Origin of the sequence: Kordiimonas sediminis (genome assembly GCF_014656395.1) — a bacterium.
Classification (GTDB): Bacteria; Pseudomonadota; Alphaproteobacteria; order Sphingomonadales; family Kordiimonadaceae; genus Kordiimonas_A; species Kordiimonas_A sediminis.
Window position 1 is genome coordinate 977,975 of the sequence record NZ_BNCI01000001.1, and the last position, 115,343, is coordinate 1,093,317.

103 protein-coding genes (2 of these 103 running past the window's edge) are annotated in these 115,343 nt (G+C 51.7%); 49 read left to right on the forward strand and 54 right to left on the reverse strand.

Features of this window, described 5'->3' with window-relative positions; translation table 11 throughout:
- Both addA and trxA read left to right on the forward strand, forming a co-directional pair.
- On the forward strand, positions 1–2,913 hold the 3' portion of the coding sequence (gene addA / locus IE181_RS04410) for a double-strand break repair helicase AddA (protein ID WP_191250326.1). The gene continues 561 nt to the left of window position 1, outside the view; the window shows 2,913 of its 3,474 coding nt (coding positions 562–3,474); its start codon lies off the left edge, out of view; the stop codon is at positions 2,911–2,913.
- Between the two features lie 156 nt (positions 2,914–3,069).
- Positions 3,070–3,387 carry a thioredoxin gene (gene trxA, locus IE181_RS04415; RefSeq protein WP_191250327.1) on the forward strand — a complete coding sequence of 106 codons (318 nt, stop codon included), beginning with the start codon at positions 3,070–3,072 and terminating at the stop codon, positions 3,385–3,387.
- A 121-nt stretch (positions 3,388–3,508) separates the two neighbouring features.
- Here the strand turns inward: trxA and IE181_RS04420 are convergent, their stop codons facing one another.
- From IE181_RS04420 to IE181_RS04470, 11 genes are all read right to left on the reverse strand, one after another.
- On the reverse strand, positions 3,509–4,828 hold the full coding sequence (locus IE181_RS04420) for a bifunctional folylpolyglutamate synthase/dihydrofolate synthase (RefSeq protein WP_191251556.1): 1,320 nt from the start codon (positions 4,826–4,828) through the stop codon (positions 3,509–3,511).
- Between the two features lie 35 nt (positions 4,829–4,863).
- Positions 4,864–5,736: an acetyl-CoA carboxylase, carboxyltransferase subunit beta gene (accD, locus tag IE181_RS04425; protein WP_191250328.1), complete on the reverse strand. Its 873-nt coding sequence runs from the start codon at positions 5,734–5,736 to the stop codon at positions 4,864–4,866.
- A 67-nt stretch (positions 5,737–5,803) separates the two neighbouring features.
- Entirely contained in the window at positions 5,804–6,628 is an 825-nt protein-coding gene (trpA, locus tag IE181_RS04430) for a tryptophan synthase subunit alpha (RefSeq protein WP_191250329.1), read from the reverse strand.
- Positions 6,625–7,833, reverse strand: coding sequence for a tryptophan synthase subunit beta (gene trpB / locus IE181_RS04435; protein WP_191250330.1), 1,209 nt, complete (start codon positions 7,831–7,833; stop codon positions 6,625–6,627). The genes trpA and trpB overlap by 4 nt, the downstream gene beginning before the upstream one ends.
- 30 nt (positions 7,834–7,863) lie before the next feature.
- A complete protein-coding gene (locus tag IE181_RS04440; RefSeq protein ID WP_191250331.1) occupies positions 7,864–8,508 on the reverse strand; it encodes a phosphoribosylanthranilate isomerase in 645 nt (214 codons plus the stop codon).
- Positions 8,508–9,335, reverse strand: a complete 828-nt coding sequence (locus tag IE181_RS04445; RefSeq protein WP_191250332.1) for a crotonase/enoyl-CoA hydratase family protein — start codon at positions 9,333–9,335, stop codon at positions 8,508–8,510. The genes IE181_RS04440 and IE181_RS04445 overlap by 1 nt, the downstream gene beginning before the upstream one ends.
- 46 nt (positions 9,336–9,381) lie before the next feature.
- Complete coding sequence (locus tag IE181_RS04450) at positions 9,382–10,020, reverse strand: B3/B4 domain-containing protein (protein WP_191250333.1); 639 nt, start codon at positions 10,018–10,020, stop codon at positions 9,382–9,384.
- Between the two features lie 115 nt (positions 10,021–10,135).
- On the reverse strand, positions 10,136–12,343 hold the full coding sequence (locus IE181_RS04455) for a 3-hydroxyacyl-CoA dehydrogenase NAD-binding domain-containing protein (protein ID WP_191250334.1): 2,208 nt from the start codon (positions 12,341–12,343) through the stop codon (positions 10,136–10,138).
- 21 nt (positions 12,344–12,364) lie between these two features.
- A complete protein-coding gene (locus IE181_RS04460) occupies positions 12,365–13,570 on the reverse strand; it encodes an acetyl-CoA C-acetyltransferase (RefSeq protein WP_191250335.1) in 1,206 nt (401 codons plus the stop codon).
- Between the two features lie 45 nt (positions 13,571–13,615).
- Complete coding sequence (locus tag IE181_RS04465; protein ID WP_191250336.1) at positions 13,616–15,412, reverse strand: acyl-CoA dehydrogenase C-terminal domain-containing protein; 1,797 nt, start codon at positions 15,410–15,412, stop codon at positions 13,616–13,618.
- Positions 15,413–15,443: 31 nt separating this feature from the next.
- Positions 15,444–15,887 (reverse strand): MerR family transcriptional regulator, encoded by a 444-nt coding sequence (locus tag IE181_RS04470; RefSeq protein WP_191250337.1) that lies wholly within the window; start codon positions 15,885–15,887, stop codon positions 15,444–15,446.
- A gap of 354 nt (positions 15,888–16,241) precedes the next feature.
- Between IE181_RS04470 and IE181_RS04475 the strand changes: the two genes are divergently transcribed.
- Together IE181_RS04475 and IE181_RS04480 are read left to right on the forward strand one after the other, a co-directional pair.
- Entirely contained in the window at positions 16,242–17,189 is a 948-nt protein-coding gene (locus IE181_RS04475; protein WP_191250338.1) for a sulfite exporter TauE/SafE family protein, read from the forward strand.
- Positions 17,189–17,938, forward strand: coding sequence for a TIGR02186 family protein (locus IE181_RS04480; protein WP_191250339.1), 750 nt, complete (start codon positions 17,189–17,191; stop codon positions 17,936–17,938). Before IE181_RS04475 ends, IE181_RS04480 begins: the two co-directional genes overlap by 1 nt.
- Before the next feature lie 49 nt (positions 17,939–17,987).
- Here IE181_RS04480 and tusA read toward each other — a convergent pair whose 3' ends face one another.
- From tusA to IE181_RS04505, 5 genes are all read right to left on the reverse strand, one after another.
- On the reverse strand, positions 17,988–18,239 hold the full coding sequence (tusA, locus tag IE181_RS04485; RefSeq protein WP_191250340.1) for a sulfurtransferase TusA: 252 nt from the start codon (positions 18,237–18,239) through the stop codon (positions 17,988–17,990).
- Positions 18,240–18,434: 195 nt separating this feature from the next.
- A complete protein-coding gene (locus tag IE181_RS04490) occupies positions 18,435–18,659 on the reverse strand; it encodes a hypothetical protein (RefSeq protein ID WP_191250341.1) in 225 nt (74 codons plus the stop codon).
- Positions 18,660–18,958: 299 nt separating this feature from the next.
- On the reverse strand, positions 18,959–19,672 hold the full coding sequence (locus tag IE181_RS04495; protein ID WP_191251558.1) for a Bax inhibitor-1/YccA family protein: 714 nt from the start codon (positions 19,670–19,672) through the stop codon (positions 18,959–18,961).
- Positions 19,673–19,976: 304 nt separating this feature from the next.
- Complete coding sequence (locus IE181_RS04500) at positions 19,977–21,344, reverse strand: MFS transporter (protein WP_191250342.1); 1,368 nt, start codon at positions 21,342–21,344, stop codon at positions 19,977–19,979.
- A complete protein-coding gene (locus tag IE181_RS04505) occupies positions 21,341–21,577 on the reverse strand; it encodes a hypothetical protein (protein WP_191250343.1) in 237 nt (78 codons plus the stop codon). The genes IE181_RS04500 and IE181_RS04505 overlap by 4 nt, the downstream gene beginning before the upstream one ends.
- A 243-nt stretch (positions 21,578–21,820) precedes the next feature.
- On the opposite strand from IE181_RS04505, the gene kynU reads away from it, so the two are divergent.
- From kynU to IE181_RS04520, 3 genes are all read left to right on the forward strand, one after another.
- Positions 21,821–23,062 carry a kynureninase gene (gene kynU, locus IE181_RS04510; protein ID WP_191250344.1) on the forward strand — a complete coding sequence of 414 codons (1,242 nt, stop codon included), beginning with the start codon at positions 21,821–21,823 and terminating at the stop codon, positions 23,060–23,062.
- A gap of 126 nt (positions 23,063–23,188) precedes the next feature.
- The gene (locus IE181_RS04515; protein ID WP_191250345.1) at positions 23,189–24,490 is read left to right on the forward strand and encodes a serine hydrolase domain-containing protein; all 1,302 of its coding nucleotides are present in this window, start codon (positions 23,189–23,191) and stop codon (positions 24,488–24,490) included.
- Positions 24,491–24,809: 319 nt separating this feature from the next.
- On the forward strand, positions 24,810–25,472 hold the full coding sequence (locus IE181_RS04520) for a PEPxxWA-CTERM sorting domain-containing protein (RefSeq protein ID WP_191250346.1): 663 nt from the start codon (positions 24,810–24,812) through the stop codon (positions 25,470–25,472).
- Positions 25,473–25,737: 265 nt separating this feature from the next.
- Here the strand turns inward: IE181_RS04520 and IE181_RS04525 are convergent, their stop codons facing one another.
- The 10 genes from IE181_RS04525 to pabB all read right to left on the reverse strand — a co-directional run bounded on the left by IE181_RS04525 (position 25,738) and on the right by pabB (position 35,764).
- Positions 25,738–26,340 carry an energy transducer TonB gene (locus IE181_RS04525; RefSeq protein ID WP_191250347.1) on the reverse strand — a complete coding sequence of 201 codons (603 nt, stop codon included), beginning with the start codon at positions 26,338–26,340 and terminating at the stop codon, positions 25,738–25,740.
- 624 nt (positions 26,341–26,964) lie between these two features.
- On the reverse strand, positions 26,965–28,341 hold the full coding sequence (locus IE181_RS04530) for an RNPP family C-terminal domain-containing protein (protein ID WP_191250348.1): 1,377 nt from the start codon (positions 28,339–28,341) through the stop codon (positions 26,965–26,967).
- Between the two features lie 19 nt (positions 28,342–28,360).
- A complete protein-coding gene (locus IE181_RS04535; RefSeq protein WP_191250349.1) occupies positions 28,361–28,972 on the reverse strand; it encodes an energy transducer TonB in 612 nt (203 codons plus the stop codon).
- Positions 28,972–29,370 carry an ExbD/TolR family protein gene (locus IE181_RS04540; RefSeq protein ID WP_191250350.1) on the reverse strand — a complete coding sequence of 133 codons (399 nt, stop codon included), beginning with the start codon at positions 29,368–29,370 and terminating at the stop codon, positions 28,972–28,974. Before IE181_RS04540 ends, IE181_RS04535 begins: the two co-directional genes overlap by 1 nt.
- A 108-nt stretch (positions 29,371–29,478) precedes the next feature.
- Positions 29,479–29,895 (reverse strand): ExbD/TolR family protein, encoded by a 417-nt coding sequence (locus tag IE181_RS04545; RefSeq protein WP_191250351.1) that lies wholly within the window; start codon positions 29,893–29,895, stop codon positions 29,479–29,481.
- 25 nt (positions 29,896–29,920) lie between these two features.
- On the reverse strand, positions 29,921–30,448 hold the full coding sequence (locus IE181_RS04550; protein ID WP_191250352.1) for a MotA/TolQ/ExbB proton channel family protein: 528 nt from the start codon (positions 30,446–30,448) through the stop codon (positions 29,921–29,923).
- Complete coding sequence (locus tag IE181_RS04555; protein WP_191250353.1) at positions 30,448–31,794, reverse strand: MotA/TolQ/ExbB proton channel family protein; 1,347 nt, start codon at positions 31,792–31,794, stop codon at positions 30,448–30,450. The genes IE181_RS04550 and IE181_RS04555 overlap by 1 nt, the downstream gene beginning before the upstream one ends.
- 21 nt (positions 31,795–31,815) lie before the next feature.
- Positions 31,816–32,589 (reverse strand): DUF3450 domain-containing protein, encoded by a 774-nt coding sequence (locus tag IE181_RS04560; RefSeq protein WP_191250354.1) that lies wholly within the window; start codon positions 32,587–32,589, stop codon positions 31,816–31,818.
- A gap of 860 nt (positions 32,590–33,449) precedes the next feature.
- Positions 33,450–33,647 (reverse strand): hypothetical protein, encoded by a 198-nt coding sequence (locus tag IE181_RS04565; protein WP_191250355.1) that lies wholly within the window; start codon positions 33,645–33,647, stop codon positions 33,450–33,452.
- 149 nt (positions 33,648–33,796) lie between these two features.
- Positions 33,797–35,764 (reverse strand): aminodeoxychorismate synthase component I, encoded by a 1,968-nt coding sequence (pabB, locus tag IE181_RS04570; protein ID WP_191250356.1) that lies wholly within the window; start codon positions 35,762–35,764, stop codon positions 33,797–33,799.
- Positions 35,765–35,849: 85 nt separating this feature from the next.
- On the opposite strand from pabB, the gene IE181_RS04575 reads away from it, so the two are divergent.
- Complete coding sequence (locus IE181_RS04575; protein ID WP_191250357.1) at positions 35,850–38,237, forward strand: thiamine pyrophosphate-binding protein; 2,388 nt, start codon at positions 35,850–35,852, stop codon at positions 38,235–38,237.
- A gap of 84 nt (positions 38,238–38,321) precedes the next feature.
- A complete protein-coding gene (locus IE181_RS04580) occupies positions 38,322–38,927 on the forward strand; it encodes an SRPBCC family protein (RefSeq protein ID WP_191250358.1) in 606 nt (201 codons plus the stop codon).
- A 36-nt stretch (positions 38,928–38,963) separates the two neighbouring features.
- On the opposite strand, the gene IE181_RS04585 is transcribed toward IE181_RS04580, so the two are convergent.
- From IE181_RS04585 to IE181_RS04600, 4 genes are all read right to left on the reverse strand, one after another.
- Entirely contained in the window at positions 38,964–39,143 is a 180-nt protein-coding gene (locus IE181_RS04585) for a hypothetical protein (protein WP_191250359.1), read from the reverse strand.
- Between the two features lie 81 nt (positions 39,144–39,224).
- On the reverse strand, positions 39,225–40,364 hold the full coding sequence (locus IE181_RS04590; protein WP_191250360.1) for an acyl-CoA dehydrogenase family protein: 1,140 nt from the start codon (positions 40,362–40,364) through the stop codon (positions 39,225–39,227).
- Between the two features lie 184 nt (positions 40,365–40,548).
- Positions 40,549–40,911, reverse strand: a complete 363-nt coding sequence (locus IE181_RS04595) for a hypothetical protein (RefSeq protein WP_191250361.1) — start codon at positions 40,909–40,911, stop codon at positions 40,549–40,551.
- A 71-nt stretch (positions 40,912–40,982) separates the two neighbouring features.
- Positions 40,983–41,609: a hypothetical protein gene (locus tag IE181_RS04600; RefSeq protein ID WP_191250362.1), complete on the reverse strand. Its 627-nt coding sequence runs from the start codon at positions 41,607–41,609 to the stop codon at positions 40,983–40,985.
- Between the two features lie 166 nt (positions 41,610–41,775).
- Between IE181_RS04600 and IE181_RS04605 the strand changes: the two genes are divergently transcribed.
- Entirely contained in the window at positions 41,776–42,306 is a 531-nt protein-coding gene (locus IE181_RS04605) for a hypothetical protein (protein ID WP_191250363.1), read from the forward strand.
- Between the two features lie 150 nt (positions 42,307–42,456).
- On the opposite strand, the gene IE181_RS04610 is transcribed toward IE181_RS04605, so the two are convergent.
- The 3 genes from IE181_RS04610 to IE181_RS04620 all read right to left on the reverse strand — a co-directional run bounded on the left by IE181_RS04610 (position 42,457) and on the right by IE181_RS04620 (position 44,287).
- A complete protein-coding gene (locus tag IE181_RS04610; protein ID WP_191250364.1) occupies positions 42,457–42,981 on the reverse strand; it encodes a hypothetical protein in 525 nt (174 codons plus the stop codon).
- Positions 42,982–42,995: 14 nt separating this feature from the next.
- Positions 42,996–43,295 carry an SCP2 sterol-binding domain-containing protein gene (locus tag IE181_RS04615; protein WP_191250365.1) on the reverse strand — a complete coding sequence of 100 codons (300 nt, stop codon included), beginning with the start codon at positions 43,293–43,295 and terminating at the stop codon, positions 42,996–42,998.
- 260 nt (positions 43,296–43,555) lie between these two features.
- Entirely contained in the window at positions 43,556–44,287 is a 732-nt protein-coding gene (locus IE181_RS04620) for a DUF748 domain-containing protein (protein WP_191250366.1), read from the reverse strand.
- Positions 44,288–44,466: 179 nt separating this feature from the next.
- On the opposite strand from IE181_RS04620, the gene IE181_RS04625 reads away from it, so the two are divergent.
- Together IE181_RS04625 and IE181_RS04630 are read left to right on the forward strand one after the other, a co-directional pair.
- Entirely contained in the window at positions 44,467–45,747 is a 1,281-nt protein-coding gene (locus IE181_RS04625) for an EAL domain-containing protein (protein ID WP_191250367.1), read from the forward strand.
- On the forward strand, positions 45,748–46,644 hold the full coding sequence (locus IE181_RS04630; RefSeq protein WP_191250368.1) for a TIGR01459 family HAD-type hydrolase: 897 nt from the start codon (positions 45,748–45,750) through the stop codon (positions 46,642–46,644).
- Positions 46,645–46,701: 57 nt separating this feature from the next.
- Here IE181_RS04630 and IE181_RS04635 read toward each other — a convergent pair whose 3' ends face one another.
- Complete coding sequence (locus IE181_RS04635) at positions 46,702–47,727, reverse strand: protein phosphatase CheZ (protein ID WP_191250369.1); 1,026 nt, start codon at positions 47,725–47,727, stop codon at positions 46,702–46,704.
- Positions 47,727–48,113: a response regulator gene (locus IE181_RS04640; RefSeq protein ID WP_191250370.1), complete on the reverse strand. Its 387-nt coding sequence runs from the start codon at positions 48,111–48,113 to the stop codon at positions 47,727–47,729. Before IE181_RS04640 ends, IE181_RS04635 begins: the two co-directional genes overlap by 1 nt.
- Positions 48,114–48,355: 242 nt before the next feature.
- On the opposite strand from IE181_RS04640, the gene IE181_RS04645 reads away from it, so the two are divergent.
- From IE181_RS04645 to mutL, 5 genes are all read left to right on the forward strand, one after another.
- Positions 48,356–49,384, forward strand: a complete 1,029-nt coding sequence (locus IE181_RS04645) for a bifunctional riboflavin kinase/FAD synthetase (protein WP_191250371.1) — start codon at positions 48,356–48,358, stop codon at positions 49,382–49,384.
- Positions 49,385–49,641: 257 nt separating this feature from the next.
- Complete coding sequence (gene ileS, locus IE181_RS04650; RefSeq protein WP_191250372.1) at positions 49,642–52,470, forward strand: isoleucine--tRNA ligase; 2,829 nt, start codon at positions 49,642–49,644, stop codon at positions 52,468–52,470.
- Positions 52,470–52,982: a signal peptidase II gene (gene lspA, locus IE181_RS04655; RefSeq protein ID WP_229819149.1), complete on the forward strand. Its 513-nt coding sequence runs from the start codon at positions 52,470–52,472 to the stop codon at positions 52,980–52,982. The genes ileS and lspA overlap by 1 nt, the downstream gene beginning before the upstream one ends.
- 32 nt (positions 52,983–53,014) lie before the next feature.
- Positions 53,015–53,452: a DUF3035 domain-containing protein gene (locus tag IE181_RS04660; RefSeq protein ID WP_191250373.1), complete on the forward strand. Its 438-nt coding sequence runs from the start codon at positions 53,015–53,017 to the stop codon at positions 53,450–53,452.
- An 88-nt stretch (positions 53,453–53,540) separates the two neighbouring features.
- A complete protein-coding gene (gene mutL, locus IE181_RS04665) occupies positions 53,541–55,472 on the forward strand; it encodes a DNA mismatch repair endonuclease MutL (protein ID WP_191251562.1) in 1,932 nt (643 codons plus the stop codon).
- A gap of 47 nt (positions 55,473–55,519) precedes the next feature.
- Here the strand turns inward: mutL and rsmD are convergent, their stop codons facing one another.
- Together rsmD and IE181_RS04675 are read right to left on the reverse strand one after the other, a co-directional pair.
- The gene (gene rsmD / locus IE181_RS04670; protein ID WP_191250374.1) at positions 55,520–56,083 is read right to left on the reverse strand and encodes a 16S rRNA (guanine(966)-N(2))-methyltransferase RsmD; all 564 of its coding nucleotides are present in this window, start codon (positions 56,081–56,083) and stop codon (positions 55,520–55,522) included.
- Positions 56,080–57,123: a pseudouridine synthase gene (locus IE181_RS04675; RefSeq protein WP_229819152.1), complete on the reverse strand. Its 1,044-nt coding sequence runs from the start codon at positions 57,121–57,123 to the stop codon at positions 56,080–56,082. Before IE181_RS04675 ends, rsmD begins: the two co-directional genes overlap by 4 nt.
- Positions 57,124–57,205: 82 nt before the next feature.
- On the opposite strand from IE181_RS04675, the gene IE181_RS04680 reads away from it, so the two are divergent.
- The 3 genes from IE181_RS04680 to IE181_RS04690 are packed head-to-tail and all read left to right on the forward strand — an operon-like array spanning position 57,206 to position 59,443.
- Positions 57,206–57,658 carry a nucleoside deaminase gene (locus IE181_RS04680; protein WP_191250376.1) on the forward strand — a complete coding sequence of 151 codons (453 nt, stop codon included), beginning with the start codon at positions 57,206–57,208 and terminating at the stop codon, positions 57,656–57,658.
- A gap of 9 nt (positions 57,659–57,667) precedes the next feature.
- The gene (locus IE181_RS04685; protein ID WP_191250377.1) at positions 57,668–59,008 is read left to right on the forward strand and encodes a mechanosensitive ion channel family protein; all 1,341 of its coding nucleotides are present in this window, start codon (positions 57,668–57,670) and stop codon (positions 59,006–59,008) included.
- Positions 59,009–59,032: 24 nt separating this feature from the next.
- Positions 59,033–59,443, forward strand: a complete 411-nt coding sequence (locus tag IE181_RS04690; protein ID WP_191250378.1) for a hypothetical protein — start codon at positions 59,033–59,035, stop codon at positions 59,441–59,443.
- 78 nt (positions 59,444–59,521) lie between these two features.
- Here IE181_RS04690 and IE181_RS04695 read toward each other — a convergent pair whose 3' ends face one another.
- Complete coding sequence (locus IE181_RS04695; protein ID WP_191250379.1) at positions 59,522–60,373, reverse strand: D-amino-acid transaminase; 852 nt, start codon at positions 60,371–60,373, stop codon at positions 59,522–59,524.
- A 204-nt stretch (positions 60,374–60,577) separates the two neighbouring features.
- On the opposite strand from IE181_RS04695, the gene IE181_RS04700 reads away from it, so the two are divergent.
- Entirely contained in the window at positions 60,578–61,810 is a 1,233-nt protein-coding gene (locus tag IE181_RS04700) for a threonine synthase (protein WP_191250380.1), read from the forward strand.
- A gap of 19 nt (positions 61,811–61,829) precedes the next feature.
- Positions 61,830–64,445: a M14 family zinc carboxypeptidase gene (locus IE181_RS04705; protein ID WP_229819155.1), complete on the forward strand. Its 2,616-nt coding sequence runs from the start codon at positions 61,830–61,832 to the stop codon at positions 64,443–64,445.
- Between the two features lie 105 nt (positions 64,446–64,550).
- Here IE181_RS04705 and gcvA read toward each other — a convergent pair whose 3' ends face one another.
- The 7 genes from gcvA to gloB all read right to left on the reverse strand — a co-directional run bounded on the left by gcvA (position 64,551) and on the right by gloB (position 71,386).
- Positions 64,551–65,504 (reverse strand): transcriptional regulator GcvA, encoded by a 954-nt coding sequence (gene gcvA, locus IE181_RS04710; protein ID WP_191250381.1) that lies wholly within the window; start codon positions 65,502–65,504, stop codon positions 64,551–64,553.
- A 93-nt stretch (positions 65,505–65,597) separates the two neighbouring features.
- Positions 65,598–66,371, reverse strand: a complete 774-nt coding sequence (locus IE181_RS04715; protein WP_191250382.1) for a phosphoadenylyl-sulfate reductase — start codon at positions 66,369–66,371, stop codon at positions 65,598–65,600.
- Positions 66,372–66,845: a DUF934 domain-containing protein gene (locus IE181_RS04720; RefSeq protein ID WP_191250383.1), complete on the reverse strand. Its 474-nt coding sequence runs from the start codon at positions 66,843–66,845 to the stop codon at positions 66,372–66,374.
- Positions 66,832–68,487 (reverse strand): nitrite/sulfite reductase, encoded by a 1,656-nt coding sequence (locus IE181_RS04725; protein WP_191250384.1) that lies wholly within the window; start codon positions 68,485–68,487, stop codon positions 66,832–66,834. The genes IE181_RS04720 and IE181_RS04725 overlap by 14 nt, the downstream gene beginning before the upstream one ends.
- A 27-nt stretch (positions 68,488–68,514) precedes the next feature.
- Positions 68,515–68,838, reverse strand: coding sequence for a DUF2849 domain-containing protein (locus IE181_RS04730; RefSeq protein ID WP_191250385.1), 324 nt, complete (start codon positions 68,836–68,838; stop codon positions 68,515–68,517).
- An 18-nt stretch (positions 68,839–68,856) separates the two neighbouring features.
- On the reverse strand, positions 68,857–70,269 hold the full coding sequence (cysG, locus tag IE181_RS04735; protein WP_191250386.1) for a siroheme synthase CysG: 1,413 nt from the start codon (positions 70,267–70,269) through the stop codon (positions 68,857–68,859).
- Positions 70,270–70,621: 352 nt separating this feature from the next.
- Positions 70,622–71,386: a hydroxyacylglutathione hydrolase gene (gene gloB / locus IE181_RS04740; RefSeq protein ID WP_191250387.1), complete on the reverse strand. Its 765-nt coding sequence runs from the start codon at positions 71,384–71,386 to the stop codon at positions 70,622–70,624.
- A 127-nt stretch (positions 71,387–71,513) separates the two neighbouring features.
- Here gloB and IE181_RS04745 point away from each other — a divergent pair, with 127 nt between their 5' ends.
- Positions 71,514–73,226, forward strand: a complete 1,713-nt coding sequence (locus IE181_RS04745; RefSeq protein ID WP_191250388.1) for an N-acyl-D-amino-acid deacylase family protein — start codon at positions 71,514–71,516, stop codon at positions 73,224–73,226.
- A gap of 45 nt (positions 73,227–73,271) precedes the next feature.
- Here IE181_RS04745 and IE181_RS04750 read toward each other — a convergent pair whose 3' ends face one another.
- Genes IE181_RS04750 through folE form a run of 3 tightly spaced genes read right to left on the reverse strand, consistent with a single transcriptional unit; the run spans position 73,272 to position 75,075 of the window.
- Complete coding sequence (locus IE181_RS04750) at positions 73,272–74,093, reverse strand: hypothetical protein (RefSeq protein ID WP_191250389.1); 822 nt, start codon at positions 74,091–74,093, stop codon at positions 73,272–73,274.
- Entirely contained in the window at positions 74,021–74,440 is a 420-nt protein-coding gene (gene hisI, locus IE181_RS04755; RefSeq protein ID WP_191250390.1) for a phosphoribosyl-AMP cyclohydrolase, read from the reverse strand. Before hisI ends, IE181_RS04750 begins: the two co-directional genes overlap by 73 nt.
- Entirely contained in the window at positions 74,440–75,075 is a 636-nt protein-coding gene (gene folE / locus IE181_RS04760; protein WP_191250391.1) for a GTP cyclohydrolase I FolE, read from the reverse strand. Before folE ends, hisI begins: the two co-directional genes overlap by 1 nt.
- Before the next feature lie 260 nt (positions 75,076–75,335).
- Between folE and IE181_RS04765 the strand changes: the two genes are divergently transcribed.
- The 16 genes from IE181_RS04765 to IE181_RS04840 all read left to right on the forward strand — a co-directional run bounded on the left by IE181_RS04765 (position 75,336) and on the right by IE181_RS04840 (position 93,099).
- The gene (locus IE181_RS04765) at positions 75,336–75,752 is read left to right on the forward strand and encodes an iron-sulfur cluster assembly scaffold protein (RefSeq protein WP_191250392.1); all 417 of its coding nucleotides are present in this window, start codon (positions 75,336–75,338) and stop codon (positions 75,750–75,752) included.
- Positions 75,753–75,775: 23 nt separating this feature from the next.
- A complete protein-coding gene (locus IE181_RS04770) occupies positions 75,776–76,276 on the forward strand; it encodes a prepilin peptidase (protein ID WP_191250393.1) in 501 nt (166 codons plus the stop codon).
- 288 nt (positions 76,277–76,564) lie between these two features.
- Positions 76,565–79,297: a beta-helix domain-containing protein gene (locus IE181_RS04775; protein ID WP_191250394.1), complete on the forward strand. Its 2,733-nt coding sequence runs from the start codon at positions 76,565–76,567 to the stop codon at positions 79,295–79,297.
- 83 nt (positions 79,298–79,380) lie between these two features.
- Positions 79,381–81,936, forward strand: coding sequence for a TonB-dependent receptor domain-containing protein (locus tag IE181_RS04780; protein ID WP_191250395.1), 2,556 nt, complete (start codon positions 79,381–79,383; stop codon positions 81,934–81,936).
- Positions 81,937–82,050: 114 nt separating this feature from the next.
- Positions 82,051–82,962, forward strand: coding sequence for a type II secretion system protein N (locus IE181_RS04785; protein ID WP_191250396.1), 912 nt, complete (start codon positions 82,051–82,053; stop codon positions 82,960–82,962).
- Positions 82,959–84,899, forward strand: a complete 1,941-nt coding sequence (gene gspD / locus IE181_RS04790) for a type II secretion system secretin GspD (RefSeq protein ID WP_191250397.1) — start codon at positions 82,959–82,961, stop codon at positions 84,897–84,899. The genes IE181_RS04785 and gspD overlap by 4 nt, the downstream gene beginning before the upstream one ends.
- A gap of 22 nt (positions 84,900–84,921) precedes the next feature.
- Positions 84,922–86,418, forward strand: a complete 1,497-nt coding sequence (gene gspE / locus IE181_RS04795; RefSeq protein WP_191251566.1) for a type II secretion system ATPase GspE — start codon at positions 84,922–84,924, stop codon at positions 86,416–86,418.
- Positions 86,405–87,646 (forward strand): type II secretion system inner membrane protein GspF, encoded by a 1,242-nt coding sequence (gene gspF, locus IE181_RS04800; RefSeq protein ID WP_191250398.1) that lies wholly within the window; start codon positions 86,405–86,407, stop codon positions 87,644–87,646. Before gspE ends, gspF begins: the two co-directional genes overlap by 14 nt.
- An 11-nt stretch (positions 87,647–87,657) precedes the next feature.
- Positions 87,658–88,101: a type II secretion system major pseudopilin GspG gene (gspG, locus tag IE181_RS04805; protein ID WP_191250399.1), complete on the forward strand. Its 444-nt coding sequence runs from the start codon at positions 87,658–87,660 to the stop codon at positions 88,099–88,101.
- Positions 88,102–88,134: 33 nt separating this feature from the next.
- Positions 88,135–88,509 carry a type II secretion system minor pseudopilin GspI gene (gene gspI / locus IE181_RS04810; protein ID WP_191250400.1) on the forward strand — a complete coding sequence of 125 codons (375 nt, stop codon included), beginning with the start codon at positions 88,135–88,137 and terminating at the stop codon, positions 88,507–88,509.
- A complete protein-coding gene (gene gspJ / locus IE181_RS04815; RefSeq protein ID WP_191250401.1) occupies positions 88,506–89,144 on the forward strand; it encodes a type II secretion system minor pseudopilin GspJ in 639 nt (212 codons plus the stop codon). Before gspI ends, gspJ begins: the two co-directional genes overlap by 4 nt.
- A complete protein-coding gene (gene gspK, locus IE181_RS04820; RefSeq protein WP_191250402.1) occupies positions 89,141–90,157 on the forward strand; it encodes a type II secretion system minor pseudopilin GspK in 1,017 nt (338 codons plus the stop codon). Before gspJ ends, gspK begins: the two co-directional genes overlap by 4 nt.
- The gene (gene gspL / locus IE181_RS04825; RefSeq protein WP_191250403.1) at positions 90,154–91,275 is read left to right on the forward strand and encodes a type II secretion system protein GspL; all 1,122 of its coding nucleotides are present in this window, start codon (positions 90,154–90,156) and stop codon (positions 91,273–91,275) included. Before gspK ends, gspL begins: the two co-directional genes overlap by 4 nt.
- On the forward strand, positions 91,272–91,757 hold the full coding sequence (locus IE181_RS04830; protein WP_191250404.1) for a type II secretion system protein M: 486 nt from the start codon (positions 91,272–91,274) through the stop codon (positions 91,755–91,757). Before gspL ends, IE181_RS04830 begins: the two co-directional genes overlap by 4 nt.
- 21 nt (positions 91,758–91,778) lie before the next feature.
- The gene (gene gspN / locus IE181_RS04835) at positions 91,779–92,522 is read left to right on the forward strand and encodes a type II secretion system protein N (RefSeq protein WP_191250405.1); all 744 of its coding nucleotides are present in this window, start codon (positions 91,779–91,781) and stop codon (positions 92,520–92,522) included.
- Positions 92,523–92,553: 31 nt separating this feature from the next.
- Positions 92,554–93,099 carry a hypothetical protein gene (locus IE181_RS04840; RefSeq protein ID WP_191250406.1) on the forward strand — a complete coding sequence of 182 codons (546 nt, stop codon included), beginning with the start codon at positions 92,554–92,556 and terminating at the stop codon, positions 93,097–93,099.
- A 61-nt stretch (positions 93,100–93,160) separates the two neighbouring features.
- On the opposite strand, the gene IE181_RS04845 is transcribed toward IE181_RS04840, so the two are convergent.
- Positions 93,161–94,276: a CaiB/BaiF CoA transferase family protein gene (locus IE181_RS04845; protein WP_191250407.1), complete on the reverse strand. Its 1,116-nt coding sequence runs from the start codon at positions 94,274–94,276 to the stop codon at positions 93,161–93,163.
- A gap of 170 nt (positions 94,277–94,446) precedes the next feature.
- Here IE181_RS04845 and IE181_RS04850 point away from each other — a divergent pair, with 170 nt between their 5' ends.
- The 5 genes from IE181_RS04850 to IE181_RS04870 are packed head-to-tail and all read left to right on the forward strand — an operon-like array spanning position 94,447 to position 100,049.
- On the forward strand, positions 94,447–95,181 hold the full coding sequence (locus tag IE181_RS04850) for a peroxiredoxin (RefSeq protein ID WP_191250408.1): 735 nt from the start codon (positions 94,447–94,449) through the stop codon (positions 95,179–95,181).
- On the forward strand, positions 95,165–95,626 hold the full coding sequence (locus IE181_RS04855; protein WP_229819157.1) for an ArsR/SmtB family transcription factor: 462 nt from the start codon (positions 95,165–95,167) through the stop codon (positions 95,624–95,626). The genes IE181_RS04850 and IE181_RS04855 overlap by 17 nt, the downstream gene beginning before the upstream one ends.
- A 34-nt stretch (positions 95,627–95,660) precedes the next feature.
- Positions 95,661–96,527 (forward strand): MBL fold metallo-hydrolase, encoded by an 867-nt coding sequence (locus tag IE181_RS04860; protein ID WP_191250410.1) that lies wholly within the window; start codon positions 95,661–95,663, stop codon positions 96,525–96,527.
- Between the two features lie 17 nt (positions 96,528–96,544).
- Positions 96,545–98,290 carry a bifunctional protein tyrosine phosphatase family protein/NAD(P)/FAD-dependent oxidoreductase gene (locus IE181_RS04865; protein ID WP_191250411.1) on the forward strand — a complete coding sequence of 582 codons (1,746 nt, stop codon included), beginning with the start codon at positions 96,545–96,547 and terminating at the stop codon, positions 98,288–98,290.
- Positions 98,291–98,321: 31 nt separating this feature from the next.
- Positions 98,322–100,049 carry a SulP family inorganic anion transporter gene (locus IE181_RS04870; protein ID WP_191250412.1) on the forward strand — a complete coding sequence of 576 codons (1,728 nt, stop codon included), beginning with the start codon at positions 98,322–98,324 and terminating at the stop codon, positions 100,047–100,049.
- 107 nt (positions 100,050–100,156) lie between these two features.
- Here IE181_RS04870 and IE181_RS04875 read toward each other — a convergent pair whose 3' ends face one another.
- Complete coding sequence (locus IE181_RS04875; RefSeq protein WP_191250413.1) at positions 100,157–100,771, reverse strand: TetR/AcrR family transcriptional regulator; 615 nt, start codon at positions 100,769–100,771, stop codon at positions 100,157–100,159.
- A 715-nt stretch (positions 100,772–101,486) separates the two neighbouring features.
- On the opposite strand from IE181_RS04875, the gene IE181_RS04880 reads away from it, so the two are divergent.
- The 5 genes from IE181_RS04880 to IE181_RS04900 all read left to right on the forward strand — a co-directional run bounded on the left by IE181_RS04880 (position 101,487) and on the right by IE181_RS04900 (position 109,378).
- A complete protein-coding gene (locus IE181_RS04880) occupies positions 101,487–102,107 on the forward strand; it encodes a glutathione S-transferase family protein (protein WP_191250414.1) in 621 nt (206 codons plus the stop codon).
- A 62-nt stretch (positions 102,108–102,169) separates the two neighbouring features.
- Complete coding sequence (locus IE181_RS04885) at positions 102,170–104,239, forward strand: 2Fe-2S iron-sulfur cluster-binding protein (protein WP_191250415.1); 2,070 nt, start codon at positions 102,170–102,172, stop codon at positions 104,237–104,239.
- 255 nt (positions 104,240–104,494) lie between these two features.
- Positions 104,495–105,022 carry a TetR/AcrR family transcriptional regulator gene (locus IE181_RS04890; protein ID WP_191250416.1) on the forward strand — a complete coding sequence of 176 codons (528 nt, stop codon included), beginning with the start codon at positions 104,495–104,497 and terminating at the stop codon, positions 105,020–105,022.
- A gap of 33 nt (positions 105,023–105,055) precedes the next feature.
- The gene (locus IE181_RS04895; RefSeq protein ID WP_191250417.1) at positions 105,056–106,237 is read left to right on the forward strand and encodes an efflux RND transporter periplasmic adaptor subunit; all 1,182 of its coding nucleotides are present in this window, start codon (positions 105,056–105,058) and stop codon (positions 106,235–106,237) included.
- A 15-nt stretch (positions 106,238–106,252) separates the two neighbouring features.
- A complete protein-coding gene (locus IE181_RS04900) occupies positions 106,253–109,378 on the forward strand; it encodes an efflux RND transporter permease subunit (RefSeq protein ID WP_191250418.1) in 3,126 nt (1,041 codons plus the stop codon).
- Positions 109,379–109,461: 83 nt separating this feature from the next.
- On the opposite strand, the gene IE181_RS04905 is transcribed toward IE181_RS04900, so the two are convergent.
- The 4 genes from IE181_RS04905 to IE181_RS04920 all read right to left on the reverse strand — a co-directional run.
- Positions 109,462–110,895, reverse strand: a complete 1,434-nt coding sequence (locus IE181_RS04905; protein ID WP_191250419.1) for a YfcC family protein — start codon at positions 110,893–110,895, stop codon at positions 109,462–109,464.
- 11 nt (positions 110,896–110,906) lie between these two features.
- Positions 110,907–111,782 (reverse strand): N-formylglutamate amidohydrolase, encoded by an 876-nt coding sequence (locus tag IE181_RS04910; protein WP_191250420.1) that lies wholly within the window; start codon positions 111,780–111,782, stop codon positions 110,907–110,909.
- A 96-nt stretch (positions 111,783–111,878) separates the two neighbouring features.
- Complete coding sequence (locus IE181_RS04915; protein WP_191250421.1) at positions 111,879–114,656, reverse strand: TonB-dependent receptor plug domain-containing protein; 2,778 nt, start codon at positions 114,654–114,656, stop codon at positions 111,879–111,881.
- Between the two features lie 193 nt (positions 114,657–114,849).
- Positions 114,850–115,343, reverse strand: partial view of a LysR family transcriptional regulator gene (locus IE181_RS04920; RefSeq protein WP_191250422.1) — the 3' portion only. Its footprint extends 400 nt past the window's final position; the window shows 494 of its 894 coding nt (coding positions 401–894); the start codon falls outside the window, past its right edge — the gene reads right to left on this strand; its stop codon occupies positions 114,850–114,852.

A 115,343-nucleotide genomic window follows, 5' to 3' on the forward strand; every position in this document is an offset into this window, starting at 1 on the left:
GTCAGCGAGCAGACTTTTGATGAGATTTTTGATCGTTTGTCATTCCTTGAGCAGGATATCAGGCGACTGCAGCAAAAAACGCACGCCGTGGGTGGTTTGGCGGATGCCGCGCTGGAGGCAACGATTTTCAAAGCACTGGACCTTAACCCGGGTGTAACCGAAGAAGACTTACTGGCGGATGCCTGCAGCGAAGACAGTTTTGATCGACCAGCCCTGATGCATCTGATGACGTGTCTGCTGGGGGGTAACGCCGGCGAGAAAGACCGGGGACAGCAGATGGCAGATTTCCTGTCTGCAGAAGGTGTTGCACGCCTACAGGCGCTGGATGCTTACATGCAGGTGTTTCTGACAGGCACGTTTGGGCCGCGAAAGTCAGTGGCGCTGAAGAAAACCCTGACCATATTCCCCGAGATTCTGGATACTATTGAAGCCGAACAGAGCCGGCTGTTGGCCGTGCGGCGCAAAATCGTCAAAGCTCGCGTTGCCCGTGCGACCCATGCCGTTCTGACGCTGGCGATGACACAAATGGTGCTTTATTCCAATGTTAAGACCACGCGCGGCTTGCTGGATTTTGACGACATGATCGAAAAAACAGTAGGGCTTCTGTCTACTAACGGGATTGCACCGTGGGTGCTGTACAAACTTGATGACAAAATAGACCATATTCTTGTCGATGAAGCACAGGATACCAACCCTGATCAGTGGACTGTTGTTGAAACACTGGCGGCAGAGTTTTTTGCCGGAAGTGGAGCCCGTGATCAGGTGCGGACCATCTTTGCGGTTGGGGATGAGAAACAGTCGATTTTTTCCTTTCAAAAAGCCGACCCACGGGAATTTGTTGCGGCGCGTGACCGGGTTTTTGAACGCGCTGAGGCAGCTGACTTGTCTGTGGATGCAGTGCCTCTCAATCTGTCCTTCCGGTCTGGTGAGGCTGTTCTGTCGCTTGTGGATCAAGTGTTTCATGCACAAGGGGCCGCCGCATCCGGGCTGGTTTTTCGCGGTGAAGAAATCCGGCACGACTTTACGCGAAAGGGCCATGGTGGTCTGGTGGAGCTTTGGCCGCTAGAGGCACCGAGACAAGAGGAAGAAGCGGAAGAGGAAACGCCCTGGACGCCGCCAACGGTTCAGGAAGATGCCGATGATGCGGAGGAACGTTGTGCTGCGCGTGTAGCGGATAAAATAGAGGCGATCATTGCATCAGGGCAGTATATGCCAGCCAAGGGACGCACGATCAAGGCCGGTGATATTATGGTGCTGGTGCGTAGCCGGAGCAAATTTGTCGACCATCTGGTGCGGCATCTGAAACGGCGGGCCATTCCGGTTGCAGGGAAAGACCGCATGGTGCTGACGGATGAATTACCGGTGGAGGATTTGATCGCTCTTGGCAGGTTTACCCTGTTGCCGGAAGATGACCTGACACTTGCTACTGTCTTGAAGGGGCCTTTCGTTGGCTTTGATGAAGACCAGTTGTTTTCGCTTGCTTACGGACGGGACGGTAGTCTGTGGCACGCGCTTAACCAGAAGGCGGAAGCAGACGCAGGGTGCCAGACTGCCTTAAACTGGTTGCGGCGGCATTTGAATCTGGTGGACCAGGTAACGCCGTTTGAATTTTATTCGCATCTTCTGACTGCTGAGCAGGGCCGAGCCAGCCTGGTTAAACGCTTGGGAGACGATATCCATGACCCGGTCGATGAATTTTTAGCGGAGGCGCTGCGGTACGAATCGGCAGGGACGCCGTCTATGCAGGGGTTCCTTCATTTTGTCAGCAGCAGCACGGCTGTTGTGAAACGGGATATGGAAGCACAGGCAGACAGCGTACGCATTATGACGGTACACAGCTCCAAAGGGCTGCAGGCGCCAATCGTCTTTCTTGCCGGAACAACGTCGGTTCCCCGTGCAGCGAAGGAAGGGCGCATTCTTACATTCAGGGACGAAAACGGGACACCTATCCCCTTATGGACGAGCGGTGTGGGCAGTGAACTGCCATTTGTGGACAGTCTGAAAACACAAATGAAAAACGATTTAATGGCAGAATATCAGCGGCTTTTATATGTTGCGCTGACACGCGCCGAAGACCATCTGTATGTCGCAGGCTGGCAGGGCAGTAAAACCCCGCCCGAAGGTTGCTGGGCAGAACTGATAGAAGCCGGTTTTGAGCGACTGGGTGCAGAGCATATTACACTCGCAGACGGGCGTACGGTCATGCGGTATGTGGTCGACCATAAGGCTGAGAAGAAAGAGCCAAAGCCGGAGGATTTTGCCCCCCCTACAGAGCCGGCCTTGATGGTCCCGGCGTGGGCCAGTGCAGTGATGCCGGCGGAGCCTTCTCCGCCAAAACCACTGACACCTTCCCGTCCTGACGATGAAGAACCGGCGGTTATCAGTCCTTTGCAGCGTAAGCTGGATGTCCGGTTTACCCGCGGTATTTTAATTCATAGCCTGCTTGAATGGTTACCTGAGGTGGCAGAGGATGCCCGCGACCATGCAGCCAGAGCGTATGCGGATCGTCACGGCAAGGATTTGTCGGATGCTGACCGGGAGGGTGCTATTACAGAAGCCTTCGCGATTATGAACGATGCGGTTTTTGGGCCAATCTTTGGGGAAGGCAGTCAGGCAGAAGTGCCTATAACCGGGGTCATCGGATCACGCGTTATTTCAGGACAGATTGACCGCTTATGCGTGCAGCCGGATGAAGTCCTGATTGTTGACTATAAGACTAATCGTCCGCCACCCAGTGATCCATCACTGGTCAGTCCGGCATATGTTAAACAGATGGCCCTGTACCGTTTGGCACTGCAGGATATTTACCCGGGACGAAAGATACGGGCAGCCCTGTTGTGGACGCACCGGGCGCGATTGATGGAATTACCGGATAGTCTGCTGGATGCGGCCGCGGTCGGGCTTGGGGCATAAGGGGGCACGGGGTCTTTCTCTGCCTTCATTATGATAGCCCTCTATTCACGAGGGCGTTACTAATCCTTGACGATTTTAGGTTCGCTCCCTACCTTGATGGAGAAGCAGCCCCATGCGGGTTGATGATTATTTGTTGTATGAAGAAAGAAAGATATTATGGCTACGATTACTGTCACTGACGATACATTTGAAGCAGAAGTTCTGAAAAGCGACAAGCCTGTGCTTTTGGACTTTTGGGCACCATGGTGCGGCCCTTGTAAGATGATTGGCCCGGTTCTCGAAGAACTGTCAAACGAGCGGGACGATATCATTATTGCAAAAATGGATATTGACGAAAACCCGGAAGTGCCTACGCAGTTTGGTGTGCGCTCCATCCCGACTATATTGATCTTCAAAGGCGGTGAAGCGGTTGCAACGACTATGGGTGCAAAGCCTAAGGCACAGCTGGCCCAGTGGATTGACAGCGCGCTCTAGCTCTAAGCTGCGTCCCAGCTACTATTGATTACTGCCGGTGTCCGATGGGTGCCGGCAGTTTTTTTATTCGCAGCTGCTAATAGAGACATGCAGGTCAAAAAAGCGCAGTATTCTGTCCCTGTCACGTAGGGAATATTTCGGCGGTGCGTAACACCTGTCCCGCCAGATATAAGGACCCGCCGATAAGGACGAAGGGTGGACGCCCGTCCTTTGCGCTGCTTACAGCCAAAGACAGGGCACTTTCAACATCGCGCGCCACAATACCGCTTACCCCGGCATCCGTTGCTGCTGCTGCCAGCTTGGCCGGGTCCGCAGCGTTGTCTTCTCCGGGGATTGGGACGGCAATAACCTTGTCCAGCAAGGGTGCAAGTGGCTTTAAGTAGCCGCCGTAATCTTTGGTGTCTAGCATACCGACGATCAGAATTGACGAATGGGAAAGTGGGTCAACCGATTGCAGGAAACTGCGGAGAATGCCAGCTGCTGCCGGGTTATGGCCACCGTCAAGCCATAGTTCGGCCCCCTCGGGCAGCGTCGCCCGTAGGTTGCTGTCATTCAGGCACTGCAGGCGGGCGGGCCAGCGTACCCAGCCAAGACCAGCCTTGATCGCCGCGTCCGGGATGGTGATTGCCTTTTGCGCCCGTGCGAGCTTGATGGCAAGACCGGCATTATTCACCTGATGAATGCCGCGCAATTTGGGCATGGGCAGGTTCAGGCTACCATCCCCATCTTCATAGGTGAAACCTGTGCCGTTGCTGTTAACCTGCACGGACCAGTCCCGTTTATAAAAATAGCCTGTGGCACCCATTTCCAGAATTTTGCTACGGATTGACTGTTCCGCCGCCCCCAGCTGAGGCCCGATAACAGCCGTGCAGTTAGGTTTGATAATGCCTGCTTTTTCCCACGCGATGCCTTCAAGCTTGTCGCCTAAAAACTGTTCATGATCGAAGCTGACAGGGGTTATTCCAACCGCGACGGGGTTTGGAATAACGTTGGTAGCATCCAACCGGCCGCCCAGCCCTACTTCCAGAATACACAGGTCTGCCGGTACACGGGAAAAGGCAAGAAATGCAGCAGCCGTTGTTACCTCGAAAAAGGTGATCGGGTCGTCCCCGTTCGCCTGCTCCACCTCTTCAAGAAGGGTAGCCAGGTCATCTTCCCCGATCAAGGTGCCTGCCAGCCTGATACGTTCAGCAAAGCGCACGAGATGCGGTGATGAGTAGACATGAACCCTGTGGCCCGCTGCTTCGGCGAAGGCCCGCAGGGTCGCGACGGTTGATCCTTTGCCGTTCGTGCCGGCAATATGGATGACCGGCGGTAAACTCAGGTGCGGATCGCCAAGCTTTTTCAAGAGCCCAATCAGCCTATCAAGCGACAGATCAATTTTCTTGGGGTGCAATGCCAACAGGCGCGCCAATATGGCATCGCTCGCACTAGTATCCATCACTTGGGACCTTTGACTACAGTTGAAGGGGCTATTTAAACTGCGGCTTTGCGGCGATAGGCACCGGCCATGGAAAGCGACAGAACAGACGCTAGTCTGTCTTTCAGATCATGACGGTGCGTTACCATATCGACCATTCCGTGATCATAGAGATATTCGGATCTCTGGAATCCCTCAGGAAGTTTTTCGCGAATGGTTTGTTCGATCACACGTGGGCCGGAAAAGGCAATCATCGCCCCTGGTTCTGCAATCTGAATATCCCCCAGCATGGCGTAGCTTGCAGATACACCGCCAGATGTCGGATCTGTCAGCACAACAATATACGGCAGACCCGCATCACGCAGCATCTGCAGGGCGACTGTGGTGCGGGGCATCTGCATCAGGGACAATATCCCTTCCTGCATGCGGGCGCCGCCGGACGCTGTGAACATCACAAATGGTAGGTTCATTTTATGTGCGTGGCGCGCTGCAGCGATAATACCCTCGCCAACAGCCATACCCATTGACCCGCCCATGAAGAAAAAGTTCTGAACGGCAACAACACATTCCTGACCACCGATTTTTCCGACGGCTGCTTTGATTGCGTCTTCATCACCGGTGGTGTTGCGGGCTATTTTCAGCCGGTCAGGATATTTCTTGCTGTCCCGGAACTTTAAGGGATCCTGTTTGACCTTTGGCATGTCCAGAAGGTCATAGTTATCATTGTCAAAAAGGGAACTGAAGCGTTCTGCAGGCGGCATCCGGTCATGGGTTTCGCAGTGAGCGCACACATACAGGTTCGCAACAAACTCCTTGTGGAAGATCATCTGTCCACAGCTTTTACATTTATGCCAAAGATTATCTGGAGTATCTTTGGATTTAAGAACCTTTTGGAGTTTCGGCTTTACATAATTGGTTAGCCAGCTCATCAGGTGCCCCTTCTGTTTTTCTTCTCAATTGTCCTAAGTGTACCGGACTTTATACCCGGAACACCACTTATTTCTGTGCGGCGTGAACGCCTGATGCCAAAGCGTTCACAAAGCCGAGAATTTTCTTCACAAGCCCTGCCTCGGGTTTGCCGATCGCATCCAGTCCATTTTCAATCATTGAAACAATGGCTGACCCAACAACAGCGCCGTCTGCAACATGTGCAACCGCCTTTGCCTGTTCCGGTGTTTTAATACCAAAACCCACGGCCACAGGCAGGTCAGTATGAGCCTTGATGCGTTTAACTGCCGCCCCGATATCATCGGCGGTGGCTGATTTTCCGCCTGTGACACCGGCAACTGCTACATAATAGATAAAACCGCTGGCACCATTTACAATAGTTTCCAGGCGGGTATCGTCTGATGTAGGTGTTGCCAGCCGGATCAGATCAATCCCGTGTGCATTCGCAGGAAGGCGCAGTTCCTCATCTTCTTCTGGTGGCAGGTCAACAACGATAAGGCCGTCCACCCCTGCTGCCTCAGCGTCTGTGACGAACCGGTCAATACCGTACGCATAAATAGGATTGAAATAGCCCATCAGAACAATCGGTGTCTCGTGACCATCTTTGCGGAATGCCGCAACCAGTTCGAGTGTTCTGTCCATAGATGCACCAGATGCCAAAGCGCGCTGGGCTGCTTTGTCGATCGCGGGGCCATCTGCGGACGGGTCTGTGAAGGGCATGCCCAGTTCGATAATGTCTGCACCGGCTGCTGGTAGACCGTTCAACAAATCCTGTGCGGTTTTTTGGTCAGGATCACCCGCAGTGACAAAGGTTACAAACGCGGCCCGGCCTTCTGCGCGAAGATTTTCAAACGTAGATTGAAGACGGCTCATAATTCTACTCCCAGCGCATCTGCAACTGTGAAAATATCCTTGTCGCCCCGCCCGGACATATTCATCACAATGATATGATCTTTGGGCAAATCAGGCGCAATTTTCAGGATATGGGCAAGTGCATGACTGGATTCAAGGGCTGGAATAATCCCTTCAAGCCGACAACAGGTTTGAAAGGCTTCGAGCGCCTCATCGTCAGTGGCGGAGACATAGGAGACACGCTCCTGTTCGTGTAGCCAGACATGTTCCGGCCCGATCCCGGGATAATCAAGGCCTGCCGAAATAGAATGTGCCTCGGTAATTTGGCCATCAGCATCCTGCAACAGGTATGTTCTGTTTCCGTGCAGAACACCCGGCTTTCCGCCTGCGATAGATGCTGCATGCTGGTCAGTACCGACACCGTGGCCGGCTGCTTCGACCGCAATTGCCGCGACGTCGCGGTCATCAAGGAACGGGTAGAAAAGGCCAAGTGCGTTTGATCCGCCGCCGACACAGGCAACGAGCGTGTCAGGCAGTCTGCCTTCAAGTTCCAGAATCTGCTGTTTCGTCTCGCGGCCAATGATGCTTTGGAAATCACGCACCATCATCGGGTAGGGGTGTGGCCCGGCAACGGTGCCGATAATATAGAAAGTATCATCCACATTGGTTACCCAGTCGCGCAGGGCTTCGTTCATAGCGTCTTTCAGGGTTGCCGATCCGCTTGTCACAGGCTGTACCTCTGCGCCCAGAAGCTTCATTCTGAAAACGTTGGGTTTCTGCCGTTCAATATCAACGGCGCCCATAAAGACTGTGCATTCCAGCCCAAACCGCGCGGCCACGGTTGCGGTGGCAACGCCGTGCTGGCCAGCGCCGGTTTCTGCGATTACCCGGGTTTTGCCCATACGTTTTGCAAGCAACACCTGCCCAATGGCATGGTTGATTTTATGGGCGCCGGTGTGATTGAGCTCTTCGCGCTTGAAGTAAATTTTCGCGCCGCCCAAATGGTCGGATAAACGTTCCGCATGATAGAGAGGATTGGGCCGACCGATAAAGACCCGGTTCAGTTCGTCAAGTTCTGCCAGAAAGGACGGATCCTTCATCGCAGTGCGATATTCTTTTTCTACATTTTTTACAAGTGGCATCAGGGTTTCAGAGACATAGCGCCCCCCATAGATGCCAAAGTGACCCTTATCATCCGGGCCGGTTGTAAAACTATTCACAGCCATTGTGTCGTCTTTCTGAAATGAATCTGATGCTTATCTAGTCGTTTTTGCGGCTTTTAGGAAGTCTTCAATTCGTTTTGGGTCTTTCTGCCCCGGCGCACTTTCGACGCCAGACGATATATCGACCGCCCCAGCCCCGCTTAGTGTGACGGCATCATGCAGGTTCTCCGCAGTTAGCCCGCCAGCAAGAAGCCACGGTACAGGAAAGGTTTTGCCTGCCAGTATCTGCCACGGGAAGGATACGGCATTTCCGCCCGGCAGAACGGCCCCTTTTGGTGGCTTCGCATCGAAAAGGAAGGCGTCAACACTGCCTTCATAACGGTTGGATGCTACAAGATCTTCCGCTTCCGAGACCGCAATAGCCTTGATCACCTTGCGGCCAAGCAGGCTGCGGATATGGGCTGCCATTTCCGGCGTTTCGTTGCCGTGCAGCTGAATCCAGTCAAGCTGAAGAATGTCTGTCATTTGCTGTATGGTATCAAGATTAGCATTGACGAAAACACCCACGCGCTCCCCGGCCTTAGGCAGACGGGGTGCTAACGCCCTTGCAGTCTCTATGGATACATGGCGGGGGCTTTTCTCAAAATGTACGAACCCAAGCCAGCGCGCGCCCAAGTCCACCGCAAGGTGCGCATGGTCTGCATGGGTTAGTCCACAGATTTTAACGTCAACGGGCACTAGTCTTCGCTTTCATACAAATCTTCAAAGGCAGCTTCGGTTTTTGACATCATCGCAGTCACCGCTGCCATCAGGTCATTACCGTACAGCATGCCGCTATTCCAGGTGGCAACATAATCCAGACCAGCAGCAACTGTATTATCGCGTGCGTGGTTCAAAACGGATTTGGTGCCAGTCACAGCCAGTGGACTTTTCCGGCAAATCTCCTCAGCCAGTTCCTGCGCGGCTTCAAGGCAGGCATCCCAGTCCTTCAGGATGCGGTTAACAAACCCATGCCCGGCAGCCTCTGCGGCCGACATATTCCGGCCGGTGTAAGCCAGCTCGCGGACAATACCCTGGGGCATTAATTTTGATACGCGCTGCAGGGTGCCCAGATCAGCTACGATCCCAACATTTATTTCCTGTATGCAGAACCAGCTATCCTCTGTGGCAAACCGGATGTCGCAGCAGGAAGTCAGATCAACCCCGCCACCGATACAGCCGCCGTGAATGGCGGCAATTACAGGCACGCGGCATGTCTCCACCACTGTGAATGTTTCCTGCAGCCATTTAACATGCCGCAGAAATTTCTCACGGACCCGTGCCGGGTCATCTCCGGCACCGCTTAGGGTGCCTGCAGCTTCTTTCAGATCAAGCCCCGCTGTGAAGTGTTTGCCATTGCCGCAAATGATTGCTGCGCGAATTGACATATCGTCTTCAATGCTTTTGAAGACCTGCCATATTTCCCGGAAAAAAGTGGGATTCATAGCGTTGAGTCTGTCGGGACGATCCAGCGTTACGGTCATAACACCGTTTTCAACATGGGTTTTCAGTGTTTCATAGGTCATAGTTTTCCCCCCTTTGCAGTACCGGCTGATACTTGTGGCGCATCGCTTAGTCCTGCTGACAAAATGTTGTGATTAAAGTGTCCGCCATCTCGGCGGCAGATTCGACAAAGGCGGCATCAATGTTCAGGCCGTAAAGTACGAACAGAAGGTTGGTTGTCTTTGGTGTTACGGCCGTTCGAAGGCTATCTGAGAATGGCGAGCCAAACGGACCAATGTCATCGCAGAGTATCGGTAGCCCTGTCAGGTTGATCGGCCCCCGGCCAATGCCTTCATAGGTTTGATCGCGATTGCCGACCGTAAGGCAAATATCCCCCGCAATCGTATCAACATTGTAGCAACCAACAGGAATGCCGGTCATCAGGGAGACAAGGTTCCCACAGTCTACAACATTATTGACGAGATAAAGGTCCTTGCCGGAAATGACCCTGCGCGTCAGGGATTCGGATGATGGACGATACCTGGAGGGATCTTTCCCGGTTTCGCGAAAAGCTTCCCTGATCTGAGTAATAATCGGGTCGGTGGACGCTGCCTGTCCGAGCAAATCTTCCCGGCGCAGGGAAGCGCCTTCCTCGATGGTGGTAATCAGCCCCTGAGGTGAAGGGGCGACCTCTACTTCGAAGGTCAGAGCACCCAGATGAAGTTGAATATCAAACCCTGTATAGACGGGATCAATGGTGATGGTCACGGTCTGGCCACTCCTTAAAAAACACGTCTATCTACTATAGGCGGTTTTGGGGCAAAGAAAAGGGCCGCCAACGGTGAAATTGGCGACCCTTTCTAATTTCTGCAAGAAGCCTGTCTTATGCGGCTTTGCGACCCTGTGGGTTACCTTTCGAATAGAAAGTCTCGCCGTTTGCAGCCATATCACGCAGCAATTGTGGCGGTGTGAAGCGTGGGCCGTAAGCAGCAGCCAGACGGTCTGCTTCGGCGACAAACTCTGCCACGCCAACGGTGTCGATATAGCTGAAAGGACCGCCAGTGTACGGAGGGAAGCCAATGCCAAAGATCGCACCAACATCGCCTGATGAGGCATCAATCAGTACTTTTTCTTCAAAGCAGCGTGCAGCTTCTACCGCCTGACGCACGAGAAGACGTGCCTTCACTTCCTCAACATCCGGCTGATCGTCGGCCAGTGGGAAATGTTCCGTCAGATCTGGCCACAGATATTTGCGGCTGCCGTCTTCAGGATAGACGTAGCATCCTTTGCCGTTCTTCCGGCCATAGCGTTCCAGTTCCATCATTTTCTCGACAAAACCATCAGCAGGGGACGGTACATATTTATCGCCAAGGGCTTTGCGGGTGGCCATGCCTACCTTGTAGGACAGATCAATGGCAACTTCGTCACCAACAGCCAGCGGTCCCACAGGCATGCCAACCATCTTGCCGGCATTTTCAATAAGCGCCGGTTTGATGCCTTCCTGCACCATGGAATAGCCTTCCTGCACATAGGTTCCGAACGTACGGCTGGTGAAGAAACCCCGGCTGTCATTGACGACCATCGGTGTTTTCTTGATCTGGCTGACATAATCAAGCGCCAGCGCCAGTGTTTCGTCGTCCGTCTTTTCACCCATGATGATTTCAACAAGCGGCATTTTGTCTACCGGCGAGAAGAAATGAATACCGATGAACTGGTGCGGGCGGGAGAAATTCTCTGCCAGACCGGTGATTGGCATGGTGGATGTGTTCGATCCAAAGACAATATTCTTGCCGATCACAGCCTCGGTTGCCTGTGTGACGCTTTTCTTCACGTCGGCGTCTTCAAAGACTGCTTCGATAATCAGGTCGCAGTCAGCAAGGTCATCATAGCTGTCTGTGGTTGTGATATTGTTCAAAAGAGCGTCGCCCTTTTCCTTGGATACCTTGCCGCGGCTAACGCCTTTTTCAACGAGATTACGGCTGTAGTCCTTGCCTTTTTCTGCATTGTCCTTGGAGACATCAAACAGAACAACTTCGATGCCAACTTTGGCCGAAACATAGGCAATCCCAGCCCCCATCAGGCCGGCACCCAGCATACCAAGGCGCTTCACTTTCTTGCGCTCAAAACCGGCAGGACGCAGTGATCCCTTTTCCACAGCCTGTTTGTTCAGGAACAGGGTGCGGATCATGTTTTTAGACACAGGACCAGACAGAAGCTTCATGAAATATTTGGTTTCAATGCGCAGTGCCGTATCGAACGGTACGATTGAGCCTTCATAGACAGCAGACAGAATGGCCTCGACCGCAGGATAGTTATGCTGCGTCTGTTTTTGTGCCATCGCGTTACCGCCGATAAAGACCTGCACGGAACGTGGGTCCATCGCGCCAGCACCGCCCGGATATTTGAAGCCCTTTTTGTCCCACGGCGCAATCGCGCTGGAGGTCTTTGCGACATAGTCTTTTGCTTTGGCAACAACATCTGCTGCGTCAACAACTTCTTGCACAATGCCAAAGCCCTGTGCTGTCATCGGGTTAAAGTTTTTGCCGGTCATCAGGGGCTGCGCAGCATTCTGAATACCGATCAGACGCGGCAGGCGCTGCGTACCACCGGCACCGGGCAACAGGCCGACCTGTACTTCCGGGAAACCAAGGGACAGTTTCGGGTCATTAGCACAGACGCGGTGATGACATGCCAGCACCAGCTCGAAACCGCCGCCCAGCGCAAGGCCGTTCACAGCAGCCGCGAAAGGTTTGGTGCCTTCAACCGCAAGAGTTTTTACATCTTTACCGCCTGATTCGATTTTGCGCAAAATACGGTTCAGGTTGAAAGCCTGTTCAAACGCAGCTTCAGGTGTGTCTGCCTTGAGATCATCGCCGCCAAGCATGGAAAGGTCTGCCCCCGCGAGGAAAGACGGCTTGCCAGACGTGATGACCGCCCCTTTGACGGCATCATCGTTCAGGACTTTGTCGACACAGGTTTCCAGATCCTGGATAAGCTGGGCGTTAAAGACATTCATTGACGCGCCAGGCAGATCAATAGTCAGCAGGGCGACGCCGTCTGCGTCTACTTCATATTTAATAGTCTCAGTCATTAGTTTGTTCCCTTGATCCTGTTACACGCGTTCAATGATTGTGGCGGTTCCCATGCCAGCACCGATACACAGTGTAGCCAGCGCCGTTTCCTTGCCAGAGCGCTCCAGCTCGTCAAGGACAGTACCCAAAATCATTGCGCCGGTTGCGCCCAGTGGGTGACCCATAGCAATCGCGCCGCCGCAGACGTTCATTTTTGAATGGTCAACATTCAGGGCGTCCATGAAGCGCAGCACAACGGATGCAAAGGCTTCATTCAGTTCATAAAGGTCGATATCGCTTGCAGCCATGCCTGCTTTTTTCAGGGCTTTTTCTGCGGCAAAGGACGGGCCTGTCAGCATGATTGTTGGCTCTGAACCAATAGATGCCATGGATTTGATCCGGGCACGTGGTTTAAGGCCGAGTTTTTCGCCAATTTCCTTGTTACCGATCAGAATGCCAGCCGCACCGTCAACGATACCCGAGCTGTTGCCCGCATGGTGGACATGGATGATTTTCTCAATATCCGGGTATTTTTGAATGGCAACAGAATCAAAACCAAGTGCACCCATATCAACAAAGGATGGTTTCAGGCTGCCAAGAGACTGCATGCTGGTTTCTGGACGCATCAACTCGTCATGGTCCAGCACAGTCATGCCAACTACGTCCTTGACCGGGACGATTGATTTGGAAAAACGGTTTTCTTCCCATGATTTTGCAGCGCGCTTCTGGCTTTCCACAGCGTAACTGTCAACATCATCTCGGCTGTAGCCGTATTTTGTTGCGATCAGGTCGGCAGAAATGCCCTGCGGTGCGAAATAGAGTTTATGGGCAACAGCCGGATCAACCGGCCATGCACCACCGTCGCTTCCCATTGGGACACGGCTCATTGCTTCAACGCCGCCCCCGATGGCCATATCGGCTTCACCGGACATGACTTTTGCTGCGGCAATGTTTGTTGCCTCAAGCCCGGATGCACAGAAACGGTTTACCTGAAAGCCTGCAGTTGTCTCGGCATAGTCAGCATTCAGCGCCGCAACGCGTGCGATGTCGGCACCCTGTTCACCCACAGGCGACACACAGCCAAGTACAACATCTTCGACATAGGAGGTATCCAGGTCGTTTCTGTCGCGGATGGCTTCCAGAACCTGCGTTGCAAGCTGGATAGGTGTGATTTCATGCAGCGAACCATCCTTGCGGCCCTTGCCGCGCGGTGTCCTGACAGCATCATAAATATAAGCTTCAGTCATCTGGTCTTTCCCTCTCGTTAAATCCGTATTGCGTCAAACAATTGTTTAGAAACTGGCAGCATCAAGCGCCATGACATCGTCTGCACCGGCCTGTAGTTCAGCCAGCAGGGCTTTGATTTCAGGCATCCGGCGATTCATATAGTAGCGGCCAACAATCAGCTTGTTTTCGTAGAAGGCAGGATCGTCGGTACCGTTCGCCAGCGCGTCTGTCGCCACTGCGGCAATCCGTGTCCACATGTATCCAAGCAGGACATGGCCCATCAGGTGCATGAAACTTGTAGCGCCAGCACCGGCATTGTCTGGGTTTGCCATGCCATTCTGCATCAGCCACATCACAGCATTTTGCAGGTCCTTCACGCCGTCCGCCAGTGGGCCGGTAAAGTCAGCCAGCTTTTCGTTGTCTTTGTGCTCTGCAAGGAAATCACCCAGCATTTTCAGCATTGCCTGGGTTGCGCGGCCACCATTGCCGCCAAGCTTGCGGCCAACCAGATCAAGTGCCTGAATACCGTTTGTGCCTTCATAAATCTGCGTGATGCGGGCATCGCGGACAAATTGCTCCATCCCCCACTCGCTGACATAGCCGTGGCCACCGAATACCTGCTGGGCGTTGACGGTGTTTTCAAGACCGCGGTCAGTATATACACCCTTGATGATTGGCGTCAGTAGACCGACAATATCGTCTGACCACTGGCGTTCTTCGTCGCTGACACTTTCATCGCGGGAGATATCAATCAACAGACCGGCCCACATGGCAAGTGCCCGGGCGGATTCGTTGAAAGACCGACAATTCAGCAACATCCGGCGTACATCGGCGTGAACAATGATCGGATCGGCGGCTTTTTCTGGTGCTTTCGGCCCGGAAAGAGCCCGGCCCTGAATACGGTCATTGGCATAGTCGACAGCATTCTGGTAGCTAACCTCAGACAAGCCAAGACCCTGAATACCAACACCCAGACGGGCAGCATTCATCATGATGAACATGGATTTCAGGCCTTTGTGTGCTTCCCCGATCAGGAAACCTTTAGCGCCGTCATAGTTCATGACGCATGTGGCATTACCGTGAATGCCCATTTTTTCCTCGATGGAGCCGCACGAAACATTGTTTTTATCGCCAAGGCTGCCGTCGTCATTCAGGTTGATTTTCGGCACGATAAAGAGGGAAATCCCCTTAACACCCTTGGGCGCATCCGGCAGGCGTGCCAGAACCAGGTGAATGATGTTCTCAGACAGGTCGTGATCGCCCGCAGAGATGAAGATCTTTGTCCCCGTAATGCTGTAGCTGCCATCGTCGTTTGGCTCTGCTTTCGTACGCAGCATGCCAAGGTCCGTACCGCAGTGTGGTTCTGTCAGATTCATGGTACCTGTCCATGCGCCTTCTACCATGCGCGGCAGGTAGGTTTGCTTCTGCTCTTCAGACCCGTCAATGCTGATGGCCGCCATAGCGCCCAGGCTCAGGCCAGGATACATTGCAAATGCCATGTTGGAAGACACCAGAAGCTCCTCCAGGCATAGGCCGAGAAGGTGTGGCATGCCCTGACCGCCGTATTCAGGATCTGCAGTCAGCCCTGACCAGCCGCCCTCGACGAATTTATTGTATGCTTCCTTGAACCCTTTTGGTGTTGTGACAGTGCCGTCATCATGGCGGGTGCAGCCTTCATGATCACCAGACAGGTTCAGCGGCTGCAGTTCATTTTCAACCAGCTTGGAGGCTTCTTCCAGAATCGCACTAACCAGATCAGGTGTCGCTTCTGCATAGCCGTGAAGATGGCTATAGTTACTGATATTCAGCACTTCATTCAGAATAAACTGCTGGTCTTTGATCGGGGCGCGGTAAGTAGGCATGATTATCTCACTCTCTTAGCTGAAATTGCAGTTAGGGGGTTTTAATAACTGGTGGCTTCCCGGTTTCGGGGCTGACCAGTTTTCCGGTTTTCTGGCAGGGAACCAATATTTCAATCGTATCGCAAAACTCTTCCAGGTCCGCGATCGTGGAATTGATATCGTCGCGCTGTGCTTTCAGGTCATCAATACGCTGGCGACATTTTTCCAGTGTAACCTGTCGCTGGGTTGCGCGGCCATCACCCAGGGAATAAAGGGCGAGCATCTCGCTGATTTCGTTGAGCGAAAACCCAACACGGCGTCCCCGCAGTATCCAGGCAAGCCTGATCCGGTCTGCCTGGCTGTAAACACGCGTCTGACCAGACCGGGCAGGGGCAAGCAAACCTTGCTCTTCATAGTGTCTAAGCGTACGCGCCGTGACATTGAATTCGGTCGCCAGGTCCTTGATGCTGTATGTGTCTTTAAAGTCTTCGTTCATAATATTCCCACTTGGCAAAAAGGTAGTTGACGTTAACGTAAACGTCAATACGAATTTGAAGGATTTTAGAACTGCCTGATTCTGCTTCAATTTCTGGACGGGCGAAAATATGTTTTTGAAATGCGGCTGGTGTGTAGGCTGCGAATCAGTCGGGGATGAAACAGACGGCGTGCGCCAAAATCGAGCCGATACGCCCCTGTTTCCTGTTCTGAGTGTAGTTTGGTGCGGGCAAGCTTGCCAGATACGGGAATTACCCATAGAAAACCCGGATGGAATTGCATTCTGGTGATATCTTGTTTACCAGAGTGCTATAATATGTGTTGGTATCGGTTTCTGATTTAGAATTTGCGAAGTATGCCGCTTTATTTACCCATCGCTGAACTGTCCATGAATGTCTTCCTTGTGATCGGCATGGGATGGATTGTGGGCTTTTTGTCCGGCATGTTTGGGGTAGGCGGCGGCTTTTTGATGACCCCCTTACTTATATTTGTAGGTGTCCCGCCAACGGTTGCGGTGGCGACCCAGTCCAATCAGATCACAGCGGCTTCGGTTACGGGTGCTCTTGCGCATTGGCGCCGGCAGGGTGTGGATGTGAAAATGGGGCTGGTGCTGATTGCTGGCGGTGCGGTTGGTTCCTATTTCGGGGCGCAGCTTTTTACATTTTTGCGGTCTTTGGGGCAGGTGGATTTGATGATCAGCCTTGCTTATGTTCTGTTTTTGGGGTCCGTTGGTGGCTTGATGTTCTGGGAAAGCGTGCGCGCAATCTGGCGGACGCATCGCGGCTATGTACCGCCGCCGATCCCGCGTGAAGATCGCCATAAGGCCTGGATACACGCACTGCCCTTTAAAATGCGGTTCCGTAAATCGCGGCTTTATATCTCGGTACTGTTGCCGCTTGCGATTGGGATGTTTGTTGGTGTTCTTGCTGCGATCATGGGCGTTGGCGGGGGGTTTGTGATGGTTCCGGCGATGATATATCTCCTGGGTATGCCAACCAATGTTGTGATCGGGACATCCCTGTTTCAGATTATATTTGTCACAGCCCTGACAACGATCTTCCATTCCGTCAATACGCAGACCGTGGATATTTTTCTGGCGATTCTCCTGTTGATTGGGGGTGTTGCCGGTGCGCAGATTGGTGCACGGATTGGCCTTAAAATGAAAGGCGAGATGTTGCGGGCGCTTCTTGCCGGGCTGGTGTTGGTGGTTTGTTTCCGGATGGGATACGAACTGGTTGCCGAACCAGAGGAATTATATTCTGTGTATGACGTTAAGACACCAATCGTGGAGGCAGCACCGTGATGCGGCATCTATTACAATTGGTGGTTCTTTGGTTTGCGTTTGCATCCTCTGTCACCGCGCTGGAAACTGACCTTTCCAGCCACAAAATCGAAATTCGCTACAGTTTCAAAGGCGCGGAGCTGATCTTGTTCGGGGCGGTTGGCCACTTTGACGGCGATATAGAGGGTGATTTTGATGTTGTTGTTGTGGTTCGGGGGCCGAACACCGCCGCAGTTGTTCGCCAGAAAGCACGTATAAACGGCATCTGGATTAATGATGAACAAGTAACCTTTCCCGAAGCGCCGGGATATTATGCGGTGGCAGCATCGCGGCCCGTCAATGATATTGCAGCCAGTGAAATACTGGCCGAACAAGGGATCGGGTTTGATAATCTTACGCTTGATGTTGTCGCAGATGAAGGGCTGAAGGGTAGTATTCCTTCATTTCGCGAGGCACTGTACCGCATCCGTGAGAAGGCTGGCCTGTACCGTCAGGAAAAAGACATGGTGGCCATGCGCGGCGAAGAACTGTTCCGGACAGATGTCAGGCTGCCGGCCAATGTGCCAGTAGGGTCCTTTTTGGTGGATGCCTTCATTTTCCAGGAAGGGCAAGTGCTGGCAAAAAATCGTGTTGAACTTGTTGTGGACAAAGAAGGGTTCGAACGTGCCGCCTATACCTTCGCCCATGCCTATCCGTTTTTGTACGGTTTGACGGCGGTATTAATCGCGCTGGGCGTTGGCTGGATTGTTGGGGTTGTTGGCAAGAAATAAAGAATGCCCGTGTGAATATCCCTTAGGCATACGGTGTTCCTTACTGGCATCAATCAGAGGCGTCCTGCCCCTTTTTAATCAGGAAATAGAAGGTTTGCCCCTCTTCATAGGCATAAACAAGCGTATGATGGGCCAGACCACAGAAGGACGGTATATCACGGACGGTGGCAGGGTCTGTTGCAGCAACCTGCAAAATGTCTCCCGCCTGCATGCTCTCCAGCTTTTTTCTGGCTTTCAAAACCGGCATTGGACACAGATGACCGCGGGTATCGAGCGTATCTGTAAAAGTGTCTTTCAACATGGGAAATATCCTTGCACTTACTGATACCATCATAAAAGCGACATCTGAATAGCCGGTTAACAGATTAATGCAAGTGCGAAGATAAGAAGAACCCACCCTTCCGGGTAAAGAAGGGTGGGTCTGTGACCGAGACAAGTGTCTCTGTCTAAGCGGGAAAAGGGTATAGAGTGCTGAATGATTTTCCCGCTTGAAGCCTTAGTGAACGACAGCCTGCATCGGGATTGATGCCTGACGTGCCTGTGCGTTCAAATGCTCGGAAATGCCGACCCACATGTCAAAGCCTTCGTCATCGCCCAGAGCGCGCATTTTTTTGAGCGCTTCATCAGCGTATTCAAGGGCTTTTGGGCCAAGGTTTTTCAGAAGATTTTCTGCGACGATACCAAAATAGTAATGGGGATCAAAATCTAGTGGTTGTTGCATGGTGTATCTCCTGAATTAAAACTGTTTCCAGAGAGATTGCAAAGGGTATGCCACTTATAAAGTGCTTGTCAGGCAAGGGGTTGGAAGGAAGTGGTGCAACATGTTTTAAGCTGGCAGGCTATAACTGCCGGGCAAGATATAGAGGGGCGGCATGGCTTGCCGGCTTGACGGTGGAAATGGTCTCTGGACTTAGGCAGGCAAAATTAACACGTTAGCAAGGAGGCACAAAAAGACCCGGTATCGCTACCGGGCCCTTCTGTCTTACTTTAAAGTAAGCTGGATTAGTTTGTTTCTGCTGTCTATTCGCGGTTGCCCAGGAACTGCAGCAGGAACATAAACAGGTTGATAAAGTCCAGATACAGGCTTACCGCACCCATAATCGCACCCTTGGCAACCATCTCGCCAGAGGACATGTGGAAATAGTCCTGCTTGATGCGCTGTGTATCGTAAGCAGTCAGACCAGCGAAGATCAATACGCCTGCGACAGACACGATAAACTGCAGCATGCTGGACGCCAGAAAGATATTCACGATGCTGGCAATGATCAGGCCGATCAATCCCATAAAGAGGAAAGTACCAAGGCCTGACAGGCTTCTTTTTGTTGTGTAGCCATACAGGCTAAGCGCACCAAAAGAGGCTGCTGTGATAAAGAATGTCCGTGCGATGCTTTCGCCTGTGAACTGGATGAAAATTGTAGACAGGGACAGACCCATGACTGCAGCAAAAGCCCAGAAAATCATCTGTAGCGCGCCCGCAGACAATTTGTTAACACCGAAGCTCATAACCATTACAAACGCCAGTGGTGCAAACATTACGAGATATGCTTGTGGGCCACCAAAGATCGCGTTCAACATGGCTGGACTGTTGCCAACAAACATCGCAATGATGCCCGTAAGCAGGACGCCGGACGCCATATAATTATAAACCTTCAGCATGTAAGACCGCAGTCCGGCATCAAACTCCTTGGTTTGTGCGCCTGTCTGGCCATATGCTGTATCGTATCTTTGTACCATTTCGCTTTTTACCTCATTCATAAAAGGGTTGTTTGGCTCACCGGCTAATATGGTGTTGGCCAACTGAATTACAAGGATGCTCACGATTATTGCATCAGTGGTCTCACCCGTATTCCCGGTCCGTACTTTGCCACTATATGATTGTGGTGCCAAGGAAAATCGGAAGTATCAGGTACGGATTTGGGGCACAGCTCGCCGGTGGCATCGTCCGCTTGGGTCCGAAGGCAGTCTGGCTGTACAACGGATACAAGACAGTAGTGCTGCGTAGGTTATCTGCTGACGGTTATACCGCCTGTCTGGTGTATTACTGGTTGGGGCTACTATTTGCTTCTGCGTTCTGCTCGCTGAGGTCTTGCCCCGGATGCATACTGTTCAGCTGTTTGATCACACGGCTGATCAACAGGAATAGGGCGACCATGAGCAGGGCACCGCCGTAGTAGGGTGCGTGGACAGAAATCTGCGAAAATGCAAGCCCGGTCAAGGCAGCACCGGTGGCACGCCCCAGCATGCTGGCAGATCCAAATAGGCCCATTACAAGACCGCGCTGGGATGCATCTGCCCGCATGGAAACGAGACTTTGTGACGATGTCAGGATTAACGCGGCACTGGCAGACTGCACACACATTGCAGCAACAACACCGTAAAAGTTGCTACTAGTCCCTGCGTACACAAGAAGGAACATCGCAATAAAAAAGATAAACGATCCTGCCCGCAACAGGGTTGCCTCCCCAAAACGGCGGGTCAGTGGCCCGATAAGGCCGCCCTGTACAATCACCAGTGACATGCCTGCGGCAACCAACAACAGACGCAGGTCTTTCGGCCCTGCGGCTACATCGACTGCCTCGGCCCAGATAGGTAGAATGGTTTCGATCAACCCTGCGGAGATGCCGTACAGCAAACCACCGAAAACCAGCGTCAGGATGATCGGACGGCGTGACAGTATGCGCACGGCTTCCAGCCGACTGATACGGTCTTCCTGACGGGCTGCCTGCTTTTGCTCGCTAGTGAGACTTTCCGGCAATAAAAACAGAATACTAAGAAAAGACAGACCGGACAGAACAGCCGATGTCAGCGCAATGTTGGTCATGCTGATAGTGTTGAAACTATCACCGCCGAGTGTTGCGCCGATCAGGGGTCCAACGATAAAGCCAAGCCCAAATGCGGCCCCCAGCATACCCATGCCGCGTGCACGATTCTCAGGGGTGGTTATGTCGGTGATATAGGCCTGGGCTGCGGCGATATTCCCGGCCATGATGCCGCTGATTAGACGGGACAGGGCTACCATCCAGATGCTGGTCGAGAAGGCCAGAAGGATATAGCCGCCAATCGCCCCCGCCATGGACAGCATCAAAACAGGCCGTCTGCCGTATTCGTCGCTGATACGTCCCAGTATCGGGGTCGAAATCAGCATGCCAATGGCATATAGCGAAATGGTTAGCGTACCGATTTCAGCCCCGCCGCCCAGATTACGGGCATAGGTTGGTAGAACGGGGATCATGATCCCAAAGCCAATCAGATCAACCAAGACTATTAGGAAAATCAGAATGAGCGACCGTTTTGAGTTTTGGCCAGAGTCTTTGCCAGAGTCGTTGCCAGAACCTTTGCCAGCGCCGCTTTCAGGGTCCTGATCTATCATGTTTGGCGATTCTGTTGCAGAGGGTAGTGGTGTCATGAAACTGCTTTCACAAAAGACAGACAGGAAGCAGGACGGATGCTATCTGCATAGTTGGCATGCATGTCATGCAGGGCGGTTTTAACAAAGCCTGCAGTCCACCACATGTTGGTCAGTGGTTGCATGGTCTGGGTTACCATTCGGGCATCTACCTGAACCCGCCGATTGTCCGGCGTTAGCGTACTCAGCGCGGGGGATGACCCCACTGTCGGTGCAGTTATGTTAAAATCCATACAGTGTGACTTACCATCTCATGGGCCTATCTTGATGCTACTTCTACACTGCGGATGGCGATATTTTCAAGGGGACGATGTGCGTACGGTGCATTAATAATCAGATTGGATGCTTTTGATTTGAACAGACGGGCTGGCGGGATGATAGAATGTTGGTCATATCCGCAAGACATGATAAAGCGAAGTCAAGTGAGAGATCATGCCTGCCAGTTGGGCTGAAACAATAAAGGGACAGAGTATATTATGACTATCCTAACCCGTGATGACTGTTTGAAAATGGATGCAGTGGACCCGCTAAAAACCTATCGGGATGCATTCGCGTTACCAGACGGCCTGATTTACCTTGATGGTAATTCTCTGGGCCCGCAGCCAAAAGCGGCAGCGGATCTGGCAGCTGATCTGGTGAAGCGGCAGTGGGGGCAGGATCTGATCAAAAGCTGGAACACGGCTGGCTGGTTTGAACTGCCATATAAGCTGGGTGACAAGCTCGGTCGGCTGTTGGGGGCAAACCCTGGCGAGATGATTGTCACAGATTCTACAGGTATCAATATTTACAAAGTTCTTTCCCTTGCTCTGGGACTGAATCCGGATCGGAAAACCATCTTGATGGAGAATGATAATTTTCCAACCGATGTCTATATGGCGGAAGGGCTGCTTGGTCAGCTAGGGGATGAGTATGACCTGAAGCTGGTAGCCGGGGATGACATTCTTGATGCCCTGACGGATGATGTTGCCGTTGTGATGGTAACCGAGGTGAATTATAAAACCGGACGGTTGCTTGATATGAAAGCAATTGCCGATAAAGCCCATGCGGTGGGAGCGCTTGCCGCCTTTGATCTGTGTCACAGTGCCGGTGCCGTGCCCGTTGACCTGAATGCGGCCGGGGCAGATCTGGCTGTTGGCTGTAGTTATAAGTATCTGAATGGCGGGCCGGGTGCGCCTGCATTTATCTTTGTCGCTGAACGGCACCAGAATAAAGCACAACAACCTTTGTCAGGGTGGTGGGGGCATAAAGCTCCTTTTGAGTTCGAGACCAGATACCGTGCGGGCGAGGGCATCAGTCAGATGGCCAGTGGTACGCAGCCGATTTTAAGTCTGGCGATGGTGGATTGTGGTCTGTCGCTTTTTCTGGATGTTGATATGGCGCAGGTCCGCCAAAAGTCTGTAAAGCTGTGTGACATGTTCATCGAGCTGGTGGAATCCCGCTGCGGAGCTTGGGGGTTTGAGTTGAATACACCGCGTGATGCGGTCAAGCGGGGTAGTCAGGTTTCCTTCAATCATTCCGATGGCTACGCCATTGTGAAGGCCTTGATCGCAAAGGATGTGATCGGTGACTTCCGCGCCCCGCAAAATATGCGGTTTGGTTTTGCACCGCTTTATGTGCGGTATGTGGACGTCTGGGACGCGGTTGACCGTTTGGCGGATATTATGGAAAGCGGTGAATGGCAGAAAGAAATCTACCATGCCCGTGACGCGGTTACATAAAGTACCGCGGCCCAGAAAGGTGTGAAGACGCTGAATGGCCCTGCCTGTAGTTGGCAGGGCCTTCTTTTTAGCTGTTGAGCATTCGGTCATTTCTCCTTTATGGTTTTTATGAAGGGGAGACCGAACATGCATGACCAGAAATTTTGCAAACTATTCAGAACATTCAGCATAGCAGCGCTGGCGATCTTGAGCGCGTCAGTTGCAGCCATTCATACACCTGCCATGGCGGCAGAAGATGCCGTGACACCGGCTGCATCGGTTGGGTTTCCGCCCCATAAACTGGATGCTGTTCGTACCCATTTTCAGGGATATGTGGATTCCGGAAAGTTGGCAGGTTTGACCACGTTGATTTCCAAGGATGGACAGATCGTCCATTTCGACACATACGGTAAGCAGAATCTGGAAACTGGCGACGCCATGCAGTTAGATACCATATTCCGGATCTATTCGATGACGAAACCGGTCACAGGTGTTGCCCTGATGCAGTTATGGGAGCAGGGGCATTTTAAACTGGATGACCCTGTCTATAAATATATACCAGCCTTTAAAGACACACCGGTTTTCACAGGGCTAGCTGAGGACGGGACGATGCAGACAGAGCCGCAGGCACGTCCGATGACCATCCTTGATTTGATGCGCCATACATCCGGTATGACTTACGGCGCCTTTGGTAATACGCCGGTTGATCAGGCATACCGCAAGGCAGAAGTCCTGACCGAGGATATAAACCTCCAGCAATTTGTAGACAGGGTTGCCGCCATTCCGCTGCTGGCACAACCGGGGGAGAAATGGATCTATTCTGTTTCTGTTGATGTACAGGGGTATCTGGTGGAGCTCTTCTCGGGCATGACGCTCGATCAGTATTTTGAGGAAAAGATATTCAAGCCCCTGGGGATGAAGGATACCGGCTTTTATGTCCCAGAGGAGAAAACGGACCGGTTTGTAGAGATATATACCTATGATGACGCGGGGGCGTTAATCCCTGCGGACGGGCCGGACTTTACCCGGAATTTTGCATTCAAGTCCGGGGGTGGCGGACTTGTGTCCACGACGCGCGATTACTGGAAGTTTTCCCAGATGCTGTTGAACAAGGGTACGCTTGGGACTGCTACAGTTCTAAAGCCAGAGACGATTGATCTGATGGTGCAAAATCATTTGCCTGCTCATATCAAGGGAATAGCAGGTCAGGATAAGCTGGGGTTCGGGCTTAATTTTTCTGTTTTGCAGAATAGTCCGGAAGGTAGCAGTCGCGGATCAAATGGTATGTTTGCCTGGGGCGGCATGGCGAACACTGTGTTTTGGGTCGACCCCAAAGAGCAGCTGATCGCCCTTTTTATGACCAACGTGCTGCCATCACAGGTTTTCCCCTTTAGAGAAGAGCTTCAACGTCTGATTTATCCTCTTCGGGATGACAGCGCTGGCCAATGATTCGAATGACGGAACAGCTGGAAATGGGCTTTTTGTTTCAATTTGAAACATAAGTAGGTTAACGCATAAATTGACGAAAAATAAGAAAAGCTATATAAAACAATAAGATAAATGGTTAACAAAAAATAAATAGAATTTTAGGGAAATTTTCGTGACACCCAAAATGCCGCCCGGTATCTTGGTTAAGAATACAGAGCTGGCAGGCTTAAGAGACCAAAAACACATGCCAGCCAAGGCAAATTATAAAGATTGCTCGAGGGAGTTCCCTCAGTGATTGGTGTTCAGGCCTAATTGCTACAATTGACCTGAGGAGGTTAGGATGAAAAAATTATTAGCGACTGCTGTATTGGCGCTTGGCTTTGCGATGCCGTCAAATGCTGCAATCACAATTACGGAAATAAATCCGTCTGAAACCCAGACTGATATCAATTATTTCACTTGGAACAATTTCAAAGGTGACTTTGCGGCGCAGGGCGTTGACCTGTTCTTCGGTGGTGCATCATTTGATTTCACTATGGACGGTACACTGACTTTTGAGTTTGTAGGCGCTGAAAGCGGCTGGAATAACTCTTTTGGTGTAACTGGTACATCTACTTACCAGGAAACTGGCGGTACAACTGGCCTTAATCTGCCAGGCCTGTTCCTTGGTACACAGAATGTAACTGTCGGCGGCGGTGAAGCGTCTGCTTGGTGGTTCCAGAACGACCAGGGCGCTGGCCCGGTAGGTACTGGTAATGCACAGTTTGGTGTTTTCTTCGATTCGTCAAATTACAATGCAACATCTGGTGCATACGAAGTGAATGAAGTGTATTTTGCCTTCGACGATAACGGCGCAAATAATGACGATGATTATGACGACATGGTTATTCGTGCGACCTTTACGTCTGCGATCCCTGAGCCTGCAACATGGTTGATGATGATCATGGGCTTCGGCATGATTGGCATGGCTACACGCCGCCGTCGTAAGCTGGCTCTGTCCTAAGGATATATAGGGCGCGTAACGTACCTGTTGCGCACAGATATCGGAAAGGCTGCACAGTTTGTGCGGCCTTTTTTGTTTTGAGGATTATGCTGTGACCTGTGGGTACGGTATCGTAGCTTAGATACCCATGCTCATCACTTGCATTATTATTGCCGTGTGATGTTGTGGGTGGGGCCATACATAACCCGATGAATGCGGAAACTCTCGCACTATCAAATGCTACATATGACCCCTGGGCAGCTGGGAAGCTGATTAGTACGTATGATTAATCATTCAGGGTGTAAACCATACGAAATCTGACATCTTTCACGCCGTAGGCAGTGCCGTCTACGACACGAGGTTTATACCGGAACTTCGCAACGGCCTTCAGCGTTGCTCTGTCAAATACAGTACCGGGTTCGCTTTCAATGATCCTGACATTATCGACCATGCCGTGCTCGGTAACGTCAAACTCGGCCACGGCCCATCCCTCAATGCCTCTGTCACGTGCACTTACCGGATAAGTTGGGTTCACGCGAACCAGTGGGACCATCTCTCCGTCCATGGAAGCTGGATTAAAGACATCATCATTGTGTCTTGGTGCCTTTGGCGCTGGGGTCGGGGTATAGTCTGGGATGCCGTCAGGTATGACGGGATCATTAACATCTGGTACTTTTGGTCGTGGCTCGGGTGGTGCGGGTTTTATTACTCTGTCAATCTTTCGTGGTTTAACTGGCGGTTCTTCATAAAACACATTCTCGAATACAAAAAGCTCTGCTTCTTGAAGCTCAAGCTCATCTGCAGCTACCATGCCTTGCATTACATACGCTAAGCCAAAAGTTGCTGCTGTTGCGGCGACGGGTACAGAACTAATTTTCAGATATTTCATTCCTTCCTCCTCCTCTATGAGGTTATAGAGTAACACAATTTATGAAATAACATAACAAAAAAGAAATATTAAACTGCGACATGGATAATTGCTTGAGAGGAGGGGATAAAACAAACGTTCTGGAATGGATGACCATCCGGACACACCGTGTCTTGTCAGGGTAATGCGATCACACCGTGAAGACAGACCAATGGTTACTTGCCCGGCGCGGGAAGGGGGCGGCAGCATGTATCTCAGGCAGTCATTCCACTTAGAGCGTCTGGCGGGTGCATGAAAAGTGGCGTCTCTGGCACTGACGTGGATATTAACAAGGTGATTGATCTGATTTTAAGGACCGTCAAGGCATGAGGTATGGCGAAGACCTGTAGGCGGTATTAAATCGTAGCACACGTTTTCTAGCACGCTTTAAACCACGCAGGAGGCTAGTTTCAACTTACGAATCTTGTGTCACATACCGTGTCAGATGTGCATCACACGACCGCTGTATCGTCGTAGCACAGAATAATCCATGCGGACTGTCTTCTGATGATAGTATTCGGTGCGGACTTGTTACCTTCCGACATGAAAAAGGGCGGCACTGATGCCACCCTTTTGTCGATTAGAAACTAAAAACTAGCTAGATGCCTAGTCATCACCAGTGAGCATATCCTCACGGGCTTTTTCAGCTTTCATATAGTTCGTCCACTGTGTGATCGCACGGCGCTCACGGTCAGAGGTCGCACTTTTACGAGCACTTGCAAATGCTTTTTTAGCATCGTCAAAGTTCTTCATTTCTGTGTGCGCAGTACCAATCTGCATATAGGAATTGAAGATCTTTTCCTTTGTTTTCTCGTCTTTTTCCTTATTGCCAGTCAGCTCTTTACTGAGAAGCTCAATAGATCTCTCAAAAGCTGCGATAGCATCGGCATGACGATCAAGCTGCATGTTAACCTGAGCAATCTGGAACCAAAGATCGCCGTCCTGGTCACCAGCCGCAGCTTTTTTCAGCGGATCAACAGCGCGTTCATACTCGTTAGCCATCATGTAAGCCTGGCCAAGAGTTTTATAGTTCTTGGCAGACTTCTCAACGCGCTCTTCCTTGAAAGCTTTCTCAAGTACCCAAGTCGCTTTGATAGGTGCCTGACGGGCAATCAAGATTTGAGCAAGGTTTACCAGCTGAATTTCTTTATCGTCGAGGAAGCCCTGTTTGTAAGCTGCTTCCGTGATAGAGAAAGACGTCTGTTCCTGTCCCAGTTCACCGTAAACACCAGCAAGCTGTGTCCAGTAAAGTGGCTTTGGCCAGTTGATCAGAAGGACTTCGAGAACATCACGAACTTTGTCAAATTCATTCAGTTCCCAGTGTGAAGACATGGCAAGCTGGTACCAGCTTTCCTTGACTTCAATTGTATCCACTGATTCAGCATCGCTGATCGCACGGTAGACATAGTCAAGTGCTTTACGGAAGTCACTGCGGACATAATGAAGCTGACCAATGAACATCAACTGCGTGATGCCAACGATTTCAGCACGTGGCTCCCACTGGTTAACATAGTCGAGAGCCTTATCGTAGTTTTCAGTGGTGAAATACAGCTGGGCCAGACCAAAGATGATCTGCAGTTCGAGTGCCTCTGGAATTGATTCAGAGAAGGTCAGAATCTTTTCGTAAGCGGTAATCGTGCCATTAGGGTCATCCTGCTCGTAGGCAAGCATCGCCTTGATCTGCCATGCGACAGCACGTTCATAGTCGTTGATCTTGGTAGAGCTTAGAACGTCATCAAGGCCTTCTTTTGCTTCTGCATAATTCTTTGCTTCAAGCGCTTCCTGAGCAACCTGAATCTTCTTATGCACACCTTGGCTCATCGCGGGAACTTTACGTGTATTCCGCTTTGGCTTGGCATCTTCAGAGCTCTGCGCAAATGCAGCTTCAGAACCGAAGAATGGTGTTGCCTCAGGCAGGGCAGCAGCTGCAATCGCAAAAGCAGCTACGGCCATTGGCAGGTTATTTATGAGTTTCATTTTCATGCTACTTTCTCCTGCCCCCTTAGTCAGCCAGGTCAAAGGTAAAGCGATATTTCACGCCTGTCACAGGGACACCTTTACCGTTGATAACTTTTGGTTTGTACTTGAACTTCTCAGCCGCTTTTCTTGCTGCGCGCTCGAAGTAGCCTTTAGGCTCGGCTTCGATAATGATGATAGACTCAGGTGGTACTGTGCCATCTTCATTCACTGTCAGTTCAACGATTACATAGCCTTCTACACCGCGCTCCTGTGCCCGTCTTGGGTACTGTGGCTGAACACGAACCAGCGGCAGATAGTCACCATCCTGGCTTGGGCCCAGATCAATACCACCCATATCGACACCAGAGTTCACGTTGGCACGTGATACGCTAAGGTTCATGGCGTTAGGGTCGGCGATTTCCACGTCAGGTGTATCAAGTTCTGGCGGAGGAGCTTCCACTTCCGGTGGCTTCTCTACCTTACGCTCCATACGCTGTGGCGGTTGATCCTGAATGTCCTGGACCACGTCAACAAATCTAAACTGTTTAGGCTCTGCGAGGCTTACGTCCTCGAAAGTCACCAGTTGTTGCATGACCATGAACAAACCGAATGTTACGCCAGCTGCGGCTGCTATTGCTGCAATAAAACGAGTCATTACTTATTCTCCGTAGCAAAGGCGATTTTTTCAACACCAGCATTTCTGATGGCGTCATACACTTTAAGTACCAAACCTGATTTGGACTCAACGTCCGCCTGTATCGCAACTGACCCTTTCGGGTTTTCTGCGTGCAGTTTTTCTACGGTCGTCCGAAGTTCTGACAGTTCAACTTCATTCCGGTTAATCCAGATTTCGTCATTGGGCTGTACAGCAATCAGGATAGATACCTGCCGCTGTGCCAGCGCCGTTTCTGCCTCAGGTTTGGAGACGGTAACACCAGCTTCCTTGACGAAGACCGCAGTAACGATAAAGAAGATCAACATGATAAACACGATGTCGAGCATCGGCGTCATGTTGATATCAGCATCTTCTTCTTGTTGTGCGTGATTACGCATGTACTTTCTCCAAATACCCCTTGAGGTTCACAAGGGGCTATTCTCTCTTGCCCAGGGCTATCGAAAGCCCGTTTTAAGGGCGGGGGTCAGGTTCCCCCGCCACCCCTTTTACTTTCTAGGCGTCCACACGATCTTATCGCGCGGGATCCCGATTGCTTGTGCTTCGTCGTAAATACGCAGTGCCAAGCCAGTGTGGGCTGCTTCGGATGTCTGGATGACAACCGGTGCTTCCGGACGCTCCACACTTTCCTTCTTGATGATTGATGAAACAGCGCTGATATCGATCGTACGGAAGTCGTGACGAATACGGTTGCTGTCATCAATAACAAACGCGATTGCGCGCTTGTCATCTTCAGGTGGTGGTGGAGGAGGACCATTTTGGTCCTCTGGCTTGTTTACATCAATGCCTGACTCACGAACGAAGGAAGCGGTGACGATAAAGAAGATCAGCATGATGAACACGATGTCGAGCATCGGGGTCATGTTTACTTCTGCTTCTTCCTCACCTTTTGAGAATTTTCTCATTGGTTTCTACTCCGTAAGTCTAGACTTAGTGATCCATGGTCAGGCTGTCTTCAAGACGTTCTGACTCACGCTTCGCACGACGTTCAATGTAGGTGCTCAGGAAAATTCCTGAGAGGGCTGCAACCATTCCAGCCATTGTTGGGATGGTTGCCTTGGAAACACCTGCTGCCATTGCACGGGCGTTGGAAGAGCCTTGAGAGCCCATCACGTCGAACACTTCAATCATGCCGGTCACAGTACCCAACAGACCAATCAGGGGGCATAGAGCCACAAGAGTTTTGATCGTTGGAACACCTGCTTCGAGACCGTCAGTGATCTCGGAAATCATGGCAGTACGAATTTTGTGTGCGTACCATGATTTCCTTTCAGCGCGTGCTTCCCATGCATCAATTACACGGTTGCGCTGTTTTTTGTATTCAAGCGTAAAATACCAAAGCCGTTCAATGATAAGCACCCACATTATAAACGTGACCAGGAGGATCATGTAAAGGACGTCGCCGCCCCTTTCCATGAACGTCTGGATCGCGATTAATGCTTCATTGAGTGCTAACATTAGCCGTTCTCTTTCTCAGCGTGAACTGCGATGATACCTGCAGACTGCTCTTCCAGAATGTGGATCACAGACTTGGACATGCCAGCAACAAAGCTGTGCAGAAGCAGAGTTGGGATCGCTACAACAAGACCTTCAACCGTAGTCATCAGGGCTGCAGAAATACCGCCTGCCATCATTGTTGGGTCACCAGTACCGAACAGTGTGATCGCCTGGAATGTTTCGATCATACCAGTCACTGTACCAAGAAGACCGAACAGAGGTGCTACCGCAGAGATCAGCTTGATCAGTGTCAGGAAGCGCTCAAGTGCTGGCGTTTCTTTCAGAATTGCTTCGTCAAGTTTCAGTTCGAGAGTTTCAACGTCAACATTGCGGTTGTTCTCGTAAACAGCCAGAACACGACCCAGTGGGTTGTTAGTGTTAGCCTGCTCGGAGCGGATCTGCTTCTTAACCTTGCCTTTAACAGCAGCGAGGTAAGCAAACTGAACAACTGCCATCAGGACACCAATCGCACCAAGAGCAAGTGTCAGGTAACCAATTGGACCACCCTGGTCGAGACGCTCTTGAATAGTTGGCTTTTCAACTTCGAGGTTCAGAAGCTGACCACGAGTTGGGTCAATTGCAACGCTAGTCAGACCAGAACCATTCTGGAAAGCGTTTACAGTTTCAACGAAACGTGAAGCAGGCTGGCGCGCAACTTCTTCAACTGCACCGTCGTTTTTCAGAACGTAGAACTTGCCTTCGCCCATTACTGCGAAGTCACCGATACGAGTCAGGTTGATGGTGTGGCTGTTACCGTCTGTGCTGCGAACTTCCTGCTGGAAAGTTTTCACTTCACCGGAACCGATCATTTCTTCGATCATAACAGTTGGCCATGCGCGAATTTCGTCGATAGATGGCAGTTCGCTGTCGCTTGAAGATTTAGCAACGAGAACGTTGATACCTTCGCCGCGATTTGGGTCACCAATAGAAACGTGTGATGAAGAAATTACAGAACGTGCATCACCAGCTGCCTGCTGAAGAACACCAAAGAGTTCCTGCAGCTGACCAAGACGGTTGCGCTGTACTTCGAGCTGACGCGTGATTTCTTCTTCGTTTGCACGACGAGTAGTCTCAAGCTCAGCAGAAACGCGCTCAAGACGAGCCTGTTCGCGACGTTCCTGAGCAAGCAGAGACTGCTGCTGGTCTTTACGAGCCTGGAATTCCTGCTCGCGCTGTTTGTGTTCCTGGGTCTCGGTTACGTTACCCTGACGAACTTTGTTAAGCAGTGTATCAAGGTCTGCTTGCTGTGCACTTGCGAAGGTAGAAGCACCTACAACAAGAGCTGCTACTGTGAGAAGCTTTTTCATTGTTAAATGTCTCCTACGTTCTTATTCGGCTGGAGCCGCAATTGGAATGACCACGATGTCCTGCTGAGCCTGACGGCGAGCAATCTTCAGAAGCTGCTTAACAGGTGCATTATATTCCTGACCAAGACGCTCCCAAGCACCGGTTTCAGTGTTCCATGCAGCAGTTTCGTTACCATCCTTAGTCTGGTAGTAGAAACCAACACGGCCCATACGCACGAAGTTTACAGAACGACCATCTTCAAGAGATGCTTCGTATGCGTTGATCGTACGACCATACTGTACTTCTGCTTTATACGCTTCGAGAACCAGACGGAAACGCTCAGGGTCACTTACGTTAGGATCGTCCATAACGTCTTTCAGTGAATCAATGCGATCTTCACGCTCTTCAGTCTGGAACGGAATGTCCTGACTGATGAATTCTGCGAGATTGTCGATCATTTCGAGCATCAAAGGAGTAATCTGACGCTTAATTTCGTCGATCTGACCGATTGAGACTTTAATCTTCTCAATTTCCTCTTCCTGCCTGGAAATCACACGACGCTGCTGAGCGTTGTATGCGCGAAGGCCGGCGTTGGTTTTCAAAACACCCTTGTATTCAACTAATAATTTAGAGGTTTCATTGGCAATGCCATCGATTTTCTGTTGCGATGCTTGCGCGATTTCGTTGGAACGATTCACCTCGTCTACAATAGACTTTAGGCGGGCGTCCTGTGCATTTGCAGCTGAAGCTCCGATCATGATCGTAGCAGCGGCAATTGTAGAGACAGCAATCCGTTTCACTTTAGCCTTATCCATTTTCTGCCCATTTTGGCTTGTAATCTGCCGGTGGTTTCATCGTCAGGACCATCCTGACGGGTCCGCCAACCAGCTGGTTAACCCTGCAAAGGTTCAGCGCCTGGCTGAGTACCTTTACCCTCTCGAACGATGTACGGGTGGCGTTTATGACTGTCAAAAATGACATTACCCCAGTGTCGATACCAGAATAATAAAACTTCCCGTTCCCCGTTCGTGCAGACCACAGGTGATATACACCCCGCCACCTTGTTAGACGAAAACGTCGTCTGGTGATCTATGTGTGTGCCCGGTATAATTAGGTACCTCGTACCGAATTAGACCCGTCGCACTTTCGAGCGCAGTCTGCTTGCGCCATATAATCCAAGAATCTGTTACGATTCCAAGTAAAAATTTCACTTTCTTGCTAGTTTCTTAGCTAAAAAGGATTTTTTATGTCCTTGACATGGTAAAACATGCTTCAAATTAAGATATAACATTACAGTATTATGACTATTTTGGCAAATATTTTGATGATTTTGATTAATTGATTCTGATGTGCTCGCGAACTGAGCGATGAATCATCAAAATATTATATCATTCGTTTAGTTCTCTGATTCAAAATAGGATTTTTTGAGTTCCTCTAAGAAAGTCATTCTGTTCATTTTTACCTTAAATGATGTTGATAAAGTATTTACTTACATTCGTAAAGCGTGAAAATTCACACAAAAGTGTCTGTATAAACAGGAGCTTGTGAAATATAAATCAGTTTGATTTCGTCAGTCGGTGGTGCGGGAATTTAAAAAAATTAGGTGCCGGCCAGCATGGTGATGCCAGATCGTTTACTTCTGGAAAAAAGATTCGGTTGGAATCTTAGACAGATTTTAGCCGCGCCGTTTGCAGTGAATATCTTCAAGGGCAGTCACGACAGAGTACCACTGATTATCCTCACAGATTCGCAGGGCTTTTTTCAGGCCTAAATGATTATAAAGATTCGCCGCAAGAACTCGGGAATGGCGGGAAACCTGCGAATCGCCGACTTTAGCGGGGGTGGTGTTTTCTGGCTCCAGGGCTGATGACATTCTTATATCGCTCTTACTAAGTTACACATCGACGGGACCACGACAGGATAAATGTCACTGATCCCCCAATCGTCAGAACTATACTAGGGATGAACATCTAAAAGACCGGTTAACAAGTGTGGTAAATTTAAGTGAAATATTTTTGTGACTCAGTCAGGAGCGGTGTCAAGAATCACTTCTGTCATCCCGCGAACAGAATTCCCTAGATAGAGGGCGTCTGCTTTTTCCAGGTCACCTACTGTGAGATGTCTTTCCGTATATATATTGGGTGCAGTCCGTAGCAGATTCGCCCGCAAGGTGCCCGGCAGCAGGCCCGCGGATACGGGCGGCGTGACTATCTGGTCCCCAAACCGGGCAAACAGGTTATGAATCGCGCCTTCTGTTACTGCCCCGTTTTCGTTCAGGAAAATCGTATCGGCGAAGCCTTGTGCGGATGCCTTTTTATATTCCCGGTCATACAGATCCCGTCTGGTGGTTTTGTGATACAAAAAACGGTCCCGGCTATCGGTGCGGGTTTTGTTAATATAAACTTTCGCCGGGTGCGCAGATTTTCGCATACTGTTAACAGCAACACTGGTTATGGATACTGCACCGGTGTCGGCCAGTAGAAGACGCAGGCGGTAATAGCCGCCAGTGCTATTATTGTCCGTGCTATTGTTCAGATGCGGCAGGGCACTGGTGTGAGCGTCTAGTGCTGCACGAATGGATGCTGCATCATAGGGAAAGCCAAAATAGGCTGCGCTGGCTTGCAGCCGGTCCATATGCAAATCAAGGAATGTGAGGGCTTCATCGCCGCTATGGTGCGCAGCCGGGTTATATTTCAGTGTTTCTATTAAATGAAAATTCCTGCCTTTTTCCTCCAGAAAGCGGGCTTTCAGGTTACATTCCGCATACTCAGATTCTGCGTCACTGTCGGCGACAATACCGCTGCCAATTGAAATGCGTCCTTGCCCAAAATGGTCCAGAACCACCGTGCGAATCGGTACATTCAGGGTCCAGTCAGGACCAGGTGATTCGCCGCCTGCGGTAAGTTTCGGGGGGCTGAAATGACCAATGGCGCCGCAGTAGATGCCGCGCGGGGTGTCTTCAAGCTCACTAATAATTTCCATGGCGCGTATTTTCGGGGCGCCGGTGACACTGCCGCACGGAAACATGGCTTTGATCACGTCGGACGGTAAAAGGCTTTCCTCCGCATCAGCGGTCACAGTGCTCGTCATCTGGTGCAGGGTAGGGTAGGTCTCTACACTGAACAGGTCGGTTGTAGTAACGCTGCCCGGCCGCGCCATTTTGCTCAGATCATTTCGGATAAGGTCTACAATCATCAGGTTTTCTGCTTTGGACTTTTCGTCGGTCCGCAGAGAAGCCACCGTATCCGCATCGCTTGTTGGGGTGTTACCGCGCGGCGCGGTTCCCTTCATAGGTTTGCACGTTAGCTGATTGCCGCGCCGGGACAGGAATAATTCCGGGGACAGGGATAAAATCTGATACTGCTCGGCCGGATTATCGGCATCCACTGGTCCCGTATCGATGAAGGCCCCGTAAGGCACTGGTTGGGCCGTGCGCAACTGGCCGTAAAGAGCCAGCACATCCCCGGACAGTGTCAGGGGCACGGGATATGTATAGTTTACCTGATAGATATCCCCGGACAGGATATAGTCTTTCAGTTTCCCGATGGCAGAAAGGTATGAATTTTTGTCTGTGTCGGGCGGCCCTGCTTTCAGGGTTGCGCGTCGCTGTGTGCCAATGCTTGCTGCGTCTAGATGTTCTAAGGTGTCATGCGGTGACAGGCGTGCCATATGACGGGTTGCCATCATCCAGATCAGGGGTTCCGGGGCCTTGCCGCAGTAGAGGCGCGCTAGTTTTTCTTCAAAACTTGCAGCCACTTCATAGGAAATCCACCCCGCAACATGCAAACCGTCACTATAGGCAGCATCTATCCGTTTGAGCGCGTCTGGCACTTCATCCAGTGTGTTGGCGGTAATGATATACTCAGGATCATGGAAAAGACGCGATTGCCCCGCCACAGATGACTTTCTGCTGTCATCAAGCAAAACAAAAGGCGGGCGGCGTAAAAGGGGCATCGGCATTGCAAATTCAAGATTGATCCATGGGTCCATGTGCTGCTAGGCAACGTGCTGGACATTGTCTGCAGTATACTTTTATCTTGCATCATCGAAACCACGTCAATCAGAGTTTGTATCTATGGCTATTACAGCAAAAAAGAGTAAAAGCCCGGTGGCATCCGCCACCTCCCGGCCGGTATCAGCGGATGAACTGGCGACACTGGATTTGCTATATCAGCAAGTGCAGTGGCTGTCTGCCTGGACTATACACCATGCAAATAATATTCGGCCCAACGAAGATGGTTTGAAAGTCGGCGGTCATCAGGCTTCCAGCGCGTCGCTCGCTGCTATCATGTGTGCGCTCTATTTCAAGGTTCTAAATCCAAATGATCGCATAGCGGTCAAACCGCACGCCAGCCCTGTTTTTCATGCAATTCAGTATTTGCTGGGCCGTCAAAGCCGAGAGCAATTGGAACAGTTTCGGGCCCTGGGTGGGGCACAGAGTTATCCCAGCCGCACAAAAGACAAGGATGATGTGGATTTCTCCACGGGGTCGGTTGGCCTTGGTGCTGCCATGACGCTGTTTGCGTCGCTGGTGCAGGACCATCTGCTTGACAAGGGAGTGCTAGCAAAAGAAGACGCAGGCAGGATGATCTCGCTCCTAGGCGATGCGGAACTGGACGAAGGCAATATCTACGAAGCCCTGATCGAAGGCTATAAGCACGGTTTGCGTAATTGCTGGTGGGTCATTGATTATAACCGTCAAAGTCTGGACGCTATAACCAGTGACCGGATGTTTACACGGTTTCATGATATTTTCGAGACGACAGGCTGGAAAGTCATCACCCTGAAATACGGCAAGTTATTGCAGGATGCTTTCACAAAACCGGGCGGGGAGGCATTACGGGCCTGGATTGATGAATGCCCGAACGATCTTTATAGCGCGCTTACTTACAAAGGGGGTGCCGCCTGGCGTGCACGACTGCTCGCAGATATTGGCAAAAAACGGGGCGTCAAAGCCTTGTTGAACGGTTATGACGACAAGGCCCTGGGTGCCCTGATGACCAACCTGGGCGGGCATGACCTTGAACTGTTGCTAGAGACATTCCTGTCAATTGATAGCGACCAGCCCCACTGTTTTATCTGTTATACAGTCAAGGGACGAGGCTTGCCGTTCGAAGGGCATAAAGATAATCATGCGGGCTTGATGAACCCATCACAGATGGCAGACTTGCAGGACCGAATGAATATCCCAGCGGGTCAGGAATGGGTGCCATTTGCCGGGATGCCTGACAAAGCAGATGCGTTGAACAAGTATCTTGAAACAGTACCGTTCAACCAGCGGTCTTCGGGCCGTAAAACTGCTCCGGTTCTGCCGGTTCCGCCGAAAGAAAGTTTTCCGTGCCCGGCAGATAAGGCAACCAGCACTCAGGTAGCTTTTGGTAAAATAATGAATGCCTTGGCAAAGTCGGAGACGGCGCTTGCGGATCATATTATCACCACCAGCCCGGATGTGACGGTGTCTACAAACCTTGGTGGGTGGGTGAACCAGCGCGGTATTTATAGCCGCGAGGGTCATACTGATACATTCAAGGAGCAGCAGGTTCTAAGCCCTCAAATATGGCAGTCTGCGACAACCGGGCAGCATATGGAGCTGGGGATTGCTGAAAATAATTTGTTTTTGGCATTGGCCGCGATGGGCCTGTCCGGCAGTTTGTTTGGGACACGTTTGATGCCTGTTGGAACGCTCTATGATCCGTTTATAAATCGCGGGTTGGATGCACTGAATTATGCCTGTTATCAGGATAGCCGGTTTATGCTGGTTGCAACACCCAGCGGTATTACACTGGCACCGGAAGGCGGGGCACATCAGTCGATCCACACGCCGGTGATCGGAATGGCGCAGGATAAACTGGTGTATTTTGAACCAGCCTATGTCGACGAATTATCAGCCATTATGCGTCGCGGTTTTGAACATATGCAAAAGACTGACGGTGATTCGATTTATCTGCGGCTGTCGACCCGTGTGCTGGAACAGGTGGAACGCCCGGACGATAGGTGGGAAGAGGAAATGCTGGTTGGTGGTGCCTACTGGCAGGAGCAGCCAGAAGAAGGTGCAGAACTGGCGATTATTTATACGGGCGCTGTTGCGCCGGAGGCCAAAGCAGCCTTTGACAGTATCTTGGAGGATGTCCCGGGTGCGGGCTTGATGGCTGTCCCGTCACCGGATCAGGTACATAAAGCCTGGTCAAAAAGTATCCGTGATCTGGGGGCTGACAATATCAATGAACCCTGTCATATACGGCAGCTCTTATCCCGCCTGTCTCCTAACGCGAAGCTTGTCACGGTCATTGACGGGGCGCCAACCACGCTTAGCTGGCTTGGATCTGTCTGCGGGCACAGGGTGATGCCGCTTGGGATCGACCGGTTTGGTCAAAGCGGATCAATTAACGAGCTGTACCGCGAATACAGGATTGGTACAGATGCGATTGTAGATGCCTGTGCATCGGCCTTCACGGCGCGGTAGCAGCAAGCTATAATTGGTGTAAGCACGATCCAGAATGATAGCAGGCCAGGGCGGTATGCACTGCCAAAAACGAAAGAAACTAAAATGCAGCGTTATGCCAACAGGAAAGTAAAAGACCGGTTTCGTGATTGGAACCTGTTACACAAAAGCGTGGTGATATTTTTGTGGGCATTGGGGTTTGGTACGGCATTACGGGCCTATTTGGTGGTTGATGGTGGTGCTGTTGAACTGCAAATGGAGCAAACCTTGCCCCACGGAGCCGAGACTATTTGGCCATGGCTGCATGACACGGAAAACCGCCCTCGCTGGCAGGCTCATATTACACGGGTTAGTAAACTGCGTGGTGATACGGCTGCAGTGCGTTCTACGCGCCTGATTTCCTGGCGGGATCGCGGCAAGCGCTGGACAGGTGTTGAAGAAACCGTCGCCAGTGTACCTGGACGTCTGTATGAGGTTTATCAGGAATCTGAAAAGGATACCCGCCGCTTTAAGGTCGAGCTGGAGCCGATTTCTGCATGTCAGACCCGTGTTGTCTTTACTGAGACGATCAGGGACGAGTCCTATTCAAATAGATTCTTCGGGTTTTTGCAGTCTGGTGACCGGACAGAGCGATTGACCATTTCTTTCAGTGCGCTGACAGACTGGCTGGAAACAACTGACACCGGACCTTGCAGCACGGTGTCAGAATAAACTGGGTATCAGGCCGGTGAAATGCCGGTATCTGATCTAGGTATCTTCAACGTTATAGTCGTCGAATTCCCATTCGTTGGCTTTTTCCATTTCTGCCAGGAACAGGTTTTCTGCCGCAACCACGGCTTCTTCCTCCGAGGAGGCATCCACTGTTGTAACCCAGTAGAAAGTACCGCGGTTTAGTTTGGCTTGAAGGGTAACCTTTAATTTCGCCATTTTAACGCCTCTTGTTACGATATGCTGCTACATACGGTGGCAGCGACCCAAGGTCAAGCGCCCTTGGGTCTGGACCGGGGCCTAGATTGAACGCCCGATAAGTTCCTTCATGATTTCTGATGTGCCGCCGTAGATACGCTGCACGCGACTATCGGCATAGTGATGCGAAATTTCATATTCCGACATAAAGCCATATCCGCCATGTAGTTGCAGGCATTCGTCAACAATCTTGCTTTGTAGTTCACTGCACCACAGTTTTGCCATGGCACCACCAACGGCGTCCAGTTCACCTTTGATATGGCGTCCCAGACACTCGTCGACAAAAGCCCAGCCAACCGCCAGTTGGGTTTTCATTTCAGCCAGTTTAAAGCGTGTGTTCTGAAAGGCGGCTACCGGCTTGCCGAATGCTTTGCGTTCTTTGACATAGTCGACCGTAATATCAAAAGCCCGCTGTGACCCTGCCATGGCAATGAAGCCGATAGACAGGCGTTCCTGAGGCAATTCTTTCATCAGATACATGAAGCCGGCATTTTCAGCGCCGATCAGGTTGCTGGCGGGGACACGGACATCATCAAAAAACAGTTCAGAAGTATCCGAGCTGTGCATGCCCAGTTTTTCCAGATTGCGTCCACGGCGGAAACCGTCCCGGTCAGCTTCGACAAGAATCAGGCTTGACCCTTTGGCGCCGCCTTCCTCTGTTGTTTTACAGACAACAATCACAATATCGCAGTGCTGCCCGTTTGAAATGAAAGTCTTGGCGCCGTTGATGACATAATGGTCGCCGTCTTTGCGGGCCGTGGTTTTGATGCCCTGCAAGTCACTGCCTGTGCCTGGCTCGGTCATGGCAATCGCACCAACATATTCGCCGGTTACCATTTTCGGCAGGACACGTTCTTTTAGTTCGTCGCTGCCGTAATGCAGAATGTAGGGCGCGACAATATCGGAATGGACAGCCAGTGCGGCACCACCGGCGCGATTATACGCCTGCTCTTCGTTAATAATGCAATTAATACGGTAGTCACTCCCCAGTCCGCCATATTGCTCTGGTAATTGCGGGCACAAAATCCCTGCTTCACCCGCCTTGTTCCAGAATTCACGTGGAACAATACCCGCTTTGTCCCATTCATCATGGAATGGTGTGGCTTCTGTTTGATAAAACTTCCTAACTGAATCACGAAAAATAGAATGATCTTCGTCGTAGATTGCGCGCGATTGTAACATACATTTCCTCCCGATGTGTTGGGAGTATGATGGTGACGTGCACGTCAACTGTCAATCGCAGATTGCGATGTTTGCTCAGGAGCGAGTCATAAAAAAAGACCGGGCAACCACCCGGTCTGATTATATTTTACTGACGTGTCAGGAACTGGTGCCTGTCTGGTGGTGCCAGTCTGGCTGCAAGGCTCTAGCTATCTCGCTGCGAGTTCCGGTATTCCCGGATTGCTTCATTCAGCTGTACCTGCAGGTCCCGGCGCTGATTATGGATATCAGCAGAGTCTTCCTGCCAGCGTTCGCGCTGTTCTTTCGTCATGAAAGGGGACAGTTTGGCGATACGTCTGTCCATGCAGGTCAACCATTCGTCAACATTGTTGGAATAGCTAATCACGGAATCGCGTGCAGCACGCATCTGCTCAGGGGTAGCATTCGTGCCACTTGGAAGCGTTGGCTTCGCAATTGGTTGCGGGCCACATTCTTCTGCCGAGACTGAACCGGAGACTGTTGCGGCAAAGACAACCGATAGTGCAAGCGTCTTAAAAAGTGGTTTCACGTTATGTATCCTTGGGTTTTCACAAGTAACAATCTGACAACTCAATACGTCAGGATTATGGCGTTTGGCTGTTAGGCTTTGTCGGCCTCAGGCGCTGCAGCTTGCTCTGCCTGAGCTTTCTGTGCTTCTGCCAATTGTTTCTGATACTCGATTTCAGCCTTTGCCTGATCCGGGAACATTTGTGCCCAAACAGCATTGATACGGCCACTAAGTTCAGAAATGGCATTGGCGATTGCCTGGAAATTATATCCGACACCCCGGTAGTAATAAATGTGGGTCGCAGGATTGTACGCGCGGTAGATATGTTTATCCTCAATGCGGGCATCAGGATTGATGGATGCAGGATCACCTACGAAGTCAATCACGACATGCTCGCCTTTGGTTTCTGCGATAAATTCGTCGGTCTTCTGATCCATATGCTCCCACAATTCACCAAGACGGCGATCATTCAGCGGGTGCTTTTCAGGCAGTTGCAGAACTTTGCGCAGGCTCTCGCCGCGGGCGCGGGAACGGGCCCGTGCTGGCCATAACATTGCAGAAAGCTGAGAAGCAGGCATCAGAACCATCTGGCCGCCGTATAGGATGCCTGGACCAGCTTGTGCCGACATAGCCTGATTGAACAGATCAAAGGCAGCTTTAGTGTGCAGGCACTGATTACGAAGTTCGTGAATGTAAATTGAAAGAGTATTATTATCCATTTTTTCCGGTCGCTTTTTATCAAAAAGTGAAAGTCTTTGACTTTTGCTACCATAGAGACCGTCTGCAATCCAGTGGAGAATGGTCGATTGATCAAATCGTCTCTATTCATTGCCAAGTTGAATCTGACACTGTAGAATATCTGCGGGTATATAGTGAGTGTTGAACATGGCTGATATGATGTTATCAGGCCGTAGCGCAGAGGCGCGCCAACAGGATCGTTATGTGGATCAGCGGGCCGATGATGGTCCGGTTAGCCGCAGTAGAACGGTTGGCGCTCTTCGGGCAGAAGCGGCTGCGCGGATGCAGGCGGGAACGTTTGCGTCTGCTGTTGATTCGTCTGTTGCCAGTTCCGTAAAATCCCAGGCGCGACCAATCGTGAAAGCCTTCACTGGCGAAAGTGGCAGTACGGACAGCAGGGAGAATGCCGGTGGTACCGGTGCCGTATCTGTTCGCAGCGCCAGCCGTTCCGTCATGGTGCCGCAAATACCAGCACAGCCCGGTCGCGGCATGTTGTCCACAGATGTGATGCGGGCACTTTCTGAAACGTTTACGCAGGAAAAAGCAGCGCGTGCCAGATTTCCTGCGCCGGATGCCGTCAGCGAAGGGCTAAAGGTCTATAAAACAGTGCAGAGCGCCCGCGAGGCGTCGGCCAATTTGTTTGGCATTTTATCGGATCCGATTGCCCAATCGGCCTAATGATAGCAGGTATCGCTATTGTTTCTTCTTTTCACAAGAAAATTTTGATGTACGCGCACTGAATAGCTCAGTGCGTCATAAGTCGGCCTGAACGGCAGACGATTAAAGATCTATTCTTTGAGGCTGTTTCAGGGGTCAGGCTAGGCTACTTTAGTCCAGATAGGCCTGCATCATTTGCATCCAGCGAACAGACCGGTCTGCATGGTCGCTTGAACGGCTATCCCCGATGGGTTGGTAGCTGTAAAACAGAACCATACTTTGGTTCTCACCTTTTTCCAGAATCTGAACAGAGACAATTGCCGGGAACTGTTTGCCAGGGTCTCTTTCAGTGAACTCGAATTTATTATTGAAGATATCAATAGTCCGGGACTGAATGGTGCGCTGGCTGTCGGTGAAGTCCAGCAGGGCAAGCCGCAGTTTCTGGGCACTTACCGGGAAGACCGGGCTGGCACCGTCTGCTTCGGCAACAGGGCATTCCAGAGGATCACACAACAGAAAGCCCGTATCCGCGGGGCTATAATTTAAATGCTGGAAATCCGTTGACGGGAAATTCCCCTCTTCAGTGCCGACCAGTCCAGACCCACCGCCCATAGAAATGAAAAGATAGAAGCCGATGCCTGCTACAACAACAAGCACACTGGCACCAATAACGATGGATCTGAATTTTTCTAACATAAAACCTGTCTATTTTAGCCGAGAACGCTACCCAATTGCATAGCAAGGCTCATATCACCTTCCACGCGCAGTTTGCCAGACATAAATGCCATTTGTGCGTTCAGGTCGCCTGATGCAATTTTTACAAAATCATCCATAGATACTTTGACGGTACAGTCTGCGTCAGTGTCAGCATTATCGACAACAGTTGGCGATGCTTTGCCGTCTACGCGGATGACACCGTCGTCACCGAAATCAAACTTGATAATAGCTTCTAGCGGCGAGTGGGCACCAATACGGCCACGCATTTCGTCAGTAATTTTTTCCAGTGACATTGTTCTCTCCCTTATTGAACAGATTTGTCGTGCGTTTCAAATTTATAAACTCAGGTACATATTTGTATCGGTAATATTGGACTTGTCAGTCTAATAATCAATGGTAATTCATATTTTTCAGCAAAGGTGTCTGGTCAGCACAGTATCGTAGCGTGTGGAAATCAGGGGATTCTGCGCTTGATATACCTTTGCGAGAAGCCCCGCTACAAATGCCCGGTGGGCAATAGGTGCAGCAGGGCGCCCAGTGCGGCAAAAGACCATCAATTATTGGTTTCGCTTTCTTTTTCTTTACCTTTCAATAGGCCGGTAAGTCCTTTTTTCAGGTTGTCTTCCTGACCCTTCAGCAGATCTTTGATTTTGTCGCCTGCCTGCGCTTTGATAAGGGCTTCGGCGATCTGTGGTTTCAGCATATCCATGATGTGACGGGCAATTTCTGAAGGCGCTAGCCCCTGTTCGTCAGTACCAAGGTTGGTCAGGGTAAAGTCCTGCAGTTGAACATCTTTTTGAACCTTTACGACCGAATCGACATCAAGGGATGCAACCGGGCCGACAACTTTCAGTTCTTTGATTGTCAGTGTAATCGCAGAGGGTTCGCTTGCTGTTGATTCTGACGGCATCAGACCGGCAGAGAAGGTTTGGAAGTTGTTTTTCTTGCCTCTCACGATGACAGCCAGAGCGGGTTCACTAATGACTAGCGAGTCGATAATGATGTGGTCGGTCAGCAGCGACTTTGGCTGGACTTTCATCTGAAAGGCGCCAAGGGACATCATTTTGCTGTCGCCAAAACCTTCAGGTTGTCCAAGTGCGAGACCTTTTAGGGATGTTTCCCCGGAGAAGGGTGACAAAGAGACGGATTCAAGGCTGACATCAACTTTCAGGATTTCAGGGCCATATGTTTCGGTACCGTTCTTAACGATTGACCCGAACTGATAATAGACAAGCACACCTGTCAGAATAATGCCTGCAATAAGTATGATCAGAACGCGTTTCATTGGAATTTCCCCTTTGCCTGCTTCAGAATACGTGTGTCATCATGCTGCGGTAGCCTACCATAAATAAAACAAAAGTGGATATTGATTATAGTTTCTGGAAAATTGATCCGGGATGACTTAGGGTAAAAGTATAGAGGTGATCTAGTAGGCTGGCACATCTGGTCTGGAGGGGCTGATTCATGAATCCTGTTACGCAGGTACTATTATATATTTCCTATGCAGTTCTTGCTATTGCTGTGGCCTTGGTGCCGCCACGCCTCATGGATGTTGACCAGTCCACCACAAGTGTTATTGCCATGTTTGTCTTCTTTTTGGCGTGGCAGCTAAACAACTGGTTTGTTGCCCGCGAAACAATAGACATTGCGGGCGAACGTCTGGACCGCATGGAAGATATTGCTAAGATGCTGCGGCATGATCTGGAGAAGACCAAGCGCAATGTTAATTTCAATGCCGAAGATTCCGACCTGAAAAGCCAGCAACTAGTGACAGAGCTGCAGGTGTTGCAGACTTTATTGTCGCAGGTCATGGAGCGGGAGCAGGATTTCGGCGCACGGCGCCGTGCTAAAGAAAGCGTAGCCCGGCAGCAGACAGTTTCTGCCGCGGCAGATAATACGGTCAGTCCTATGATGGCAGACACTGCTACTGAAGATACAATCGACACATCAACAGACGGCGATACCGTAGTCAGATCTTCTTCTGGCGCCAATGTACGTATGATTGAAAGCGAAGAAAAGCTGTTGTCTGTTGTGCATGCTTCTCTGGCCGAGAATCGCGTGGATTTATATTTGCAGTCTGTTGTGACCTTGCCGAACCGCCAGCCACGCTTTTATGAATGTTTCTCCCGCGTTCGTGACGAAGAAGGGAATGTCATCCTGCCTAGTCAGTATCTGGAGGTTGCGGAAAAGACAGGCATGATTGGCACGATTGATAATCTGTTGCTGTTTAGGTTGATCCAGCTTGTCAGGCGATTGGGGCCGCGTAAGCCGGATACCCGATTCTTCTGCAACATGTCAGCAACGTCCATGGCAGATAGCGAGTTCTTCCCGCAGTTTGTGGAATTTATGGCGACAAACAATGAGTTTTCTGACCGGCTGGTGTTTGAGATCAGTCAGGACGATTATAAAAAGATTGATGATGAAACCCTGGACAGATTGTTCAGCCTGTCTCGGCACGGCTATGCATTCTCCATGGATCAGATCACGGACCTTGATTTTGATTTTCTTTCTCTTGCCCGTCAGAATTTCATGTATGCCAAGGCAGACATTGAACATCTGATGCGTAATCGTGAAGATGTGGAAGTGTTGAAGGCGTTTCTTGCCCGCAATAATATCAAACTGATTGCCAGCCATATGGAACATGAAGATCATGTGCTGGATGCAATTGATGCGTCGATCGAGTTCGCACAGGGCTTTAAGTTTGACGAGCCGCGCCCTGTATCTGAAATGGACCGGGACTTTTAGATGAGCCAATCACCTTTGGAAACCGTGCAGCCTCTTGCCAGTCTGGGGGAGTGGCAGGATGATCTTGATTTGATTATTTGTGATCTGTGGGGTGTCATGCATGACGGCATCGTCCTTCATCCGGCGGCTGATAATGCGCTGGTGAAGGCGCGGCAGGCAGGGATCACAACGGTGTTTCTGTCGAACGCACCGCGTCCACGCGATCATGTGCGGAGTTTGCTGGCCAGCATGGGGATGACGCCGGCACTTTTGGATAATATTGTCACGTCTGGTGGATTGGCCCGTGATGTTGTCAGGCAGGACTACAAGGGGGCTGCCCTCTATCACCTGGGCCCTGACGAAGACCATAACACGGTAGAAGGGCTGGATGTCCGGCTGATGGAAAGCCCAGAGAATGCCGATGTCATTCTGGCAACGGGACTGGATTATCGGGATGTGGCCGACCACAAGGCCTATCTGACAGAAGCAGCAGCAAAAGGGGTGCCTTTTCTGTGCGCTAACCCGGACAGGGTCGTGCATGTGGGGGAAAAGCTCTATACCTGCGCCGGGGCGGTCGCGGACCTATATTCGGACATGGGCGGTCCGGTTACCTGGTTTGGAAAACCAATTGCAGACAGCTTACGAGCCTGTATCGGTGAAGCAGGGCTTGATACTAAAACCATCCATCCGGACCGGATTGTCATGATCGGGGACAGTCTGCAGACTGACATTGCCGGGGCACACGCTGCTGGCGTACGGTCAATTCTGGTGGGGGGCGGTATTCACCGCGAGCATTTGACATGTGTTTCGGCCTATATGGTCGACAGTCAGCCAATTCCCCATAAGGACTTTTCACGGGTTTTCGGCGAAGGAAAACCGATTCCGGACGCACTGATTGAACAGCTGGTGTGGCTATAGAAGCCCAACTTTCTCGTGTCGGTTTGTGCGAAAAAATTGACTTAAAGCGATAGAGAGTTAGCCAAACAGGGCGTCAATATCGTCCTGGCTGACTTCTTCGCCTTCGGGCAGATCAACATCTGTGTCCGCTGGTTTTTTCCCAGCTTCCTTTTTTGCAGCCTCTGCTTTTGCTGCCTTTTCTTTTTCTTCTTTTTCGCGTTTAGCTGCTGCTTCGGCTTTCCCGGCTGCAATCTCAGCCATCGGGTCGAAGTCTTCTTCGAACATCTCGTCCAGTTGTTTGGGACTTACAGCTTTTGGCGGTTCCGGTGCTGGCGGGGGTGCCGGTTGTGGGGCTGGTGCCGGAGCAGGGGCTGGTGCCGGAGCAGGAGCTGGCTCAGGCGCTGGTGCAGGCACTGGTTCTGGTGTAGGGGCCGCCGCTGGTTTTGCCGCAGCTGCCGCTTCGGTGCCCATCAGTTCATCAACAGCAGACTGGTCAATTCCTTCCCCTTTTAGGGCAGGGCCAGACAGAAGCCGTTTTTCTTCAGGTATGTCTTCTGCCTCTTTGTCTTGTGCAGCATGAATGTCATCGTCTGTGATGCCCATCAAATCGCGTAGTTCAAGAACACGTTCCTCGATATGAGAAAGGGTTTCAACAACCTTGGAAATGCGCTGCCCGGTGATATCCTGAAACGAGCAGGCTTCAAAAATGCGCATCACCGCATCCTGCACTGTGCCCTGATAAGCATCCATGTCAGCAGTGTCCGCGCCCATAATTTCTTCGGCCGCTTCCATGATGGTATTGGTTGCTTCTTCTGTTTGCTGAACAATTGCATCCAGTTCCATACCGGCGCGCGGTATGCGGGATTCTTCCAGATCGTTCGGCTGCAAGGAGGCGATTTCTTTACGGGCGTTGGAGATATATTCACTCAAGGACCGGCATTCCCGGTAGATTGACGTATCAATCGACCGGAAAAATGCGCTCATTGTGCCAATCAGGACTTCCGTTACAGAAGCCACGTCCCCCAGCGACAGGTTTGCGTTTCTGTCCTTACGCAGGCTGTCTACCAGAAGTTCTATCTGTTTCGGAAGTTCGTCCTGAAGCATTAAAATTCCCCAAGTACCGCCGAAAGTTTCTGTTTCAGTGTCGCGGCGTTGAACGGTTTCACAATATAGTTGTTCACGCCTGCTTTCTTTGCAGCAATAACGTTGTCAGTTTTAGACTCTGCCGTCACCATGATAAAAGGTGTGTCTTTTAGCTGGCTATCGGCTCGTACTTCTTTCAGAAGTTCGTAGCCGGTCATCGGCTCCATATTCCAATCGGAAATGATCAGGCCGTAGGATTTTGACCGTGCCTTAGCGAGGGCTTGAGAGCCGTCAGTCGCCTCGTCAACATTATCAAAACCCAATTGTTTCAGTAGGTTACGGACAATCCGTAGCATTGTTTTGTAATCGTCTACGATCAGGATTGGCATATCCTTGTCAACTGCCATGGTTTCTTCCTCAGTTTAAAAAAATCATTGCCCGCAGGTAAAAAATACTCTTAACCCGCATATAATTCCACTTGGGACAGTAATTTGCCCTAATGAAGAATTGGTTAACTTATAATCGCGGATTGTGCAAATTCTTCTATTATTTATATTGTTTCTTTCATCAAGCCTATACTACAAAATTAGTGACGCCAATCATTACTGAACCTGTTGTAGTAATTATACGATCCAGAATGGAAAAACCTATGCAACTATATCGGCATTTGAACGAGGTACAGCGAAGTGAGGCTGGTTCCATCGTTGCCTTGGGGAATTTTGATGGCTTTCACCGGGGGCACCATGTCGTTATTGGCGAAGCAGGGCGCGCGGCCCGCGCTTTGGGCTGTTCGCTGACTGTTGTTGTTACAGAACCGCATCCGGTTTCTTTTTTTGCACCTGATGTAGCGCCATTTCGGCTTACACCGTTTCGGGAGCGGGCTAAGCTGTTGGAGCGTTTTGGCGTGGATCAGCTGCTTGTCCTGCCATTTGACAAGGATCTGGCGTCGATGCCCGCGGAAACTTTTGTCGAAAAGGTTCTGTGTGACACGCTGAATGCCAAGGGTGTTTGTGTTGGTTATGATTATCGGTTTGGCAAGGGCCGCGGTGGGGATACGGCCCTGTTGCAATCCATGGGTCAGTCTGCCGGATTTGGTGTAACCATTGTGAACCCGGTCACGGTTGGGCTTGAAGGATATGCAGGCGAGGTGTGTTCATCCACCCTTGTTCGCAAGGCGCTGCAGGCGGGCGAGGCACGTAAGGCGGCTGCCCTGTTGGGGCATTGGTGGACTATCAATGGTCGTATCAGCGCCGGCGATCAGCGCGGCAGGACAATCGGTTTTCCAACGGCGAATATTGAATTGGGCGAAAGTCTGGAGCCCAAGCTTGGGGTCTATGCCGTGCGTATTCAGCTTGAGGGCGAAACCCGGTGGCGGGAAGGCGTTGCCAATATTGGCCGTCGTCCTACCTTTGACAAACGGGATGTCTTGCTGGAAGCGCATCTGTTTGATTTCAAGGCGGACCTGTATGAACGCCATGCCCGGGTCGAACTGGTTGCATTCCTGCGGGCAGAGCGCAAGTTCGACGGACTGGAGTCGCTCAAAAACCAGATTGCAGAGGATTGCCGGATCGCACGGATCGTACACCGGGAGAGTGAAAACCTGCGTGATCGGCTTGTGGCACCGACACTTCATGACTATCTTGCGCTTTATCCTGAACCTCATACCTGCGCGCAATAATATATTTCCCCTTGGTTTGCGGGTTAAAACAGGCTCGACACATGCGGTGTAGCCTGATAGAAAAGCGCCCATGAAACAGACTATAGATACATGGGGCATCTATAAGCGCCCTGATATGCGTTTTCAGTATCCTGTTCCCGCGTATGGTGCTGGACGAATTATTTGCCCGGCGCTTGCGTAGCGACCGGGACTTCTGCGTATTATTTTCCTGAAAATTATAGTTTGTACCTATATTTGTGCGAGGGAGCACACGACAAATGTCTACTGATGAACAGACGAAGCGCGATTATCGCGATACAGTATTTTTGCCAAAAACTGATTTTCCCATGCGGGCTGGCTTGCCAGCGCGGGAGCCTGATTTCCTGAAAAAATGGGAAGCAGATAACATCTATGCACAGCTGCGCACAGAATCCAAAGGGCGCCCTAAATTTATTCTGCACGATGGCCCTCCATACGCAAATGGTGATATTCATATCGGCCATGCGATGAATAAAATTCTGAAGGATGTGATCGTCCGCAGTCAGCAGATGCAGGGCAAGGATGCGCCGTATGTGCCGGGCTGGGATTGTCATGGCTTGCCGATTGAATGGAAAATCGAAGAAAAATACCGCAAGAAAAAGAAGAACAAGGACGAAGTAGATCCTGTTGAATTCCGCCGTGAATGTCGCGAGTTTGCGGCAGGCTGGATTGATGTCCAAAAAGAGCAGTTCAAACGTCTGGGAATTTTTGGTGACTGGGACAACCCATACACCACCATGAAGTTTGAGGCTGAGGCCAAGATCGTAGAAGAACTGCTGAAGTTTGCACGCAGTGGTGCCCTGTACCGGGGGTCCAAGCCTGTGATGTGGTCCCCGGTTGAGAAAACAGCGCTTGCAGAAGCAGAAGTGGAATACCACGATCATACTTCTGTACAGATTGATGTCGGTTTCCCGGTTGTCTCAACGGACTGTGCGGACATCAAGGACGCGCAGGTGGTTATCTGGACGACGACCCCCTGGACCATTCCTGCGAACCGCGCTGTTTGTTATGGCCCTGATGTTGATTATGTTGTGATCTCTGTTACCGGCGTTGCGGATGATTCGACTACCGCAGTTGGTGAAAAACTGGCGCTTGCAGAAGCACTGGTGTCCGAATTTACCGCCCGTGCCGGCATCACGGCTTTTGATACGGTTGCTCATTTCAAGGGCTCTGCCCTTTCAGGTACCAAGCTTACCCATCCGTGGCATGGTCACGCTGATGCTGATGGCTTCTATGATTTTGATGTGCCTATGTTATCGGGCAATCATGTAACGATTGATGCAGGTACCGGGTTCGTTCACACGGCGCCGGGCCACGGTGAAGACGATTATATCGTTGGCCATGTGGAAAACGGTATTCCGCTGCCGTTCACAGTGAATGAAGCGGGTTGCTACTATGATCATGTGGCGCTGGTTGCCGGGCAGCATGTCTATAAGGTTGCCGATGCGGTTTGTGATCTGTTGACGGGTGTTGGTGCCCTGAAGGCACGCGGCAAGCTGGTGCATTCATATCCTCATAGCTGGCGTTCCAAAGCACCGCTGATTTTCCGCAACACACCGCAGTGGTTTATTTCAATGGAGAAAACCGGCCTGCGTGACACTGCCTTGAAGGCAATTCGCGAAGAGGTCGACTGGTTCCCGGGCGTCAGTAAAAACCGGATTGAAGCAATGGTGGCGGACCGTCCTGACTGGGTGATTTCCCGTCAGCGCGCCTGGGGTGTTCCAATCACATTGTTTGTTCACAAAGAAACCGGTGACATTCTGGTCGACGAGGCGGTGAATGCCCGTATCGTAGACGCTGTTACCGCAGGCGGTGCAGACGCGTGGGTGGCAGTTGATCCGCAGGAACTGCTAGGCAATACCTATAACGCAGATGACTATGAACAAGTCCAGGATATTCTGGACGTGTGGTTCGATAGCGGCTGTACCCATGCCTTTGTGGTTGAAGGACGCGAAGAGCTGAACGAACGCGCTGATCTGTATCTGGAAGGGTCAGACCAGCACCGTGGCTGGTTCCAGTCAAGCCTGCTGGAAAGCTGCGGTACGCGCGGACATGCGCCGTACAAGGGCGTTCTTACCCACGGCTTTACCATGGACGGTGACGGTCGCAAGATGTCCAAGTCACTTGGCAACACGGTGGCTCCTCAGACGATCATTAACCAGTTTGGGGCTGACATTCTGCGTCTTTGGGTCGTATCTACCGACTATATGGAAGATGTCCGTATTGGTGATGAAATCATCAAAGGCAGCGCCGATGCTTACCGGAAAATCCGGAATACGATGCGCTATCTCCTTGGTAATCTGGTTGATTTCTCTGACGAGGAAAAACTGGCGTATGACGAGATGCCAGCGCTGGAAAAATATATCCTGTCGCGGTTGGCAGAGGTTGGAAAAGTGGTTGAAGAGCGATCTTCTGTCTATGACTTTAACCCGATTTTTCGCGAAATTTACCGCTTCTGCATTCTGGATCTGAGCCAGTTCTATTTCGATATTCGGAAAGACTGTCTGTACTGTGATGATTCGCAAAGCATAAAGCGCCGGGCCACCCGCACGGTACTTGATATTCTGTTCCATAATCTGACGCGTTGGCTGGCACCAATTCTGGTGTTCACAACCGAAGAAATCTGGCAAGCCCGGTTTGGATCCGATGCAAAAAGCGTCCACCATCTTCAGTGGCAGGATACTGCAGAGTATCTGACCAAAGGGGATGCTGCGAAATGGGGTGTTATTTCTGAGGTGCGCCGTGTTGTTACCGCTGCGCTTGAGATCGACCGCAAAGAGAAACGGATCGGTTCCAGTCTGCAGGCTGCGGTAGATATTTATCTGTCTGACAATATGGCATCTGCCTTTGAAGGCGAAAGTCTGACGGAACTGTTCATTGTCTCCAGCGCGGCCGTTCATGCACTCGATGCAGCGCCGTCTGGTGCTTTTGCTCTGGAAGACGGTGCCAGCATCAAGGTTGTGACCAAAGTAGCAAGCGGTGACAAGTGTGAGCGTTGCTGGGTCGTCTCAGATGAAGTGTCTGAAAACGGTGATCTGTGTAACCGCTGTCAGGATGTGGTGGCCTAGTGATTAAGCCCGGGCCCTATAGTAAAATATCGCTTCTGGTCGTCTGTCTGATTTTGATAGTCGACCAGATAAGCAAGTGGTGGATTCTGTATAGTTTTGACCTGCCGGCCCGGCAATCAGTAGAAATTTTGCCGTTTTTTAACCTGACGATGGTTTGGAACAGCAGCATTTCCATGGGGCTTATTCCCCCTGAATGGTCTAATAAATATGCCCTGATTGTGGGGACGGGGCTTATCAGTCTCTGGGTTCTGATCTGGATGCTGAAAACCGGGTCTAAGCGCGAAGCAATCGCGCTTGCCGTCGTTCTGGGTGGTGCGGTCGGAAACCTGATTGACCGCATCATATACGGGGCAGTTGTGGACTTCGTGCACCTTCATGCAGGGGGCTATAGTTTTTACGTATTTAATGTTGCGGACAGTGCAATTACCCTCGGTGTCATACTTTTATTGATTGATGGGTTGCTTGCGGACGATAAAAGCCCTAAAAATGCCGCAAAGGATGTGTCAGATTAGGCGCATGACCTGATCTACTCCAGGAGAACAGAATGTCGGTTAAAAAAATATCCATCGTTATCCTAGCCGGTTTGTCGGTAACGGCATGTGGTATGATTGGTAATGACGGAAAATATGCCCCTGATGCGTTTGAGGTTGTTGATCGTGCACCGCTGGTGATTCCACCAGAATCTGAACTGCGGCCGCCACGGCCAGGTCAGCCACGGGCACAGGAACTTGATCCCGGTCAGCAGGCATACGAAGCTTTGTTTCCCGGCAAGACGCTGAAAAAGTCTGAACGTAAGTCAAACGGCGAACTGGTGCTGTTGATGAATGTTGGTGATAGTGAGCCTGATATCCGCTCTGAACTGAACAAGCGCGATGAAGGCGTGGTGAAAAAGACTTTGCTGTTGGCAGAAATTCTGGACGCTGATGAGCGTCAGTATGCGCCGGATAATGTTTCCGTGCGCCGGGTATCTGGCAAGCAGTAAGCTTCTTTATTTCAGGAATTTGAAGGTTGTTTTCGAGAAGTCGGAAACAGCCTTTTTCTTTGTCCGCAAGCCTGTTACAGTCGCCCCCATGTCAGATATATCCCGAGAAAATCTCCCTGCGAGCGCAGGTATTATCAAGCTTTTGAGCGAACGTACAATCAACCGCATTGCCGCAGGCGAAGTGGTGGAACGTCCGGCAAGCGCCGTGAAGGAATTGGTGGAAAATTCTATCGATGCTGGCGCAACCCGGATTGATGTTGTGGTGTGGGATGGCGGCCGCGACCTGATACAGGTAACCGATGATGGTTGCGGCATGTCGGCGGACGAGCTGACCCTTGCTGTTGAACGCCATGCGACCTCTAAGCTGACAGACGAAGATCTGGTCAATATTGGCTCTCTCGGTTTTCGCGGGGAAGCCCTTGCCTCCATCGGGTCCGTTGCGAAATTGTCTATTCTGTCGCGCGCGGGGGACAGTGAAGAAGCATGGATCGTTCGGGTGGAAGGCGGCAAAAAACAGCCGCCGGAGCCAGCGGCGTTTGGTGGCGGCACCCGGATTGAAGTGCGGGACCTTTTTTACGCGACGCCTGCCAGGCTGAAATTTCTTAAAACAGCGCGGACAGAATACGGCCAAATATCGGATACTTTGAAACGTTTGGCCATGGCCCACCCGGAAGTGTCTTTCTCCCTGTCGGATGGAACGCGGACCACCTTTAAGGCGCCGCATGTGGCAGGGTTGGAAGCGGACCCAAGGCTTGAACGCCTGTCCGTTGTTCTGGGGCGTGACTTTCGGGAAAATGCGGTCGAGATTAAGGCTGACCGGGAAGGGCTGCAACTGACGGGGTTTGCCGGACTGCCGACTTTTTCACGGGGTAATGCCCAGCACCAGTATCTGTTTGTCAATGGACGCCCGGTGAAGGATAAACTGTTATCTGGCGCGGTACGTGGGGCGTATCAGGATTATCTGGCGCGGGACCGGTACCCCCTTCTTGCCTTGTTTCTGGATGTCCCGCCTGCGTTCGTTGATGTGAATGTGCATCCTGCAAAGGCTGAAGTCCGGTTTCGGGATGCAGGCCTTGTTCGGGGGCTGATAGTCTCTGCGCTTAGACATGCACTGGCCGACGCCGGGCACCGTGCGTCCACAACGGTAGCCGGGGCAGCCTTGGGCGCGATGCGGCCACAGTCGTCCTTGCCGTGGGGGCAGCCAAACCGTGACCGGCCGCAATTACCAAGTGGGTTTGCCGCGGCAGCAGAGGCGATGCAGGCCCCGCATTACAGTGCAGGCAGTGCGCCCGGTTTAGATGGATACGGCGGTAACCGACCGGCCCACGGCATGTCTGACACAGGGCAGCTGGGTTTTGGTGCAAGGACCGAGATGGTCACCCCAAGCGCCCGTTCGGTAGATATGTCAGATGTGTCTGGACGCGAGGAGCAAGCGCAGGACTATCCACTGGGTGCAGCACGCGGGCAGGTTCACGCAACCTATATCGTCTCTCAAACCAGTGATGGCATTATCATCGTGGATCAACACGCTGCCCACGAACGCCTTGTCTATGAGCGCATGAAAAAATCCATGGCAGCGACCGGTGTGGCACGTCAAACCCTGTTGTTACCCGAAGTGGTTGAACTGGACGATATGGCGGCTGACCGCCTGATTGCCCGCGCTGACGAATTGGCCGACCTGGGACTGATCGTTGAAGGTTTCGGCGAAGGGGCTGTTGTCGTCCGCGAGGTTCCTGCCATGCTCGGAAAACTGGACGTTGCGGGCCTTATCCGTGATCTGGCCGACGAATTGACCGAACTGGATCAGGCACTGTCGCTGAAAGAAAAACTGGAAGAAGTATGCGGTACCATGGCGTGTCACGGCAGTGTGCGTGCTGGCCGTAGATTGACGGTGGAGGAAATGAACGCACTATTGCGCGAGATGGAGGCAACGCCCCATTCCGGCCAGTGTAATCATGGCCGCCCTACGTATGTGGAACTGAAACTGGCTGATATCGAAAGACTGTTTGGCAGACGGTAACAGTCAGCTGCCCGCACTGTCCTAAATTCTTTTCAAAAAATGCTGGTTTACTCTGTGTGCTGGGCGCGCTGGAGAAAAAGCATACGCTGCTGCCCTTGTGCGCGTTCGTCGATGATCGTCAGCGGGGCCGGGATATCGCTGGTGTCATCGGTAGCCAATTCGCAGATGATCAGGGTCGCGTCACCGATCCAGTTTTGCTCCAGCAGGTGTTCCAGTGTCGGGGTGACCAGATCCCGGCGGTAGGGTGGATCCATGAATATAATATCAAAAGGCTCGGACGCAGGCGGCAGGGATGTGGCCCGTGTGCGAAGCACCGTTGACGATGGTGCAGCGTCCAGTGCCTTGATATTACTTTCAAGACATTTCAGCGACTCGGAAGATTTTTCGACAAAAGTAACATGGTCAGCCCCGCGACTAAGGGCCTCTAACCCCATAGCGCCTGTGCCAGCGAAAAGGTCTGCGACTTTGGCGCCGTATAGATCGGGGTAGCGCGCATGCATCACCATGGAAAATACGCGCTCCCGCATGCGGTCAGTTGTTGGTCTGATATCCTGGCCGGTTGGAACAATCAGTTTACGGCCCCGATTTTTGCCAGCGATAATGCGGGTCATGACGATTCTTTAGGGCTTTGCGGGCGCTTCGGCGCAGTCCTTTTTGGCTTTGTACCCGCTTTTGTATTCAGGGTCAGCTTACCCTCTTTACGGCCGCGGCTGTCTTGTGCCGGTTTGGCATCAATGGGTTTGCCTTCGAGCCTCCTGCGCTGCTCTGCCTTGAACTTACGGCGTCTTTTGTCGCCGGGCTTCACCGCTTTCTTGGTTTTTGCCTTCGCCCATTTGCTGGTGTCGCGGGTTTTGCTGGGGGCAACAAGGCTGCTTTTTTCTTCGCGGAAAAAGGCAGCCAGCATATCATGCAATTGTTTGTTGCTGACCTCTGCGACGGCGCCGGGGTTCAGGGTGCCGATGGAAAACGGTCCATAGTGTGTCCGGATCAGACGGTTCACCGTCAGGCCAAGATGTTCCATAACCCGCCGAACTTCACGGTTTTTACCTTCTCTGATCGCGACAGAAAGCCAGCTATTGGCCGCGCCGCCCTGTTCCAGCACGGCATCAATGCTGCCGTAGTGAACGCCGTCGATCGTAACGCCGTCCTTCAGTTTTTTCAGATCATTTTCGCGGACATGACCGTACACACGTACCCGGTAGCGTCTAACGACTTCATTTTGCGGCAGTTCAAGCCAGCGTGCCAGTTCCCCGTCATTGGTCAGCAGGAGCAGGCCTTCTGTATTCATATCAAGGCGACCTACAGATATCACCCGGCCCAGTCGGTCAGGCAGTTGGTCAAAGACCGTTGGCCGCCCTTCCGGGTCTTTGTGGGTGGTCAGCGTGCCTTTGCGTTTATGCATCCGCCATAGGCGTGTATCGGAAACGCTGGCAATTTCGTTACCGTCAACAGTGATGCCTTTGAGGCTATCAACCAGCACAGCCGGGGTTTTCAGTATTTCACCGTTTACGGTAATCCGCCCATCGGTGATCATGCGTTCAATGTCACGACGGGAGCCTACGCCAGCGCGTGCGAGTGCCTTGGCGATACGTTCCCCTTTTGGGGCATCATCTTCGTGCAGTTCAGATTCTGTTTTATGTGTCTCTGTCATGGGGCGCACCATAATTGACAACGGCTTCAGATAAAACAGAAATCGTCTTGACCGGCCGGGAATTAATCAGCAGTCTCGGCACATGATTGATGATTTTCCCCATATGCGAACTGCCCTTGATCAGGCGGAAGCTGCCGCCCGGTCGGGCGAAGTGCCGGTGGGTGCTGTTCTTGTCGGCCCAGACGGCGCTGTTCTGGCCGCGGCACATAACCTTGTGGTGACGCAGCATGACCCGACAGCCCACGCGGAAATGCTGGTGATTAGGGAAGGAGCGCGCAAGTTGGGGTCAGAGCGCCTTGAAGGGTGCGATCTTTATGTCACGCTTGAACCGTGCGCCATGTGCGCACAGGCCATTGCCTTTGCCCGTATTCGCCGCGTGTATTACGGAGCAGAGGATGAGAAGGGTGGCGGGGTGACGGTGGGCGCCAGAATTTTCAATCAGAAAACCACGCATCATAGACCAGAGGTTATCGGTGGTATTCTGGACCGGCAGGCGGGTAAAATATTGAAAGACTTTTTTGCATCAAAGCGGTAGGGTACCAGCATGGATGATTTACTGACCACAATGCAGGTCTGGCTGGACCGATTTTGGCTCTGGGTTCTGGAAAATATTCTGGATACCGAGCGACTGGTTGAGCTTGGGATTATCATTGCAGCTATCCTGATTTCCAACATTACCTGTAGTTGGATCCATAGTGCGGTAATGCGGGCTTTTGGGGACAAGGAATGGGTTGCCAAGGCAGACAGGCGCTTCCTGCATCCGCTGATGTCAGCCACAATGGCGCTGATTCTGATCTGGACAACTGACCTGCTGATTGAACCCTATCTGGGGCCGCCAATCCTTCTCGATATGTCTATCAGCCTGTTTACGGCCTGGATTGTTATCAGGCTGGCTTTTGGGTTCTTTGCCAACCGGGAACTGGCACGCCTGATTTCGATGTTTGCCTGGGGTATTGCTGCGCTGAACATTGTCGGACTGCTGGAGCCGATTTCCTCGGTACTGGATCAGGCAACATTACCGATTGGGGAAACGCCGGTCAGCGCGCTTGATATTCTGGTGGGTATCTTCACCTTGATCGTGATGATCTGGATTGCATTCCTGCTAACCAGTCTGATTGAACGGCAGGTTAAAAACCTGGCCAGTGTGCCGCCAAGTGCAGCGGTTCTGATCGTCAAGGCGACCCGTATCATCCTGATTGCGGTTGCCTTCCTGGCATCCCTGAACGCCAGCGGGATTGACCTGACGGCGCTTGCTGTTTTCGGTGGTGCCCTCGGTGTTGGTATCGGTTTTGGCCTGCAGAAGGTTGTCGGTAACTTTATCTCGGGTCTTATTCTGTTGCTTGACCGGTCTATCAAACCAGGCGATGTGATTGAAACAGGCGGTACATACGGGACGATCAATCGGCTTGCGGCACGCTATACGTCTGTAATCACGCGGGATGGTACAGAGTTTCTGATCCCGAATGAGGATATGATTACGCAGCCGGTGACCAACTGGTCCCATACGCACCGTCTGGTCCGGCGACGCATCCCGGTACAGATCAGCTATCAAAGCAACGTCGAAGAAGCGATGGCATTGATGTGTGAGGCAGCGGCTGAGGAAAACCGTGTTTTGAAAACGCCGGAGCCGAAAACGTTAGTCAGGGGATTTGGCGCAGACGGGATTGATCTTGAGCTACGTATGTGGATTGATGATCCGCAGAACGGCGTTTCCAATATTGCCAGTGCGGTCATGTTGCGCATATGGCAGAAATTCAATGATGCAGATATCGAGTTCCCGTTCCCGCAGCGTGTTATTCATGTCAAACGGGATGACATTGATAAACTACTAACGGATGACATCATAAGTCACACAGCGAAGGACAAGGTCGGCGACACTGACTAAGACGGAAGAGAGGGGAGATCACTCATGTCGATTGGCAGATTTATCGGTGCTGTTGTTCTAAGTTATGTTCTGTTTGCAATACTATATATGATTGGCGGGATGTTCGTGTATGCGGACGCCATGGCTACCAATGCAGCGTTGATGCGGTCAATGGACGACCCGTTTATCGCTTTCTCTCATATCGGTCATTTGTTTCAGACGATGGTGCTGGTGTGGATATTTTTCAGCGGTTTTGACACGGCTGATGTCAAAAAAGGCGCCTTTTTTGGCCTGATGGTTGGTGTGTTTATGGCCGGCAGCAACATGGTCTGGATGGCCGGATTAAATCTGAACACGGCTCCACTCGTTCCCATGATCATCAATGATCTCGTGGCATTTTCCGCCGTTGGGGCCGTGCTTGCGAAGGTATTTGGCAAGCCTGCCGCAACTGATTGAACAAAAAGCCGGTTTTTGTAGGTACATTGATATTCTTTGCGGCAGGGCACCCTGCCGCATAGCGCTCGGTAAACGGTCTTAGCTATTCATAAAGTCCATGTAGGCATTGATCAGGCGCAGGGCAACAGGACCGGGCTTGCCGTCGCCGATCACGGTGTCATCAAACTGGATAACAGGCATGGCGCAGCTTGTTGTGCTGGTGATGAAAATTTCTGCGGCATCAGCGACTTCCAGCAGGCTGAATGCCCGCTCTTCCACTTTCATCTGATTTTCTTCCGCCAGTTCCATGACACACTGCCGGGTAATGCCTGGCAGGATATTGTCCTTCGTGGAACGGGTGACAAGCGTTCCGTCCTTGGTAACCATCCAGACATTGGTGCTGCTGCCTTCTGTGATCATGCCGTCTTTGTCAAACATAACGGCTTCAACTGACCCGGCTTCGCGTGCCGTTTGTTTTGCCAGAACATTCGGCAGTAGAGAAATGGATTTAATATCACACCGGTCCCAGCGGATATCGGGCACAGAAGTTACTTTAATGCCTGACTGGGCTTTTTTGTAGACGGCATCATAGCTCAGGCGTTTTGCTGTCATAACAAGTGCTGGACGTGTGAAAGACGGGAAAGCGTGATCTCGCCGCGCAACACCGCGTGTTACCTGGATATAGACAATACCTTCCAGGATACGGTTCTGTCGCACAACTTCTTTGAGCACCACTTCCATGGGGGCTCGTGCCATCGGGGCTGCGATCTGCAGTTCTTCCATCGACCGCCACAGACGGTCCAGATGCCGCGCACCGTCAATCAACTTGCCATTCTTGATGGCAGCAACTTCATAGACGCCGTCTGAAAATTGGTATCCGCGATCCTCGATATGGACGTAAGCTTCGTCATGAGGAACGTAGGAACCGTTCACATAAGCTATTCTGGACATGTCTATTCTCCATGCTGGGCAATCATCAGTCCCAATAGGCTGAAACGGGGTACACAATCAAGCGCAAAGACGTTGGACCACATTTGTATATTGTTCCATAAACAGAGGTTATGCCTGTCTTTTAAATAGTCTGACGGGGCCTTTCTTCCTTGAATTGATCTGATACTCTACACCAAAATACAGATGGGTGATTAGGAGTATAGTATGACTAGGGAATTTAATACCTTTGTTACGCACTTAGAGTGTGGGCTGACCGGAGAAACGGATTATCAGGCCGGGGTTGTTCACGGCTTGTCGCGCGCAGGGCGGCCACTGTTGGTGCGATATGATCTGGATGGTATCAAGGCACATGTAGACCGTGACGAAATCGGCAGTCGTCCGGGCGGCTTTTGGAAATGGCGGGAACTTTTGCCGGTTACCAAAACTGAAAATGTGATCGCGCTTGGCGAAGAAGATACGCCCCTTATTGAGATGCCGACGGTGGCACGGGACCACGGTGTAACGGGTTCTATCATTGTGAAGGATGAAGGACGCCTGCCGACCGGTAGTTTCAAGGCACGTGGTCTGGCCCTTGCAGTATCGATGGCAAAGGAGTTTGGTCTGACCAAACTGGCCATGCCAACAAATGGTAATGCGGGTGCAGCTATGGCCGCTTACGCGACACGTGCGGGAATGGAGACATTCATTTTCTGTCCCGATGATACACCTGATTCCAATGTCTGCGAAATCAGTCTGCAGGGTGGCAAGGTCTGGCGCGTTAATGGCTTGATCAATGACTGCGGTAAAATTGTCGGGGACGGCAAGGAATCTGTTGGCTGGTTTGATGTTTCAACGCTGAAAGAGCCTTACAGGATTGAAGGCAAGAAAACCATGGGGCTGGAACTTGCCGCGCAAATGAACTGGACGCTGCCGGATGCAATTTTCTATCCCACTGGTGGCGGCACCGGGCTGATTGGCATGTGGAAAGCATTTCATGAAATGAAGGAAATGGGCTGGATTGATGGACCGCTTCCAAAGATGATTGCTGTGCAGGCCACAGGATGCGCCCCGATCGTGAAGGCATATGACGAAGGCAAGCGCCACGCAGAATTATGGCAGGATGCCCATACTTACGCTGCGGGTATACGGGTGCCGGTTGCTGTTGGGGACTTTTTGATATTGGATGCAGTTCGCCAATCTGGCGGATGGGCTGTTGCAGTGGATGATGACGCAATCGAAGAAGCGCGCCAGGAGGCCGGACATAAGGAAGGCTTGCTGATTTGCCCCGAAGGGGCAGCGACCTTTGCTGCGTATAAAAAGGCACTTGCCGAGGGGCAGATTGGCAAAGATGCAAATGTTGTACTGTTTAACTGTGGTAACGGGCTGAAGTACCCGATGCCTGATTTGGCGGGGTCATTAGACCGTCACCAGCCAATCAAGTACGAAGATTTTAAATAAACTATACTGGAGGGACTTTATGAAGTTTGTAAAATCACTTGCCACCGGGGCGGCCATGTTGCTTGCTTCGACGGCTATTAATTCTGCTTATGCGGAATCGCTCGACTATTATATGGTCGACGGCGTTACGTATAACAATGCTATTACCAAGCCTGCCGACATTCTGGGGCACGATATTGGGGACCAGCCTTCCCGCCATGATTTGATGGTGCGTTTCATTGAAACAGTTGCTGCGCAAAGTGACCGGATGACGATCGAGACGATTGGCTACAGCCATGAAAATCGTCCGATCCTGACATTGATTGTCACGCATCCAGATAACCATGCACGTATCGACGAGATCCGTGCGGCGCATCTTAAGCGCACAAGCGCTGCGACAGCGGCTGAAGCATCAGACGATCTGCCAGTTATTACATGGCTGAATTATGGTGTTCACGGCGCAGAAGCAAGCGGCATGGAAGCGGCTATTCCTACTGTGTATCACCTTGCGGCTGCACAAGGTGCCGAGATTGAAGAGGATCTGAAGAACAGTGTTGTTGTACTGACAGCGGTCTTTAACCCGGACGGGCATTCCCGTCGTGCCAATTGGATTACGTCATACGGTTCTGATGTTGTTATCACAGACCCGGATCACGAAATGCATAACCACCGCTGGCCTGGTGGCCGGACAAACCATTACTGGTTTGACCTGAACCGTCAGTGGCTTTTGCAGAGCCAGCCTGAAAGCCGTGCCTGGTTGACCCAGTGGCATAAATGGAAGCCGGAAGTAACGGTCGACTATCACGAGATGGGTCGCAACGCGACATACTATTTCCACCCTGGTGTACCGACGCGTAAATATCCTCTGATCCCAAGCAAGGGCCGGGAGCTTCTTTATGAACTCGCTGGGTACCATTCTGAGTGGCTTGACAGTGAAAAGCAGCTGTATTTCACGGAAGAAGGCTATGATAACTTCTATGTTGGTAAAGGGTCCACATATCCGCAGGTAAACGGTGGTTTGGGTGTTCTGTTTGAAGCGGGCGCACAGATGGGTATCGCTGCGGAAAGTGATCAGGGCGTGAAAACATACGCGCGGAATATCCGTGACCATTTCCGTACCAGCCTGACATCCATTGCCGGTGCGGCGGACATGCGCGAAAAATTGCATGCGTATCAGCGCGACTTCTTCCTGTCAGCGCAAGACCTTGCAAAAGAAGATAAAGTTAAAGGCTATGTATTCCGTGCGCCGGAAGATCCGGAGCGGATGAATATGTTCCTTGATCTTCTGAAACGGCACCATATTGATACCTACCGTGTGAAAGGTAGCATCAAGGCTGACGGTAAAACCTACGGCGATGAGAGCTATATCGTTCCGCTGGCACAGGACCAGTACCGGATGGCGAAGTCCATGTTTAACAAGATCACAGAATTCCCTGACCGGGTATTTTATGATGTATCTGGATGGACGCTTCCTGCTGCATACGGTCTGGATTTTGCCGAAGTAACGGGCAGTGTCTCTGCTAAACTGGGTGACGCGGCAGAAATCACGCGCGTTGCAAGTGTGCCTGAGCGTGCACCCTATGCCTATGTTTTCCGTTGGTCAGACTATTATGCACCGCGTGCGCTGAACCGTTTGCTGCAGGCAGGCATCATGGCGCGTGTTGCGATCGAACCGATGGAAGTTGCAACAACAAATGGCGTCGTCAAGCTTGACCGTGGCGGTATCATCGTGTCGCAGGACCGTCAGACCGTATCCAATGATGATATCTATGATGTGATCAAAACCATTGCTGCGGAAGACGGCATTACAGTGCATGCAGCCACATCTGGTCGTACGCTGACGCCGGGCACGGACCTTGGCGGCCGCAATAATGTGCGGGACCTGAAGGCACCGCATGTGCTTCTGGTGACCGGTCCTGGCGTTGCAGTCAGCGATGCTGGCGAAGTATGGCACTTGCTTGACCATAAGATGAAGGTGCCTGTGTCTCTGGTTCGTAAAGAGCGCCTTTCCAGCCTGAAAGATATGGGCCGTTATACGCATATCGTTCTGGTGGGTGGCTATAACCTGAATCTGGACAAATCCTTCACTGCAGACCTGAAAGATTGGGTCAAGGATGGCGGTACCATTATTGGCCACCGTCAGGGTGCACAGTGGATTGCCCAAAATGTTGTCGGTGTGAAGAAAGACGACAAAAAGGATGATTCATCCAAGCCCGTGCGTCTGACATACGCTGACAAGGGCCAAAACGATGCCCGTCATGTTGTTGGTGGCGCCGTGTTCGCAAGTAATCTTGATATTACGCACCCAATGGGCTTTGGCTATGTCCGTGATGAAGTATACACGCACCGTAACACGACACTGACACTGCCGGTTCCAAAAGATCCGTATGCACAGGTTGCAGTCTACGGCGAAGCTCCGCTTGTATCCGGGTATGTTTCCGATAAACGTCTGGGCGAAATCAAAGGCACGCCAATGATGACCGCTGAGCGTCTTGGACGCGGGTCTGTGATCCTTTTTGCGGATAACCCTGCCTTCCGGTCCACATACATCGGCGCAGAGAAGATGTTCATGAATGCTATCTTCATGTCCAAAGTCTTCCTGAAGGCGCGTGGCCCTGGCGATGAAGAAGAAATGGAAATGGAAGCCGAAGAATAGGCTTCCTGACAACAACATAAAAAGAAGGGGCCAAGGCCCCTTTTTCTTTGTGTCGGCAAAGCTGGATCCCAGCGCTTGTTTACAGCGCTTGATTGCAGCTCTTAATTACAGGGCGCTCACATCTTCGCCGGGTTCAAGGGACACACAGGATTCGTCAGTGTCTGCCGCCTCTGCCACCAGCCAGTCGATGAAATCAAGAACGCGTTCGCTTTTGATTTTCTCTGCCGGGCTGACAATATGGTGGGCAAAGCCTACCGGCATAACTTCATCAAATAATTTCACCAGTCGTCCGGCTTTCAGATCCTCTTCCGCGATGGCAGAGCGCGCCAGTGCAACGCCGCGACCTGCGACAGCGGCTTCAATCGCCAGGGAATGGGTGTTGAAATGCAGGGCCGGCAGGCCTTCCTCGATATTCACGCCGGCGGCCCGCAGCCACATAGACCAGTTTGGGGCGCTGTCATCGTCAGAGAAACTGTCGTCGTGAATAAGAGTGTGGGCCTTCAAGTCTGCCGGTTTTTTAATCGGCTTGCTGCTTTCCAGCAGTTCCGGGCTGCACACCGGGAAAACGGTTTCCCTGAGAATCTCGATCACCTCTAGGCCAGGGTATTTTCCGCTACCATAACGAATCGCCAGATCAATATCCTCGACATTGAAATCGGTCAGCGACATGGTGGCAGAAATTTTGACAATGGCATCCGGACGGCGTTCATAATAACTGGCCAGTCTAGGCACAAGCCATTTGCTGGCGAACGACGGCGACACACTGACTTTGATCACATTATGGGATTTGCTCTGTGTCAGTATATCGACGGCTTCTTCCATTTTCTCGAAGCCTTCCTTCAGGGCAGCAAGAGACAATTGTGCTGCTTCTGTCAGGATAAGAGACCGGTTTGTCCGTCTGAACAGCTCCACGCCCAGAATATCTTCCAGTGATCTGATCTGCTGGCTGATGGCCGCAGGGGTCACGGACAAATCATCTGCGGCTTTCTTGAAGCTCATGTGGCGCGCTGCTGCATCAAAGGCGCGCAGGGCATTCAGGGGTAACAAAGACCGTTTCATGACGTTTCCTTACAGTCATACAATGTGGGGATAGTATCGGCCCCGGCGTATGTTTGCCAATATCAAATTTATATTGTTTGAAAGACGGGTGTCCTATAGCTCGCTCGATTGGTGGCTGGCAAGTCGGGCATTTTCTGCAAAAGACAGGTGAATACCGCATTCGGTTTTTGCGCTGCCGCGCCAGCGGCCAGCCCTGCTGTCTTCGCCTTCTGTTACCCGGTCGGTACAGGGCATACAGCCGATCGACGCGAACCCTTCTGCCACCAATGGGTGTTGGGGCAAGTCATGCTTTTCCCGGTAGGACTGAACATCTGCAGGGGACCAGCGCGCGAGCGGATTGATTTTTATTTTACCGTCACTGATCTCAAAGTGGGGCAGGCGTGCACGGTCGCCGCCCTGAAATCTTTTGCGACCAGACGCCCAGCCATCAAATGGTGCGATGGCTTTTTTCAGCGGCACAACTTTGCGAATGAAGCAGCAACCACTGGTATTGCGTGTCCAAAGTGCACCTTTGGGGTCGTGCTGCGCGATGTCGTCTTCGTCAGGTGTTAGCGTCATGACCGATTGTAACCCGAGCTGGGTTGTCAACTGGTCCCGGTAGCGCTTGGTCTCCCCGAACAGTTTGCCCGTATCCAGAAACAGTACGGGAATGTCCTGCGAAACGTCCGCCACCAAATGCAATAGAATGGCTGATTCTGCGCCAAAGGAAGACACAACAGCGAACCTCTTCCCCAGACGGCGATATGCCTCTGTGATCACGGTTTGCGCACTAGCGTCTCCAAACCGCGCTTCCAGCTCTGCGGCAAGAACCGTCAGGTCTTTGCCCGCAGAGGCAGCAAAGTCGGATTTTGGCAGTGGCGCAGTCATTTAAGATGCCTTTCGCTCCCGCTGGGAAGGCCCATGGCGGGTATGGGCAACGGATGTGTTGCCGGTATAGTCAGTTTGGTAAAAGGCAGTGAATCGGCCCGCTGCTTTCTGGAACGCAGCCGCGCGTGCATCATCGGTATCCACACTGTCAAAGCCCGCACGCAGAAGAAACTGCGCCTGATCCGGGATCACCGGACCGGTGGCGCGCAGCTCGCCCGTGAAGTTAAAGTCCTTACGCAGGCGCACAGCCAGACTAAAGCCGCGCCCGTCGCCAAAGGCAGGGAAGTCGATGGCGATCAGGTCTGCCTTTTCAATCAGTTCCGGGTCGAGGTCTGAATAGGCTGTTTCTGTCGTCAGAATCAATCCATACGGCGCGTTCTTGCCCGCTAGCTCCTGTGCAGCTTCAGGTGACTGGTCAAATACGGTCAGTGCCACATCGGACAGGGCCCGTCCTGTTAAATTAATGCGCTTCATATACCGCCTCCTTGAATGGGTCTGCGCCAATACGGCGATATGTTTCTAGAAACTTTTCACCGTCCTGACGTTCGCCCAGATAGACAGCAACAACAGTTTCCACGGCATCAACAATGCCGTTTTCGTCAAATCCCGGGCCTAAAATCTGGGCTTTGCTGGCGTCTTCGGCACCGCTACCACCCAGTAGAAGCTGATAGACTTCTTCGCCCTTACGGTCGACACCGAGGATACCAATATGGCCTGCGTGGTGGTGGCCACAGCTATTGATACAGCCAGAGATTTTCACCTTCAGTTCGCCGATGTCCTGCAGGCGGGTAATGTCATCAAACCTTTTGGCCAGATTTTGGGCAATCGGGATCGAGCGGGCATTGGCCAGGGCACAGTAATCAAGTCCAGGGCAAGCGATAATGTCAGAGATCAAACCAACATTGGCCGTGCCAAGACCGCTACGGGACAAGGCTTCATACAGTTCTGGTAAATCGCGGCGTGCAACATGCGGCAGGATCAGGTTTTGTTCGTGACTGACACGAATTTCGCCCAGGCTATATGTGTCAGCAAGGTCAGCAACCAAATCCATCTGCGCGTCGGTCGCATCGCCGGGGATGCCGCCGTGCGGCTTAAGCGAGATGGTTACATTGACATGGCCTGGCACCTTGTGTGGACGCACGTTGTTTTTTAAGAACGCATGAAACAGAAAGTTGTTGGCAGCCAGTTCATCTACAGCCGGGTCCTGTTCGGGCAGCACCTCCAGTGGGGGTGGCGCGAAGAAGGCTTCGATCCGTTTGATTTCGGCTTCCGGGACATCAATTGGATGGTGTCTGGTTGTCTGCCATTCTTTTTCAACCAGGTCGGCAAAGGTATCGGAACCCAGTGCCTCAACCAGGATTTTGATCCGAGCCTTATATTTATTGTCACGGCGGCCCTGTTCGTTATAGACGCGCAGAATAGCCTCCAGATAACCAAGAAGATCGGCCTCGGGGATGAAGTCGCGAATGGTTTTGGCGATAACCGGTGTACGGCCCATGCCGCCACCGACCAAGACTTCAAAGCCGATGTCGCCGGCGTCATTCTTGCGCACAACAAGGCCAATATCATGCCATTTAACCGCTGCCCGGTCAGACGGGGCACCAGTGATGGCGATTTTGAATTTGCGCGGCAGGAACGAAAATTCCGGATGGAACGTTGACCACTGTCTGATCAGTTCTGCATAGGGGCGCGGGTCCGCAATTTCGTCAGCAGTTGCGCCGGAAAACTGATCCGTGGTGACATTGCGAATGCAGTTACCACTGGTTTGGATTGCGTGCATTTCCACGTCAGCCAGATCAAGTAGAATATCAGGTGTGTCCACAAGTTTTGGCCAGTTATACTGAATATTCTGGCGTGTGGTGAAATGACCGTAGCCTTTATCGTATTTACGGGCAATCAGGGCAAGGCGGCGCATCTGAACCGATGACAGCGTACCGTAAGGAATTGCCACACGCAGCATATAGGCATGCAGCTGCAGATACAGGCCATTCATCAGCCTAAGCGGCCGAAATTCTTCTTCCGTCAGTTCGCCGGACAGGCGTCTGTTCACCTGATCGCGAAATTCTTCAACGCGGGTGTTAACTATCTCTTTGTCGTAGGGGTCGTAAGCGTACATCTTTAAAACTCTCTATCCTTTGGGGCCTTAACGGCGTTCCCAGTCTGGAGAAACCTGATAGCCTAAATCAGGGCGCACGCTTGGGCCTTTGGCCTGCATGACATGCTTGATATGGGCTGGGTAATAATGGTCGTCTTTTTGCTCTGCCGGGATAAACACAGGGTCAATGACGTTATTAGCGTCGGCAAAGGCACGTGCTTTTGCCATCAAGGCATCCAGACCGTCCCCTTCGGCGACATCCGCCAGTGCAGGTTCTGCGTGCCAGGCACCGTCCCGTCCGAAAAACAGCGCACGGCCTTCGCGCAGGCAATTCGCCAAAATCATCTGTGGGCCAACAGGTTTCTTTGCCATTGTTATTATCCTTTTGCCTTAGGCCGTTTGCGCAAGTGGCGCATCAGCCGGAATATTGAGGTCAGCCGCATTTCGGACCACGTCACCAATCAACAGAAGTGCCGGGCTTTTGACTGCATTCTCTGAAATCAGGTCGGGCAGATTTTCCAGCGTACCGTAAAAGCGGCGTTCATTCGCACGGGTGCCGTTTTCCACTACTGCAACCGGGGTTTTTGCGTTCACACCTTCAGAGATCAATCCGGTCGACAGCTCTGGCGCGGTGCGAATGCCCATGTATATGCCGAGGGTGCGACCGTCGCCTGCCAGACTTGCCCAGTCAGAGAAACTGCGGTCTTTCAGGCGACCGGTCACGAGGGTGACCCCCGCGGAATAGTCGCGGTCGGTCAAGGGAATTTGAGTGCGGGCTGCAATACCGCTCAGGGCTGTGATGCCTGGAATAACATCTACGGCAATATCATGTGCACGCAGGGCTGCCAGCTCTTCGCTTGCACGGGCAAACAGCATGGGGTCGCCGCCTTTTAAGCGTACCACGCGGCGTCCGGCCAGGGCATGCTCAATCATCAGGGCATGAATGCCTTCCTGGCCAATACCGTGGTCGCCTTCACGCTTGCCAACGAACAGTAGCTCCGCATCCCGCCGTGCAAGTGCCAGAACATCGCGGCTTACAAGCCGGTCATAAATGATGACGTCAGCCTGTTGCAGGGCGCGGTGCGCCTTGATTGTTAGAAGATCAGGATCACCGGGGCCTGCGCCGACAAGCTGTACCTGGCCCGACGTGGGGACATGACGGTGTTTGTGGGCAGCACTGATCAGTGCGGCTTTCACCGTGTCGAGATCGAGATCGGCATAGCTGCCCGCATGATCGAAAACCGAATCCCAAAATAACCGACGGCTGGTGGCGTCAGGAATGATGCCTTTGATCACAGACCGTGTTTCGCCCGATGCCTTGGCCAGGATGCCAAGGGATGGGGGGATCTCCCGCTCAAGGGTGCTTCTGAGGCGGCGGACAAAAACCGGGGCATCCCCACCGGATGAAATGGCTGCCTGCAGGGGACCGCGCTGGAACTGCGCCGGTGTTGTGAATGTGCTTTTGGCGGGCTTGTCGACTACATTTGTAGGCAACGCCCTGTTGGTAGCAAGCCGGGCAATGCGTTCTTCTGCCAGTTCATCATTGGTTGCGATATAAACCAGTGTTTTGCCGTTCAGGTCATCTTCACCGAAGGGTCTGTCATGAATGATCAGATTGTCACGCCCTGTCTGGTTCCCTGATAGGCCTGCGGCATCAATGGCGGTAGATGCATCAGGGGCAATAACTGTAACGCGTGCACCCGTAGCAGAAACAAGGGCAAGTTTCGCCATTGCTGCTGCTGTCGATCCAACAATCAGAATATGATTTTTATTGGCCGTTAAAAAAACGGGAATACTGGTCATTGGTCGCTCCTCGCTGCTCGTAACCTCGGGTATCGTGAAGTGCATTAGGTGATCTAATGCGTCCGACCCTTTACATATTGAGGTGAGGAGGAGTCTTCAAACGAGAAGAAATGTCTTTAAAGAATAGAAAAATTTACCAATATAAAGGAATTTATAGTCAAAAATTCTCTTATAATTTCTATTATATCGCAAAAATTAGAAATTAATTCCTAATTATCCAGCATTGAGAAAATCAAAACCGGAAAAGAAGCCTGCGTTTAAAAATCAAAAACCAGCAAGAGTTTGGGTGCCTGGGGCGTAAGAAAAACTATTCATACAGTCATCACATGTATGTGACAGGCGGCAGGTGTTTTTAAAAGATGTCCTTACGGGCCCGTATTTCCGTAAAAACAGCCACAGGGTCTGCGTCCGGCATGGCGACGGCAGATTGCAAAACAGGATCATCCGCCCGCAGGAAAGGATTTGTACGGCGTTCATCACCCAGCCGGGAAGGTACTGTTGCCATGCCTTTCTCTCTGGCAGTTTTGACCTTTTCCATCCGGTCAAGCAGGGCCGGATTGTTCGGTTCAAGCGACAGGGCAAACAAGCCGTTCGCCAGTGTATATTCGTGGGCACAGCAGACGAGCGTGTCATCCGGCATGTCCCGGAATTTCTGAAGGGATGTCCACATCTGCTCTGGTGTACCTTCAAACAGTCGTCCGCAGCCCATGGCAAACAGGGTGTCGCCGCAAAACAGCGCGTTTGACACCGGATCAAAATAGGCAATATGGCCCTTGGTATGGCCGGGGACATCAAACACCTGCAGGGCATTGCCGCATACGTGCACTGTATCACCGTCGCTGACAGGGATATCAATGCCGGGAATGCGGTCCTGATCTGCAGCGGGGCCAATAATATGGACATTATAGCGGGATTTCAGATCAAGATTGGCACCGACATGATCAAAATGATGATGGGTGTTCAAGATGTGTGACAGGGACCAGCCGCGTTCCTCAAGGACGTCAATAACAGGGTCGGCGACCGCAGGGTCAACCACGGCTACTTCGTCGCTGCTTTCATCATGAATAAGATAAATATAGTTATCTGTTAAAACCGGTATCTGAAGTATTTCCAGCATAAATGCCCTCTTAGCGCCTGAGTGGTGCCTTTTACAGAATCTATTATGACAGGCCCCAAATTTCAAAAACTGCTTTCGCACGTTCGCCGTCTACTATAGCGTATTTTAAAACAAGTTAGGGGGATTTATGAAAAAGTTTTTTACGCTTTTTGTTTCAGCGTTTCTATTGTGGTCCTGCGGTTCGGCGGACACCCCTGAAACACTGGAAAAGTATGATGTTGTGATTGTTGGCGGGACTGTAATGGACGGGTCCGGGCAGGCTGGCAGGCTGGCAGATGTGGCCATTCAGAATGACCGTGTCGTCAAGATCGGCGATCTGGGCGCCTATGAAGCGACCCTGACAGTTGATGCGTCCGGTCAGGCTGTGGCGCCGGGGTTCATTAATATGCTGAGCTGGGCACCTTTTGGGCTGGTAACAGATGGTCGCGCTGTTTCTGATCTGGTGCAGGGGGTAACGCTTGAAGTGTTTGGTGAAGGCATGTCCATGGGACCTCTGAGTGACGCCAATAAAAAAATGATGCAGGACCGTATCAATACCATGCCGAAACCCTTTGAGGTTTCCTGGACCGGCTTTGGTGAATATCTGGACTTTGTAACGGAAAAAGGCGTGTCCCCTAACGTGGCATCTTTTGTTGGTGCAACGACCGTGCGTGCCAATGTCGTGGGATATGAAGACAGGGCAGCAACGGAAGATGAGCTGGTAGCCATGCAGATGGAGGTCAGAACAGCCATGGAAGAAGGCGCGCTTGGTGTTGGTTCGTCCCTGATTTATGCCCCGGCATTTTATGCAAACACAGAAGAGCTCATCGCGCTGAACAAAGCGGCGGCAGAGTATGACGGCATGTATATTTCTCACATGCGCAGCGAGGGCAACCGGTTCCTGGAATCGCTTGATGAATTAATTACTATCGCCCGCGAAGCTGGTGTTCGTGCCGAGGTGTATCACCTGAAGGCTGCCGGACAGTCTAACTGGCCGAAGATGGAGCAGGCTATCGCGAAAATTAATGCAGCCCGCGCAGAGGGGCTTGCGATTACCGCAGATGTTTATACCTACCCTGCAGGCGCGACGGGCCTTGATGCAGCAATGCCGCCGTGGGTGCAGGCAGGTGGCTATCAGGCATGGGCGGACCGTCTGAAGGACCCGGACGTGCGCGCAAAGGTTTTGGCGGAGATGCGGACCCCAACGGACGAATGGGAAAACCTGATGATGGCCGCTGGACCTGACGGTGTGTTATTGCCGTACTTCCAAAATCCTGATCTGAAAAAATATACAGGCATGACCCTGTCTGCTGTTGCGGCCGATATGGGCGTAACGCCCGAAGAGGCAGCAATTGATCTGGTGATTGCTGACGGTACACGGGTTAGTGCCATTTACTTCCTGATGTCAGAGGAAAATATCCGCCGTCAGATCAAGGAACCGTGGGTTTCTTTCGGGTCTGATGCTGATGCCATGGACCCAGCGATTGCCAGCCAGTTTGGTTCAACGCACCCGCGCGGCTATGGTAACTTTGCGCGTGTCTTCGCAAAATATGTGCGCGAAGACGGGGTTATTTCAGTCGAGGAGGCTGTGCGTCGTTTGACACATCTGCCGGCGACCAATCTGAAAATCCGGGACCGCGGTTTACTCGCAGAAGGCTATTATGCAGATGTGGTTGTTTTCGACCCCGCGACAATTCAGGATCATTCCACCTTTGAAAATCCGCATGCACTGTCAACGGGGGTCAGCCATGTATTTGTCAATGGCACACAGGTTGTCAAAGACGGTACGCATACTGGCGCAACGCCTGGTCGTGTGGTGCGCGGTGCTGGCTGGACAGGGTGGAAAAAGGCAGACAAATAACCTGAAGGTACGCAGTGGTGACCCGGTTAATTGTCGGGTGCTGGGTCACGATAGCTTCCAAACCCCGACATGAAGCGTAACATCCTTGTCCTTGCCGGTTTCACCGGTTGGGGCAAGATGCCATTCCCAGCCTGTTAGCTTTTCTTGGTCGTCGAGGATGCCTGCACTGAAGGTCGGTTCTGTTTCAACGGTTGCCCCGGTTTTTATAGTACGCTGAAAGTCGCTGATAAGGATTGCCGGGCAGGGTGCAGCAGACAGAATGCTGGTGTGCGCGCTTTCCAGTAGATATTCCACATTGCTGTCAGCACCAAAGGGTAAAGAAAGCTGGCTTAGCAGATTACAGCTGATAATCAGGCTATATCCCGCAATCGGGATCGGTGCATAGGCAGGCACCTGCAGGGTCTCTGCATCATCAGCCTTTGCCCAGATAGCCAGCATGCCAGTGACATCATAGAGTTCAAACCTGATATTGGGATATGCTTTTAGTTTTTGCCGGGCTGAGGGCAAAAGAACGGCATCCATCAGAAGGGCCCCTGCCGGATGGGCGTTTAAACTGTCCAGCGGTATATCAAGAAGGGCACCGGCTCCCAGTATAAGGATGGGTTCTGCCGGGTCCGCTGCCTGCACGGCTTCTTTGATAACTGCTTTGGTTCTGTCCAGATGGGGCTGCCATGCCTGGGCATGGCGGCGGTACCGGGCTTCGATCGCAGGGGCTTCTTTTTTAAGGCCGGTACTGGCAGCACCAGCGACGCTGTCAGTACGGAGGTATGTCCACCATTCACGCAGCAAGGTGACTAATCTTTTGCCGGTGTCATCTGGATCAGGCCGTCTGTCCGGTGGCCAATAGGTATCGACCGGTAAAAACAACTGGGATGTCCGACATGGCAGCATTTACCGCCTTTTTGTTCAACCACCAGCAACAGACTGTCCTGATCACAATCAGTGCGGAAGTCATGGACGATTTGATATTCGCCGGAAGTTGCCCCTTTGTGCCACAGCTGTTGCCGGGACCGGCTGAAATAGTGCGCTTCGCCCGTTTCAATGGTTTTCCTGATCGCATCGGCATTCATCCATGCCTGCATCAGCACCTGCCCGGTGGCCGCGCAAGTGGTGACAACCGGAATTAATCCCCGGTCATCAAATTTTGGGGCGAACGTCAGGCCGTTTTCAACCTGATCCTTATTGGTGCGATCACCAAACAAAGTGGCAGGCATTAGGACTGTGCCCGTATGAGGTCCCAGAACTGACGCTCATACCGTTCTTCTTTGAAGACGCCGCGGAACTGGCGGGTGATGGTGAAAACATCGCTATGTTTCACACCGCGACAGGTCATGCACTGGTGTGTTGCGTCCACAATAACGGCAACGCCTTTTGGCTGGAGATATTTTTCGATCGCATCCGCAACCTGCGCTGTCATTGTCTCCTGGGTTTGCAGGCGATTGGCGTAGGCTTCGACAATACGTGCAAGTTTGGAGATACCAACAACCCGACCATTTGGCATATAGGCAACATGGGCTGTGCCTTGCACCGGTACCATATGGTGTTCGCAGTGGCTTTCGACTTTGATGTTCCGCAGAACAACCATGTCGTCATAGCCCGCGACTTCACCAAAAGTGCGCGCTAAAATTTCTTCGGGGTCAGCTTGATAACCTTTGAAGAATTCTTCATAGGCTTTCACGACCCGTTTGGGGGTGTCTAACAGGCCTTCACGTGACGGATTGTCACCGGCCCAGCGGATGAGGGTACGAACCGCAGCTTCAGCCTCTGCCCTTGATGGGCGTGTCTCGGCATCCACTTCAGATACCTTCAGTTCAAAGTCATCATCGACTTTTTCAAGTACGGCATCCATATAGGATTTCCTTTCCAGGTTGGAACCGGCGTGTACTCGGACCGATTCCTGATTTTACTTCAGGTGCTGTAACAATCTTATATACGGCTGTCCTGATGAAACGGATTGTCTATATACTGTTTGTTGTCCCCGTTAAAGACAACATGGACGAATATGGTAATAAATATCCGCGAATCAAGGGTAGTCCATATTCGGCTTGGCAACAAGGCTACTCTTTTGTATGCAGGACCATCGCTTTTTCGCAAAGGTGCCTGATTTTTATGACCGATATTTACACCAAGGATTTATTGCGCTGGACGTTAAAGATCCCGTTTCAGGAACGCATGGAAAGCCCGGACGCATCCGTGGTGAAAACCAGCCGTATCTGCGGCAGTCGCATCAGCCTTGATGTAACATTTGGTCCGGACGGCACAATAAATGGTGCCGGATGGGAAGTGAAAGCCTGTGCACTCGGGCAGGCGACCGCTGCCATGGTCGGGCAGCATATCATTGGTCTTGGCAAAGCTGAATTTGATGAAATTGATCAGCTGTTCGCGTCTCTTGTTAAGGGCGAGGACGTTCATTTTCCGGACAAATGGCAGGACTTGCAGGCGCTGGCACCTGTCAAGGACCACCCGGGAAGACAGGGCTCTGTCGCATTGCCGTTTGATTGCTTGCGGGCTGTCTTCGCTGCATGATCCGGCACACCCGAATATGGGCAGTGGTGCTGACTTCCGTGCCGTTCGGGGCCTACTTTTTGGCAGGTATGCCAACGGACCTGTGGCGGGCGTTATTTTTTTATGGGTGTCTGGCGTGCCTCTCGGTCATTGATATGGAAACCAGACGGCTTCCTAATCCTTTAACCGGGTTATTGTTCATCGCTGGTATGCTTCAGGCCTATATGTATGGTTATTTTGAAGCTGCACTCTACGGCGCGCTTATCGGCGGTGTTGGGCTGTGGCTTGTTGCCTATGTTTATCAGTTGGTCAGAAAACGGCGCGGCATGGGCATGGGGGATGTTAAACTGTTGGGCGCCATGGGGGCATGGACGGGGCCGTTCGCAATCCCCTATATCCTGTTGATTGCGTCTGTTACGGGTATTGTCTTTGCCTATCTTTATAGTCTGCGTGATGCTGAGAAACGCGGCGCGCTACAAGCCTATCCGTTTGGACCATTTCTGGCGCTGGGTGGCTGGATTGCCTTTCTTATTCTTGCGGCTTGATGGACCTGCCCACTTAGCAAATAGTGTTTTTTACGAATCTGTGACCAGACCGGCATTTATGACGGCCCAGTGATTCTGGTCGCGGGATTTGTCAGGACATAAATGGATCAAGCGTTATTAACTATATGAAAAATATAGATAATATTCTGTATTAAATCTGTAATAGTACCGAAAAGAAGATGTCACACTGACTCTTTACTGCTCTCGTCAGGTCTTAATCCGGGGACATGCATGTTCCCAGGTGGCTTTTACTAATCACAAACAGGCTCAACCTGACGAGGAAATCTCATGATCGACATGAAAAAGTTCAAAAGCATGCTACTTGTATGTGCTTCTGCGGCAGCCCTTGCGGCATGTGGCGGTGACAGTTCAACAGAAATCGCCAGCCCTGGCAATCAGGGGCCAAACCCGGGAACGGGTGATGGTGGCAATGGTGGTGGCAACGGCGGTGGCGGCACTGTTGATACATGCCCAACCGGTACATCGGAAGTTGCCCTTGGTTCGGGTAAAGCCTGTGAAATTGCTGGCGAAATCCTGAGCGACCTGACGCTGACATCCGAAAATACATATCTGCTTAGCGGCAAGGTTGTTGTGGGCGGCGATGTTGGTGCAGACGGCTCAGCTGGCGGTGCACAGGCAACATTGACAATCGAGTCTGGTACGACCGTAGCCGGTAAAGACAATACATCATATCTTGTGGTATCGCGCGGGTCCAAGCTGATTGCCAACGGTTCTTCTTCTGCCCCTATTGTGATGACATCTGCGGCAGATATCGAACGGGGCTCCTCTGCTGCTACGGACGCACTGTCCGAAGGTTACACGTCTGAATGGGGTGGTCTGGTGGTCAATGGCCGGGCAACTATTAACGGCTGTGACACTGGTATCTGCGAAGCAGCAGGCGAAGCAGACAGCGGCAACTACGGCGGCGATGACGACAATGACAGTTCCGGTACGCTGCGGTATCTGCAGGTTAAATATGCGGGTAATCCAATCACGTCTGAAGACGAACTGAACGGTATTGCCTTCCAGGGTGTTGGTGCGGGCACGACCCTAGATTACATCCATGTTCATAACGGTGCCGATGATGGTGTGGAGTTTTTCGGTGGTACGGCCGAAATCAAACACCTGATTGTCACGGGTGCGGACGATGACAGTCTTGACTGGACAAAAGGTTGGCGCGGGAAGGCCCAGCACGTCCTGATTATGCAGAATGATAACCAGTCAGCGTCTGACCGCGGCTTTGAAGGCGACAACAATGGCTCTGCCAATGACGCGACCCCGCGTGCGCAGCCAATGATCTCCAACGTTACCCTGATCGGCGGCAACAGTGTCGGCGATACTGGCATGGTACTGCGCGCTGGTACCGGTGCAAAGATCTGGAACGCAGTGGTCAGCGGTTTCCGTGATGATTGTCTGGATATTGATGATGCCTCTACATACGCTGCACGCGATACTGCGGACGGTATCACAATCGAATCAACACTTCTTGGCTGCGAAAGCCCAACGGACAACGGCAGCGAAGATGGTGATTTGCGTGCTTGGTTTGAAGGCCAGAACAACAATGTTATCGGCACGACATCACTCTCTGGTTTCTTCAATGGTCTTGAGGAAAGCAAGGTTGTTGCAACTGATCCGTCCACGATCGACAGCTTCTTTGACAGCGTCAACTATATCGGTGCTGTAAAGTCCTCTGATGCGTCTGATAACTGGACACTTGGCTGGTCATACGGCATCAACCCAACGCCTACATGCCCGGACAATACAACTGATAATGGCGACGGCAGCTGTACGCTGTCAGGTGTCTATACGGGGGCGATGCGCCTGCGTGCAGGGCTTGACTATAAGCTCAGCGGCAAAGTGGTCATCGGTGAAGACCTTGGTCCGGATGCGGCGAACCCGATTGCCGGTGCGGTATCTGGGTCCCTGACTGTTGATGCAGGCGTCAAGGTTATGGGCGAAAACAACACAAGCTTCCTTGTGATTTCTCGTGGCTCCAAGATCATTACAAATGGTCGTGCTGATGCGCCTGTCGTCTTTACGTCCTCTAATGATGCAACGGCAAACCTTGATACGGATACGTCTTTGTGGGGCGGTCTGGTCATCAATGGCCGCGCAACTATCAACGGCTGTGACACTGGTATCTGTGAAGCAGCAGGCGAAGCAGACAGTGGTAACTACGGCGGTAACGACGACGATGATGACAGTGGTCAGCTTCTGTACACGGTTGTGAAATACGCTGGTAATCCGATCACGTCTGAAGACGAATTGAACGGTATTGCTTTCCAGGGCGTTGGCCGCGGTACCGAGGTTGACTATATCCAGGTGCACAATGGCGCCGATGACGGTGTGGAATTCTTCGGCGGAACAGTGAACGCCAAGCACGTTGTTGTAACCGGCGCAGATGATGACAGCATCGACTGGACAAAAGGCTGGCGCGGCATGGTGCAGTATGCAGTTGTGGTTCAAAATGCCAATCAGTCTGCCTCTGATCGTGGTTTCGAAGGCGACAACAACGGTTCCGCAAACGACGCGGCCCCGCGTGCACAGCCGATTTTCTCAAACGTTACACTTGTTGGTGCCGAAGACGGTGCAGGCGGTGACACGGGTATGGTTCTGCGCGCTGGTACGGGTGCAAAAATCATGAACCTGACAGCGGCTAACTGGCGTGATGACTGTCTGGATATTGACGATGCTTCCACGTATGCAGCCCGCGATACAGCAGAAGGCATAACTATGACGTCTGTGTACCTGGCATGTACCAACAACTTCGACGATGGCAGTGAAGATGGCGATCTGGAAGCATGGTTCCTTGGTCAGGCAAACAACAGCGTCGGTGTCAGCACGCTTGCCGCACCAAACGGTGGATCCCGTGCCTACATCAACGGCGCGAATGAAACAGCGGTTTCTGTGACCAATCCGGCCGCTGTGAACAGCTTCTTTGACAGCGTGAACTACATTGGCGCGGTTAAAAACTCTGCCGGTAACTGGCTGCAGGGCTGGACAGTCTGGATCAACGACTAACCTACCGATACGGGCGGCGCTGCAGGGAGAGATATATCCCTGCGGCGCCGCATTCCCAATAAAATTAGCTAATGGTGGCTATTATGAAAATGTTCCAAACAAGTTTAAAAAGCGCGCTTCTGGCTTCGTGTGCAATGGCGGTACCAGCGGCAGCTTTCGCACAGGAGCAGGTCGCAATTGAAGAAGTAGTCGTTGTGGGTCAGTATATCCCCGATGAAAAACGCGCTACCTCGGAAATCTCCAGTGTTGTTGATGCGGATGCCATGTCTCTTACCGGGGATAGCGATATTGCCGTTGCCCTGACCCGCCTTCCTGGCATTTCTCCTGATTCAAGTGGAAAATATGTAGTCGTCCGCGGTTTAAGCGAACGCTATACCTCAACCCTTCTTAACGGTACGGAGCTGTCTTCCCCCGATCCTTTGAAACGGTCAGTACCGCTGGATATATTCCCGACGTCGCTGATCTCCAGTGTCTTGGTCCAGAAAACATATTCTGCGGAATATCCAGGTGCATTTGGCGGCGGTGTGGTTGATATCCGCACTAAGGCTGTGCCGGATGAGGCATTTCTGACTCTTGGTGTCAGCACGGGTGTTAATACTGAATCCACCTTTAAAAAGGGCTTGCAGTATGATGGTAGCGGTACGGATTGGCTGGGCTTCGATAATGGCCGTCGTTCCCTGCCGAAACTGATTGCAGATAATCCGACACTGGAAGGATACAGTCCCGAAGAAATCGAGCGCGCCGGTGAAAGTTTCCCGAATGTGTGGTCGCTTGATTATGAACCCAACCGGCCTGACCTAGATGTCAAAGCCAGTGCGGGAAAAGCCTGGGATACGGAAGACGGTAGTTTCGGGTTTATCGTTGCCCTTGATTACGGTTCTGAGCTTCGGAATAAAAACGGCATTCGGAAAGTCTACAGTGCGTCTGATGCGACCGAATCCGGACTTGAAGCCACACAGGGTAACTATGCCCCGGACCAGTGTGAAGAATTCGGGTTGCCGGGCGAAGATTGCGGTGTGCGTATCACCAACTGGAACATTGATCTGAATATGTTCGGATCGTTTGGTTGGCAGATCAATGACCAGCACGCTGTTAAATTGACGTCGGTTTTACTGCGGTCCAGCCAACAGCAGGTCGAAGTAAAACAGGGCGGTAACAACAGTCGTGATATCGCGAACTATACCCGTCTAGACTGGAAAGAGCGCCAGCTTTGGTCAAATGCCCTGACAGGGGAACACAGCTTTAACCTGTTTGGTGGCGACAACGATATGGAGCTTGAGTGGTTCGCAAGTCTGGCAAAAGCCAAACGTGATGTGCCGCTTCGCCGTACCTATGAATATTTTTATGATGATATTGACGGTGTGTTCCGCCTGTCTGACCGTACCGACGGCAACCAGACGGCATTTGGCGCAATGAATGACGAATCGAAAAATATCGGTTTCAATTTCTTACAGCCAGCGTATCTCGGGGACATGATCGTCGATTTTAAAGGCGGTGCGTCCTATGTGAAAAAAGACCGTGTATCTGATTATAAGCGGTACGGCTTTGATCTGAGCAACGTTGAAAATACCGAGCTTAGAGAAATGATCCCGGAAATTATTTTTGGTTCTGTGAACATCGATCCGAACGGCATAATTCTGAAAGAATTTATTGACGCATCGGACCGGTTTGAAGCGGATTTTGAAAACAAGGGCGGCTTCGTACAGGCGGATGCGCAGGTAACTGAGACACTGCGTGTGTCGGGCGGTGTCCGGTATGAAGACAGTGTTCAAACGGTTCTGACAACTGATCGGACAACCAAAGACCCTATTCTGGTAACTCAGCGTCTGGATACCTTCCTGCCATCGGCTACCATCACGTGGGAGTTTGCAGAAAACCTGCAGGTACGTCTTGGGGCTTCCGAGACGGTTAACCGTCCTGATAGCCGTGAACTGTCGCCGGCGCGTTTTGTCCGCGAGGATGGTCGTACAGAAGAAGGTAATCCGTATCTGGAGCCTGCTACTATTCGCAGTTATGACGCCCGTTTCGAATGGTATATCGGCGCAGGCGAAAGCGTAACAGCAGGTCTGTTTTACAAGGAAATCGACAATCCGATTGAATATACCCTGAAGCAGTTTGGTGACGGGGAGCTGGATACCATGGCGAACGCAGAGAAAGCAGAGCTGAAAGGTATTGAGCTGGAAGTCGAGAAAATCCTTGGCCAGTGGGGTGACCGCGAAATTTTTGTCAAAGCCAATGGATCTTATATTGATTCGGAATCGACACGTACGGTCGAAAATTTTGGCGAGATTACCAATCTTGTTGGTCGTCTGCAGGGGCAAAGTAAGTGGCTTGCAAACCTGCAGGTTGGCTTTGAAGATTTTGACCGCGGCGAGAAGTTAAATGTGATTGTGAATTATATTGGCAAACGCATTTACCGTCTGGGTTCAACCAGTCGTCCTGACCTGATTGAAAAGCCGCCGCTGGAGTTGAACTTTGTCTATGGCCGGGATGTTGATCTTTGGGGTCAGACCTTTGCCCTGACGTTCAAGGCAAAGAACCTGCTGAACGAAAGCCCGGAGCGTACACAGGGCGGTGAAATCGCCGAGATGTATGACGAAGGTCGTACCTTCACGGTTGGTGTTTCAACAACTTTCTAAATTGTTACAGAAAGTGGCCTTACGGGGCCACTTTCAGCCCCTGCGTCATAAAACTGTAAGATAAGTGGTCTTATTAGGAGGTCACTTGTTTTTGTTTTTTTGGCCGAAAGCCCGATGCGAAATTTTTTGAAAAAACGCGATACTTCAACCGGGAAAACAGCTTTCTTAGGGCTGACACCTTCGCAGGAAAGACGGCTGTCTGCGGCCAGTATATTTCTGGACTGCGGGCTTGTTATCCTGCTTGGCCTTCTTGCTGGAAAAGCCACCGTACAGTATCTGGCTGGCCCCGCGCAGTTTCCTGTGCCCAGTCTGGCACAAGCGGCAGGCAGCATAGCTTCCGTACCGAGAACAGACTATACACAGTTACAGCACCATGATCCATTTTACCGTGTGATGACAGCACAGGTGCCGGGAGAAACCCATGCCCCGGAAACCAGTCTGGAAATTGATATTTACGGCCTGCGCGCCTTTGGGGACGGTTCTGGTGTTGCTATTCTGAAAATACAGGGTGAAGACCAGAAAACGCTTTCCGTTGGGGACTATCTGCGGGCTGGCGTCAAAGTGTCCGGTGTGTTTGCGGACAGAATAGAAATCACCCGCGGCGGCGTGCGCGAAGCTGTTTACCTGATCAAGGACAAGGCTTTACGGCCAGCACAAGCGACAAGGCCGCAGACGACCCGGGCAGACACCCCCGCCGCTGCATCCAGCACAGGCAGCAGAGCAATGATCAAGGCCACAGAAACGGCGCTCAAATCCCTTGATTTAACCTTGTTCAAGCGGGACGGCAGATCAGTTGGTTTTCTTGTGGGGGACGGGGCGATGCCAGGGGCACTCGCTCTATCCGGATTGGCGACCGGCGATATTTTGAAATCTGTAAATGGTGAACGGCTGAATACGTCCGAACGTCTTCAGGAATTGGCTCAGGAATTGGACGGTGCAGCGCGTCTTTCCCTTCTTTACGAGCGCAGAGGGCAGGACATGACCACCACCGTTGATCTGGAATCTACTAAGGAATTGAAACAATGAACCTACGGACCTTGCTTATCCTGCTGTGCATGATTCCAGGCGTGACGGCCGCCGCAGCGGCGCAGGACCAGATCCTGAATTACCGTGATGCGGATTTGTCGGAATTTATTCGCGATGTGGCACTGGCCACGCGCAAGACATTCATTATTGATCCCGAAGTGCGGGGCAAAGTGAACATTGTGTCATCCGACCCGGTGAATGAAACAGAATTGTTCGAGACACTGCTTAGTGTGCTCCGTGTCAACGGTATGGCGGCTGTCCCCACGTCAGGCGGTGCATATAAAATCACTAAAACCGATATGGCGCTGCAGGATGGCGGCCCGGTAAACACTGCCGTGACTGGCGATGCCCTTACGACACGTGTTTTCACTGTGCAGCATAGTGACCCGCTGGCGGTGCAGGCCGCGATCAAGCCCTATGTCGCCAAGAACGGTTTCAGCTTTGCGCGTGTTGGTATGCCGGTCGTGATTGTTACAGACTTCGCAGACAATCTTCTCAAAATCGCGGGCATCATCGAGTCTATTGACCGGGACAGGTCCGTTGTACGCACCCTTGTTTTGCGCAATTCATCGGCAACCGAAATGGTTGCGATTGCCGAACGGCTTGTCGAAAGCGGCGAGGAAGACCGTGCGAAAAGACTATCCGCAATTCCGGTGGAAAGCAGCAATACCTTGATCCTGAAAGGGTTGCCGGAAGTCCTGGATCAACTGCTGCCGGTGCTGGAGGATATTGATGCAGGTAACGCCAATCGCGGTGATCTGCGGGTTGTCAGGCTGAAGAATGCAGATGCTGAAACGCTACTGCCGGTACTGGAAGGTTTAACCCGGTCTGTTGCCGGGGCAAACGCCGCGGCGGGGCAACAGGGGGCAGTTGTCTCTGCTTACCCGGGAGCAAATGCGCTGATCCTGAATGCGAAAGCAGAGGTGCAGCAACGCCTGATTCAGGTGATTGAAAGCCTGGATACCGCCCGCGCACAGGTACTTGTAGAGGCGATTATTGTCGAGGTCAGCGAAAATGCAGCCAAGGAACTAGGACTTCAGTATGTTTTGGCCGGCGGCGACAGCGGCAGCATTCCTTTTTCTGTTACCAATTATACCAACACAGCCCCCAATATTTTGGCGACCACGGGGGCCGCGCTTTTAGGCGGCGGTCTGGATGGTGGATCAAACGGCGATGACAGCAGCAGCTCAAACACAGTCACGGACCTGGTTCGGGCGCAGGCAGTAGATTCGCTTCTTGGGCTGAACGGGTTTGCGCTTGGTGCGGCGGGCCGTATCGGCAGTGATGGTATCTTTGGGGTTATTCTGAATGCGCTGGCAAGCGATACAGACAGTAATATTCTGTCTACACCGTCTATCCTGACCCTTGACAACGAAGCCGCTTCGTTTCTGGCGGGGCAGGAAATCCCCATCACAACAGGTGAAGCTCTGGGCAGCGCCAACGCTAATCCGTTTCGAACAATTGACCGCAAGAATGTCGGTGTCCAAATGGAGGTAAAGCCCCAGATCAGTGAGGATGCGGAAATCCGTCTTCAGATCAGGCAGGAAATATCCAGCATTTCTGGGCCGGTCGGTGCTGGCTCTTCAGAGCTGATAACAAACAAACGCGAAATCAATACCACAGTGCAGGTGCGCGACGGCGAAATCGTCGTGCTTGGCGGGCTGATTGAACAGAATGAAAGCATCACGCTGGAGAAAGTGCCGCTGCTTGGCGATATTCCGCTGATCGGACGGGCCTTCCGGAACGAAGCCAAATCCCGCAGCAAACGTAATCTGATGATTTTTCTGCGTCCGACCATTGTGCGGGACGGTGCAGACATGAAGGATATCACCGACCGCAAGTATGAGTATATGACAGCGTCGCAGCGCGGCGCAGGATCGAAACTGGACATGGACAGGCTGGTGCGCGAAGCACTTGGCCGCCAGTCCGGGTCCTGACAGGCTTGCAGGTGTGACCGCCATGACGTCTCCTGAACAGTCTATAATATTATTGCCGTATGGTTTCGCCCGGACGCACGGCTATGCCGCCTGTGATGGGGAGCCACTGACCGTTTACCGGCGGCAGGGGGCGTCACCCTTTATGCTCGGTGAAGTGCGCCGGGCGCTGGGCAGGCCTTTTGCGCTTCATACGCTCGCCACTGATGCGTTTGAACAATATCTGTCTGATCAGTATGCAGCGGACAGCATTAGCGAGGATGCGGATGATGCGGCGGACGACACCAGCCTGTCTGACGCAATCGAAGGCATAGAGGTGCGCGCAGATCTGCTTGCCGGGGATGATGATGCACCTGTTATCCGGCTGATCAACAGCATTATGGCCCAGGCGGTGAAATCTGGCGCATCGGATGTGCATCTGGAACCATTTGATAGCCGCATGGCGGTCAGGCTTCGTATTGATGGTGTGCTGAAGGAAGTGGCTGGATTATCAGCAAAGCTGATCCCCTATCTTGTGTCACGGATCAAGGTAATGGCACGGCTGGACATTGCGGAAAAACGTATCCCGCAGGATGGACGTATCTCGCTTGGTTTTGGTGGCCAGACATTTGATGTTCGGGTGTCTACTTTGCCTGCCCGGTACGGCGAACGGGTGGTGCTGCGTATTCTGGATGCGGCACAGACCCGTATGGAATTGACTGACCTTGGTATCGGGGCGGATGTGCTGCCGCGCCTGCAGAAATCCCTTAGGGAACCGAACGGTATTTTGCTTGTCACCGGGCCGACGGGGTCGGGTAAAACCACAACACTTTACGCCGCGCTGTCACAGCTGAATGATCAACAGCGCAATATCATGACCGTGGAAGATCCGGTTGAATATGCCCTGAACGGCGTAAGCCAGACACAGGTAAATACCAAGGTTGGTATGACGTTTGCCTCTGGCCTGCGGGCCATATTGCGGCAGGATCCGGATGTTATCATGGTCGGCGAAGTTCGCGATATTGAAACCGCAGAAATGGCCGTGCAGGCCAGTCTGACCGGCCATTTGGTATTGTCGACGGTCCACACCAATAGTGCGATTGCCGCGGTGACACGCCTGCGCGACATGGGGGTTGAAAGTTTCTTACTGGCATCCACGGTAAAAGGCATTCTGGCGCAGCGTTTGGTGCGCCGCCTATGCGAACATTGCAAATCCCCGATTGCGGATGACGGGGCACACCGTGCGGCCCTTGGACTTGGCCGACAGGAGCCAGCCGATCTTCACGCAGCGGTGGGGTGTGCGCACTGTAACGGTACCGGTTACAAGGGCAGGATCGGTATCTATGAGTATGTTGTCATCGACAACCATTTGCGGGCGATGATCCAGGACGGGACCAGTGAACAGGCGATGGCTCAGTATGCTTTTGCCGAGCATGACACCTTGTCGGACGCCGGGCTTAAACGGCTGCTGGCTGGCGACACTACTCTTGAAGAACTGCTGCGTGTAGCAACAGTGCCGGAGGACGGTGATGCCAGCCTATAATTATCAGGCATTTGACACGAAGGGTAAAACGCAGAAGGGCGTTATTGCAGCCGATAGCGGCCGCGATGCGCGGGCGCGGCTGAAAGGCATGCATCTGTTTCCGATATCGGTTGAACCTGCGCGTCAGGGTCAGACGGGTGCGGGCAATAGACCACTGACATTATGGCAGCGTCTCGAGGGCCGGACAGACAGAGTTTCGCATAAAGACCTTGTTATGGTGCTGCGGCAGCTGGCTACTATTATCGCAACAGGCAGTCCGGTAGAGGAAGCACTGTTGGCGATACTGCAACAGGCAGACAAACCATCGGTAAAAAGGGTGTTTACCCGTATGCGGTCCGAGGTTGTGGAAGGTAGGCCCCTGTCGCACGCGATGATGGCCGAACCGCGCAGCTTCCCACGCCATGTGTGTGCCATGGTTGCAGCGGCTGAAACAACAGGTGATTTGGGGCGCGTTCTGGAAAAGATCGCGGATCAGGCAGAGAAAGCCGAGGAAATGAATGCCAAGGTGCAGGCTGCGCTCGTGTATCCTGCGGTTTTGGCGGTGGTTGCTATCGGTGTTGTCTCCATCCTGATGGTTTTTGTGGTGCCCAAGGTGGTGTCACAATTCGACAGTTTCGGGGCGGATTTGCCCGTGCTGACACGGCTTGTTGTTACCGTTTCTGATTTTCTTGTCTCCTACGGGTGGCTTCTTTTACTGGTGCTAAGTGTGGGCGCGGTACTGGGACGGTTGGCGCTTCTGCAGAATGGTATCCAGCGCCGGGCACACCGCGGCCTTTTGATGCTGCCACTGGTAGGCAATGTAATTAAAAAGGCAGAAAGCGCACGTTTTGCCCGTACCTTTGGCACCTTGATTGATAGTGGTAGTCCCGTCACAGACAGTCTTCGGTCCGCCAGAGAAACCCTGAAAAATGCCTTCATCAGAGATGAGATGAATAAGGTTCAGAAGGATGTTGAGGCAGGCCGCAGCGTGGCAAGTGCCTTGGGTGGGTTGGCGCTATTTTCCCCCATGATGGTGTCCCTGGCTGCCGCCGGGGAAAAAAGCGGCAAGCTGGGCCAGCTCATGCTGTCGGTTGCTGAGTATTTGGACCGGGATTTCGATAGTTTTACCAAAACAGCTTTAAGCCTCCTGGAGCCCCTGATCGTGATTGTGATGGGGGGCATTGTGGGGCTGATTATCATGGCGATTATGCTGCCCATTCTGCAGCTGAACAGCCTGGTATTATCCTGAAGGAATATATGATGAACAGGTTTGCAAAATTTTTATCCCTTGATGCAGCGTCTGTCACAGATGAAGACGGATTTTCCCTGATTGAATTGATGGTGGTGATTGTCATCATCGGTCTGTTGACGACTGTTGTGGTGATTAATGTGATGCCCAGTCAGGACCGGGCCATGGTCGAAAAAGCCCGTGCTGATGTCCGTCTGATTGAACAGGCGCTGGATATGTACCGTATGGACGCTCTTAAATATCCTGCTATGGAGGATGGGCTGGATGTGCTTGTACATGCCAAGGGCGGTTTACGCACAGAAGGATATATTCGGTCCCTGCCAAAAGACCCGTGGGGTAACGAATACCAGTATTTAATTCCTGGCGAGCACGGTGCCATTGATGTCTTTTCTTACGGGGCAGATGGCCGTTTGGGTGGTGAAGGAATGAACGCCGATATCGGGAATTGGGAATAAGGGGCGCCCTTTTATTTCTATAAGGCTCATAGCATGACAGCAGCACAGACATATGATGAGGGTTTCTCGCTGGTAGAGTTGATGATGGCGATTGCCATATTGGCGATCGTGGGTGTTGCCCTTATGTCCAGTCAGACAGCAACGGTTCGTTCTGCGTCATACATGCAAACGAAGGCGCTGGCGCAGATTGTTGCGGCAAATCGTCTTGCAGCTTACGAGTTTAGTGAACAGGCTTTGGTTGCGGGTATGGATGCCGGCCGGGAAGAACAGATGGGGCAGTCCTTTGACTGGACGGCGAAACTTTCCCGTGTGCAAAATGGACGGTTAATGCTGCTGCGTATTTCTGTCTCGCCGCTTGGCGGCCGTCCCGTTTATGAAACAGTGGCATTGCGGGTGACCAAGTCATGACGACAGGGCCTGCCAATAAACTTTGTCAGTGTGATGAAGGGTTCAGCCTTGTTGAGGTGCTAGTCGGCGTGATGCTGTTGTCCCTCGTGTCTATTGTTGGGGCTTCCCTGCTTTACGGCCATGAAGAAGCACGGGTGCGGGCGCAAAATGTGACGGCTGATATGCAGGCGCTGGTGTCTTTCCGTGCCGTGCTGGATGATGATTTGCGCCACATTGCCAAACGTCCTGCCCGTGATAGTCAGGGGAATCAGGACAGGCGGTTTTTTGTCGGTGGGGCAGTCGCCGATAATCTGCTCCTGTCGTTTGTACGGACAAGTCATACCGCATCCGAAATGGATAAACGGTTGCCAGCCGTGCAGCATGTCACTTATGCCCTTGTGGATAATAGATTTGTGCGGACAATCACCCGCCGCCCGGATGCAGTGGATGAAGCTGATCTGATCAGTAGCGTCCTTCTTTCTGATATTAGGGATGTTCGTGTGCGTTTCAAAAAAGGATCACAGTGGTTCAGCGACTGGACAGCGACCTTAGGGGCCGCGGAAGAAATCCCTGATCTGGTCGAGCTGACCGTGACCCATGAGCAAACTGGCCGCAAAAGTGTGCACCTGATTGGGGCGGAGGTCATAGGCCTATGATGAGCCGATTATATACCAGGCTATTCACCCAATCTTCAGGGCTACTTCGGGAGGACGGCGCGGCACTGGTGACAGTGATGTTGTTGGTCGCCATGATGAGTTCTGTCGCAGTGATTGCCTTTGATCAGATAGGGGCAGCGGTCCGATCGGTGACAGCGGAGACACAGAAGGCACAGGCCAAGCGTTATGCACTGGGCGGCGAGGTGTTGGCGCAGGATATGATTGGCCAGATTGCTGATCTGCCCGTGGCGATGCAGTCGGTGGAACAGTCTGTGTCTTATCCCGTAAGTGGGGGTGCCATTTCCGGCAGCCTGCAGGACGCCAGCAATTGTTTCAATATCAATAGCCTGGTAACGCGGGACGGGCGGGGCGGCTTTTCCGCGGACCAAAGATCGGCCGAGGAATACGGCCGGTTGCTGCAGTCGCTTGGCATTACGGGCACCTTGCAAATGACGCTTGTCAGCAGTCTGGTGGACTGGATGGACACAGACCGCCAGCCCGGCCCGCTTGGGGCAGAGGATGCGGCTTACAGTGCCCTGCCGGAACCATACAGGGCCGCGAATACACCCATGGTGGACGTATCAGAAATTCGGTTGGTAAAGGGATATACAAAAGCTCTGCAATCACAGCTGTTACCGTATCTCTGTGTTGGTGAAATTGGCATGCCTGCACCTTATAATCTGCAATCAATGCAGGCGCATCATACGCCGATTTTGATGTCACTGCTTGGTGACCGTATCACACAGAGCGAAGCCCAGCAGTTGATCACCCGTCACGGCGGGGCAGGACGGACCGATCATATCAGTAGCTTTTGGCGCGATGACGCGTTCAGAAATATAGAGATCAGCCAACAGACAAGAACCCGTCTTGGCCTAATACCTACCCGGTTCGGTGTCAGAATAACGGTATCGTACGGTGACGTTACCCTAGGCTTACGGTCAGAATTTCTTCAAACATCAGGCGGTGCTGTAAAACTGGTTAGCCGCCGTTACATGGGGGGAGCGAAAGCATGACCCATATCTATACTTTAGAGGAAGGTGGCACCTTTCCTGCGGCGGGCGCGGCCCCTTCCGAGGCGTTTGGTGCCGAGCCTGTTTTTCTGGTTCTTGATGGTCGTGATGTCAGTGTGTTCAAGGTGGATATGCCCGACCTGCCGACGGATAAACTTAACCGGGTTTTGCCTTCAATCATGGAAGAAATGATTGCCGGTGATGTGGCGGATCATCATTTTGCTTTGGTATCGCCCCCTGAAGAAAATAAAGAAAGGCAAGCTGGTTTGGTGGCGGTCATCCGGCGTACTGTGCTGGATACTGCGCTCGAACAGGCACAGCAACAGGGTATCAATGTTGCAGGGGTTACCTGTGAGTATTTGCTACTGGCGGTGCCGGATCACGCCGATCATGGCTTAGAGTCGTGCGATTCGAGTGAATCGAAAGAATCGAAAGAATCGGAGAAGAGCAGGTCCACCGGTCCTGCGGTCAGGCAATCAGGAGACTGTGTACTGGTGCGGTTCCATGACGGAACCGGGCTTAAGATAGAAGATAGTCTTACCGCAGATGTTCTGGACGGGGTGGATACGCTGGAGGCGGTAACCGTCCCGCCATCCCCGGCTATATCCTTTTTACAAGGTCCCTATGCACCGGGTGTGCCGTTCCAGGCATTGGTTTGGTGGTTCCGGCGATCCGCTGTTTTATTCTTTGCGCTGGTCACGGTGTGGGGTGCGTTCTCGTACACACAGATGATCAGGAATGTTGACGCACGGGACAGGTTCGATACTGAGGCTATCTCGGTATTTCGCGCAGCCTATCCAGACGTTAAGCGGGTCGTGAATGTAGAGGCACAGGCAAGGGCCAAGGCCGCGTCTGGAAGTCAGGCAGGAAAGCATTTCCTGTATTTTACAAGCCTTGTCACTGAGGCTGTTGGTACATCCAACACACTTGCACTTGATGCAGTACGGTATGATGCGGGCCTTGGTACCTACAGTGTGGTCCTTCGCCACCGGACATTTTCAGATGCCGAGGAGTTTCTCTCAGCGCTGAAGGCTGCGGGTCTTTCGGCTCAAAGCGGTAACAGTCGCCAGGAAGGCGCAGATATTTATACCGAAATAACGGTAGGGGGTGTGCTGCGATGACCACTATGACACTCAGTAAGCGCGAGAAGCGCTTGATCATAACCGCTAGCCTTATGGCGGTTCCGGTCCTTGGGTATCTTCTGATCTACCGTCCGGTAACGGAAATGGTCCGGTTGTCGGCGCAGGAAGCCAGCAGCAGCGCCGCCCGGCTTGATCGGGTTAAGACATATATTACGGATACGAAACAAAATGGGCAGGCCAATAATCTTTCGGCGGGCAAAAGTCTGCGCACTATCATGACTGAATCGTCATCGGCCGCTGGTGTTTCGATCAATCGATTGCAGCCGGGGTCGGATGGTGGGTTGACGGTCTGGCTGAATGCAGTAGAGGCACCCAAATTATTCTCCTGGCTTACCGTTTTGGAAGATGAATACGGGGTGTCTGCCGTAAAGGCTTCTGTTCAGAAAACGCAGGGCGACACAACTACAACCGGCAGCGTTACAGCGCAGGTAACCTTTGGTGCGCTTGGTAGTGCACAGTAAGCCTGAATGGGAAGGATGAACATGCCCCCTTTTTCAAAGCCACTTGGGTTCCGCGCACTGGTCATAGTGTTTGCCCTGACAGTTGCGGGCACGGTTTTTCTGTCCCTGCCAGTGTCCTTGGTCACCGCGCGCTTGCCCGCGTTTGTTTCTGTTGCCGGGTCGGAAGGCACGCTGTTCAGTGGCCGCCTGTTTGGGGTGCAGGCTGGTGCAGTACGACTTGATACCGTTGATCTGGATTTTGATAGAATGCCGTTATTGGCGGGCAAGCTTGCCGGGACTGTTCGTTTTGATGCGCCGGACTTGTCTGGAACTGCTGATCTTTCGTCCCTACGGGGGTCGGATGCGGTCATTCGCACGGGCAGCATACAGGGATTTGGCATGCTTACAGTCGCTGGCCAGAATGTGCGTTACCGGTCAGACGTGACGCTGTCTACAATCCGTCTGGAGCCTGCGGCGGGCTGCATAGGCGGCAGTGTAGAGATGCGTCTTGTCGCAGATGTACCAGCACTGGTACCAGAATTGGCGGTGATATTTGGGGATACGGTAGAAATGACGGGCGGTGGTTCGTGTCAAAATGGGCGTTTGAATGTGGATTTACGGTCGCCTGACGGGCGCACAGGCATAACACTGCAGATCGAAGCATATCATGTTCAATCAGCACAGCTGTGGATGAAGACCCAGCAGCAAGAGCAACCAGACCCATCCCTTGGTCATTTCCGGCGAATAGAGGACCGATTGGTTGCGGATATTGATTTTGTAAGATAACGTCCGCTGGCATTGGAACGGAGAAGAACGCATGCAGATTCAGACACTGATAAAAACCCTGATGATCCCGTCAGCATTGCTGTTGGTGTCTGCCTGCAACTCTGTGACCAGTGCAGAGAAAAACGTAGCTGCGACTGCACCAGCGCCAGAAAGTGCCGGCGAAGAACACCACCATGTTCACCCGCCGTCTATGGAACATCGGGAAACGCTTCTGGGCGCATTGCCTGCAGAAGAATTAAGCATTGGTTCCTGTAAGCTGTTTTTGTGGGCAATACAGGATGACAGACCGCTTGTCTTTATTCAGGAAGGCCGCAGCGATACTGCGGTGGTCAACCTGCGCGGTCAAAAGACTGTGTTAACCAGAACAGCGGCGGAAGACCCATTTGCCACCGGTGCCTACACCGCGCAGACATTCCAGTATCAGGACTTAACGATCGAGGTTGATCTGCGCCCGGAAGCACAATCCTCGGTTATGGACGGCATAAAGATTCCGCACGGATTGATCGCTCTGTCTGATGCAGCAGGGCAGCAGGTAATTCTGTCCGTAACCGGGCTGTATGGGTGCAGAACACGCTAGAACGCAGAAGGGCATAACTGCCTATCTGCGCGTGTCCTCGATGAGACTATTTATCTGGCGGTTATTTGTTTTCCCAGGACTTTAGAACCGCTTCGATATCCGTTTCTCCTTCCCCTGCAAGGGACCGGACCTGGGCCGGTGTTTTGGAAAAACGCGGTGCAGGCGCCGGCTGGGTTACACCGTCTTTGGTGATATAGGTCTCACGCTCTGCAATGTGTGGGTGCTCCAGCGCTTCATCCGGGGTCAGTACTGGCCATACACAACCATCTGTGTCTGCAAAGAGCTCTGCCCAGTGTGCCTGGGGTTGGTTCTTGAATATCTCGGCAAGTTTGGCCTTCTGCTGCTGCCAGGCGCCAGGGTTCATCTGTACCTTAAAGTCAGGGTCGTCGGTCAAACCGAGTTTATCCATAACGATTGCATAAAACTGCGGTTCGATGGCGCCAACAGATATATATTTCCCGTCAAGACATGCGTAAGTATCATAAAAGTGCGGCCCGCCATCAACCAGATTGGTGCCGTGCGGTCCCCATCCAAGTGTTCCCTTGAACGCCCAGACAATCGAGCTGAGGACAGCAGACCCGTCAACAATAGCAGCATCCACCACCTGTCCTTCGCCTGTGGACCGGGCATGGAGAATGCCGGCAAGTATGCCAAAGGCAAGGAACATAGCGCCGCCGCCCATGTCGCCGACCAGGGTTGGCGGGATTGCCGGTTTTTCACCTTTGTTGCCGATTGTATCCAGTACCCCGTTGACAGAGATATAGTTGGCATCGTGGCCCGCAAGGTGGGCTAGGGGGCCAGTTTGGCCCCAGCCTGTCATCCGGCCATACACAAGTGCAGGATTTTCAGCAAGTATGGCCTCAGGGCCAAAACCAAGCCGTTCCATTACTCCGGGGCGGAAACCTTCGATCAGGGCGTCTGCCCCTTTAATGAGATCAATAATCGCAGATTTGTTAGCGTCATCACGAATATCAAGACGTACGGTTTTGCGGTTACGCGCCAGAATATCATGCTTGCCAAGCGAGAAGGCATCAACCCGGCCCGACTTTCCTGCAATATCTACCGGCCGGTCAATGCGAATTACATCAGCCCCCATGTCTGCCAGCATCATGCCGCAGAAAGGTCCAGGGCCAAGCCCTGCAAATTCAACAATTCTTACACCGGAAAGCGGCCCCATAAACAAACTCCCAAAACCATAGTTACCTGATCAGCCGTCGTGCCTGACCCCCGTTATTTAAATTCATACACGACAGTCCAGTAATTCCAACCCCTTTGATGATGTCGAATATTATATACAATTACATATAAATGTATTATGTTATTTGTTAAGTATGAAAAGGAGTGGATATGTCCGACCAGCTGAATACCGCAGAAAACATTGAAAGACAGCCAGTTCAGGCGCTTCGTATTAATGATCGTGCGCCGGATTTCACCGCCCGGTCTACGCAGGGTGTTGTGCAACTTGGTGATTATCGCGGTAAATGGTTGGTGTTTTTCTCGCACCCGGCGGACTTTACGCCAGTGTGCACTTCTGAATTTGTTGCGTTTGAGAAAAAGGCAGCAGATTTCCGTGCGCTGAACTGTGAACTGCTGGGATTATCCGCAGACAGTATTTATTCGCATCTTGCCTGGATGCTGAATATTGAAGAGCGGTTTGGTGTCAGGATTAATTTCCCGGTTATTGAAGACCTGTCGCTGGTGATCGCGGAAGCATACGGCATGGTTGATGAACTATCGCCGAGCACAGCAACCGTCCGGTCAGTTTTCTTCATTGATCCAGAGGGGAAAATTCGTGCCCTTATTCATTATCCCATGAGTATCGGACGGTCTGTTGATGAAATACTGCGGGTGTTGACGGCCCTTGTTGAAACCCATGACGGGGAAACTGCGACGCCCGAGGGCTGGACTGCCGGTGATCCGAAATTATTAGCACCGCCCGTGACACTGGACGGCATGCGTGACCGTTTGGCGGCTGGCCGTAGGGGCGGTGAGGCGGTCTCTGGTACACCACAAATGGATGGCGGTGATTGGTATTTCACCCGTGTGTCTGAAAAGGGGGTGCCCCGTGCAGGCCAAGTTTGATCTGGTGAAGCCCATTGCCGCGGATGTGGCTGCGCTGTTGAAGACCCTGTCGCACCCCAACAGGCTTTTGATTTTATGCGCCCTGACAGACGGTGAGAAATCCGTCAGTGAAATAGAGGAACTAACGGGCGTACGGCAGCCTGTTTTGTCCCGCGATTTAGGCCGCCTGCGCGATGAAAGTCTGGTGAAAACGCGGCGCCAGTCGAAGGCAGTTTACTACACTATATTGGAGCCGAAGGTCACTGCGCTCCTGGACAGTCTGTGTGCTGTCTGGCTGCCTGAAGCTATGCCCAGCGTAGCGTCGTCCGTAGCGGATAGGCGGCCTGAAGAGATAAGGGAAGAGGCATATTCGGAAGCTACAGTTTTCCCGGCTGTTAGCGAAGTGAAGACACCTGCACGCCGTCCCCGATTTAAAATTAAGCCCGATCCATACCGGGCAAATTAACCCCTGCAGAGTTCGAGAATAAGGAAATAATGTTATGACCAGTCCAAAAGTTACCCCGTTCTTTGACGAAGATACCTTTACCTACAGTTATGTCGTCGAAGACACAGCAACCGGAAAATGCGCCGTTATCGATTCTGTGCTTGATTACGATCCTGCTGCGGGCCGTACATCAACCCGCAGTGCGGACGCTGTGATTGCCTTTGTCAAAGAGCATAATCTGGATGTGGAATGGATTTTGGAAACCCATGTGCACGCGGATCATTTGTCGGCCGCACCGTATCTGCGCGATGCGCTGGGCGGCAAAATGGCCATCGGTGAGCATATAACCGTTGTGCAGGGTGTTTTCGGTAAAATCTTCAATGCCGGAACCGAATTTCAGACGGATGGGTCACAGTTTGATCATTTGCTGAAAGACGGCGAAACGTTCAAGGTCGGCTCGATAGAGGCAAAGGCAATGCACACGCCTGGACATACGCCAGCTTGCATGACCTATGTGATCGGTGATGCCGGGTTTGTCGGCGATACGATCTTTATGCCTGACTTTGGTACGGCGCGCTGTGACTTCCCAGGCGGTGATGCTGAAACGCTGTACGCGTCTATTCAGAAGCTTTTTGCGCTACCAGACGAAACACGGCTGTTCATGTGCCATGACTATAAGGCACCGGGACGGGATACATATGCATACGAGACAACTGTTGGCGAAGAAAAAGCCAACAACGTTCATGTCGGTGTTGATAAAAGCAAGGACGATTTCATTCACATGCGGACCGAGCGTGACAAGACCCTTGATATGCCGCGTCTGATCCTGCCGTCAGTTCAGGTTAACATGCGCGCGGGGCACCTGCCGCCCGAAGAAGATAACGGCGTTTCCTATATCAAAATCCCTGTAAACGCGCTTTAAGATCGGAGATACCTGTCATGGATATCAAAAAAATATCGCCTAATCTGTCTGTGTCGCCGCAAATCAGTGCAACGGATATCAGTGTGCTGAAAGCTGCAGGCTTTCAGTCCATTATCAATAATCGCCCGGACAATGAAGAGGATGGTCAGCCGTCTTCGGCCGACTTGAAATCTGTCGCGGCAGAAGCAGGCATGGACTATGTTCACCAGCCGATCACACCGGGGCAAATCTCGGATGGGGATGTGGCGGATTTTGCAGCCAATATGAAAGGCATGAAAGGCCCTGTGCTGGCCTTTTGCCGGACCGGCACACGGGCGATTAATCTGTGGGCATTGTCAGAAGCACACAGCCTGAGCGTTGATGCGATACTGGAGACGGCAAAAGACGCGGGCTATAATCTTGATGGCCTGAAGGCTCGATTGACAGATATGTCCGGTGACACGGCGCAGAGCCGCGATGAGTTAAGCCGAATTGATAATGCCCATACCTATGATGTGGTTATCGTAGGCGGTGGTGCAGGGGGGCAGGCCGCAGCAGCCAGCCTGCGGGCGCGTGACAAGCATCTGGATATTGCGATCATTGAACCCCGGGATGTGCATTATTACCAGCCTGGCTGGACCCTTGTCGGCGGCGGTGTATTTTCCCGCAATCAGACAAAGCGGTCGATGAAATCCCTTATCCCTTCGGGGGTTGAGTGGGTACGGGCCGCCGTTGCCGGATTTCATCCAGACAGCAATAGTATTTCGCTCGAAAGCGGAGAGCATATTCGCTACCGCGCGCTGGTTGTCGCGCCGGGGCTGAAGCTGGATTGGGATGCCGTGAACGGCTTGCGTGAAACACTTGGCAAAAATGGTGTTACATCAAACTACCGGTTTGATCTTGCATCCTATACCTGGGATCTGGTCCGCAATATGAAGAAAGGCACGGCGATTTTCACCCAGCCGCCTATGCCGATAAAGTGTGCTGGAGCACCGCAGAAAGCAATGTACCTATCCTGTGATCACTGGCTTCGTTCTAACAGGCTGGATGATATTGATGTTTCGTTTCATACGGCAGGCGGTGTGCTTTTCGGGGTACCGGATTATGTGCCGGCGCTTGAAAAATATGTTGAAAAATACGGCGCAGATGTCTGCTACAATCAAAATCTGGTCGCCATTGACGGTGAGAAGAAAGTCGCAACATTTGCAGTAACCGGCGCTGACGGCACGGTAACAAAAGAAGATCGTTCCTTTGATATGATCCATGTCTGCCCGCCGCAGACGGCGCTTGATTTCATGAAAGCAGCCCCCATCACCAATGATGCCGGCTGGGTTGAAGTGAATAATGAGACGCTGCAACATGTGCGCTACGGTAATATCTTCGGTCTAGGGGACGGTATGTCTGCCCCGAATGCGAAAACGGCGGCGGCTGTGCGCAAGCAGGCCCCTGTTGTGGCGCATAATGTGATCTCGCTCCTGAAAGGCAGGGAGTCTGCTGCCATTTATACCGGTTATGGGTCCTGCCCGCTGACGGTGGAACGGGGCAAGGTTGTGCTTGCTGAATTTGCCTACGGCGGCACGCTGGAGCCCACATTCCCTAAATGGTTGCTGGACGGTACACGGCCAAGCGGGCTGTCCTGGATGCTGAAAGAAAAACTGATGCCTAATCTGTATTTCGATCTGATGCTAAAAGGGCATGAATGGTTGGCCAAACCGGAAATCCTGACGCACAAGCCACTGTTGCATGATGTGGATAGTGCCTGTGATTTTGAAGACAAGCCTTAGGGCTGTGTAAAGTAAAAAGGCGAGTATCAGTATGAAGCTGCTCCGGTCGATTGAAAGCGCGTTCCCCATCATTGAATGGGGGCGCACCTATTCAAAACAGATGTTCGCAGAGGACGGTGTGGCGGCAGTTATTGTAACCATCATGCTGATACCGCAGTCTCTGGCCTACGCCATGCTGGCTGGGTTGCCGCCAGAAGTGGGCCTGTATGCCAGTATCCTGCCACTGATCCTCTATGCTGTATTTGGCACCAGTCGCACGCTTGCGGTTGGGCCGGTTGCTGTTGTCTCCCTGATGACGGCAACGGCAACTGCTGCGATCGCCGCACCCGGCACGATTGGCTATCTGGAAACAGCAATTGCACTTGCATTCCTTTCCGGGCTTTTCTTACTGTTTATGGGTGTTTTCCGGCTTGGGTTTATTGCGAATTTTCTCAGTCATCCGGTGATCAGTGGTTTTATCACTGCATCCGGCCTTCTGATCGCCTTCAGCCAATTAAAGCATATTCTGGGGGTTCAGACCACGGGGCATACCTTGCCGGAACAAACAGTGTCGATGGTGTCACAGCTTGATCTTGTGAATATACCAACTGTGATAATCGGGTCCGCAAGTATTGTTCTGCTGTTCTCGATCCGGAACTATATGAAGGCTGCCCTGATCAAGGCTGGGCTGGGTGCCCGCGCAGCGGATCTGGTGGTAAAGGCAGGCCCGATCATGGTTGTTGTTCTAACGACTGTGTCGACCTATTTTTTTGGCCTGGCCGACAAGGGGGTTACAATCGTAGGCGCAGTGCCTACGGGTCTGCCGGGACTGTCTGTGCCGGGAATTAGTTTTGATCTGGCCGCGGATCTTGCTGCGGCGGCTCTGCTGATCAGCCTGATTGGGTTTGTAGAGTCTGTTTCAGTGGCGCAGACACTTGCGGCAAAACGGCGGCAGCGTATCAGACCTAATCAGGAGCTGGTGGCACTTGGTGCCAGTAATATTGCCTCCGCTGTCAGTGGCGGCTATCCCGTGACCGGTGGTTTTGCGCGGTCTGTGGTGAATTTTGATGCTGGTGCTGTGACGCCGGCGGCTGGTGCGCTTACGGCAATCGGGATTGCGCTTGCCACGCTGTTTTTGACACCGTTATTGTACTTTCTGCCCAAAGCAACACTGGCTGCGACCATCATTATCGCCGTTCTGACACTGGTGAAGGTTGAACCTATTATTGCCACCTGGCGGTATAGCAAGCGTGACTTTTCTGCGATGGCCGCAACCATACTGCTGACATTACTAGTTGGGGTAGAGGCAGGTATTGCAGCCGGGGTTATTCTGTCCTTTGTGCTGTTTATGCACAGAACAACTATCCCGCATTTTGCCATTGTTGGCCTGGTGCCGGGGACCGAGCATTTCAGAAATGTTTTACGACACGATGTTGAAACGGCCGATAATCTGTTGACGATCCGAATCGATGAAAGCCTGTATTTTGCGAACATGCGGTTTTTAGAGGATAAAATCTATGATTTGGCGTTGGGGTGTCCGAAAATCAGACATGTGGTGTTGATGTGCCCTGCCGTTAACAACATTGATGCAAGTGCACTGGAAGGGCTGGAAGCCATGAATCACCGGTTGCAGGATGCTGGTATCACTATGCATTTAAGCGAGGTAAAAGGGCCGGTTATGGACCGCCTGCAAACAACAAGTTTTCTAGACGATCTAACAGGCGATGTTTTCCTCAGCCAGTATCAGGCCTGGAAGATGCTGGCAAACCCGGCCAAGTGACTGAAGCCGGGTTTGGTGCTGCGGTTAAAGCCTGGGTTGCGCAGTGGGCGCTTGCGGCGCGCTGCCTTCCATATGCGCCCTGACACAGCAGGTGGGTGAATGCTGCCTTAGGCGTCTGGTGCGGACTGGGGGATAGACTCAGCCAGAGGTGTAGGCGCCTTTTTAAGGGATGCATAAATCAAGGTCTTGGCAGCTTCTTTGGCGGTGTGCTGTACGCCGTCGGGGCCAAGCATATGGGCCGTTACAATGGCACCTTCTTTTAACAGCAACAGTTGCTTCGCCAGCAGGATAGGGTCTTCGACACCTGCTTGCTGCGCCAATCCGGTTACATAGTTCAGAATCAGACGTTTATGCTCTGCGGAGACTTTATATACCTGATGGTTCGAATCCGGATATTCGGAAGAAGCGCGGATAAACATGCAGCTGCGAAATTCTTTGGTATGAAACCATTCATCCAGGGCATCAAACATGGCAAGCAGTCTGCCTACAGGGTCTTGTGCAAGGCTGTCGATACGACCGACAAGCCATCCCCGGAATTTTTCATCGCGCAAACGGAGAACAGCTTCGATCAAATCTTCTTTGGTTTTGAAATGTTTATACATGGATGTTTTGGATATGCCGGTTTCCTTCACCAGCCTGTCCATACCAACAGCATAATAACCACCCCGGTTGAATGCGATCAGCGCTTTCTCCAGTAATTCGTTTCTTTTTGATCTACTCACGTGATTCTCCAAACATTTACAGATAGGTACTATAGCATCTTTGATTTCATATGTCGAATTTGAATTTATAGCAGCAGAAGTTATTTGTAATGTTCTGAATTTAATAACTTTTATACAATATTTCAACTATGCGAAAAAAAGAAGTTGACAGATCGGTACACTTTCCATTAGAAGGGTTGACAGATCGGGACACCTTAAGCGTTATTTGGCTTAGCCCCCCGAGTCAGCGACCAAAGAGGATATGAGCATGAATGATAATTACACTGTTACCGACATGTTGGCAGATGCGATTAAAGCTCTGATTGTGGTGGGACTGTTTGCCATTGTTCTTAGTACCAGCGGTTCCTTCGCAGCGGTCCCGATCTAATGTGAATAAGAGTTACCGACTTCGTCCGTTTATCCCCTTGAATCGAAGTCGGCAAAGGAAGCCCGTCACCAAACTAGCCCTCCCCATGCCCAGACGGGCTTCCTCCCCCTTTACTGGATAGCAGGCACAGAGCCAGGGAGGAACGGGAAAGGACTTAGGTATGCGCGGTCATCACTCAGGAATGGTGGCGATATATGCAGCCCAATTAAGAACATTTTTGCATACAAGGCATATGCGCCGCACACTGCGTTACTCGCTAATATTTGCAAACAGGTCCGAACGGCCCCGGTTTGAGCTGTCTCGCTGCGAGGCGTCTTTATGTTTATTTATTAGAAGGAAGATACATTAATGTCTGAACGGAAATTATATAGCTTTCCACTATCTGGAAATGCACACCGTGTTGCACTTTTTCTCTCATTTCTTGGCCTAGACTACGATCTGGTTCAGGTTGACCTGAAGGCAGGTGAGCAAAAGACAGATGCCTTTTTGCAGATGAACCCCAACGGGAAGGTACCTGTGTATGAGGACGGCGATGATACGCTGTATGAATCCACGGCAATATTGATGTATCTGGCTTTGAAATATGGTGCCGACACATGGTTGCCTTCAGACCCCTATGGGCGGGCAGTCGTGCAAAAATATCTTAACCTTGCCGGTACGGCAGTGGCGAACGGCCCGGCTGCGGCACGGCTTGCGAAGCTTTTCGGGGCACCTGTTGATCTTGATCAGGCTTACAGCATCACGGCTGATCTGTTTAGTAAACTTGAAACGGTTCTAGGGAAAACAGCGTTCCTGGAAAGCGATACACCAACTGTCGCTGATGTGGCCATATACACATATGTTGCCCATGCGCCAGAAGGAGGATTTGACCCGTCGCCTTATCCTGCGGTGATTGCCTGGATCAATCGGATTGAAGCCCTGCCAGGGTTTGTACCGATGATCAAATCACCAATTGCCAAGGTGGCATAACTTATAAGGGGAAGGGCTTGCCTTCCCCTTTTTTCTTTCAATACGGTTTGTGGAGACTTGGTATGAAACCCGATCACATACAGGCGACAGCGATTAAACGAGATGACAGTCCTTTTCATGAAGGCGAACTTGAAATCCAGGAGCGTGTCGGTGTTCGGGAACAAATCCACCAATATGCACCGCGTGTTATCCGCAACTATATGCCAGATCAGCACCGCGATTTTTTTGCAGGATTATCCTATCTTGTCGTGGGGGTGGTAGACAGGGGCGGGTGGCCGATTGCCTCGATCCTCTTTGGGGATGAAGGGTGCATTTCGTCGCCGTCACCGGTGGAGCTTGTTGTACAGGCGGTACCAGTGGAGGATGATCCTATTGCGGTGGCTATTGTGGGCGGTGCGGACATTGGCGTGTTGGGTATAGAGCTTCATACCCGCCGCAGAAACAGAATGTCTGGCCGTATATTCAATATCTCTGACCAGGGCTTTTCCATTGGCGTTATGCAGTCATTTGGTAATTGCCCGCAGTATATTCAAACCCGGTTCGTCGATCAGATTGTTCCGCGGACATCACCCGTAAGGACGGCCCCGACTGACGTTACCAAACTGAATAAAGCCATGCAGACCCTGGTCGCAGAGGCTGATACCTTCTTTATTGCGTCAGCATACCAGCATGACCCGGAGGACAGACGCAGCGGCGTTGACGTTTCCCACCGGGGTGGCAAGCCGGGGTTTGTTGAAATACTGGATGAAACAACCCTTATTTTTCCAGATTTTTCAGGAAATAAACACTTTAATACCCTTGGTAATATTCTGAAAAACCCCAAGGTAGGCTTGGTCTTTCCCGACTTTCAGACAGGGGATTTGCTTTATATTCAGGGTGAGGCCGGAATTATCTGGCATAGTGATCTACTGGATGCCTTCAGTGGGGCAGAAAGACTGGTCTCTATTCAAGTGAAACGGGCACGGTTACTGCGTGGCAGAATGCCTTTTCGGTGGCACTTTCAGGAGTATTCACCAGCGCTTGCATTCACTGGGTCCTGGCAGGCAGCCGAGGCCATGGTCGGAGACAATAATTGGGAACCGTATGTTGTGCGCCGGATTGTAGCAGAATCAGCGACCATTATTTCCCTGTATCTGGAACGACAGGACGGAGAAGCCCTAGCGCCCTATAGGCCCGGTCAGCATTTACCGATATGTCTGTCTGACCCGACTGGTCCTGATCCCATCCGGCGTTCGTATAGTTTATCAACAGCTTTTTCCCCAAATCATTACAGAATTAGTGTTAAGCGGGAGGAAAGGGGCAGGGCCTCTGCTCTTCTGCATGACCAAGTGCAGCCGGGATCAGTTGTGCATGCTAAAAAGCCCCAAGGATCCTTTTTTCTGGAAACTAAAACAGGCAACCCGATCATTCTGCTATCCGCCGGGGTTGGTATAACACCTATGATTGCCATGCTGAATGCATTGCTGGCCGAAGAAATGTATGCTCCGACAAAGCGTCCGGTGTATTTTCTGCATGCCGCTCGTAACAGTGACGAGCAAGCCTTTAAAAAGCTTTTGAAAGATGCTGAAACACTGTGGGAGCAAGTGTCTGTTTTCACCGCATTTAGTCGGCCGCTGGACCATGACATACAGGGTCAGGATTATATGCATGAAGGTCACTTCACTGCGGCAGTTCTCGAATCCATTTTGGGGCAGGTTATTCAAAACAGCGCCGTGAATGTGTATCTGTGTGGGCCTTCTTCCTTTATGGCGGATATGACGTCCGCGCTGACCGCACTCGGTGTATCTGGCGATAGGATACTAACAGAAAACTTCGGTCCGGCCAGTCTGCCCGCAATTGGTGAAATGCCAGATGCTGAGGTGGTTTTATTGCGTTCTGGCACGGCGGGTATATGGTCCAGTAAAGACGGCCCCTTGCTTGATTATGTCACCGAAAAAGGCGTTGATGTTCCCTATTCCTGCCGTTCGGGCAGTTGTGGCAGCTGTCGTACACGCCTTGTTGCGGGCACTGTTAAGACGCTGGTGTCAACAAATGTTCCGCTTGCGGATGATGAAATTTTGCTGTGTTGTTCTGTCCCTGACCAATCAGGTGATCTGGGTACGGATACAGGCAAGATTATACTGGATATCTAGGGCTGCACGGTGCAGCCTTTTCCCTGAAATCGCTAGTCTACCATAACTTTATGTCAGAATGCTTGAACCTGAGTGGCAACGCCTGTCGGTGTCTATTGAGGGTTTTCAGTGCGATTATACAAGTAATTTCATTACCTTAAGGAAAGTCAGGCTGATGTTTGACGGGCAGGACTTAGGGCGTTAGTATTTGTACGAACTTGACAAACTTGGTAGTTATTGTAAATAAGATCAAATTCTAGGTGAAAGTACAGAAGAATGACGGACAGACTTCAAGCCGCGTATTCCGTGTTTATGAAATATGGGTTTAGAAAAACCTCTATGGACGATATCGCGCAGGAAATCGGTATTTCCCGGCAGGCGCTTTATAATCAGTACGGCTCAAAGCAGGAGCTTTTTGATGCTGTGGTGGTCCATATGTCCACTTTGTCTCGTACAGAGGCACAGAAAGCATTGGCACAACCTGATAAGCCCATTCAGGAGCGCCTGATTGAAGCAATGGACTGCCGGATAGGGAATCATATTGATGATCTTAGAACGTCACCGCACAGCCATGAAATCATCTTGGCTTTCGAAGCAGGACAGTCCGGTAAGGCAGTGAAAGAGCATTCTTTGAATCTGATAAGGGAAGCTTTTATCCGGGATGGTCTGACCCCTCCTAACGGCTCGCTTGAGGACTTTCTCTCAACACTGAAGCATGTGATCGAAGGATTGGTGCATACGGTAGCCAGCCGGGAAGAATTTCTACAAGAATTAAAGAAAGCGATCAGGGTTTTATTGGGGTAGCCCCTCACCGGCCCGAGTACAAGGCAGCGACTTATGGAAAAAATAAAATCAACAATAGCCTCCAACCTCTCAATATTCGCAGGTGTCTGCGTGTTGGTTATAGGGTTTATGCTGTTAACAGCAGGCGGCAATGACACACTTGCGCAGTCCGGCAGCAATTCAGAGGTACTGAACCGTGCTGAACTGATTGAAACCATGTCAGTGAACAGTAAGGTATCTTCCTATATGATTAAGGCTACGGGCCGGTTGACGCCGCAAAGCCAGCTACAGGTTGTGGGCGAAGTGGCCGGTAAGATTACCTATATTAATCCGTCTTTCAAAGTTGGCGGCCGTATCGCTGGCGGTGATATACTTTTCAAGATAAATCCCACCACCTACGAGGCGGACTTGGCGAATGCCGAAGCGGCCCATGCAAGTAGTCTGGCGCAGCTGGCGAAAGTAAAGGCCGACCATGCCCGTGCGCAGGACCTGTTTGACAAGGGGCATGTCTCCGAAGCGGTGGTTGATACAGCTGATGCTAACCTCGCGGCAGCCGAAGCTGGGGTTAAGCAGGCATCGGCGCAAATCCAACTGGCACAGGAACGGCTGTCGAAGACTGTTATTCGCGCGCCGTTTGAAGCACTTGTTGTCTCTGAGACTGTCTCAAAAGATAGTTTCGTGTCGCCGGGTCAGGTGCTTGCGGATCTGATGAATACGGACCGCGCGGAAATTGCCATTAGTTTGAAAAGTGATGAGGTGATGGCGGTGGCCCGCACCTATGAAGCCAAGGGCAAAAAGCCGATTTCTGTTGTTGCCAAACCGGGTAACGGCGCCGTTGGATCGCAGGAAATCAAAGGCCATATCACGCGCATTGCGCCGGTGGTTGATCCCCGGTCCAGAACTGCTGTGATTATCGCGGAGTTTGATGATGTGTTTTCACCTGAAAATATGGGCCGTGTTTTTGGTAATGATTTCATGTCGGTTGAAATTGAAGCAAGCAGTACAGAGCCACTGTGGGAAATTCCTTATGGGATAATCCGCAAGGGTGCATATGTCTGGCTGGTTGGTGACGATAATAAAATTCACCAGCAGCCGATCAGGGTCCTGGCAACAAGTGGCTCCAAAGCCGTTGTAACGTCAGAAAAGTCCCTTGATGGTCAGGCTTTGATGGTAACGCTGCTTGCTGAAGAATTTAGCGGCAAGCCGGTACGTGTAGCCGGTTCAGCAGACCAGTAGAAGCAGGCATAAAGTATGAAAACGTTAATTGATGTATGCCTGCGTAACCGTGTAGCGGCCAATCTTCTGGCGGCTCTGATCATCGTCTCGGGGCTAATTTCTTTTTTGTCACTTGAAGTACGGCTTTTCCCTGAATTAGTTCTCAGGGCAATTTCCGTAACAGTGCCGTATCCGGGGGCAACCCCAGCCGAGGTGGAAACCTCGATCGTCAAGCCGATTGAAGAACGCCTCGAAGGTATGGAAGGTGTTCAGAAAATCACGGCGCTTGCTGCAACCGGTGTCGCAAGTGTTGTTGTAAAGCTTGAAGAAGATGCAGTCATTCAGGAGCTGAAAGACGACATTCAGGCAGAGATAGACCGTATTACCGTCTTCCCGCAGCGATCAGAGCGGCCCGTTGTCGCCCACATGGAGCCGGAAGAACTTGCCGCGCGTATTATCCTGTATGGTGATACCGACCGAGAGACATTAAAGCAGGTTGCAGACCGTATACGCACGAATCTGGTTGATTTGCCTGATATATCGCGGGTCGGCATCAGTGGTGTTCCAGAATATCTGATTGATATTTCTATCAGTAAGGAAACGCTGGAATCCCTGGGGGTGTCCCTGTTGGATATTTCTGATCGCGTGGCTAAACAGAGCCTTGATCTATCTGGCGGTAATATCGAAGAAGAACGTCAGAAAATTCTGGTACGATCAGTTGGAGAGCGCCGGACAGAGGCCGAATTTAAAACCATCGTCCTGGGTGCCAGCAGTACAGGTACGCCCGTTTATCTGAGTGATATTGCGTCAATCACGGACGGCTTGTCAGAAAGCCCACAGCAAGCGCTGTATAAGGGCAAGCCCGCTGCATATGTGTCAATTTACAGGGTTGGTGATGAACAGCAACTTGATCTGGCCGAGGCAGTTCGGGACTATTATGCCAATGACATCGAAGCTGTGCTCCCAGAAGGTGTACAGGCGGAGTTTTGGCGTGATAATTCCGTCATGCTTGAAGAACGTATCGACCTGCTGACCAGCAATGCATTACTTGGTCTGATGCTGGTAGGTGGACTGTTGATGATATTCCTGGATATCAGAATTGCCGCATGGGTTGCCTTTGGCGTGGGTGTATCCTTTGTCGGCGCCGGGATGCTGATGAATGTGTTTGATGTATCGATCAATCAGTTATCCCTGTTTGGGTTTATTCTGGCCATTGGTATCGTTGTTGATGATGCGATCGTGGTCGGTGAAAACATCCACGCCGAACGACGGGAACATACAGGCACAGCTATGGAAGCAGCGCGCAGTGGCGTGCTGCGGGTATATATGCCGATCCTGTTTTCTGTATCGACGACGATTGTAGCGTTCGTACCGCTCCTGTTCCTGCCGGGTACATTTGGTCAGTTTATTGGCCCGATCGCCGCAGTTGTGATTATCGTTCTCGTGCTGTCACTTACAGAAAGCTTGCTGATTCTGCCACGGCATTTGGCCCATTTGCGCAGCGGTAAACCGCGCCGTTGGTCGCCGCGGCGCTTGGCGGATCCTGTACGGGATTATTTCGCTGCAGGGCTACGGCATGTTGTGGAAGCCAGACTACGTCCTACGTTGAAGGTTGTTATTGCTAATCCGCTGGCAACTGTTCTGGTTGCGTTTGGATTGTTCTTTGCCAGCATGTCGCTGATGACCAGTGGGGCAGTGAAATTTGTCTTCTTCCCTGAAGTGGAGGGCGACTATGTAAATGTAACACTGGAACTGCCTGAAACGTCTTCACAGGAACAAACTATCCACTATCTGAACAGGATCGTGGACGGGGCTGAGAAAGCGGCTAAGCGGTTTGAACAGTCGGGTATTGAACCCTTGCAGGGTATCTTCTGGGTGCTTGGCGTGTCCCCGATTGACGGCACTGGACGCGTGGCCACTGATGGTGGCGCCATGTCAAATAAAGGCTATGTGGTTGCTCGTATTCAGGAGGCGTCAGAACGGACATTCAATGCGCAGGACTTTATCGAAGAATGGCGCGGAATTATCGGTGAAATTCCAGGGGCACAGAAGCTAACCTATTCTGCAGATCTGGTGTCGCCGGGGGCGCCGGTCTATTTCGAAATTAGTACACGGCTTGCGGATGATACCAAGGCGGCTGTACTGGCAATTCGGAAGGAACTGGAGAAGTTACCCGGTGTTTACGATATCAGGGATGACCGTTTCCGCACTACGGATGAAGTGAAAATTGAAATCAAACCGCTCGCCCTGTCTTATGGTCTCACACAGAATGAACTGGCGCGGCAGGTCCGGGCAGCGTTTTTTGGCTCAGAAGCGACACGGGTTCAGCGCGACCGGGAGGAAATCCAGGTTCGGGTCCGCTTGCCAAAGGATGAGCGCTATAACCTTGAGGCACTGAAGTCTTTGCGGATTAAGGTTGGTGACGGGTTTGTCCCGGTTACAAATCTGGCCGACATCCGCGTGGAGCCAGCAGACGCCAGTATTACCCGCATTGATGGTCGTCAGATTTATACCCTGACATCAGAGGTGGACACATCTGTCACTACTGCGGGTATTGTAACAGACCACATATTGAATACAGTCGCACCGTCACTGCAGGACGATTTTGACGGTTTGCACATTACACTGTCCGGGGACCAGGAAGAGCAGGCAGAAATGGGACCTGTGATTGTACAGAATTTTCTGATTGCACTAATGGTCATTTATTCCCTGCTAGCGCTTAATTTCCGGTCCTATTCGCAGCCGATCATTGTGATGATCGCGATCCCGTTTGGGTTCATGGGTGCAATTCTTGGCCATGCCATTTTGGGCATGAATTTAACCTTGCTGAGTATTTTTGGTGTGATCGGTCTGAGCGGGGTGATCATCAACAATTCCTTGATGGTTATTACCTTTGTCAACGAGCGTCTCGATGCCGGAGAAGATTATCTGTCAGCTATTCTGGAAGGCACGCTGGAGCGTTTCAGGGCGATTTTGCTAACGACGCTGACCACGTTTCTTGGTGTTGCGCCGATCATTCTTGAAACCAGCGTTCAGGCACAGTTTCTAATCCCAACGGCGGTTTCGCTCGGGTTTGGTATTGTCATCGGGACAACGGTTTTGATCCTGACGGTCCCTGCCCTGACTGTCCTGCACTATAAAGTTTTCGGTCGCAAATCGTAAAGCAGGCCCTAAAGACTGACCCTGAAGAACAGGCGAGGGCACCGGACCAATTGTTGGTCTGTGCCCTCGCAGTTTACTCCATACTAATACTGGATCATGACGGCGATACTTAGCAGTACAAGCGACACAACGATAAAAATGGCCCACAATGGCACGATGAAACGCGCCCATGCTGTCCAGCCAACCTGTGCCGTTGCCAGATACGCCAAAAGCGTACCGGATGTAGGCGTCAGCATGTTGGTGATGGTATTCCCGAACAGGAACGCCAAAACGGTTGTTTGCGGGGTAACACCGGTGATCTGACCAATCGGCCCCAGAATCGGCATACTAACGGCGGCCTGGCCCGATGTGGATGGAATAAGAAAATCAAGAAACAGCTGCGAGAAGAACATGCCAGAGGCAGCAATCATCGGATTGTCTTCCCCGATCATGCCCGTCATGCCGCTGACAATGGTATCCAGAATTTGCCCTTTTTGCAGGACAACGGAAACAGCCGTTGCGACCCCAATCAGGAAGCTTGCCATCAGGACTTTTTTCATACCCGAAACAAAGGCATCCGCGGCCGCACTGGCACCAAGACCGCTTAGAACGGCCAAAAGGATGCTGAGCGCAATATAGTAAGCTGTCAGGTTTTCGTGTTTCCACTGCCATGTGCTGGAGGCATAGACAAGAAACCCGATACCGACGACCAGCGACCACAGCATGGATTGCTGCCGCAGGCTCAGACGATCACCGGAAAAGTCAACTTCGACATCAGTTTTGTAGCCGGACTTTCTGGCCATCCAGAGCATGAACAGGATACCAATGATAAGGAAAACACAGAAGGCAGCAAACCGGAAACCTGCGCCTGAGAAAATCGGCAAACCCAAAAGAGGCTGAGCAATTGTCAGTGGAAGCGGGTTGGTTACTGATGCAATATAGCCGATCTTTACCGATACGGTTACAATCGCAAGCCCCATGATATTGGACATGCCCATACGGTTCGCAAGGGCGACCATTACCGGGATGATCAGCAGATATTCCGAGGCGAGCCCAAGGAATGTGCTACCCGCAGAAAAGACGATCATTAACCCCGGTATCAGGACATACACATTCCCTTTCACCAACGACAGCAGGCGTTCCAGCCCGACATCAATTGCCCCGGACTGTTTGATGATACCGAACATGCCACCGATTATCAGGACCATGAAAATCAGGCCCCCACTGCGCTCCAACCCTTCCGGGATGGCAAGCAGTGTTTCTATCAAGCTTACCGGGGATGCCTCTGTTTCCGAATGCGGCCCCAGTGCAAAGAGGGCGGATGGGGAGGTTTCTTTTTCAATCGTATGATAACTGCCGGGGACAACCAGCTTGCCGTCCCGTGCATATTCACCGGACGGTATAAAATAGGTCAGGAAGGAAGCAAAAAACAGAATCCCAAGAAGAATAACGATGGGATTTGTCCCGCCTTTTTTCTTCGGTGCAGGTGGTGTTTCGTGATGAATGTCCACATGGACTTTCTGCTCAGCACTGCTCATACCCTTTCCCCTTATTTGATTGGTGTGCTCAGCGACGGGTCAATGGCGTCCCGAATATAGGCGCATAACTCTTTTGTCAGGTCGCTAAGATCCTGTTTGAAAGTCTGATAATGATTGTTTGGCTTGAAAGCCTGCTCGTCCATATATACGGCGCGATTAATCTCAATTTGCATGGAATGGCGGTTACGCGTCGGGGCTGCGTAATGCCTAATAAGATATCCGCCCTTGTAGGGAACATTGCGGGAAACGCTATATCCTTTGCTGCGGAAGCTATCCTCAATAACAGCAATGAAACCTTCTTCGCAGGTGGTGCCGTCTCCGTCGCCCAGAACAATGTCCGGTCGCGGTTGGCCATTATCAATATTCATGGCATTGCCCTTTGACTTCATCGAATGGCAGTCAATATGCCAGACACTACCAAACGTTTGGTGGAGTGTCTCTAACCGCTCGGTAAGGGCCGTATGATAGGGCGTGTAATATGTGTCTATTCGGTCCATGATCTGCTTGGCAGTCAGGGGCGTTTCGTACATGGGGATACCAGGCAAAGCGAATTTGCGGATCAATCCCATGCCGCGCTCGGAATAAACGGTTGGTTTGCAGGTAAAAGGGAGTGTGCCGTCCACATCCCGTGCATCAACATCATCGGGTGCACGGTTGGGGTCAATATATACTCTTGGGAAATGGGCCTTCAGGAGACTGGCACCCTGGCTCACGGCCGGTGCCCATAAGTCTTCTACAAAGGCATCCCACGCTGTCAAAAGTTTCTCGCTGCTAACGGGAGACGAAAAGTCGTCGGGAAATTCTGTCCCGCTGTGCGGCGAGTCGAAGACCAGAGGAACTGTGTTCTCTGGTACCGGTAGGTCAAGTGTAAAGCCTTTGATTTTCATGGGTGATATTCTACAGGGGTCGCACCTCTTTCGGCGACAGAAATACTTCGGGAAAAGAAAGGGGAACCGTGGTTCCCCTTTCCAGAGAGTCAGATATTAAAATCCGATTGAGAACTCTGCGTACACCATCCGGCCACGAATATCGTGGACAGTTGCGTCGTACCCAGGGCGCTGACGATCAGCAAGGGCTGGCGGCTTCTTATCGAAGACGTTGTTTACGCCGATGGAGATGCGTGCAGTCTCAGCATTGAACAGCTCTGGCATTGCGTAAGAGTAACGCAGGTCCATTGATGCCCAAGAACCGATTTTCGGGCTGTCTGTGCCCTGATCGTTCTCGTAGCTGGAAATGTAGCGGATCGCAGCATTTGCACTGTGAACGTCCAGGTTCCAGTTCAAACGAACGTTACCGCGCCAGCGTGGTACAGAGTTGAACGGGTTAGCGAAGTTACGAGTACCCGCACCTGCCCAAATGTCTCCGTTACCTTCTCTGTCAACGTCGAACTTGTTGACATAGCTAAGGGAGCCACGCAGACCGAACTGACCATAGTCACTATCAGGGAATGTGTAACCAGCCTGAATATCAAGACCGTCAGTTACAACACCACCGAAGTTACCGTTAGACAGGTTCACAGAACGTACCTGACCAGATGGGCTACGAATAACCCGTGGATCAGCTTGGAAAACACCGCCATTACATTCGCCGCTAACAATTGCCTGTGCAACGCCGTCCGGACCAATCAGGTTTGTATAGTCAAAGCGCCAGTAGTCGATGGAACCGCTGAAGCCAGCTTTCTGAACCACGATACCTGCGTTTACGTTCTTCGCAGTCTGAGGCTGCAGATCGTCTGAACCAGTAACGTTGATTGTGGTGTTGGATGCGTTACCGCCATCACAAGTCATGTTGCCGTTGGCACCCAGAATTGCTGGATCATCCAGGAACTGCGTGCTGCTGGAGCTTGACTTCTGACGAGCACTTGGAAGCTGGAAGGATGTACCGTAGGACGCGCGCAGGGCAATGTCGTCAGTCATCTGCCAGCGGGCACCGATTTTCGGATCAGTTGTTTTCACGCCGCCAGAGAATTTCTCGTGACGTGCTGCAACTGTTACTTCCAGATCAGCAGTGACAGGAAGAAGTGCTTCTGCAAATACTGCATATACCTTCGTTGAGCCCTGAATTACCAGTGGGCTTGTGTCTGGCGTGCTGCCAAGACCAACAGAAGACAGTGGATCATTGTGCTGGATGAATGTCTCATCACGGAACTGACCACCGAACGCGATACCAACCATGCCGCCGCTCATCTCGAAGGCGTCACCGGATACGATAAGGTCTGCAACAGACTGTTCAGCAACAGCTGTTGTCAGGCTTCTGTGGTGCCACTTGGCAAAGTCATCATAATCCAAAGCCGCAACACTTACACCGTCTTTAGGGGAAACAAGTGTTGGGTTTGTTGTCCGCGTACCAAATGGGTTGAAAGTACCGTTCAGAAGTGACTTGTTCAGTTCAGATGCAACATAACCGTATGCAGCGCGGTTGCTACGCTCGGCTTTATTGTAAATGAAGTCTGCTTCGATGTACCAGCTGTCGTTAATCTCGTAGTTAACGCCGCCCAGTGCACGGTAGTAGTTGTAGCGGAATTCACGGTCGAATTCAGAACGATCGCCGTTGAATTCATCACCGAGTGGACGACACTGACATGTCAGGTCAACCGCCTGGTGAATGCTGTTATCCCACTGTGTCGGATCAATATACATGATGCCGTCTGCGCCGTCTGACACATAGAAGTTAAACGGGTGGTCAGCAGGGATATACATGTTACCGCCAGCAAGACCGTTCCTGAAAAGGTTCGGGCCGTTTGTACGGTCAACTTCGTTGTTGGAGAAGCTGATTTCAGTGAAGACACGCAGTTCGTCAGTCAGATTGTACTCTGCTTCAGCAAATGCCTGAATGCGAGTTTCTTCTGGAATAACGGAAACCTGATCTTCAAAGCTGTGGCGGCAACGGCCACCGGAGAGAATACCACCTGCTTCTTCACAGTCTGGATCTGGAATAGTGTTGCCAGATGTACCAAGGAAGACACCGTTATCGTCAAACAGGGCACGCTGCCATGTACCTGGCGCACCAGAAGATGACGTCAGTGCAGAGTTACCATCTGGGCGTTCCGGGCCAATGCGCTCACGCAGCCACTGGAAATCAGAACGGTCATTACGAGTCTGGCGGTAGTAAGTGGCATAAAGGTTGATAGACCCTTTGTCAGATTTCGCACCAGTTGCAATGGAGACATTCCACTGATCGTGCGATGATGACGCCATCTTGCCAGAGATTTCAAAACCTTCGAAGCCTTTACGTGTTACGATGTTAACAACACCACCCACAGCCTCGGAACCGTAGGTCACGCCGGCACCGTCAGTCTGAACGTCGATACGCTCAATCATGGACAGTGGTAGCTGATTTACGTCGAAGAACTGGTTACCAAGACCGTCTGCTGTTGCAGACTTACCTGCGCGGCGACCGTTAATCAGAGTAAGAGATGAACCAGTGCCCAGACCGCGAATGTTAAACTGGCTAGTACCGATCAGGCTACCTGTTTCCTGTGTCAGGAAAGAGCCTGTGTTCACTGGCAGATATTTCACAATATCTACAACAGTAGAAGCGCCTTGATCAGTGAAGTCAGAGCGGTTGATCACATTGATCGGTGCCCGAGCTTCATAGCCGTCGCGGCGGATGTGAGAACCTGTAACAACAATCTCTTCAAGAGAGATGTCGGCACTTTGGTCCTGTGCAGAGATGGATGGTGCGTAGACAGCTGCCACGCCAGCTACCGTCCCCAGCAGCAGAGTTTTTCTGAGAGCCGTGGCTCTTTTAATATTTGACATAATTCCTCCTAATGAAAATTGAGGCTTTGAGCATCAGGAAAAATTTCCCGCCCTTTCCCCTTATAATTTTCCACGGTAACCCAAATATTATTTGGAGGATAAAAACTATAATTTTCTGAAAAGGAATTTAATTATTCCAAAATGGAATGTTTGTCTGAACTAAACGAAAAGATGGCTGGAAAAAGAAAGAAGTTTAAAGCTTTTGGGTAAATTGCTTAACATGCTCGCGGAATGCGCTAGCAATTAATGACTTTTGTCTAGTTTTATGGCTAACCAAACCATAACTATGCATAATGTTAGGCTGGAATGGAATAAGCTGCACGCGCTCATCTTTATAAGCTTTAGCTAAGAAGCCATTGACTATGGCTATGCCCATGCCTTTTTTTGCAAATGTGCAGGACGCCCCAACGCTGTGTGTTTCAAGGTTCACGCACATTGGTACGGAATGCCGTACGAACTCCCGTCGTAGTTCGGACTGAAATGCCCCGCCGGAGCCAAGAAGGATAAGGGATTCATCCGCCAGATCTTCTGGCGTCAGGAAGGATCGGTTTGACAGTATATTCGATGTTGGCACCACGCAGACGGTCCCTGATTCAATGAAGGGCATAATGACCAGCTCTGGGTGGCTTATCGGCAATTTGACAAAACCGAAGTCAACATCGCCATTGGCTACCTGCCTGATCACAG

Excerpts from the sequence above, each read along its gene's own strand:
- trxA (WP_191250327.1), top strand. The coding sequence starts at position 3,070 with ATGGCTACGATTACTGTCACTGACGATACATTTGAAGCAGAAGTTCTG.
- IE181_RS04420 (WP_191251556.1), bottom strand. The coding sequence starts at position 4,828 with ATGGATACTAGTGCGAGCGATGCCATATTGGCGCGCCTGTTGGCATTG.
- accD (WP_191250328.1), bottom strand. The coding sequence starts at position 5,736 with ATGAGCTGGCTAACCAATTATGTAAAGCCGAAACTCCAAAAGGTTCTT.
- trpA (WP_191250329.1), bottom strand. The coding sequence starts at position 6,628 with ATGAGCCGTCTTCAATCTACGTTTGAAAATCTTCGCGCAGAAGGCCGG.
- trpB (WP_191250330.1), bottom strand. The coding sequence starts at position 7,833 with ATGGCTGTGAATAGTTTTACAACCGGCCCGGATGATAAGGGTCACTTT.
- IE181_RS04445 (WP_191250332.1), bottom strand. The coding sequence starts at position 9,335 with ATGACCTATGAAACACTGAAAACCCATGTTGAAAACGGTGTTATGACC.
- IE181_RS04455 (WP_191250334.1), bottom strand. The coding sequence starts at position 12,343 with ATGACTGAGACTATTAAATATGAAGTAGACGCAGACGGCGTCGCCCTG.
- IE181_RS04460 (WP_191250335.1), bottom strand. The coding sequence starts at position 13,570 with ATGACTGAAGCTTATATTTATGATGCTGTCAGGACACCGCGCGGCAAG.
- IE181_RS04465 (WP_191250336.1), bottom strand. The coding sequence starts at position 15,412 with ATGCCTACTTACCGCGCCCCGATCAAAGACCAGCAGTTTATTCTGAAT.
- IE181_RS04470 (WP_191250337.1), bottom strand. The coding sequence starts at position 15,887 with ATGAACGAAGACTTTAAAGACACATACAGCATCAAGGACCTGGCGACC.
- IE181_RS04475 (WP_191250338.1), top strand. The coding sequence starts at position 16,242 with ATGCCGCTTTATTTACCCATCGCTGAACTGTCCATGAATGTCTTCCTT.
- IE181_RS04480 (WP_191250339.1), top strand. The coding sequence starts at position 17,189 with ATGCGGCATCTATTACAATTGGTGGTTCTTTGGTTTGCGTTTGCATCC.
- tusA (WP_191250340.1), bottom strand. The coding sequence starts at position 18,239 with ATGTTGAAAGACACTTTTACAGATACGCTCGATACCCGCGGTCATCTG.
- IE181_RS04490 (WP_191250341.1), bottom strand. The coding sequence starts at position 18,659 with ATGCAACAACCACTAGATTTTGATCCCCATTACTATTTTGGTATCGTC.
- IE181_RS04495 (WP_191251558.1), bottom strand. The coding sequence starts at position 19,672 with ATGGTACAAAGATACGATACAGCATATGGCCAGACAGGCGCACAAACC.
- IE181_RS04500 (WP_191250342.1), bottom strand. The coding sequence starts at position 21,344 with ATGACACCACTACCCTCTGCAACAGAATCGCCAAACATGATAGATCAG.
- IE181_RS04505 (WP_191250343.1), bottom strand. The coding sequence starts at position 21,577 with ATGGATTTTAACATAACTGCACCGACAGTGGGGTCATCCCCCGCGCTG.
- kynU (WP_191250344.1), top strand. The coding sequence starts at position 21,821 with ATGACTATCCTAACCCGTGATGACTGTTTGAAAATGGATGCAGTGGAC.
- IE181_RS04515 (WP_191250345.1), top strand. The coding sequence starts at position 23,189 with ATGCATGACCAGAAATTTTGCAAACTATTCAGAACATTCAGCATAGCA.
- IE181_RS04520 (WP_191250346.1), top strand. The coding sequence starts at position 24,810 with ATGAAAAAATTATTAGCGACTGCTGTATTGGCGCTTGGCTTTGCGATG.
- IE181_RS04525 (WP_191250347.1), bottom strand. The coding sequence starts at position 26,340 with ATGAAATATCTGAAAATTAGTTCTGTACCCGTCGCCGCAACAGCAGCA.
- IE181_RS04530 (WP_191250348.1), bottom strand. The coding sequence starts at position 28,341 with ATGAAAATGAAACTCATAAATAACCTGCCAATGGCCGTAGCTGCTTTT.
- IE181_RS04535 (WP_191250349.1), bottom strand. The coding sequence starts at position 28,972 with ATGACTCGTTTTATTGCAGCAATAGCAGCCGCAGCTGGCGTAACATTC.
- IE181_RS04540 (WP_191250350.1), bottom strand. The coding sequence starts at position 29,370 with ATGCGTAATCACGCACAACAAGAAGAAGATGCTGATATCAACATGACG.
- IE181_RS04545 (WP_191250351.1), bottom strand. The coding sequence starts at position 29,895 with ATGAGAAAATTCTCAAAAGGTGAGGAAGAAGCAGAAGTAAACATGACC.
- IE181_RS04550 (WP_191250352.1), bottom strand. The coding sequence starts at position 30,448 with ATGTTAGCACTCAATGAAGCATTAATCGCGATCCAGACGTTCATGGAA.
- IE181_RS04555 (WP_191250353.1), bottom strand. The coding sequence starts at position 31,794 with ATGAAAAAGCTTCTCACAGTAGCAGCTCTTGTTGTAGGTGCTTCTACC.
- IE181_RS04560 (WP_191250354.1), bottom strand. The coding sequence starts at position 32,589 with ATGGATAAGGCTAAAGTGAAACGGATTGCTGTCTCTACAATTGCCGCT.
- IE181_RS04565 (WP_191250355.1), bottom strand. The coding sequence starts at position 33,647 with ATGTCATCAGCCCTGGAGCCAGAAAACACCACCCCCGCTAAAGTCGGC.
- pabB (WP_191250356.1), bottom strand. The coding sequence starts at position 35,764 with ATGGACCCATGGATCAATCTTGAATTTGCAATGCCGATGCCCCTTTTA.
- IE181_RS04575 (WP_191250357.1), top strand. The coding sequence starts at position 35,850 with ATGGCTATTACAGCAAAAAAGAGTAAAAGCCCGGTGGCATCCGCCACC.
- IE181_RS04580 (WP_191250358.1), top strand. The coding sequence starts at position 38,322 with ATGCAGCGTTATGCCAACAGGAAAGTAAAAGACCGGTTTCGTGATTGG.
- IE181_RS04585 (WP_191250359.1), bottom strand. The coding sequence starts at position 39,143 with ATGGCGAAATTAAAGGTTACCCTTCAAGCCAAACTAAACCGCGGTACT.
- IE181_RS04590 (WP_191250360.1), bottom strand. The coding sequence starts at position 40,364 with ATGTTACAATCGCGCGCAATCTACGACGAAGATCATTCTATTTTTCGT.
- IE181_RS04600 (WP_191250362.1), bottom strand. The coding sequence starts at position 41,609 with ATGGATAATAATACTCTTTCAATTTACATTCACGAACTTCGTAATCAG.
- IE181_RS04605 (WP_191250363.1), top strand. The coding sequence starts at position 41,776 with ATGGCTGATATGATGTTATCAGGCCGTAGCGCAGAGGCGCGCCAACAG.
- IE181_RS04610 (WP_191250364.1), bottom strand. The coding sequence starts at position 42,981 with ATGTTAGAAAAATTCAGATCCATCGTTATTGGTGCCAGTGTGCTTGTT.
- IE181_RS04615 (WP_191250365.1), bottom strand. The coding sequence starts at position 43,295 with ATGTCACTGGAAAAAATTACTGACGAAATGCGTGGCCGTATTGGTGCC.
- IE181_RS04620 (WP_191250366.1), bottom strand. The coding sequence starts at position 44,287 with ATGAAACGCGTTCTGATCATACTTATTGCAGGCATTATTCTGACAGGT.
- IE181_RS04625 (WP_191250367.1), top strand. The coding sequence starts at position 44,467 with ATGAATCCTGTTACGCAGGTACTATTATATATTTCCTATGCAGTTCTT.
- IE181_RS04630 (WP_191250368.1), top strand. The coding sequence starts at position 45,748 with ATGAGCCAATCACCTTTGGAAACCGTGCAGCCTCTTGCCAGTCTGGGG.
- IE181_RS04635 (WP_191250369.1), bottom strand. The coding sequence starts at position 47,727 with ATGCTTCAGGACGAACTTCCGAAACAGATAGAACTTCTGGTAGACAGC.
- IE181_RS04640 (WP_191250370.1), bottom strand. The coding sequence starts at position 48,113 with ATGGCAGTTGACAAGGATATGCCAATCCTGATCGTAGACGATTACAAA.
- IE181_RS04645 (WP_191250371.1), top strand. The coding sequence starts at position 48,356 with ATGCAACTATATCGGCATTTGAACGAGGTACAGCGAAGTGAGGCTGGT.
- ileS (WP_191250372.1), top strand. The coding sequence starts at position 49,642 with ATGTCTACTGATGAACAGACGAAGCGCGATTATCGCGATACAGTATTT.
- IE181_RS04660 (WP_191250373.1), top strand. The coding sequence starts at position 53,015 with ATGTCGGTTAAAAAAATATCCATCGTTATCCTAGCCGGTTTGTCGGTA.
- mutL (WP_191251562.1), top strand. The coding sequence starts at position 53,541 with ATGTCAGATATATCCCGAGAAAATCTCCCTGCGAGCGCAGGTATTATC.
- rsmD (WP_191250374.1), bottom strand. The coding sequence starts at position 56,083 with ATGACCCGCATTATCGCTGGCAAAAATCGGGGCCGTAAACTGATTGTT.
- IE181_RS04675 (WP_229819152.1), bottom strand. The coding sequence starts at position 57,123 with ATGACAGAGACACATAAAACAGAATCTGAACTGCACGAAGATGATGCC.
- IE181_RS04680 (WP_191250376.1), top strand. The coding sequence starts at position 57,206 with ATGATTGATGATTTTCCCCATATGCGAACTGCCCTTGATCAGGCGGAA.
- IE181_RS04685 (WP_191250377.1), top strand. The coding sequence starts at position 57,668 with ATGGATGATTTACTGACCACAATGCAGGTCTGGCTGGACCGATTTTGG.
- IE181_RS04690 (WP_191250378.1), top strand. The coding sequence starts at position 59,033 with ATGTCGATTGGCAGATTTATCGGTGCTGTTGTTCTAAGTTATGTTCTG.
- IE181_RS04695 (WP_191250379.1), bottom strand. The coding sequence starts at position 60,373 with ATGTCCAGAATAGCTTATGTGAACGGTTCCTACGTTCCTCATGACGAA.
- IE181_RS04700 (WP_191250380.1), top strand. The coding sequence starts at position 60,578 with ATGACTAGGGAATTTAATACCTTTGTTACGCACTTAGAGTGTGGGCTG.
- IE181_RS04705 (WP_229819155.1), top strand. The coding sequence starts at position 61,830 with ATGAAGTTTGTAAAATCACTTGCCACCGGGGCGGCCATGTTGCTTGCT.
- gcvA (WP_191250381.1), bottom strand. The coding sequence starts at position 65,504 with ATGAAACGGTCTTTGTTACCCCTGAATGCCCTGCGCGCCTTTGATGCA.
- IE181_RS04715 (WP_191250382.1), bottom strand. The coding sequence starts at position 66,371 with ATGACTGCGCCACTGCCAAAATCCGACTTTGCTGCCTCTGCGGGCAAA.
- IE181_RS04720 (WP_191250383.1), bottom strand. The coding sequence starts at position 66,845 with ATGAAGCGCATTAATTTAACAGGACGGGCCCTGTCCGATGTGGCACTG.
- IE181_RS04725 (WP_191250384.1), bottom strand. The coding sequence starts at position 68,487 with ATGTACGCTTACGACCCCTACGACAAAGAGATAGTTAACACCCGCGTT.
- IE181_RS04730 (WP_191250385.1), bottom strand. The coding sequence starts at position 68,838 with ATGGCAAAGAAACCTGTTGGCCCACAGATGATTTTGGCGAATTGCCTG.
- cysG (WP_191250386.1), bottom strand. The coding sequence starts at position 70,269 with ATGACCAGTATTCCCGTTTTTTTAACGGCCAATAAAAATCATATTCTG.
- gloB (WP_191250387.1), bottom strand. The coding sequence starts at position 71,386 with ATGCTGGAAATACTTCAGATACCGGTTTTAACAGATAACTATATTTAT.
- IE181_RS04745 (WP_191250388.1), top strand. The coding sequence starts at position 71,514 with ATGAAAAAGTTTTTTACGCTTTTTGTTTCAGCGTTTCTATTGTGGTCC.
- hisI (WP_191250390.1), bottom strand. The coding sequence starts at position 74,440 with ATGCCTGCCACTTTGTTTGGTGATCGCACCAATAAGGATCAGGTTGAA.
- folE (WP_191250391.1), bottom strand. The coding sequence starts at position 75,075 with ATGGATGCCGTACTTGAAAAAGTCGATGATGACTTTGAACTGAAGGTA.
- IE181_RS04765 (WP_191250392.1), top strand. The coding sequence starts at position 75,336 with ATGACCGATATTTACACCAAGGATTTATTGCGCTGGACGTTAAAGATC.
- IE181_RS04775 (WP_191250394.1), top strand. The coding sequence starts at position 76,565 with ATGATCGACATGAAAAAGTTCAAAAGCATGCTACTTGTATGTGCTTCT.
- IE181_RS04780 (WP_191250395.1), top strand. The coding sequence starts at position 79,381 with ATGAAAATGTTCCAAACAAGTTTAAAAAGCGCGCTTCTGGCTTCGTGT.
- IE181_RS04785 (WP_191250396.1), top strand. The coding sequence starts at position 82,051 with ATGCGAAATTTTTTGAAAAAACGCGATACTTCAACCGGGAAAACAGCT.
- gspD (WP_191250397.1), top strand. The coding sequence starts at position 82,959 with ATGAACCTACGGACCTTGCTTATCCTGCTGTGCATGATTCCAGGCGTG.
- gspE (WP_191251566.1), top strand. The coding sequence starts at position 84,922 with ATGACGTCTCCTGAACAGTCTATAATATTATTGCCGTATGGTTTCGCC.
- gspF (WP_191250398.1), top strand. The coding sequence starts at position 86,405 with ATGCCAGCCTATAATTATCAGGCATTTGACACGAAGGGTAAAACGCAG.
- gspG (WP_191250399.1), top strand. The coding sequence starts at position 87,658 with ATGAACAGGTTTGCAAAATTTTTATCCCTTGATGCAGCGTCTGTCACA.
- gspI (WP_191250400.1), top strand. The coding sequence starts at position 88,135 with ATGACAGCAGCACAGACATATGATGAGGGTTTCTCGCTGGTAGAGTTG.
- gspJ (WP_191250401.1), top strand. The coding sequence starts at position 88,506 with ATGACGACAGGGCCTGCCAATAAACTTTGTCAGTGTGATGAAGGGTTC.
- gspK (WP_191250402.1), top strand. The coding sequence starts at position 89,141 with ATGATGAGCCGATTATATACCAGGCTATTCACCCAATCTTCAGGGCTA.
- gspL (WP_191250403.1), top strand. The coding sequence starts at position 90,154 with ATGACCCATATCTATACTTTAGAGGAAGGTGGCACCTTTCCTGCGGCG.
- IE181_RS04830 (WP_191250404.1), top strand. The coding sequence starts at position 91,272 with ATGACCACTATGACACTCAGTAAGCGCGAGAAGCGCTTGATCATAACC.
- gspN (WP_191250405.1), top strand. The coding sequence starts at position 91,779 with ATGCCCCCTTTTTCAAAGCCACTTGGGTTCCGCGCACTGGTCATAGTG.
- IE181_RS04840 (WP_191250406.1), top strand. The coding sequence starts at position 92,554 with ATGCAGATTCAGACACTGATAAAAACCCTGATGATCCCGTCAGCATTG.
- IE181_RS04845 (WP_191250407.1), bottom strand. The coding sequence starts at position 94,276 with ATGGGGCCGCTTTCCGGTGTAAGAATTGTTGAATTTGCAGGGCTTGGC.
- IE181_RS04850 (WP_191250408.1), top strand. The coding sequence starts at position 94,447 with ATGTCCGACCAGCTGAATACCGCAGAAAACATTGAAAGACAGCCAGTT.
- IE181_RS04860 (WP_191250410.1), top strand. The coding sequence starts at position 95,661 with ATGACCAGTCCAAAAGTTACCCCGTTCTTTGACGAAGATACCTTTACC.
- IE181_RS04865 (WP_191250411.1), top strand. The coding sequence starts at position 96,545 with ATGGATATCAAAAAAATATCGCCTAATCTGTCTGTGTCGCCGCAAATC.
- IE181_RS04870 (WP_191250412.1), top strand. The coding sequence starts at position 98,322 with ATGAAGCTGCTCCGGTCGATTGAAAGCGCGTTCCCCATCATTGAATGG.
- IE181_RS04880 (WP_191250414.1), top strand. The coding sequence starts at position 101,487 with ATGTCTGAACGGAAATTATATAGCTTTCCACTATCTGGAAATGCACAC.
- IE181_RS04885 (WP_191250415.1), top strand. The coding sequence starts at position 102,170 with ATGAAACCCGATCACATACAGGCGACAGCGATTAAACGAGATGACAGT.
- IE181_RS04890 (WP_191250416.1), top strand. The coding sequence starts at position 104,495 with ATGACGGACAGACTTCAAGCCGCGTATTCCGTGTTTATGAAATATGGG.
- IE181_RS04895 (WP_191250417.1), top strand. The coding sequence starts at position 105,056 with ATGGAAAAAATAAAATCAACAATAGCCTCCAACCTCTCAATATTCGCA.
- IE181_RS04900 (WP_191250418.1), top strand. The coding sequence starts at position 106,253 with ATGAAAACGTTAATTGATGTATGCCTGCGTAACCGTGTAGCGGCCAAT.
- IE181_RS04905 (WP_191250419.1), bottom strand. The coding sequence starts at position 110,895 with ATGAGCAGTGCTGAGCAGAAAGTCCATGTGGACATTCATCACGAAACA.
- IE181_RS04910 (WP_191250420.1), bottom strand. The coding sequence starts at position 111,782 with ATGAAAATCAAAGGCTTTACACTTGACCTACCGGTACCAGAGAACACA.
- IE181_RS04915 (WP_191250421.1), bottom strand. The coding sequence starts at position 114,656 with ATGTCAAATATTAAAAGAGCCACGGCTCTCAGAAAAACTCTGCTGCTG.